Source organism: Streptomyces sp. NPDC046977, from assembly GCF_040644455.1.
Taxonomy (GTDB): domain Bacteria; phylum Actinomycetota; class Actinomycetes; order Streptomycetales; family Streptomycetaceae; genus Actinacidiphila.
On sequence record NZ_JBEYWO010000012.1, the window covers coordinates 114,611 to 227,293 of the forward strand.

General features: G+C 72.3%; 99 protein-coding genes, 3 pseudogenes and 2 riboswitches (2 of these 104 only partly in view). Of the genes and pseudogenes, 38 read left to right on the plus strand and 64 right to left on the minus strand.

Annotated elements, in window-relative coordinates; genetic code table 11:
• The 3 genes from ABZ883_RS19895 to ABZ883_RS19905 form a co-directional block, all read right to left on the minus strand.
• Positions 1-548: the 5' portion of a PP2C family protein-serine/threonine phosphatase gene (locus ABZ883_RS19895; RefSeq protein ID WP_360907628.1), read on the minus strand. It extends 499 nt beyond the left edge of the window; the window shows 548 of its 1,047 coding nt (coding positions 1-548); its start codon is at positions 546-548; its stop codon lies beyond the left edge, outside the window.
• Positions 549-667: 119 nt separating this feature from the next.
• A complete protein-coding gene (locus ABZ883_RS19900; RefSeq protein ID WP_360907630.1) occupies positions 668-1,279 on the minus strand; it encodes a helix-turn-helix domain-containing protein in 612 nt (203 codons plus the stop codon).
• The gene (locus ABZ883_RS19905) at positions 1,279-2,160 is read right to left on the minus strand and encodes an SAM-dependent methyltransferase (protein WP_360907632.1); all 882 of its coding nucleotides are present in this window, start codon (positions 2,158-2,160) and stop codon (positions 1,279-1,281) included. Before ABZ883_RS19905 ends, ABZ883_RS19900 begins: the two co-directional genes overlap by 1 nt.
• 152 nt (positions 2,161-2,312) lie before the next feature.
• On the opposite strand from ABZ883_RS19905, the gene ABZ883_RS19910 reads away from it, so the two are divergent.
• A complete protein-coding gene (locus ABZ883_RS19910) occupies positions 2,313-4,439 on the plus strand; it encodes a SpoIIE family protein phosphatase (RefSeq protein WP_360907634.1) in 2,127 nt (708 codons plus the stop codon).
• An 87-nt stretch (positions 4,440-4,526) separates the two neighbouring features.
• Here ABZ883_RS19910 and ABZ883_RS19915 read toward each other — a convergent pair whose 3' ends face one another.
• The 3 genes from ABZ883_RS19915 to ABZ883_RS19925 all read right to left on the minus strand — a co-directional run bounded on the left by ABZ883_RS19915 (position 4,527) and on the right by ABZ883_RS19925 (position 6,562).
• Complete coding sequence (locus ABZ883_RS19915) at positions 4,527-5,015, minus strand: hypothetical protein (protein ID WP_360907636.1); 489 nt, start codon at positions 5,013-5,015, stop codon at positions 4,527-4,529.
• A 60-nt stretch (positions 5,016-5,075) separates the two neighbouring features.
• Complete coding sequence (locus ABZ883_RS19920) at positions 5,076-5,633, minus strand: hypothetical protein (RefSeq protein WP_360907638.1); 558 nt, start codon at positions 5,631-5,633, stop codon at positions 5,076-5,078.
• Positions 5,634-5,725: 92 nt separating this feature from the next.
• Positions 5,726-6,562, minus strand: a complete 837-nt coding sequence (locus ABZ883_RS19925) for a siderophore-interacting protein (protein WP_360907640.1) — start codon at positions 6,560-6,562, stop codon at positions 5,726-5,728.
• 78 nt (positions 6,563-6,640) lie between these two features.
• Between ABZ883_RS19925 and ABZ883_RS19930 the strand changes: the two genes are divergently transcribed.
• The 3 genes from ABZ883_RS19930 to ABZ883_RS19940 are packed head-to-tail and all read left to right on the plus strand — an operon-like array spanning position 6,641 to position 10,552.
• Positions 6,641-7,513 carry an ABC transporter ATP-binding protein gene (locus tag ABZ883_RS19930; protein ID WP_360907642.1) on the plus strand — a complete coding sequence of 291 codons (873 nt, stop codon included), beginning with the start codon at positions 6,641-6,643 and terminating at the stop codon, positions 7,511-7,513.
• Complete coding sequence (locus ABZ883_RS19935; RefSeq protein WP_360907644.1) at positions 7,510-8,481, plus strand: iron-siderophore ABC transporter substrate-binding protein; 972 nt, start codon at positions 7,510-7,512, stop codon at positions 8,479-8,481. The genes ABZ883_RS19930 and ABZ883_RS19935 overlap by 4 nt, the downstream gene beginning before the upstream one ends.
• A 4-nt stretch (positions 8,482-8,485) precedes the next feature.
• Positions 8,486-10,552: an iron ABC transporter permease gene (locus ABZ883_RS19940; protein WP_360907647.1), complete on the plus strand. Its 2,067-nt coding sequence runs from the start codon at positions 8,486-8,488 to the stop codon at positions 10,550-10,552.
• Between the two features lie 27 nt (positions 10,553-10,579).
• Here ABZ883_RS19940 and ssuE read toward each other — a convergent pair whose 3' ends face one another.
• The 11 genes from ssuE to ABZ883_RS19995 all read right to left on the minus strand — a co-directional run bounded on the left by ssuE (position 10,580) and on the right by ABZ883_RS19995 (position 21,566).
• Positions 10,580-11,137 carry an NADPH-dependent FMN reductase gene (ssuE, locus tag ABZ883_RS19945; protein ID WP_360907649.1) on the minus strand — a complete coding sequence of 186 codons (558 nt, stop codon included), beginning with the start codon at positions 11,135-11,137 and terminating at the stop codon, positions 10,580-10,582.
• An 89-nt stretch (positions 11,138-11,226) separates the two neighbouring features.
• Complete coding sequence (locus ABZ883_RS19950) at positions 11,227-12,003, minus strand: alpha/beta fold hydrolase (protein ID WP_360907651.1); 777 nt, start codon at positions 12,001-12,003, stop codon at positions 11,227-11,229.
• A gap of 1 nt (position 12,004) precedes the next feature.
• The gene (locus tag ABZ883_RS19955) at positions 12,005-13,039 is read right to left on the minus strand and encodes an LLM class flavin-dependent oxidoreductase (RefSeq protein ID WP_360907653.1); all 1,035 of its coding nucleotides are present in this window, start codon (positions 13,037-13,039) and stop codon (positions 12,005-12,007) included.
• A gap of 9 nt (positions 13,040-13,048) precedes the next feature.
• Positions 13,049-14,425: an LLM class flavin-dependent oxidoreductase gene (locus tag ABZ883_RS19960; RefSeq protein WP_360907655.1), complete on the minus strand. Its 1,377-nt coding sequence runs from the start codon at positions 14,423-14,425 to the stop codon at positions 13,049-13,051.
• A gap of 27 nt (positions 14,426-14,452) precedes the next feature.
• Positions 14,453-15,319, minus strand: coding sequence for an ABC transporter ATP-binding protein (locus tag ABZ883_RS19965; protein ID WP_360907657.1), 867 nt, complete (start codon positions 15,317-15,319; stop codon positions 14,453-14,455).
• Positions 15,316-16,215, minus strand: coding sequence for an ABC transporter ATP-binding protein (locus ABZ883_RS19970; RefSeq protein WP_360907659.1), 900 nt, complete (start codon positions 16,213-16,215; stop codon positions 15,316-15,318). The genes ABZ883_RS19965 and ABZ883_RS19970 overlap by 4 nt, the downstream gene beginning before the upstream one ends.
• Entirely contained in the window at positions 16,212-17,096 is an 885-nt protein-coding gene (locus ABZ883_RS19975; protein ID WP_360907661.1) for an ABC transporter permease, read from the minus strand. The genes ABZ883_RS19970 and ABZ883_RS19975 overlap by 4 nt, the downstream gene beginning before the upstream one ends.
• Positions 17,097-17,098: 2 nt before the next feature.
• Positions 17,099-18,127, minus strand: a complete 1,029-nt coding sequence (locus tag ABZ883_RS19980) for an ABC transporter permease (RefSeq protein WP_360907663.1) — start codon at positions 18,125-18,127, stop codon at positions 17,099-17,101.
• A gap of 31 nt (positions 18,128-18,158) precedes the next feature.
• Positions 18,159-19,733, minus strand: a complete 1,575-nt coding sequence (locus ABZ883_RS19985; RefSeq protein ID WP_360907665.1) for an ABC transporter substrate-binding protein — start codon at positions 19,731-19,733, stop codon at positions 18,159-18,161.
• 442 nt (positions 19,734-20,175) lie between these two features.
• Positions 20,176-21,135 (minus strand): DsbA family protein, encoded by a 960-nt coding sequence (locus tag ABZ883_RS19990; RefSeq protein ID WP_360907666.1) that lies wholly within the window; start codon positions 21,133-21,135, stop codon positions 20,176-20,178.
• Complete coding sequence (locus ABZ883_RS19995) at positions 21,132-21,566, minus strand: Rrf2 family transcriptional regulator (protein ID WP_360907668.1); 435 nt, start codon at positions 21,564-21,566, stop codon at positions 21,132-21,134. The genes ABZ883_RS19990 and ABZ883_RS19995 overlap by 4 nt, the downstream gene beginning before the upstream one ends.
• A gap of 136 nt (positions 21,567-21,702) precedes the next feature.
• Here ABZ883_RS19995 and ABZ883_RS20000 point away from each other — a divergent pair, with 136 nt between their 5' ends.
• Positions 21,703-22,209 (plus strand): cupin domain-containing protein, encoded by a 507-nt coding sequence (locus tag ABZ883_RS20000; RefSeq protein ID WP_360907670.1) that lies wholly within the window; start codon positions 21,703-21,705, stop codon positions 22,207-22,209.
• Positions 22,210-22,287: 78 nt separating this feature from the next.
• Here ABZ883_RS20000 and ABZ883_RS20005 read toward each other — a convergent pair whose 3' ends face one another.
• The 3 genes from ABZ883_RS20005 to ABZ883_RS20015 all read right to left on the minus strand — a co-directional run bounded on the left by ABZ883_RS20005 (position 22,288) and on the right by ABZ883_RS20015 (position 25,337).
• Positions 22,288-23,217 (minus strand): hypothetical protein, encoded by a 930-nt coding sequence (locus tag ABZ883_RS20005; protein ID WP_360907672.1) that lies wholly within the window; start codon positions 23,215-23,217, stop codon positions 22,288-22,290.
• A gap of 236 nt (positions 23,218-23,453) precedes the next feature.
• Positions 23,454-24,179 (minus strand): alpha/beta fold hydrolase, encoded by a 726-nt coding sequence (locus ABZ883_RS20010; protein WP_360907674.1) that lies wholly within the window; start codon positions 24,177-24,179, stop codon positions 23,454-23,456.
• Positions 24,180-24,251: 72 nt separating this feature from the next.
• Positions 24,252-25,337, minus strand: coding sequence for a PP2C family protein-serine/threonine phosphatase (locus ABZ883_RS20015; RefSeq protein ID WP_360907676.1), 1,086 nt, complete (start codon positions 25,335-25,337; stop codon positions 24,252-24,254).
• Between the two features lie 202 nt (positions 25,338-25,539).
• Here ABZ883_RS20015 and ABZ883_RS20020 point away from each other — a divergent pair, with 202 nt between their 5' ends.
• The 3 genes from ABZ883_RS20020 (at position 25,540) to metE (ending at position 30,017) form a co-directional block, all read left to right on the plus strand.
• Positions 25,540-26,748, plus strand: coding sequence for an acyltransferase (locus ABZ883_RS20020; protein ID WP_360907678.1), 1,209 nt, complete (start codon positions 25,540-25,542; stop codon positions 26,746-26,748).
• A gap of 155 nt (positions 26,749-26,903) precedes the next feature.
• Positions 26,904-27,251: a hypothetical protein gene (locus ABZ883_RS20025; protein WP_360907679.1), complete on the plus strand. Its 348-nt coding sequence runs from the start codon at positions 26,904-26,906 to the stop codon at positions 27,249-27,251.
• 117 nt (positions 27,252-27,368) lie between these two features.
• A riboswitch (cobalamin riboswitch) is annotated at positions 27,369-27,515 on the plus strand.
• 183 nt (positions 27,516-27,698) lie between these two features.
• On the plus strand, positions 27,699-30,017 hold the full coding sequence (gene metE, locus ABZ883_RS20030) for a 5-methyltetrahydropteroyltriglutamate--homocysteine S-methyltransferase (RefSeq protein WP_360907681.1): 2,319 nt from the start codon (positions 27,699-27,701) through the stop codon (positions 30,015-30,017).
• A gap of 51 nt (positions 30,018-30,068) precedes the next feature.
• Here the strand turns inward: metE and ABZ883_RS20035 are convergent, their stop codons facing one another.
• From ABZ883_RS20035 to ABZ883_RS20050, 4 genes are all read right to left on the minus strand, one after another.
• Positions 30,069-30,827: a CbtA family protein gene (locus ABZ883_RS20035; RefSeq protein WP_360907683.1), complete on the minus strand. Its 759-nt coding sequence runs from the start codon at positions 30,825-30,827 to the stop codon at positions 30,069-30,071.
• 18 nt (positions 30,828-30,845) lie between these two features.
• Positions 30,846-31,067, minus strand: a complete 222-nt coding sequence (locus ABZ883_RS20040) for a CbtB-domain containing protein (RefSeq protein ID WP_360907685.1) — start codon at positions 31,065-31,067, stop codon at positions 30,846-30,848.
• A gap of 37 nt (positions 31,068-31,104) precedes the next feature.
• Positions 31,105-31,250, minus strand: a riboswitch (cobalamin riboswitch).
• A gap of 151 nt (positions 31,251-31,401) precedes the next feature.
• A complete protein-coding gene (locus ABZ883_RS20045; protein WP_360907687.1) occupies positions 31,402-32,874 on the minus strand; it encodes a DEAD/DEAH box helicase in 1,473 nt (490 codons plus the stop codon).
• Positions 32,875-33,251: 377 nt separating this feature from the next.
• Entirely contained in the window at positions 33,252-34,358 is a 1,107-nt protein-coding gene (locus ABZ883_RS20050; protein WP_360907690.1) for a ricin-type beta-trefoil lectin domain protein, read from the minus strand.
• 548 nt (positions 34,359-34,906) lie between these two features.
• Here ABZ883_RS20050 and ABZ883_RS20055 point away from each other — a divergent pair.
• Complete coding sequence (locus ABZ883_RS20055) at positions 34,907-35,587, plus strand: response regulator transcription factor (RefSeq protein WP_360907692.1); 681 nt, start codon at positions 34,907-34,909, stop codon at positions 35,585-35,587.
• Positions 35,588-35,685: 98 nt separating this feature from the next.
• Here the strand turns inward: ABZ883_RS20055 and ABZ883_RS20060 are convergent, their stop codons facing one another.
• Positions 35,686-36,483, minus strand: a complete 798-nt coding sequence (locus ABZ883_RS20060) for a DUF1963 domain-containing protein (RefSeq protein WP_360907694.1) — start codon at positions 36,481-36,483, stop codon at positions 35,686-35,688.
• Between the two features lie 114 nt (positions 36,484-36,597).
• On the opposite strand from ABZ883_RS20060, the gene ABZ883_RS20065 reads away from it, so the two are divergent.
• Positions 36,598-37,272 (plus strand): hypothetical protein, encoded by a 675-nt coding sequence (locus tag ABZ883_RS20065; protein ID WP_360907696.1) that lies wholly within the window; start codon positions 36,598-36,600, stop codon positions 37,270-37,272.
• 111 nt (positions 37,273-37,383) lie between these two features.
• Entirely contained in the window at positions 37,384-38,124 is a 741-nt protein-coding gene (locus ABZ883_RS20070; RefSeq protein WP_360907697.1) for an SOS response-associated peptidase, read from the plus strand.
• Positions 38,125-38,498: 374 nt separating this feature from the next.
• On the opposite strand, the gene ABZ883_RS20075 is transcribed toward ABZ883_RS20070, so the two are convergent.
• The 8 genes and pseudogenes from ABZ883_RS20075 to ABZ883_RS20110 all read right to left on the minus strand — a co-directional run bounded on the left by ABZ883_RS20075 (position 38,499) and on the right by ABZ883_RS20110 (position 49,154).
• A complete protein-coding gene (locus ABZ883_RS20075; protein WP_360907699.1) occupies positions 38,499-40,757 on the minus strand; it encodes a PQQ-binding-like beta-propeller repeat protein in 2,259 nt (752 codons plus the stop codon).
• Between the two features lie 172 nt (positions 40,758-40,929).
• Positions 40,930-41,466 carry an NUDIX hydrolase family protein gene (locus ABZ883_RS20080; RefSeq protein WP_360907701.1) on the minus strand — a complete coding sequence of 179 codons (537 nt, stop codon included), beginning with the start codon at positions 41,464-41,466 and terminating at the stop codon, positions 40,930-40,932.
• A gap of 125 nt (positions 41,467-41,591) precedes the next feature.
• On the minus strand, positions 41,592-42,131 hold the full coding sequence (locus ABZ883_RS20085) for a hypothetical protein (RefSeq protein WP_360907703.1): 540 nt from the start codon (positions 42,129-42,131) through the stop codon (positions 41,592-41,594).
• A 130-nt stretch (positions 42,132-42,261) separates the two neighbouring features.
• On the minus strand, positions 42,262-42,735 hold the full coding sequence (locus tag ABZ883_RS20090) for a carboxymuconolactone decarboxylase family protein (protein WP_360907705.1): 474 nt from the start codon (positions 42,733-42,735) through the stop codon (positions 42,262-42,264).
• 151 nt (positions 42,736-42,886) lie between these two features.
• The gene (locus ABZ883_RS20095; protein WP_360907707.1) at positions 42,887-44,371 is read right to left on the minus strand and encodes an MDR family MFS transporter; all 1,485 of its coding nucleotides are present in this window, start codon (positions 44,369-44,371) and stop codon (positions 42,887-42,889) included.
• An 80-nt stretch (positions 44,372-44,451) separates the two neighbouring features.
• Positions 44,452-46,677: an ATP-binding SpoIIE family protein phosphatase gene (locus ABZ883_RS20100; RefSeq protein WP_360907709.1), complete on the minus strand. Its 2,226-nt coding sequence runs from the start codon at positions 46,675-46,677 to the stop codon at positions 44,452-44,454.
• Positions 46,678-46,869: 192 nt separating this feature from the next.
• Positions 46,870-48,484 (minus strand): annotated as a pseudogene (locus ABZ883_RS20105) (tannase/feruloyl esterase family alpha/beta hydrolase).
• A 100-nt stretch (positions 48,485-48,584) separates the two neighbouring features.
• A complete protein-coding gene (locus tag ABZ883_RS20110) occupies positions 48,585-49,154 on the minus strand; it encodes a pyridoxamine 5'-phosphate oxidase family protein (protein WP_360907711.1) in 570 nt (189 codons plus the stop codon).
• Positions 49,155-49,609: 455 nt separating this feature from the next.
• On the opposite strand from ABZ883_RS20110, the gene ABZ883_RS20115 reads away from it, so the two are divergent.
• Positions 49,610-50,611 (plus strand): acyl-CoA desaturase, encoded by a 1,002-nt coding sequence (locus ABZ883_RS20115; protein WP_360907713.1) that lies wholly within the window; start codon positions 49,610-49,612, stop codon positions 50,609-50,611.
• 74 nt (positions 50,612-50,685) lie between these two features.
• Here the strand turns inward: ABZ883_RS20115 and ABZ883_RS20120 are convergent, their stop codons facing one another.
• Entirely contained in the window at positions 50,686-51,879 is a 1,194-nt protein-coding gene (locus ABZ883_RS20120) for an esterase-like activity of phytase family protein (protein ID WP_360907715.1), read from the minus strand.
• A 188-nt stretch (positions 51,880-52,067) separates the two neighbouring features.
• Here ABZ883_RS20120 and ABZ883_RS20125 point away from each other — a divergent pair, with 188 nt between their 5' ends.
• Positions 52,068-52,511, plus strand: coding sequence for an SRPBCC domain-containing protein (locus ABZ883_RS20125; RefSeq protein WP_360907717.1), 444 nt, complete (start codon positions 52,068-52,070; stop codon positions 52,509-52,511).
• A gap of 66 nt (positions 52,512-52,577) precedes the next feature.
• On the opposite strand, the gene ABZ883_RS20130 is transcribed toward ABZ883_RS20125, so the two are convergent.
• The 5 genes from ABZ883_RS20130 to ABZ883_RS20150 form a co-directional block, all read right to left on the minus strand.
• A complete protein-coding gene (locus ABZ883_RS20130; protein WP_360907719.1) occupies positions 52,578-53,120 on the minus strand; it encodes an EF-hand domain-containing protein in 543 nt (180 codons plus the stop codon).
• 129 nt (positions 53,121-53,249) lie between these two features.
• Entirely contained in the window at positions 53,250-53,573 is a 324-nt protein-coding gene (locus ABZ883_RS20135) for a hypothetical protein (protein WP_360907722.1), read from the minus strand.
• 26 nt (positions 53,574-53,599) lie between these two features.
• A complete protein-coding gene (locus ABZ883_RS20140) occupies positions 53,600-54,169 on the minus strand; it encodes a GNAT family N-acetyltransferase (RefSeq protein ID WP_360907725.1) in 570 nt (189 codons plus the stop codon).
• Positions 54,170-54,285: 116 nt separating this feature from the next.
• Positions 54,286-54,852 carry a DUF664 domain-containing protein gene (locus ABZ883_RS20145; RefSeq protein WP_360907727.1) on the minus strand — a complete coding sequence of 189 codons (567 nt, stop codon included), beginning with the start codon at positions 54,850-54,852 and terminating at the stop codon, positions 54,286-54,288.
• A gap of 39 nt (positions 54,853-54,891) precedes the next feature.
• Positions 54,892-55,377 (minus strand): DUF3293 domain-containing protein, encoded by a 486-nt coding sequence (locus ABZ883_RS20150; protein WP_360907729.1) that lies wholly within the window; start codon positions 55,375-55,377, stop codon positions 54,892-54,894.
• 464 nt (positions 55,378-55,841) lie between these two features.
• Here ABZ883_RS20150 and ABZ883_RS20155 point away from each other — a divergent pair, with 464 nt between their 5' ends.
• Entirely contained in the window at positions 55,842-59,279 is a 3,438-nt protein-coding gene (locus ABZ883_RS20155; protein WP_360907731.1) for a CARDB domain-containing protein, read from the plus strand.
• 132 nt (positions 59,280-59,411) lie between these two features.
• Positions 59,412-59,753: a hypothetical protein gene (locus ABZ883_RS20160; RefSeq protein ID WP_360907734.1), complete on the plus strand. Its 342-nt coding sequence runs from the start codon at positions 59,412-59,414 to the stop codon at positions 59,751-59,753.
• 130 nt (positions 59,754-59,883) lie between these two features.
• Here the strand turns inward: ABZ883_RS20160 and ABZ883_RS20165 are convergent, their stop codons facing one another.
• The 4 genes from ABZ883_RS20165 to ABZ883_RS20180 form a co-directional block, all read right to left on the minus strand.
• On the minus strand, positions 59,884-61,080 hold the full coding sequence (locus ABZ883_RS20165; protein WP_360907736.1) for an acyl-CoA dehydrogenase family protein: 1,197 nt from the start codon (positions 61,078-61,080) through the stop codon (positions 59,884-59,886).
• A 124-nt stretch (positions 61,081-61,204) separates the two neighbouring features.
• Entirely contained in the window at positions 61,205-62,443 is a 1,239-nt protein-coding gene (locus ABZ883_RS20170) for an MFS transporter (protein ID WP_360907738.1), read from the minus strand.
• Positions 62,444-62,516: 73 nt separating this feature from the next.
• On the minus strand, positions 62,517-64,046 hold the full coding sequence (locus ABZ883_RS20175) for a cellulose binding domain-containing protein (RefSeq protein WP_360907740.1): 1,530 nt from the start codon (positions 64,044-64,046) through the stop codon (positions 62,517-62,519).
• Between the two features lie 86 nt (positions 64,047-64,132).
• Positions 64,133-65,530, minus strand: a complete 1,398-nt coding sequence (locus ABZ883_RS20180) for a glycosyltransferase family 2 protein (protein WP_360907742.1) — start codon at positions 65,528-65,530, stop codon at positions 64,133-64,135.
• A gap of 613 nt (positions 65,531-66,143) precedes the next feature.
• Here ABZ883_RS20180 and ABZ883_RS20185 point away from each other — a divergent pair.
• A complete protein-coding gene (locus tag ABZ883_RS20185) occupies positions 66,144-66,980 on the plus strand; it encodes a Rieske 2Fe-2S domain-containing protein (RefSeq protein ID WP_360907861.1) in 837 nt (278 codons plus the stop codon).
• Between the two features lie 75 nt (positions 66,981-67,055).
• Here the strand turns inward: ABZ883_RS20185 and ABZ883_RS20190 are convergent, their stop codons facing one another.
• A complete protein-coding gene (locus tag ABZ883_RS20190) occupies positions 67,056-69,059 on the minus strand; it encodes a SpoIIE family protein phosphatase (RefSeq protein ID WP_360907744.1) in 2,004 nt (667 codons plus the stop codon).
• Positions 69,060-69,312: 253 nt separating this feature from the next.
• On the opposite strand from ABZ883_RS20190, the gene ABZ883_RS20195 reads away from it, so the two are divergent.
• From ABZ883_RS20195 to ABZ883_RS20220, 6 genes are all read left to right on the plus strand, one after another.
• Positions 69,313-69,963 carry a DsbA family oxidoreductase gene (locus tag ABZ883_RS20195; RefSeq protein WP_360907746.1) on the plus strand — a complete coding sequence of 217 codons (651 nt, stop codon included), beginning with the start codon at positions 69,313-69,315 and terminating at the stop codon, positions 69,961-69,963.
• A gap of 143 nt (positions 69,964-70,106) precedes the next feature.
• Positions 70,107-71,009, plus strand: coding sequence for a hypothetical protein (locus tag ABZ883_RS20200; RefSeq protein WP_360907748.1), 903 nt, complete (start codon positions 70,107-70,109; stop codon positions 71,007-71,009).
• Positions 71,002-73,185, plus strand: a complete 2,184-nt coding sequence (locus ABZ883_RS20205) for a bifunctional serine/threonine-protein kinase/ABC transporter substrate-binding protein (RefSeq protein WP_360907750.1) — start codon at positions 71,002-71,004, stop codon at positions 73,183-73,185. Before ABZ883_RS20200 ends, ABZ883_RS20205 begins: the two co-directional genes overlap by 8 nt.
• A gap of 5 nt (positions 73,186-73,190) precedes the next feature.
• The gene (locus ABZ883_RS20210) at positions 73,191-75,296 is read left to right on the plus strand and encodes a protein kinase (RefSeq protein ID WP_360907752.1); all 2,106 of its coding nucleotides are present in this window, start codon (positions 73,191-73,193) and stop codon (positions 75,294-75,296) included.
• Positions 75,297-75,383: 87 nt separating this feature from the next.
• Positions 75,384-76,616 (plus strand): CehA/McbA family metallohydrolase, encoded by a 1,233-nt coding sequence (locus ABZ883_RS20215; RefSeq protein ID WP_360907754.1) that lies wholly within the window; start codon positions 75,384-75,386, stop codon positions 76,614-76,616.
• 197 nt (positions 76,617-76,813) lie between these two features.
• A complete protein-coding gene (locus tag ABZ883_RS20220) occupies positions 76,814-77,170 on the plus strand; it encodes a DoxX family protein (RefSeq protein WP_360907863.1) in 357 nt (118 codons plus the stop codon).
• Between the two features lie 16 nt (positions 77,171-77,186).
• On the opposite strand, the gene ABZ883_RS20225 is transcribed toward ABZ883_RS20220, so the two are convergent.
• Both ABZ883_RS20225 and ABZ883_RS20230 read right to left on the minus strand, forming a co-directional pair.
• Positions 77,187-77,666, minus strand: coding sequence for a hypothetical protein (locus ABZ883_RS20225; RefSeq protein WP_360907756.1), 480 nt, complete (start codon positions 77,664-77,666; stop codon positions 77,187-77,189).
• Between the two features lie 37 nt (positions 77,667-77,703).
• Positions 77,704-77,991 (minus strand): DUF1905 domain-containing protein, encoded by a 288-nt coding sequence (locus ABZ883_RS20230; RefSeq protein WP_360907758.1) that lies wholly within the window; start codon positions 77,989-77,991, stop codon positions 77,704-77,706.
• Between the two features lie 437 nt (positions 77,992-78,428).
• On the opposite strand from ABZ883_RS20230, the gene ABZ883_RS20235 reads away from it, so the two are divergent.
• Complete coding sequence (locus ABZ883_RS20235) at positions 78,429-79,493, plus strand: PP2C family protein-serine/threonine phosphatase (RefSeq protein ID WP_360907760.1); 1,065 nt, start codon at positions 78,429-78,431, stop codon at positions 79,491-79,493.
• A gap of 34 nt (positions 79,494-79,527) precedes the next feature.
• Here ABZ883_RS20235 and ABZ883_RS20240 read toward each other — a convergent pair whose 3' ends face one another.
• The 6 genes from ABZ883_RS20240 to ABZ883_RS20265 all read right to left on the minus strand — a co-directional run bounded on the left by ABZ883_RS20240 (position 79,528) and on the right by ABZ883_RS20265 (position 85,571).
• Complete coding sequence (locus ABZ883_RS20240) at positions 79,528-80,055, minus strand: hypothetical protein (RefSeq protein WP_360907762.1); 528 nt, start codon at positions 80,053-80,055, stop codon at positions 79,528-79,530.
• Positions 80,056-80,096: 41 nt separating this feature from the next.
• Positions 80,097-81,065 carry an esterase-like activity of phytase family protein gene (locus ABZ883_RS20245; protein WP_360907764.1) on the minus strand — a complete coding sequence of 323 codons (969 nt, stop codon included), beginning with the start codon at positions 81,063-81,065 and terminating at the stop codon, positions 80,097-80,099.
• A 201-nt stretch (positions 81,066-81,266) separates the two neighbouring features.
• The gene (locus ABZ883_RS20250) at positions 81,267-82,532 is read right to left on the minus strand and encodes a tetratricopeptide repeat protein (protein ID WP_360907766.1); all 1,266 of its coding nucleotides are present in this window, start codon (positions 82,530-82,532) and stop codon (positions 81,267-81,269) included.
• Positions 82,533-82,616: 84 nt separating this feature from the next.
• Complete coding sequence (locus tag ABZ883_RS20255; RefSeq protein WP_360907768.1) at positions 82,617-83,231, minus strand: hypothetical protein; 615 nt, start codon at positions 83,229-83,231, stop codon at positions 82,617-82,619.
• 98 nt (positions 83,232-83,329) lie between these two features.
• On the minus strand, positions 83,330-84,013 hold the full coding sequence (locus ABZ883_RS20260) for a hypothetical protein (RefSeq protein ID WP_360907770.1): 684 nt from the start codon (positions 84,011-84,013) through the stop codon (positions 83,330-83,332).
• A gap of 16 nt (positions 84,014-84,029) precedes the next feature.
• Positions 84,030-85,571 (minus strand): MFS transporter, encoded by a 1,542-nt coding sequence (locus tag ABZ883_RS20265; protein ID WP_360907772.1) that lies wholly within the window; start codon positions 85,569-85,571, stop codon positions 84,030-84,032.
• A gap of 134 nt (positions 85,572-85,705) precedes the next feature.
• On the opposite strand from ABZ883_RS20265, the gene ABZ883_RS20270 reads away from it, so the two are divergent.
• Together ABZ883_RS20270 and ABZ883_RS20275 are read left to right on the plus strand one after the other, a co-directional pair.
• Entirely contained in the window at positions 85,706-86,215 is a 510-nt protein-coding gene (locus ABZ883_RS20270; protein WP_360907774.1) for a MarR family winged helix-turn-helix transcriptional regulator, read from the plus strand.
• A 245-nt stretch (positions 86,216-86,460) separates the two neighbouring features.
• Complete coding sequence (locus ABZ883_RS20275) at positions 86,461-86,889, plus strand: MarR family winged helix-turn-helix transcriptional regulator (RefSeq protein WP_360907776.1); 429 nt, start codon at positions 86,461-86,463, stop codon at positions 86,887-86,889.
• Here the strand turns inward: ABZ883_RS20275 and ABZ883_RS20280 are convergent.
• From ABZ883_RS20280 to ABZ883_RS20295, 4 genes are all read right to left on the minus strand, one after another.
• Complete coding sequence (locus ABZ883_RS20280; RefSeq protein ID WP_360907779.1) at positions 86,867-87,388, minus strand: ATP-binding protein; 522 nt, start codon at positions 87,386-87,388, stop codon at positions 86,867-86,869. The genes ABZ883_RS20275 and ABZ883_RS20280 overlap by 23 nt on opposite strands.
• 86 nt (positions 87,389-87,474) lie before the next feature.
• The gene (locus ABZ883_RS20285) at positions 87,475-88,221 is read right to left on the minus strand and encodes an SDR family NAD(P)-dependent oxidoreductase (protein WP_360907781.1); all 747 of its coding nucleotides are present in this window, start codon (positions 88,219-88,221) and stop codon (positions 87,475-87,477) included.
• Between the two features lie 534 nt (positions 88,222-88,755).
• The gene (locus ABZ883_RS20290; protein WP_360907783.1) at positions 88,756-89,037 is read right to left on the minus strand and encodes a hypothetical protein; all 282 of its coding nucleotides are present in this window, start codon (positions 89,035-89,037) and stop codon (positions 88,756-88,758) included.
• 150 nt (positions 89,038-89,187) lie between these two features.
• On the minus strand, positions 89,188-89,526 hold the full coding sequence (locus ABZ883_RS20295; RefSeq protein WP_360907786.1) for a hypothetical protein: 339 nt from the start codon (positions 89,524-89,526) through the stop codon (positions 89,188-89,190).
• Between the two features lie 170 nt (positions 89,527-89,696).
• On the opposite strand from ABZ883_RS20295, the gene ABZ883_RS20300 reads away from it, so the two are divergent.
• The 7 genes from ABZ883_RS20300 (at position 89,697) to ABZ883_RS20330 (ending at position 98,867) form a co-directional block, all read left to right on the plus strand.
• Entirely contained in the window at positions 89,697-90,221 is a 525-nt protein-coding gene (locus tag ABZ883_RS20300) for a hypothetical protein (protein WP_360907788.1), read from the plus strand.
• Entirely contained in the window at positions 90,191-91,612 is a 1,422-nt protein-coding gene (locus ABZ883_RS20305; protein ID WP_360907790.1) for a hypothetical protein, read from the plus strand. Before ABZ883_RS20300 ends, ABZ883_RS20305 begins: the two co-directional genes overlap by 31 nt.
• Positions 91,609-93,078 (plus strand): VWA domain-containing protein, encoded by a 1,470-nt coding sequence (locus ABZ883_RS20310; RefSeq protein ID WP_360907792.1) that lies wholly within the window; start codon positions 91,609-91,611, stop codon positions 93,076-93,078. Before ABZ883_RS20305 ends, ABZ883_RS20310 begins: the two co-directional genes overlap by 4 nt.
• A gap of 21 nt (positions 93,079-93,099) precedes the next feature.
• Positions 93,100-94,212, plus strand: coding sequence for an AAA family ATPase (locus ABZ883_RS20315; RefSeq protein ID WP_360907794.1), 1,113 nt, complete (start codon positions 93,100-93,102; stop codon positions 94,210-94,212).
• On the plus strand, positions 94,209-97,004 hold the full coding sequence (locus ABZ883_RS20320) for a hypothetical protein (protein WP_360907796.1): 2,796 nt from the start codon (positions 94,209-94,211) through the stop codon (positions 97,002-97,004). Before ABZ883_RS20315 ends, ABZ883_RS20320 begins: the two co-directional genes overlap by 4 nt.
• A gap of 214 nt (positions 97,005-97,218) precedes the next feature.
• Entirely contained in the window at positions 97,219-98,325 is a 1,107-nt protein-coding gene (locus ABZ883_RS20325) for a DNA alkylation repair protein (protein ID WP_360907798.1), read from the plus strand.
• Between the two features lie 131 nt (positions 98,326-98,456).
• Positions 98,457-98,867: a DUF732 domain-containing protein gene (locus ABZ883_RS20330; RefSeq protein WP_360907800.1), complete on the plus strand. Its 411-nt coding sequence runs from the start codon at positions 98,457-98,459 to the stop codon at positions 98,865-98,867.
• Between the two features lie 36 nt (positions 98,868-98,903).
• On the opposite strand, the gene ABZ883_RS20335 is transcribed toward ABZ883_RS20330, so the two are convergent.
• The 3 genes from ABZ883_RS20335 to ABZ883_RS20345 are packed head-to-tail and all read right to left on the minus strand — an operon-like array spanning position 98,904 to position 101,733.
• On the minus strand, positions 98,904-99,617 hold the full coding sequence (locus ABZ883_RS20335) for an NAD(P)-binding domain-containing protein (protein ID WP_360907802.1): 714 nt from the start codon (positions 99,615-99,617) through the stop codon (positions 98,904-98,906).
• Positions 99,618-99,659: 42 nt separating this feature from the next.
• On the minus strand, positions 99,660-100,691 hold the full coding sequence (locus tag ABZ883_RS20340) for an LLM class flavin-dependent oxidoreductase (RefSeq protein WP_360907804.1): 1,032 nt from the start codon (positions 100,689-100,691) through the stop codon (positions 99,660-99,662).
• The gene (locus tag ABZ883_RS20345) at positions 100,684-101,733 is read right to left on the minus strand and encodes an LLM class flavin-dependent oxidoreductase (protein ID WP_360907806.1); all 1,050 of its coding nucleotides are present in this window, start codon (positions 101,731-101,733) and stop codon (positions 100,684-100,686) included. Before ABZ883_RS20345 ends, ABZ883_RS20340 begins: the two co-directional genes overlap by 8 nt.
• Before the next feature lie 109 nt (positions 101,734-101,842).
• Between ABZ883_RS20345 and ABZ883_RS20350 the strand changes: the two genes are divergently transcribed.
• Positions 101,843-102,331: a MarR family transcriptional regulator gene (locus tag ABZ883_RS20350; RefSeq protein WP_360907808.1), complete on the plus strand. Its 489-nt coding sequence runs from the start codon at positions 101,843-101,845 to the stop codon at positions 102,329-102,331.
• A 31-nt stretch (positions 102,332-102,362) separates the two neighbouring features.
• Here ABZ883_RS20350 and ABZ883_RS20355 read toward each other — a convergent pair whose 3' ends face one another.
• From ABZ883_RS20355 to ABZ883_RS20365, 3 genes are all read right to left on the minus strand, one after another.
• Complete coding sequence (locus ABZ883_RS20355; RefSeq protein ID WP_360907810.1) at positions 102,363-103,421, minus strand: MBL fold metallo-hydrolase; 1,059 nt, start codon at positions 103,419-103,421, stop codon at positions 102,363-102,365.
• Between the two features lie 127 nt (positions 103,422-103,548).
• Positions 103,549-104,298 (minus strand): hypothetical protein, encoded by a 750-nt coding sequence (locus ABZ883_RS20360; RefSeq protein WP_360907812.1) that lies wholly within the window; start codon positions 104,296-104,298, stop codon positions 103,549-103,551.
• A gap of 182 nt (positions 104,299-104,480) precedes the next feature.
• Entirely contained in the window at positions 104,481-104,861 is a 381-nt protein-coding gene (locus ABZ883_RS20365; protein WP_360907814.1) for a helix-turn-helix domain-containing protein, read from the minus strand.
• A gap of 165 nt (positions 104,862-105,026) precedes the next feature.
• Between ABZ883_RS20365 and ABZ883_RS20370 the strand changes: the two genes are divergently transcribed.
• Together ABZ883_RS20370 and ABZ883_RS20375 are read left to right on the plus strand one after the other, a co-directional pair.
• Entirely contained in the window at positions 105,027-105,752 is a 726-nt protein-coding gene (locus ABZ883_RS20370; protein ID WP_360907816.1) for a DsbA family oxidoreductase, read from the plus strand.
• 39 nt (positions 105,753-105,791) lie between these two features.
• Positions 105,792-106,205 (plus strand): annotated as a pseudogene (locus ABZ883_RS20375) (NAD(P)H-dependent oxidoreductase); the annotation flags it as partial.
• Positions 106,206-106,462: 257 nt separating this feature from the next.
• Here the strand turns inward: ABZ883_RS20375 and ABZ883_RS20380 are convergent.
• Complete coding sequence (locus ABZ883_RS20380; protein WP_360907818.1) at positions 106,463-108,085, minus strand: aromatic amino acid ammonia-lyase; 1,623 nt, start codon at positions 108,083-108,085, stop codon at positions 106,463-106,465.
• A gap of 11 nt (positions 108,086-108,096) precedes the next feature.
• Positions 108,097-109,059 carry an ABC transporter substrate-binding protein gene (locus ABZ883_RS20385; protein ID WP_360907820.1) on the minus strand — a complete coding sequence of 321 codons (963 nt, stop codon included), beginning with the start codon at positions 109,057-109,059 and terminating at the stop codon, positions 108,097-108,099.
• Between the two features lie 315 nt (positions 109,060-109,374).
• On the opposite strand from ABZ883_RS20385, the gene ABZ883_RS20390 reads away from it, so the two are divergent.
• The 3 genes and pseudogenes from ABZ883_RS20390 to ABZ883_RS20400 all read left to right on the plus strand — a co-directional run.
• The gene (locus ABZ883_RS20390) at positions 109,375-111,906 is read left to right on the plus strand and encodes an ATP-binding protein (protein ID WP_360907822.1); all 2,532 of its coding nucleotides are present in this window, start codon (positions 109,375-109,377) and stop codon (positions 111,904-111,906) included.
• Positions 111,903-112,364 (plus strand): roadblock/LC7 domain-containing protein, encoded by a 462-nt coding sequence (locus ABZ883_RS20395; protein WP_319662430.1) that lies wholly within the window; start codon positions 111,903-111,905, stop codon positions 112,362-112,364. Before ABZ883_RS20390 ends, ABZ883_RS20395 begins: the two co-directional genes overlap by 4 nt.
• A 37-nt stretch (positions 112,365-112,401) precedes the next feature.
• A pseudogene (locus ABZ883_RS20400) lies at positions 112,402-112,683 on the plus strand (DUF742 domain-containing protein); its annotated part runs 154 nt beyond the window's last position; the annotation flags it as partial.

Here is a 112,683-nt window from a genome sequence, read left to right on the forward strand (position 1 = left end):
GGGGCGTCGTAGGCGGCCTCGTAGAAGGAGCCGAGGACGGCGGCCGAGACGCCGACCGCGGGCAGTCCCTTGCCGCGGACGTCCCCGAGGATGATGCGCAGACCGTGTTCGGTGTCCGCGACGGCGTAGAAGTCCCCGCCGATGCGGGCCTGCGGCGCGGCCGCGAGGTAGAGGGTCGCGATCTCCAGGTTCCGGACGCGGGCCGGCACGGGGCGCAGCAGGACTTCCTGCGTGGCGTCGGCGACGGCCCGGACCTGGGCGAGGGTGTGCTCGCGCTGCAGGCGCAGATGGCTGGCGTAGGCGGCCGCGAGACTGACGGCGCAGATCGCGCCCGCGGTGTAGAAGGCCGACATGTCGGAGAAGGCGAGGGCGAAGCCGATGACCGGGAGCAGGCAGATGACCCCGAGGGTGAGGGTCGCCCTGACCGACCAGACGGACGCGGCGAGCGCCGGCGCCGCAGGTAGCAGCCGGGAGAAGGGCACGTCCTGCGGGGTGAACACCGCGAGAAGGCCGATCACCACCGTGAGGGCGACAGGAGACAGGAGCACCGGGTCGCGTCGCCCGTGGAGACCCCAATGCATCCGAAATCGTCTCAAAGCATGCATGGGCGGATCGTACGGGATGCGTGATCGGCTTCCCGGGCACGCGCTGCGGATCGCGCTTGCGGTCACCGTCCCGTCAGGGCGTCCAGGAGCGCCCGGACCGCTTCCACGCAGGCGGCGTTGTCGAGTTCGGGGTCCCATGCGGACTGCAGCGCCAGGCCCTGGTAGACGGCGATGAAGACACGGGCGAGCCCGTCGGCCGGCAGGGCCGTCGGCAGGTCGCCGCGTTCCTGCGCTGCGTGGACGAGGCCGGTGACGACCTCGCGGGGGAGGTCCACGCCCTGGCGTGCCACCGAGAGGACCTCGGGGGAGCGCAGCGCCTCCGCCCAGATCTGGACGCCGAGTTGCACGCGTTCCCGTTCGGCCGGGGCGGCGAGCGAGCGCAGGAGGTCGAGGTAGCCGGAGGCGACGCGGCCGAAGGCGTCGGGTGTGCGGTCGCCGGGGTCGTCCAAGTGGAGCTGCCGGGTCTGGCGTTCGTGCCACTGGTCCGAGATGGCGACGACCATGGCGTCCTTGTCGGCGAAGTAACGGTAGATCAGGCCCGCGCTGAAACCGGACTCCTTCGCGATGTCCTGGATGGTGGTGCGGTGGAAGCCCGCACGGGAGAAGCAGCGGGCCGCGGCGTCGAGGATGTCGGCACGCCGGTTCCGGAGGTGTTCCTCGCTGACCTTGGGCATCACTTCACCTCCGCCTGGGCGATCCGGTAGAAGGGGGCGGCCGGCTCGTGGCGTCCCAGTGGTTCGAGGTAGCGTTCCGCGGCGTCCCGTGCCGAGAGGTCCAGGGTGAGGGCGAGTCCGCGGGCGGCGAGGTAGCCGGGGAGTTCGCCGGGCAGGAATCCGAAGGTGAACGGTTCGCCCGCCGCGCGCACGCTGGCCGCCCACGCCTCGACTCCGGCGAAGCCGCCCGTGCCGTCGAGGGCGCGCCGGTCCATGTATGTGAAGACGATCCTGCTCCCGGGCGCGGTCGTGGCGGCGAGTGCGGTGAGCGTGGTGTGCACGGACGGCTCGTCGAGGTAGTTCGTCACGCCCTCCCACACCACGACCGCGGGCTCGTCGCGCAGGCCGGCCCGGCGCAGGGCCTCGCCCAGGTCCTGCCGCATCAGGTCGGCGGGCACGAAGCGGATGTCGTCGTGCGGGTGGCCGGCTTCGGCCCAGGTGGTGACGAGGGTGCGTTTGACCGCCTGGGTCGCCGGGTGGTCGACCTCGAACACGGTGGCGGTCCGCGCCGCGTCGAGGCGGAAGGCGCGGCTGTCGTACCCCGCGCCGAGGAGCACCAGCTGGCGGGCGTCGTGGGCGAGGGCGTCCCGCACCAGGTCGTCGATCAGCCGGGTGCGGACCACGGCCGACGCGCGGGGACCGGCGGGCCAGTGCCGGTCTATCCGGCGTTCGAGTGCGTTGGCCAGCCCCGAGCGGCGGGCGAGCGCCACGGCCAGGCGGTAGCCGCGGCCGAGGGACGACGCCGCGTAGGGATCGGTGAACAGGCGCGGACCCCGGCGTACGGACTCCAGTGCCCGGAAGAGCGCGACGTGCTGCGCGGTGCGGCTGGGTGTGTTCTGCATGCCGGTCATCATAATGAATGTACATCCATTTTTTATCCCGGCCGTGTGGGTGCCGTAACCCTCTCCCGGACGTATGGTCCGTTTATGGGTGAAAGGCGCTGTGGCCGGGCGGCGTGGCAGCCCGGGCAGCCGCTGCGACGTGGGGCCCGGGGGTGAGCCCGGTGCACCGCGACGACGTACGGACCACCACGGGCATGGGGCCCCTCGTCGGGCTCTTCGGCCGCCTGGGGCGGGATCTCGACGCCTCGGTGGGCATGCTCTACGTCCTGCCGCCGGGGGAGCGGGTGCTGCAGCTGCTGGCCATGTCGGGAACGTCCCGGCGGATCGCCGCCCCCTGGGTCCGGGTCGGCCTGGCGGACGCGGCGCCGGTTGCGGAGGCGGTGCGCGAGCGGCGCCTGGTGTGGGTGAACAGTCCGACCGAGCTGGCCCGCCGCTTTCCCCGGGTGGGGCTGATGGTCCCGTACGACATCCTTCTCGCCGCCGCGCCGATCACCACCGAGGAGGGGGTGTGGGGCGCGATCTGCATGGTGTGGCCCATCTGGCACCCGCCCCAGCTGAGCGCCGGCGAACGCGAGACGAGCGCCACCTTCTGCCGCCGGGCCGGCCGGCTGCTGGAGCAGGCCGCCCGGCGCGGTGAACCGCTGCTGCCCGGTGCCGAGCCGATGGTGCTGCCCGCCGTGCGCACCAGCACCCCGGACCCGGCCGAAGCGCTGGCCGCCTACGACTTCGCCGAGCGCCTGCCGACCGGATGCGCGTCGCTGGACCTGGACGGCAGGATCACCTTCCTGAACAGCGCGGCCGCCGAACTCCTGGGCCAGCACACCTCCGACCTGCTCGGCACCCGGCCCTGGGAGCGGCTGCCGTGGCTGGACGACCCCACGTTCGAGGACCGCTACCGGGCCGCCGTGATCAGCCGCCAGCCCACCGCGTTCATCGCCTGGCGGCCCCCGGACCGGCGGCTGTCCTTCCACTTCTACCCCGCGTCCAACGGCATCAGTGTCCGGATCGCACCGGTCACCGAGGCGAAGGTCATGGAGGAGAGGGCGGCACCGCCGCGCGGCCAGGGGCCGATGGGCGCGTCCACCCTCTATCAACTGATGCATCTGGCCGCGACCTTGAGCGAGGCCGTCGGGGTCAGGGACGTCGTGGACCAGGTCGCCGACCAGCTCGTCCCCGCCTTCGAGGCCGAGGGACTGGCCCTGCTGACGGCCGAGGAGGGCCGCCTGCACGTCGCCGCCCACCGGGGTTACACGACCGAGTTCATGGCCCGCTTCGAGGGCGTCCCACTCAGTGCGGCCACCCCGCCCACCCAGGCCCTGGCCACTGGGACGCCCCGGTTCTTCACCAGCTTCGGCGACTTCCAGCGCGCCTACCCCGAGGCCCCGCGCTACGGCGACCGGGACGCCTGGGCCTTCCTCCCGCTGATCGCCTCCGGCCGGCCCATCGGCCTCCTCACCCTGTCCTACGACCGCGCCCGCCCCTTCCCCCTGGCCGAACGTGCCATCCTCACCTCACTGGCCGGGCTCATCGCCCAGGCACTGGACCGCGCCCACCTCTATGACGCCACGCGCCACCTCGCCCGTACGCTGCAGACGGGCCTGCTCCCCCAGGACCTCCCCGAAGTCCCCGGCCTGGAGGTCGCCGCACGCTACCGTCCGTCCGGCCACGGCCAGGACACCGGCGGCGACTTCTACGACCTCATCCACTGCGGCAGCACCTGCGCCGCCCTCGCCATCGGTGACGTCCAGGGGCACAACGTGCAGGCCGCGGCGCTCATGGGGCAGGTCCGCACCGCCGTCCACGCCCACGCCACCGCCCACACCTCGCCGAGCAGGACCCTCACCCGCACCAACCGGCTCCTGACCGACCTCAACGCGGGACTGTTCACCAGTTGCCTGTACGCCCACCTCGACCTGGGCCGCCACCGCGCCCGGCTCGCCACGGCCGGGCATCCGCCGCCCCTGATCCGGCATCCCGACGGGCGCGCCGAGGTCCTGCGCATGCCGCCCGGTCTCCTGCTCGGGGTCGCGCCGGACGGCGAGTACCCCATGACGCGCATCCCGCTCTCGGCGGGAACGGTACTGGTCCTGTACACGGACGGGCTGGTCGAGGCCCCCGGGGTCGATATCGAGCGCAGCACCACCGACCTCCTGCGGTACCTCGCCCCGGCCGGCGACCGGAGTCTGGACGACCTTGCCGACACCCTCGTGGACCACGCCCTGCGGACCACCCCCGGCAACGACGACATCGCGCTCCTGATCGCCCGGGTCACCGGGTAGCGACCCGTGCCCGGAGGACCCCTCGTCCGAGGGCACCCGCCGGACGGCAACGGGCCCCGCGCGCACCGCGCGCGGGACCCGGAGGGTTCAGGTGGTGAGCAGGCGGTTGAAGAAGGAGCGGTACTGCCGCAGGGCCGTCCGCAGGTCCTCGGTGTTCACCTGCTCGCCCCGGTCCCACTGCCCCTCCAGTTCCTGCTTGTGGTGGGCGAATGTCGCCGCCAGCTTCTGCATGACGTCGGCGACGAGGGCGTCGGCGGTGTGGACGGCGTCCCGGGGGTCGTCCACGAACTCGCTCTGGATCTGCTGCCAGCGGGCGCGGAAGCTCTCCTCGTCCTGCGAGGTCAGCAGTTGCGGCGCCCGGTCCGCCGCGGTGTTCTCCCTCGGGGCTCCGGCGGCCGTCTCCGGCGGGGGTCCGGACGGCTTGCGGACCGGTGCGGCGCCTTCGCCCGGGTAGGCGGGGGCGCGAGAGGACGGGTCCGGCCGGTCGGGGGGTGTGTCGAGGTGTTCGCGCGGCTGCGCGAGTTCCTCGGTGGTCAGGGCGCTCTCGCGGGAGTGTCGTGCGCGGTCGCGTTCCATCTTTCGCCTGCCTCGTGTTGTGGTGGCGGCGTGGGCTGACCCGGACTTCGGTCGGGCCGGTCAGGCCCGGACGTGGCGGGACTCGCCGCCGTCGGTGAGCAGTTCGTCGAACAGGGCGCGGTAGTGGACCATGGCGCCGCGCAGTTGCTCGGTCGTGGCCTGGTGCCGGGAGCTGAGGGCGTTGACCTCGTGGGCCTCCCGGTAGTGCTCCAGCGTGTGACCGTGCTCCACCGAAAGGTCCTTGAGCTGCTGGTCGAAGTCCTCGGTCGGGTACCCGCGCTCGTGCATGAGGGAGGTCACCAGGCTGTCCGCGTCGTGGACGGCGTCCTCCGGGCGGTCGACGAACTCCTCCTGGACGCCGGTCCATTCCCGCGCGTAGCGGTCACGGACGCCGCCGGGCAGCGGCTTGATGTCCAGGGAGTCGTGCCGCTTGGCCCGGGCGTTGAGATCCCGTTCGGCTTCCCTCCGGCTGCCGGTGCCTTCGACGGTCCGCTCGTACTCCGGGCCAAATTGCCGGCGCAGGCGCCGGTGCCGCGTGAACAGCGTGGCCGCCACCGCGATGATGACGAGCACCACCACGATGGGGATGATGATTTCCAGAAGTGTCCCTGTCGACATGGGGCCGGACTCCCTCGCACCTTCGGGAACCCCCCTCGTTCGACCCCTGCCCCCAGCCCTCCGCCTGAAACACCCACCTCAGCGGCCGCACGTCACGCGGGCCGGCGCGCCTCGTGCTTCCAGAAACCCGAGAACATGATGCGGTCCTTGGGCAGGCCGGCGCGGTGGAGGTGTCTGCGGCCCTTGGTGGTGAGGCCGGATTCGCCGACGACGAAGGCGTAGGCATGGGTGTCGACGGCGCTGTGCCGGCGGAGTTCTTCGAGTGCGGCGTCGCCGGGGACGGCGGCGGAGTCCTCACGGTCTTCACGTCCGTCCCGGACGACCCAGGTGACGGTCATGGCGGCGGGCGCGTCGAGGTCGCGCCGGTCGGCTTCGGTGGGGACCTCCTGGATGAGCCGGCCGACGGTGTCGCGGGGCAGTGAGCGCAGGATGCCGGTGACGGCGGGCAGACCGCTCTCGTCGGCCACCACGATGACCTCGGACGCGTCCTGCGGAGGGTCGAACATGACGCCTTGGTCGAGCACCGCGAGGCCGTCGCCGGGGCGGGCGGCGCAGGCCCATATGGCGGCCCGGCCCTCCAGTTCGCCGGTGGGCCCCCGGTGGACGACGAAGTCGATGTCCATCTCGGCGGCCTCGGGGCGGTGGCCGGCCACGGTGTAGTTGGAGTAGTGCGGCCGCTCGTCCTCGGGGATGGCCAGGTAGGCGTGCCACCACCGGTCCCCGGTGAACTCCGGGAGCCGCAGGACGGATTGGTGGGGCAGTTGCATGAAGAGCCGGAACCAGTGGTCGTAGCCCAGCCACGGGAACTCGCCGAGATCCGCGCCCGTGACGGTCACGCGCTGCATGGAGGGGGAGACCCGCTCCGTGCGGACGACCTCGGCGCGGAAGAGTCGGGGGTTCTGCGGCATGAGCCGCGGGATCTTCGCCATGAGGGAAGGTTAGCCTAAGTTTACTGAGCCGCCGGGGGGTGGTCGGAGGCACTAGTTAGGTTAGGCTAACCTTCGTATGTGAGTTCTGGTGAAGAGACGACCGCGGCCCCCGGCGTGCGCGGTCACCGGTTGTCGGCGCGCGACGTGACCGTGGCGTACGACGGGGCCGATGTCGTGCACCACGCGGCGATCACCCTCCGGCCCGGCGAGGTGACCGCCCTCGTGGGCCCCAACGGCAGCGGCAAGTCGACGCTTCTGCGTACCGTGGCACGCCTCCAGCGGGCCCGCAGCGTCACGCTGACGATCGACACGGCGGACGGGGACACCACCGACGCGCTCGCCCTGACGGCCCGTGAGTTCTCCCGCCGGGTCGCGCTGCTGACCCAGGGACGCCCCGCGCCGGGCGGCCTGACCGTGCGCGACCTCGTGGAGTTCGGCCGCTACCCCCACCGGGGGCGCTGGGGCCGGCCCGACCCCGACGGACCGGCCGCGGTACGGCGTGCGCTCGCCCTGACCGGCGTCGAGGACCTGGCCGGACGGGGCGCCGAACACCTCTCCGGCGGCCAGCTCCAGCGGGTCTGGCTGGCGAGCTGCCTCGCCCAGCAGACCGGCGTGCTGCTCCTGGACGAGCCCACCACCTACCTCGACCTGCGCTACCAGGTCGAACTCCTCGACCTGGTCCGCGACCTGGCCGACCACCACGGCATCGCCGTCGGGGTCGTCCTGCACGACCTGGACCAGGCGGCCGCCGTCGCCGACCGGATCGCGCTGCTGTGCGCGGGCCGGATCGTCGCCGACGGCCGTCCCGAGGACGTGCTGACACCGGAACGACTGACCGACACCTACGGCATCCGGGTCGATGTCGACATCGACCCCCTGACCGGCCTGCTGCGCACCCGCGCCGTGGGCCGCCACCACGCACGACCCGAAAGGCTCAAGTCCACCTCATGAGAAGCCCGTTCATCGTCATGGCCGCCGCCGTCGCGGCTGTCGCCCTCGCCGGCTGCGGGACCACCGAGCCCGCGGCGGCCGGCGCCGGCAAGACCGCCCAGGCCATCACCCTCACCGACGCGACCGGCGCCGAGGTCACGCTCGACGGGCCCGCCAAGAAGGTCGTCGGCACCGAGTGGAACGTCGTCGAGAGCCTCGTGACGCTCGGGGTGGACCCGGTCGGCGTCGCCGACGTCAAGGGATACACGACGTGGGACACCTCGGCCCCGCTCAACAACACGCCCAAGGACATCGGCACCCGCGGCGAGCCCAGCATGGACACCATCGCCTCCCTCTCGCCCGACCTGATCGTCGCCACCACCGACCTCCAGGCCTCCGCCGTGGCGCAGTTGAGGAAGATCGCCCCCGTCCTCGAGGTCCGTTCCGCCGACGCCGCCGACCCGGTCGGGCAGATGAAGGAGAACCTCGACCTCATCGCCGAGGCCACCGGCACCGCGGCCCGCGCGGACGAGGCGAAGAAGGCGTTCGACACCAAGGTCGCCGAGGGCGGCAAGGCCCTCGCGGACGCCGGCCTGAACGGTGCGAGGATCGCGTTCGCCGACGGCTGGGTCGCCTCCAACCAGGTGTCCGTCCGCCCCTACACCGGCGGTTCGCTCATCGGCGGCGTCAACGAGGCGCTCGGCCTGAAGAACGCCTGGACGATGAAGGGCGACAAGGACTACGGCCTCGCCGCCACCGACGTCGAGGGCCTCACCGGCCTCGGCGACATCCGGTTCGCGTACATCGGCAGCGACAGCGAGCCCAGCGACGTCTTCGCCGACGACCTCGGCAAGAACGCCGTGTGGAAGTCCCTGCCCTTCGTGAAGAAGGGCAACGTGCACCGACTGCCCGACGGCATCTGGATGTTCGGCGGCCCGCGGTCGATGGAGGCGTACGTCGACGCCCTCGTCGCAGCACTGACGAAGTAGCACCATGGCCGTCACCGCAACGACCCCCGCCACCCGGCCGCGCGCCGCCGCCTCCAGGACGGCCGCGGCCGCGGTGACGGCCCTGCTCGCGCTCCTGGTCGCGGTCCTCGCGGTCGTCGACATCACCCAGGGCACGGCGTCCGTCGGACCGGCCGAGGTGTGGAAGGCACTCGCCGGCCGGGCCGACCCCGCCGACGCGTCCGTCGTGATCGCCTCACGCCTGCCCCGGATGGCCGCCGGCCTCCTGGTCGGGGCAGCACTGGGCGTCGCCGGAGCGGCACTTCAGGCCGTCAGCCGCAATGTGCTCGCCGCTCCCGACACGCTCGCCGTGAACGCCGGGTCCTACCTCGCCCTCGGCCTGCTGACGGTCGGCGGAGTGTCGCTCCCGCTGCTCGCCTCCTCAGGGGTGGCCTTCCTGGGCGGCCTCGCGGCCGCGGCCGTCGTCCTGTCGTTGTCCGGACTGGGCGCGGGCACCGTGCGCCTGGTGCTGGCCGGCAGTGCCCTCACCCTCGGGCTGTCCTCCGTCACCGAGGGGCTGATCCTGCTCTTCCCCCAGCAGACCAACGGCCTCTACCAGTGGAGCCAGGGCAGTATCGGCCAGAACGGCTTCGACGGCGTCGTGCGGATGGCACCCGTCGCCGTGGCCGCCCTCGCCGGACTGCTGCTGACGGCCCGTCGGATCGACGCCCTCGCGCTCGGCGACGACGCGGCACGCGGTCTCGGCGTCCCCGTCCGGGGCACCCGGATCACGGTGGTCGTACTCGCCGCGCTGCTCTCGGCCGCGGCAGTCACGCTCGCCGGGCCCATCGGCTTCGTCGGCCTGTGCGCGCCCGCCCTCGTCCGGCCGCTGACCCGGCGCTTCGGGCGGCTGGTCAGGAGCCGGGTGTCCATGCCGGTCACGGGCCTGGTCGGCGCCGGCCTGGTGCTCGGCGCGGACGTGGCCCTGCGCGCGGTGGTGAACGCGCAGGCCGCCGTCGCCGTGCCCACCGGCGTCGTCACGAGCCTGGCCGGCGCGGTGTTCCTGGTCGTCATGGCGGTGCGCGCCCGGGAGACGGCCGGGGTGAGCGCGCCGGACCGGCTGCGCATCCCGGGCCGGACCGCGTTCCTGGTGACCGTGGGCGTCCTCGTCGCCGCGCTCGTGGGCGTGGCCGTCGCCGGCGTGCTGCTGGGCGACACCAAACTGCTACTGGGCGACGTGGTGAACTGGGCGCAGGACAGGGCCGGTCAGACCGTGTCCTTCGTTCTCGACACCCGCGTGCCGCGCGTCCTGGCGGCGCTCCTGGCGGGGGCGGCGCTGGCCCTGTCGGGGACGCTCGTCCAGGCCGTCACCCGCAATCCGCTCGCGGAACCCGGCATCCTCGGGGTCTCGGGCGGAGCCGCGCTCGGTGCCGTCCTGTACGTGACGACGGTGTCCGCCGCGGGGGCGTGGAGCGTGGCGGGAGCGGCGTTCGCCGGTGCCGCGGTGACCGCCCTCGTCGTCTTCGGACTCGCCGCGCGGGGCGGCTTCCAGCAGACCCGCCTGGTCCTCGTCGGCGTCGGCGTGTCCGCTGCGACCACGGCCCTCATCAGCCTGCTCATCGTCCTGACCGACCCCTTCAACGCGACGAAGGCCCTGACCTGGCTGTCCGGCTCCACCTACGGACGTACCGCGCCCGACACACTGCCCGTCGCCGCCGCCCTCGCCCTGGGCATCGCGGTCGCGGTGGCCCGCCGCGGCGAACTGGACCTCCTCTCCCTCGACGAGGACACCCCCCGCCTCCTCGGTCTGCGACCGGGCCAGGCACGGCTCGGGATCCTCGTGACGAGCGTGCTGCTGACCGCCACCGCCGTGGCCGCGGCGGGCACGATCGGCTTCGTCGGACTGGTCGCCCCGCACGCGGCCCGGGCCCTGGTGGGCCGCCGGCACGTGCGGGTCGTCCCGGTCGCGGTCCTCCTCGGCGCGGTGCTGGTCTGCACCGCCGATCTCGTCGGCCGTACGGTCATCGCCCCGGCGCAGCTCGGCGCCGGGCTGATGACGGCCGTCATCGGCACGCCGTACTTCCTGCGGCTGCTGCTGCGCACCCGGCGGTAGGCCGTCACAGCGACGGCGGCGCGGCGGTCATCCCGTGGGCGCGAGGGCTGTTGTTCGGCCTCCGAGGGCGGCGGAGAAGCGGTCGGTGACCTCGACCAGGGCTTCGGCCGCGGCAGGTGCGACGGTCAGTGCGCCGTCGTCGGCCACGGTGATGTCCTTGTCGAGGGTGAACCAGCCCGGCACGACGTGCGCGGCGCCCATGGCGCTCAGCACCGGACGCAGCGCGTAGTCGATGGCCAGGACGTGGGCTGTACTGCCGCCGGTGGCCAGCGGCAGCACCGTCTTGTCGGCGAGCGCGTACTGCGGGAGCAGGTCGAGCAGCGACTTCAGCAGCCCCGAGTAGGCGGCCTTGTAGACGGGTGTGCCGATCACCACGCCGTCGGAGCGCTGGAACAGGGCCGCCGCCTCGGTGACGGCCGGGTGCCGGAAGTCGGCGCCGAGCAGCGCTTCGGCGGGCAGGGTGCGCACCTCCAGCGAGACGACGTCGTGGCCCTGGAGCCGGAGGCGTTCGTCGAGGTGACGCAGCAGACGTGCGGTGCGGGAGGTGGCGGAGGGGCTTCCGGAGACGGACAGGATGGCGGCCATACGGACCTTCCGGGTTCGGGGTACGGACGTACGGGATGGGGCGGTGCGCCACCAGGTCAGGGGCGCGGGGGAGGTGCCGGCGGCGGAGGTCACCAGGCGCTCGACTCCACCGTGACGACGGGCACGAGGCCGTCGCGGAGCGCCTCCAGGAACAGGACGACCTCGGCCGCGACCGAGCGGTGCTGAAGGTCGTTGAGGACGTCGTGGTGGGCGCCCCGGACCACCGACAGGCGGGCCCGGGGCAGGGACTTGGCGGTACGTGCGAGCGCGTCGCGGTCCGCCAGCGGATCGGCGTCACCGACGAGGAGCAGGGCGGGGACGTCGGCCTCGTTGTCGTGGGCCGCCGCGAGCAGGGCATCCGGCAGGGCGTCGCCGAGCGAGCCCCTGCTCACCCGCGGGTCCTGCGTGAGCGTGCTCCGGTGCGCGGGGCAGGAGGTGCGGACGTCCAACTCGGCCTCCCAGGTGCCGGGCGCGCCGGCAGCCCGGCCCGGAAGACCCGCGAGGACGACGGCGTCCGGCCGTCCGGCGTCCGCCTCCTCGGTGCCCGCGACGAGGGCGAGGAGCGCGGCGATCGCCACGGCGCCGGCGTCGGCTCCCACGAGGACCAGGGGCCGTACCGGGCCGTCCTCGCCGGCGGCGCCCTCGACGGCCTCGGCGAGGCGCCTGCCGAGCGCGGCCGACGACTCCGCCGCATCGGCGGTGCCGACCGCCGGGGCGTCGATCACACGGACGCGGTAGGCGTCGGCGGCCAGCCGCCTGCCGAACCGGGCGTACGTCGCGCGTGTCTCCCCGCGACCGGGCACCACGACGACCGTGCCGCGCGTGCGCAGGCCTTCGGGGGCGTGGTGGTCGGTGTATTCGGTCATGTCAGACTCCCGCGGGTTCGGGCCGGGGTGCCCCGGCGGGCTGCCAGCCCAAGGCGGGGGCGATCCGCGTGGCGATGAGTTCCAGGGCGCGGAGCGCCGCGTCGTGGTCGGGGACCGCGGGGTTGAACTGGGTGATCAGATCGGTCGCGACCGGCAGCACCCTCTCCTGCCGCAGCGCGGCGACGATCTCCTCGGGAGCTCCGTGGAAGGCATGGAAGCGGCGCAGGGCCTCGGCCACGTCCAGGCCCCTCGGAAAGGCGCCGCTGTCCGCCATGCGCGATGCCGCCCGGAGGACGTCGTCGCCGATCTGCCGGAGCGCGGTGCGCTTGTCCTTCGCGGGGAACACGAACCGGGACAACCCGATCCGGGGGCGGCGCGGCTGCTCCCAGGCGGCGAGGAAGGCGTCCGCCCACGGGCGCTGCACGGTGTCGGTCGGCGCGTCGAACCCGTACGCGGCCCTGTTGAGGAGCAGATTCGAGCCGGCCGCCGCGGCGTACGCGGCGCCCTGCGCGCTGAACACGCCCTGCCAGACGCGGTCGGTGAAGTCACCGGTGGCGGGCTGCACACGGAAGCCGGGCGCCCGCACCTCCTGGCCGGCCAGGGCCCGGCGCAGAATGTCGAGGTGCGCGCTGGTCAGTTCACGCCTGCGCTCGATGTCCTTGCCGAACGCGGCGTACTCCAGGCCGTTGTACCCGCTGCCCACGCCGATCTCGACGCGGCCGCCGCTGAGCGTGTCGACGGTGGCGACGTCCTCGGCCAGACGCACCGGGTCCTCCAGGGGGAGGACGGTGACGGCCGTGCCGAGCCGGATACGGGTGGTCCGTGCCGCGGCGTGGGCGAGGAAGGTCCACGGCGAGGACAGCCCGCCACCGCCGGCGGGCACGTGGTGCTGGGCGACCCAGCCGACGTCGAAGCCGAGTTCGTCGGCGGCGACGAAGAGTTCCTGAGCGTTGCGGTAGGTGCGGGCCGGGTTGTCGTCGCGGCTTTGGACATGGGTGAGGAAGCCGAGCCGGAAGCGCGGTGTCGCGGAGGTCATGGGCCGGCCTCAGTCGTTGACGAGATCGTCGGTGAGGCCCTCGACGAGGCCGTCGACGAGCCGGCGTGCCTCGGTGTGGCGGTTGGCCGGGACCGGCAGGCCGAGATTGCCGCGCAGGGTGTCGGCCTCGTACTCGGTGCGGAACAGGCCGCGTTGCTGCAGGATCGGGACGACACCGTCGACGAAGAGGGCGAGTTCGTCGCTGGTGCGGAAGGCCAGGTTGATGCCGTCGAAGGTGTCGGCCAGAAACCACCGCTCGATGGTGTCGGCCACGGTGTCCGGCGCCCCGACGAAGGGCGAGACGCGGAACTCGTTGACCGAGTCCGCGATCTGACGCAACGTGAGGTTCTCGGCCCGCGCCCGCTCGATGATCCGTGCGGCGCCGGTCCTGCCGCCCTTCTCGGCGAGGTGGGCGACGTCCGGGAACGGCGCGTCGAGGTCGTGCGCGCTGAAGTCGTACGCGCCGAAGGCGCGGCCCAGCAGCGCGAGGTTGCGGTCGAAGTCGTTGTCCTCCTCGAAGATCTCCCGCTCGCGGCGCAGGGCCTCCTCGTCGGTGGCGGCGACGACGGGACTGCCGTGGATGAAGATCTTGATGTGGCCGGGGTCGCGGCCGTGGGCGGCGGTGCGCCGCTTGATGTCGGTGTAGTAGTCGTGGGCCTGTTCCAGGGATCCGCCGGGTGCGTAGATGCCCTCGGCCACCCGCGCCGCCAGGTCACGCCCCTCCTCGGAGACCCCGGCCTGGAAGATCACGGGCCGGCCCTGCGGCGACCGCGAGAGGTTGAGGGGGCCGGCGACCTTGAAGTGCTCGCCGACGTGGTCGAGCGCGTGCAGCTTGGCCGGGTCGAGGAAGATGTTGCGGTCCACGTCGGCCGGGAACGCGTCGTCCTCGTAGGAGTCCCACAGCCCGCGGGCCACTTGGACGAACTCCAGGGCCCGGCCGTACCGGGTGGCGTAGTCGAGGTGCTCGTCGAATCCGAAGTTCCGGGACGTGCCGGTGTCGAAGCTGGTGACGACGTTCCAGCCGGCGCGGCCCTGGCTGATGTGGTCCAGGGAGGCGAAGCGCCGGGCCAGGTTGAAGGGCGAGTTGTACGTCGAGCTGGCGGTGCCGACCAGGCCGATGTGCCGGGTGTGCGTGGCCACCGCCGACAGCAGGGTCAGGGGTTCCAGCCGGTTGAGGTAGTGGGCCGGGTAGGTGGCGTTGATGAACTGGCTGTCGACGATGAAGAGGGCGTCGAAGAGGGCGTGTTCGGCCGCCTTGGCCTGTTCGATGTAGTAGTTGATGTCGATGCTGGCGTTCTTGGCGACGCGCGCGTCCCGCCACAGGCCGTGCTGGCCGGGGCCGCCGACACCGTAGGGGTGGAGCGCGAGGTGGATCCTGCGGGACATGGTGGCTTCCTCCTGTGGGTGGTGGGATCAGGCGTCGAGCAGGGCGCGCAGGGCTTCGCGTTCGGCACGGTCCGTGGGGGAGGAGTGCAGCGTGGGCGCGGAGCCGACGAGCAGGCGTGTGTACGGGTGCCGGGGCCGGCCGACGATGTCGCGGGCGGCACCGGCCTCGACCAGTTCGCCCCGGTAGAGCACGGCGATGCGGTCGGAGACACCGGCCACGGAGCCGAGGTCGTGGGAGATGAAGACCAGGGCGACGCCGGAGGCACGCAGTTCCTTGAGGATCTTCAGGATCTGCACGCGATTGGCCGAGTCCAGGGCGCTGACCGGCTCGTCCAGGACGACCAGCCGCGGATCGGTGACCAGCGCCCGCGCGACGGCGACCCGTTGGCGCTGACCGCCGGAGAGCTCCCCGGGCAACCGGTCCAGCAACTCCTCGTCCAGGCGAACGCGGGGCAGGAACGCGCGCACGCGCTCGGCCGCCGCGGCGCGGGTGTCCCCGCGCAGGAGCAGCGGCTCGGCCAGGGACTCCTCGACGGTGATGTCCGGGTCGAGACTGCGCAGCGGGTCCTGGAAGACGTACTGGACGACACCGCGGCGGCGCAGGGCCCGCCATTGCCGGCGGCTGTGGGCGCTGACGTCCTCGCCGCCGACGGCGACCGAGCCCGCGGAGGGGCGCACCAGGCCCAGTACGGCGCGCGCGAGGGTGGTCTTGCCCGATCCGGTCTCACCGATGACGCCGACGGTCTCGCCCGGCGCGACGGTCAGCGAGACGTCGTGCAGGGCCCGGCGGCGACGGCGGCCGAGGCCGTAGTGGACCTGGAGTCCGGCGACCTCCAGGACGGGGGCGCCCGGTTCGCCGCCGGCGGAGTGCGCTGCGGGCGGTTCGGTGGTCACCGGTCCTCCTCGGGGGTGCGGAACTTCTCCAGGCCGTACTGCTGGTGCTCGGCGACGAGCAGGCGGGTGTACGCGTGCCGCGGGGCGTGGAGTACGGCGTGCGTCGGTCCCCGCTCGACCACCTCGCCCTGGCGCATGACGAGGACCTCGTCGCACAACTGGGCGACGACGGCCAGGTCGTGGGAGACGAGGACGAGGGCCAGCCCCGTGCGGTCGCGCAGTTCGGCCAGGAGGTCGAGGATCTCGGCCTGGACGGTGACGTCGAGGGCCGTCGTGGCCTCGTCGGCGATGAGCACCCGCGGGTCCGCGGCGATGGCCGCCGCGATCAGGACCCGTTGGAGCATGCCCCCGGACAGTTCGTGGGCGTACTGGGTGAAGACGAGTTCCGGATCGCGCAGCCGGACCGCCCGCAGCAGTTCGACGGCACGGTCGCGTGCCTCGCGCCGCCGCAGTTTCTTCTTGGCCCGGACGACCTCGGCGATCTGCGGACCCACCCGGATCGAGGGGTTCAGGTAGGACGCGGGGTCCTGGAAGACGGCGCTGATCACCGCGCCCCGGAGCGCCGTCCACTGCGGAGGCGTCAGCGTCGCGATGTCCGTGCCGAGGATCTCGACCGAGCCGCCGGTCACCTCGAAGTGCGGAGGCAGGATGCCGAGCGCTGCGCGGCAGGTGAGGGTCTTCCCGCTGCCGGACTCGCCGACGATGCCGACCGTCTTGCCGGGGGTGAGTTCGAAGGTCGCGCCGCGGACGATCTCGCGGTCGCCGGCCCGGTCGCCGATGTGCACGTCGCGCAGGGACAGCACCGGCGCGGGCGGTCCGGCCGCGTCTCCGCCGGCGTCGCCGGGCACGGCGCTTGTGGTCTGTCCGGGGTCGACGTTCTCGGACACGGTGGTCATCGCGTACCTCCGGCGGCGTCGATCCGGTCTTGCCGGTGGGCACGGGCCTTGCGGGCATTGACCAGCGCGCGGCCCGCCTCGCCGGAGACGTCGCGGATCGCGTCGGCGAGCTGGTTGCCGGCCCAGACGGCGACCATGATCAGCAGGGCGGGTGCCAGTGGCGCCCACGGCTGCTGGCTGAGGTAGCCCAGGTCGTAGGCGAGCAGGCCGCCCCACGTGGGCGCGGGAGGCTGGACGCCGATGCCGAGGAACGTCAGGCTCGACACGATGACGAAGCCGAGCCCGATCGTCTGGGCGAACGCGACGGCGATCGGCGGGAGCACCTTGACCCAGACGTGGCGGCGCACGATCCAGCCGATGGAGGCGCCGGAGATCAGTGCCGCCTCCACGTACGGCGCCCGGGCCACGGCGAGGGTCGCGGCGCGGGACACCCGGTAGAACAGCGGCGACACCAGGGCGCCGGTGACCAGCATGGCCTGGGTGATGCCGTTGCCGAGGAGGGCGATCACCGCGACGGCGAACAGCAGGAACGGCAGGGCGACGAGCGTGTCGGCCAGACGGAGGGTGATCCACTCGAACGCCCGGCCGAGATGGACCGACAGGATGCCGGGGACCGCACCGGCCACCAGGGCGGTGAGCGCGACCTCCAGGGAGCCGAGCACGCTGACGCGGGAGCCGTCGAGCAGCCGGCTCAGCACGTCGCGGCCGAGGTAGTCCGTGCCCAGCCAGTGGGCCGAGGACACGCCGGCGAGCGTATCGGCGCCGGTGGCCAGGGGATCGGCGGGAGCCAGCACCGGACCGAGGGCCGCCAGCAGCGCGATCACGACGAGGACGGTCGCGGCGATCCGGCCGGAGCGGAGAGCGAGGGCACGGCGCACCATGGTCACACCCCCCGTTGGGCGGCCGGCGTCACGCGCGACAGCACCAGGTTGACGATCAGGTTGAAGGCGACGACCAGGACGATCGACACCACGAGGACGCCCTGCACGGCGGGTACGTCGCCCGCCTGCGCGGAGTCGTTGGCGAACCTGCCGAAGCCCTGGAGTCCGAAGATCCACTCCGTGACGACGGAGGCACCGACCAGCGCGGGGAACTTCAGCCCGACGGTCGCGAGCGCCGGCCCGATGCCGTTGCGCAGGACATGGCCGAAGAACACGCGCCGTGGGCTCAGGCCCCGCACCACGGCGCCGGTCACGTAGTTCTCGCGGTACGCGCCGACGAGGCTGGTGCGCAGTTGGCGGGCGACGTCCGCGACGACGTCGAGGCTCAGGGCGACGGCGGGCAGGGTGATGTGCGCGAGCCACGGGCCGATGCCCTGCTCCGCCGGGACGTAGCCGGCGGAGGGGAACAGGTGCAGTTCCACGGCGAGGACGGCGACCAGCACGATGCCCACCACGAAGGGGGGCATCACCGAGATCACCGTGACGAAGCCCGTGATCGCGCGGTCGAGCCAGGTGGTGCTGCGGAGCGCCGCGGCCGTGCCGAGGGCGAAGCCCACGGTCACCCCGATGACCAGCGCGAAGGTGGCGACCGAGAGGCTGACACCGAGGCCGAGGCCGATGAGGGTGGAGATGTCGGCGCCGTTGGTCCAGCTGCTGCCGAGCTGTCCGTGCAGGATGCCGGTGAACCAGTCCCAATACTGCACGAGGAAGGGCCGGTTCAGCCCCCAGAGGGCCTCGATCCTGGCGATCGCCTCGGGGGTCGCGTCCTCGCCGAGCTGGATCCGCGCCGGGCTGAGGCCGCTCAGCGACCGCAGCGCGAAGGTCACGAAGGTCGCGACCAGGAACACGGGTACGAAGATCGCGACCGAGCGGGCGAGAGCGACCAGGATACGGCTCGCGGTCCGCCGGATCCTGATCGCGGCGACGCCGCGACGTCGGACGGAGGTGACCGGCAGGGCGGTCGTCGTCATGAGGGTGCCCCTTTCTGCGGCGGACGGGCGGTCAGCCGCGACCGGAGATCGTCACGCCGGTCCAGTCGAGGTGGGCCGGGTTCTTCGGCAGGGCCGAAATCGACGGGCTCTTGGCGAAGAGGTTCGGCGAGGAGTACGTGAAGACCAGTGCCTTGGTCCGCAGGCCCGCCCGGGTCGCCGCCTGCAGGGTTCGCGCGTAGTCCGGCGCGTCCAGCGGGGTCCGGCGGACCTTGGCGACGGCCGCCTCGAAGCCGGCCGGTTCGTACGGCGAGCTGAGGTTGAGCGGGCCGTCGGGGCCGAAGTGGGCGGTGAGCGTCTGCGCGGCGGAGTCGCGTCCCGTGGTGCCGTAGAGCGAGAACGTCAGGTCCTTGGCGAAGAAGGGGGTGGCCCAGTTCTTGTCGATCTTGATGCTGACGGTGATGCCGACGGCGCCCAGCTGCGACTGGACGATCTCGGCCTGCGGGTCCTCCGCGGGGATGACCAGGTCGAGCTTGATGTCCCCCGGCCTGTGGCCCGCCTCGGCGAGCAGCTTCCTGGATGTCGCCGGGTCGTACGGGTAGGCGTTCTCCGACCGCGGGTCGTAGGCCACGTAGCCCTTGGGGAACGGCTGGTCGGTCGCCTCGCCGTAGCCGAAGGTCAGCTTGTCCACGAACTCCTTGCGGTCGACCGCGTGGCGGACGGCGTCGACGACCCTGTCGTCGTCGAACGGCGCCTTGTTGATGTTGAGGCTGATGTTCGACGCGTTGTAGCCGGGCTGGACGAAGACGTCGAGGCCGGCCTTCTTGGCGGCGTCCGCCTGACTCGGTTTGATGTCGGCGAAGTTGTAGACGCCGGTCTGCAGTCCGGAGACCACGGTCGACGCGTCGGGGGCCGAGACCAGTTCGACGTCGTCGATGTGGATGTTCTTCGCGTCCCAGTAGTCCGGGTTCTTCTTCAGCAGCACCTTGGTGCCGGGAATCAGCTGCTCGACGACGAAGGGGCCGGCGCCGACGGGATCCTGGTCCAGTTTCTCCGGGTGCGCGGCCGCCTTGGGGCTGGCGATCTGCAGCACACGCTGACCGAGCAGTTGCGGGATCTGGTAGTCGACCTGGGTGAGGTGGACGACGGCGTCCAGTCCTTCGGCGTCCACGGACCCGATCGAGGTCAGGTCGCCGAAGAGCGCCGAGTTCTGCTGTTTCTTGGCCCGTTCGACGGCCGCCTTGACGGCGGCCGCGTCGACCGGCTCGCCGTCGCTGAACTTCACGCCGGGGCGCAGGTGGAAGGTGATCTCGTCGCCGGCGGCGTTGTACTCCCAGCTCTCGGCGAGGTCGGGGACGGCCTTGCCGTTCTCGTCGGTGCGCGTCAATGATGCGTACACCAGGGCGAGTTCGCGGAACTGGGCGCCGCTGCCCGACACCACCGGGTCCCAATGCGCGGGGAAGTACGACGAGGCCCACTTCAGCGTGGCGCCGGCGCCAGTGGCACCCGTGCCGTCGCCGCACGCGCTGAGGGCGGGGGCGAGTACGCAGACAAGTGCCGTGCCGAGGGCCGCGGCGCGCGGCCGGGCCGGTCGCCGGGCGGATCGCGGGTCGGTTCCGGAAGGGCGGGTGCTGAGTCGTCCGGGCATCTCAAGGCTTTCTGCGAGGGCCCTGGCCCGTCTCGGGACGGGCGGGGGCGCGGCGGCGGGCGCGGTTCGCACTCGCGCCGGAGCCGGCTCGTGCCCCTCCGGACGTGCCTGTGCGCACGGACGCACACATCGGGGCACGCCGCGCTCAGGGCAGGGCGTCGGCAGGTACGCGGGGGCTCACCGGGTGAAGGGCGAGGGAAGGCGGCGAAGCGCGGGGGCGGCGCGGGCGACGGGCGCCCGCGGCGGCTGAGCGGCGGGACGGCCGGCGCCGACGGAAGGGGTCAGGCGCCTGTGGGCCGGGGCTGCGGCCGGTCAGCGACAGAGAGCGCTGGAGGTGCGCCGCAGGTCCACGTAGCGGCACACCACACCGGGGTGCGTCGTGAGCATGTTGCACATCCTGGCGACCGCCGCGAACGGCTGTCAATAGACACCAATTGGTGTCTCATTGGTCGGGACGCGGTCCTGATCGCCCGTCAGAGGCCGTTCGGCTCAGCAAGTGTGCGCCGCCGCGGGTCGCCGGGTGCACGGCGGCCTCCTCGAAGTGCAGCCACAAAGGGCCGTTCCCGGTGTTCACCCGGACCGCCTCCGGCGGGGGCCACGGGCCTTCCGCCAGCAGCTCGCGCTCCGGGCCGGTGAGGCTGCGGTAGTGACGCAGGGCCTGCGCCGGCGGGAGCGGGGGCGCGGCGGCCGTCAGCCCCGGGCGCAGCTCCTCCACCGCCGCGGTGTACTCCTCGTAGGTCCGCCAGCCCGGCACCACTCGGTGCCCCGCCGGGGTGCGGACGAGCAGCGTCGGCAGCGCGTACCGGTACCCGCCGTCGCCGGTCTCCTTCGCGCCGCCGGGATGCGGCGAGCGGCCGGACACCGACAGCACGTCCCGCACCGGGCGCCGCGCCTCCGCCCGGTCGGCGCGCACCCGCTCCCGTATCTCGGCGGACGCCGCGTCGGCCGACAGCCGTTCCAGGTCGAGACCGGGCACGCCCCGCACGGCGGCCAGCGCCAGCGCGGGCGTGTCCGCCGGTTCTCCCAGGACGAACACGGTCTCCCGTAGACGGCGCAGCACCCGCTCCGCCACCTCGCCGCCCTGGAACTCCGCGGCCTTGGCCGCCAGCGAGGACGGCCAGGAACTCGCCGCCACGCGGTCCAGCCGCGGCGCCCGCGGTGCCCGGGTGTGGGCGCTGATCCCCTCGACGTAGGCCCTGTACCAGGCCGTCTCCGCGGCGGGGTCGGGGGCCGGATCGTCGTCGAGGTCGAACAGCAGGCAGTACACGCGGCGCCAGTGGACCCGCCCGGCCAGCGCCGCCCTCAGCCTGCGGAAGACGGGCTCCGATCCCCAGGCCCACGGACACAGCGGATCGGTGTACTCGACCACCTCCACCGCGGGCGGGGGAAGTCCGGCCGTCACGCGGCTCCCTTCCGGGCCGGCTGTCCCGCGGCGTCCGCCGGCAGCAGCGACAGCAGGGTCACCCCGCCGAGGATCGCCGCCGCACTCGCCTCGACCTGGCGCCACACGCCGGGCAGTCCCGAGGCGGCACCGGGGTAGTCGAGCCCGGCCGGCGACTCGCCCCGCAGGGTGATCAACTCGCCGTCCACGGCGAGTGAGACGTCCAGGAGGGTGATCTCCCCGGCGGGCCGGCCGAGCCAGTAACCCCCCTCGCAACCGCGCTGACTGAGCACCAGCCCGGCCTTGCGCAACTCGCCCACCACGGACTTCAGGAAGCGGAAGGGGATCTGCTGCGAGGAGGCGATCGCCTCGCACGTCAGGGGACGGGCGGGCTCACAGGCGAGCTCCAGGAGAGCACGCGTGGCGTAGTCCGCCTTCGCGGAGATATGCATGGGCACATCATGCCGGACCTGAGGCGGCCGACCAGGGCCCGTGCGGTTCGCCCGCCACATTGCGGCAGTATTGCCGCAGGTGAAGGGCAATGGACACTTCTTGACATCCTTTTCGGGGCAGCTCTACCGTCCCGGCATGAGCGAGCCGTTGACGAACCCCGGTGAGGGCTTCCACCCCCATCTCCCCGACACCCCCGGGCACGGGGCGACGCCCCTGCGCTCCCGGTTGCACCACATCCGCGCGGACTCCCTGGACGACGGGACGGCGCAGACCGGCGGGATGCGGCGGTTCGCCGCCGTCAGCGGGAAGACCGTGGGATCCGAGAAACTGTGGATGGGCCAGACCCATGTGGCCCCCGCGACATCGTCCTCCGACCACCACCACGGCGAGTCCGAGACCGCCATCTACGTGGTGAGCGGGCACCCCGAGTTCGTCTTCCTCGACGGTTCCGGCGAGCAACCCGGTGAGGTACGGCTGCGCACCGCACCGGGCGACTACATCTTCGTCCCGCCGTTCGTGCCGCACCGGGAGGAGAACCCCGATCCCGCCGAGGAGGCCGTGGTCGTCATCGCCCGCAGCACCCAGGAGGCGATCGTGGTCAACCTCCCCGGGCTGTACGCGCTTCCGACCGATGGGGCCTGAAAGGCTCCGCAGTGCACGGGATTTGGCGCGGACAACGGCAAGTCCCGGTACGCCCCGTCCGGAGGGCGTGACCGTGTGTCAGTTCTCGGACGGGGCGCCGAGGCGTTCGAGCAGGAGCCCTTCGCGGGTGGACCACGGGCAGATGGTCACGCTGCGGGCCTCGCAGGCCTCCATCAGGGCCTCCGCCACGAGCGCCCCGGCCAGGGACTGCCCGGCGCGGTGCGCGGAGATCCCCGGCAGCTTGTCCCGGCTCCCCGGCGTCGTGGCCGCCAGCAGCGGGATCGCCTCCCGCAGGGCCGGCAGGGTCAGCCGCTCCGGCGTGCGGCCGCGCTTGTCACGGCCCGCCGCGAGCCGGGCGAGCTGGGTGAAGGTCTTGGAGCACGCCAGGACCGCTCCGTCCGGCTCGGCGCGGGGCAGCCCGGCCACCGTCCCCAGGTACCGGCGCAGTTCCCGCCGCACCTCGGCCAGTTGCTTCGCGGACGCGGCGGTGCCGCCGGACAGGTGCTTGCGTGTGACGGTACGGGCGCCCAGCGGCAGCGAGTGCACCGTCCGGGGCCGGGCGTCGGTGCCGGAGGCGATCTCCACGGTGCCGCCGCCGATGTCCAGGACGAGCAGCGGTCCGTCGACGGGACCCGCCCAGCGGCGCGCTGCCGCATAGGCCAGCCGCGCCTCCTCCTCGCCGGGCAGCACCCGCAGCTGGACGCCGGTGGTGTCCGCCACCCGCTCGATGACGTCGTCGCAGTTGGGCGCGTCCCGGATGACGGAGGTCGCGAACGCGAAGACCTCCGGCAGCCGGAGCCTCGGGTGCGCGGCGACCACTTCGGCCACCGCCTCCTGCACCGTCCTGACCCCGGACCGACGCAACTGGCCCTCCGGGCCCAGGCTGTGGTGCAGCCCCAGCCGCACCTTGTGGGAGAGCACCGGCTCCAGCACGCCGTCCTTCGATCGCCGCACCACCGTCAACAGGGCGCTGTGGCAGCCCACGTCGAGGACCGCCGCCTGCCGCATCCCACGACTTTCCCGCACCACGAGCCTTCCCTCCCCGGGTCGTTCCGTTCTCCCCGGCTCCCTGCCCGGGGCGGTCGCCATGGGCGGTGACCAGCTTGTCGGGGCACCGCGTAGCCATCATGTCACCGCCGGTTCCCGCCCCCTGGTCCGGCACGCCCTCCGGTACGCGATTCTGTTGCCCGGTGAACGGATTCTGACGCCGCCCTGCCGCCCCGCTCGGGGGCGGGTGACGGCGGTCACACGCGACGTGCGACGAAGTCCCCTATGGCCCGGGCCACTTCTTCGGGGTGCGTGATCAGGGCGTCGTGGGGGCCGGGGATCATGACCGGGCGCATGCCGAGCCGTGCGGCGAACTCCGCACCCGGCCGTGGCAGCGCCCGGTCGTCCCTGCTGAGGAGGTAGAGCAGGGGGATGCCGAGCGATGTCGGATCGGGGGCGCCGAAGGGCTCGGTCTCGTAGTGGCCCGGCATGGGAGTGACGAGAGCCGCGACGAGGCGTTGCAGGTCCTCGGACCGGCCCTGGAGAAGGTACGTCCGGACGAAGTCGACGTCGATCGGCCACGCATGGGCGGGCGAGTCCAGCAGCTTGCGCACCCCGGGCTGCATCTCCGGCAGGAGTTCGTCGAACGTGCTCCTGCCCGGCGCCGGCAGGAGGGCGTTGCAGTAGATCACCGCGGCGACCCGCCTCCCCAGCGCGAACGCCGCGTTCGTCACCGGGTAGCCGCCCCAGCTGTGCGCGACCAGGACGACGCGCTCCGCTCCGAGACGCTCCACGTGGCGGACGATGTGGCGTACGGCGTCCTCCGGGCGAGGGGTCACGGTGTCGTCGCCGTCGGCGAGACCGGGAAGGGTCAGCGTCACCGCCTCGTTCCCCGCGGCCCTCAGGAGCCGGGCCACGGGCTGCCAGGACCAGCCGCCGTGCCACGCTCCAGGAACCATGACAAAGGGAGGCGATCGCCTCATGCGTCCGACATTACGTTCCGTACTGCGCGGGGGGCCCGCCGGCAGCGACACCTTTGACGCCCTTCTTACGGTTCACACCCGGCGGACGGCCAGCAGAGCCGCGTCGTCCGTGAGTTCGGAGCCGACGTAGGCGCGGACGTCCGAGAGCAGGTCGTCCAGCAGGTCTTCCGGGTCGGTGGCGGGCAGGGCGCTCAGCCGCGCGGTCAGCGGATAGAAGCGGTTCGCGGCGTCCCGTGCCTCCGCCACGCCGTCGGTGTAGAGCAGCAGCAGGTCGCCGCTGACGAACGGGACGGGGCAGGCGCGGTAGTCCCTGCCCACCAGCCCCTGCAGCCCCAGCGGCGGCGCGGCGACCGACGGGATCACCTCGCGGCAGCTGCCCGCGTGCCGGAGCAGCGGCGGCGGGTGCCCGCAGTTGACCACGGCCGCCGGTCCAGGGGCGTCCGGGACGCTGACCAGTACCGCCGTGACGAACTCCTCCCTCGCCGGGCGGCGGACCAGCGCCGCGTCCAGCCGCTTGGCGACCTCCGCCAGTTCCGGTTCCGCCCGCGCGGCCTCGCGGAACACCCCGAGCACGTCGGCGGCGGTCTCCACGGCGGCCAGGCCCTTTCCGCGTACGTCCCCGATGATCAGGCGCACTCCGTAGCTGGTGGGTATCGCCTCGTACAGATCACCTCCGATGTGTGCTTCTGCCTCTGCCGCCACATAGCGCACCGCCATCACCAGCGGCCCCAGTCGTCGCGGCACCAGCCTCAGCAGCGCACGCTGTGCCGCCTCGGCGACCGTGTGCACCTTGGCCAACTCCCGTTCCTGGCTGGCCACCACCACGACGCCTGCGCAACTGAAGAAGGTGGTCGCCACGATCGTGGCCGCCGCGGTCGCCAGGACGACGGCGGGCACGCCGACGTCGTAGATCGCCAGGGCGGCGAAAAGGCCGCACGCGACCGCTCCCGCCGCCGCCGGGACCGTCGCCCGGCGGGCACCCGCACTCGCCAGCACCGGGAGAGCGGCGAGCACCGGGGAGAAGGTGACATTCGTCCCCACCGCGAAGTCGGCGGCCACGCTCATCAGGACCAGCGCGTAGCCGGTGATCTTCAGCTTGCGCGCCCATCGCGGCAGCCACGGTTGGTCGCCGCTTCTCTTGCCGAAGACACCAGGCATGGAACCGTCCTTTGCCGCGTCGTCCCCTTCCACGGTCGCTCGCCGGCCGCCCTCCCGCGACCAGCGGCTCCCGTGGCCACCGCGTCCGGCCGTAGCGGAGCGTGATGTCCCCCGCACTGCCGTACGTCCTGCGTCGCGGGGGTGGCGCCCGACGGCCGCCTTTCCAACACTGGTCACGTACCGGCGACAGGGGGGCACCGACATGGCGACGCGCGCGGAACCTGTGCAGGCACCGCTACCGCAGCGGCGGCCGGAGCTGGACGCGATCCGGATGCTGGTCGTGATCGGGCTGGTCTTCTTCCACTCGGCGCTCGTCTTCGCCGCCGACGACGACTTCTACGTCAAGAACGCCGAGACCACCGGAGCCGTCCTGATCATCGCCGGGTTCGGGGTCGTCTGGGCCATGCCGCTGCTGTTCCTCATCTCCGGCCTCGGCGCCTGGCACTCGCTCCGGCGCCGCGGTGCGGGCGGCTTCGCCAGGGAGCGGCTGCTGCGGCTCGGCGTTCCGCTGGTCTTCGCGACCCTCGCGCTGAACCCGCTGCCGCAGTGGCTGCGGCTGCGCGCGGCCGACCCCGGCTACCACGAGTCGTACCTCGGCTTCCTGCCCCGCTTCTTCGACGTGCACCTGGAGCCCGCGGAGTTCCCCTTCCTCGTCCAGGGCGAGCACTTCGAGACCGGCCACCTGTGGTTCGTCGTGCTCCTCCTGGCGTTCTCCCTCATGCTGGTGCCGTGTTACCGGTGGTTGCCGCGTGCGGGCGTCCGTCGCATCGGCGACCGGGTGGCGGAGGCGACCCTGCACCGGCGGGGCCTGGTGCTCCTGCCGGCCCTGGTGTTCGCGGCGATCTGTGCCTTCGCGCGGCTGGAGGAGGAGTACGCGGGCTGGCACCGCTGGTCGTACCTGCTGTTCTTCGTCGCCGGCTTCGCGCTCGCCGGCGACGACCGCTTCCGCACCGCGATGCGGTGCGATGCCGGGACGGCGGCCTGGCTCGGCGCCCTGCTGTTCGCGGCCGCCGGCCCCGGCTTCGCCCTGGCCGACGAGCCGTTCACCGAGATGACCATGCTGGCCACCGTCTCCCGGGCGCTGTTCGGTGCGGCCGGATGGTGCCTGGTGGTCGCCATCCCGGGCCTCCTCGACCGCCGGCGGCGCGAGCAACCGCCTGCGGCGCCGCACCCGGCCCCGACGACGCGCCGGCGCCTCTACGGCTACCTCGCCGCGGCCGTGCTGCCGCTGTACGTCCTGCACCAGCCGATCGTGGTCGCCGTCGCCTACGTCGTGACCGGCTGGTCCGCGCCGATCCCCGTCGAGTACGCCGTGCTCGTGGCGATCGCCCTCGTCCTCACCCTCACCGCCTACGAGCTCCTGGTCCGCCGCACGCGCACGACCCGCTTCCTGTTCGGGATGCGGCCTTAGGGGCGACTCCAATGTGCCGGCCAGATCGGCCGGGCTTCCCGCCCCTCGGCAACAGCGGCTCCCGGGCGACCCGTTGTTCATCCGTCGACCGAGATCCCTGTTCGGTACCCGCCCTACGATGGTCGGGGGCCGAAGCGCGCACGGTGGGGGCGGACATGAAGCGCAGGGTGGGGAGAGCCGCCGCGGCGGCGTACGTCGTGCTGATCGGGGGCCTCGCCGTGGCAGGGGCCGTTCACGAGCAGGCCGTCTACTACCTGCTCGCGGTCGCGCTGACCCTGCCCGCGGGGGCCGTGGCGCTGCCGGCGATGTACGGGGGCTATGCGGCGCTCTCCGCGGTCGGCGGGATCTGGTCCCCCGTGGCCGGGCCGGGCGGTGAGGAAGCCGCTTGGCTGAGCCTCGGCAGTGCGACGCTGAACGTGGTGCTGCTGACGTGCGCCGCGATCGTCAACGTCGTCCTGGCGGAACGGGTGTTGCGCCGAGGGCGGAGGCTGTCCCACCGCTGACCCGCCGTCGCGACCCGCCGTCCCGGAATACGGGCACCGTCGCCCATGGCGGCCCCGGGAGCCGTAGGCTGGCGGACGCAGCTGGTTCGCCCCCGTCCGCCAGGCGGGACGCGTCGCAAGAGGGAACCCGGTGGGAATCCGGGACTGCCCCGCAGCGGTGAGTGGGAACGAGCGCCGTCATACGCACTGGGCCCGGCCGGGTCTGGGAAGCGACGGCCAGTAGGTGTCTGCCCCCGGCAGGCGTGCCCGCGAGTCCGAAGACCTGCCCGCTGCCCGTGCGCGACCGAACGCGCGCGGACATCCCGGTGACCTCGAGGGCGGGTCGGCGTACATACCTGGCGGACGACCGCGCCCCGACGCGCGTGTCCCGGCCGCCGGTCTGCATCGCCTTCGCGCTCTCGCCCCGTATCCGGGATCTCAGGGATTCATCTCGCGAAGGAGATCTCCGTGACCACCAAGTCCGCAGCCGCGGCAGCACGGCCCACCGTGTACGGCTACCCCCGCCAGGGCGGCAACCGGGAGCTGAAGAAGGCCGTCGAGGGGTACTGGAAGGGCCGGGTCACCGCCGACGCCCTCCGGGCCACCGCCGCCGAACTGCGCCGCGCGAACTGGCGGCGGCTCGCCGAGGCCGGCGTGCACGACGTGCCGACCGGCGACTTCTCGTACTACGACCACGTCCTCGACACCACCGTGATGGTGGGCGCCGTCCCCGCGCGGCACCGGGAGGCCGTGGCCGCCGACGCGCTCGACGGCTACTTCGCGATGGCGCGCGGCACCCAGGACACGGCACCGCTCGAGATGACGAAGTGGTTCGACACCAACTACCACTACCTCGTCCCCGAGCTCGGTCCGGACACCGTGTTCGCGGCCGACTCGTCCCGGCAGGTCGAGGCGGTCAAGGAGGCCCTCGCCCTCGGCCTCGCGCCCCGGCCGGTCCTCGTCGGCCCCGTGACCTACCTCCTGCTCGCCAAGCCCGCCCCCGGCGCCCCCGCGGACTTCGAGCCGCTCTCCCTCCTCGACCGGCTGCTGCCGGTGTACGCGGAGGTCCTGGCCGATCTGCGTGCCGCGGGGGCCGGCTGGGCGCAGCTCGACGAGCCGGCGCTCGTGCAGGACCGCACCGCCGCCGAACTCGGCGCCGCGGAGCGGGCGTACGGGCGCCTCGGCGCTCTCGAGGACCGGCCGAGGCTCCTGGTGGCCTCCTATTTCGACCGGCTCGGCGAGGCCCTGCCGGTGCTCGCCAAGGCACCGGTGGACGGGCTCGCGCTCGACTTCACCGGGGCGGCCGCCGCCAACCTGGACGCGCTCGCCGCGGTGGGCGGCCTGCCCGGCAAGCGCCTGGTGGCCGGCGTCGTGGACGGACGCAACATCTGGGTCAACGACCTGGAGAAGTCCCTCGCCACCCTCGGCACGCTGCTGGGACTGGCCGACCGGGTCGACGTGGCCGCCTCGTGCTCCCTGCTGCACGTGCCGCTCGACACCGCCGCCGAGCGCGACATCGACCCCCAGATCCTGCGCTGGCTGGCCTTCGCCCGGCAGAAGACGGCCGAGGTCGTCACCCTCGCCAAGGGACTGAGCCGGGGAACCGGCACCATCGCCGGGGAACTCGCCGCCAACCGCGCCGCCCTGGCGTCCCGCGCCTCGTCGCCCATCACCCACGACCCGGCCGTACGGGCACGGGCCGCGGCGGTCACGAGCGCCGACGCCCGCCGCTCGCAGCCGTACGGCGAGCGGGCGGCGGCCCAGCGCGCCCACCTCGGCCTGCCCCTGCTGCCGACCACCACCATCGGCTCGTTCCCGCAGACCGCGGAACTCCGCACGGCACGGGCCGATCTGCGGGCCGGCCGGATCGGCGAGGCGCAGTACGAGGAGCGCATCAAGGCCGAGATCGGCGAGGTGATCTCCTTCCAGGAGAAGACCGGGCTGGACGTCCTCGTGCACGGCGAGGCCGAACGCAACGACATGGTCCAGTACTTCGCCGAGCGGCTCACCGGCTACCTCGCCACCCAGCACGGCTGGGTGCAGTCCTACGGCACGCGCTACGTCCGTCCGCCGGTCCTCGCCGGGGACATCTCCCGCCCCGAGCCCATGACCGTGCGGTGGACGGCCTACGCCCGCTCGCTCACCGACCGGCCGGTGAAGGGCATGCTCACCGGTCCGGTCACCATGCTCGCCTGGTCCTTCGTCCGCGACGACCAGCCCCTCGCCGATACCGCGCGCCAGGTCGCCCTGGCCCTGCGCGACGAGGTCGGCGACCTGGAGCGCGCGGGAACGCCGGTCATCCAGGTCGACGAGCCCGCCCTGCGCGAGACGCTGCCGCTGCGCTCCGCCGACCGCGCCGGCTACCTGGCCTGGGCCACCGAGGCGTTCCGGCTGACCACCAGTGGCGTGCGTCCGGACACGCAGATCCACACCCACATGTGCTACGCCGAGTTCGGTGACATCGTGGCGGCGATCGACGACCTCGACGCCGACGTCATCAGCCTGGAGGCCGCCCGCTCCCACATGCAGGTCGCCCGCGAACTCGCCGCGCACGGGTACCCGCGCGAGGCCGGGCCCGGCGTCTACGACATCCACTCGCCGCGCGTGCCGGGCGTGGACGAGGCGGCCGCCCTGCTGAGGAAGGGTCTGGAGGCCATCCCCGCCGAGCGGTTGTGGGTCAACCCCGACTGCGGGCTGAAGACCCGCGGCTGGGCGGAGACCCGCGCCTCCCTGGAGAACCTGGTCGCGGCGGCCCGTACCGTCCGTTCCGAACTCCCCGCGTCCTGAACGCGAGAGGGCCCGCGGACGGTTCCGCGGGCCCTCTCGACGGGTGATGCCTCAGTTGGCCGCCGGTACCGCCCGGCCGGACGCGGACGGCGCGGGCCGGGGGGACAGCAGGCGTTGCGCCAGCTCCCCGAAGAGGAGGCCGAAGCCGCCCCACAGCGTCAGCTGGATGGCCAGGGCCGACAGGCGGAACCGCCACAGCAGCGTGGCCGGGAAGTCCGCGGGCACCTCGTTGATGACCGGCAGGAACGCGTAGGCCAGCCCGATGGCGACGACGAACGCCCCGACCGCGACGACCGTGGCGTACCAGGTGCCCACGCGGGGTGCCAGGCGCTTGCCGACGATCACGGCGGCGATCGCCAGCAGTACGCTGAGCACCATCATCAGGAAGTACAGCGTGGTGCGCTTGCCGATGGTGTCCGGATCGCCCACCGACGGCGGGTTGGCCGGGTACTTGAGGAACGGGACGACGTAGACCGCCAGCAGCGCGCAGCCCGACAGCAGCAGGGCTGTCGCACGGGCGGAGAAGCGGCCGACGCGTCCGAGCGCGAAGCAGTAGGCCAGCGCGGCGATTCCGCCGAAGGCGACGCCGTAGAGCAGGATGCCGGTGGCCAGCCCCGCGGTGGACTGCAGGTGGCGGCTGACGAGTTCGACCTCGTGCTCGTGCCCGGAGGCGTGCGCCTCCTCGAAGCCGATGGCGTTGTCGACGCTGGGTTCACCGAGGAAGTAGGCGACAAGGAGGGCCAGCGCGCCGGCGACCAGGCCGGCGAGCATGCCGCGGACGAGGAGGTTCCTCACGGTTGCGGAGTTCATGGCTGCGCGAGGTCCTCGTCAGTGGCAGGGGAAGCCGAGCAGGTGGCGGGCGTCGTGCACCCACTCGTGGACGTCCGCGCCGTTGACGACGGAGGTGGCGCCCTGCTCGGCACCGACGAAGTACAGCAGGATCAGCATGAGGACGCCGATGAAGACCGCCCACGGGGCGATGTCCTTCAGCGGCAGCTTGGCCGGTATGACGTGGGTGGTGACTGGCGGCTGGGCGACAGGCTGCGCCATGGCAGGTCCTCCTCGGGAGTTCGCGTCCCATCTCGGTGGTGCACAGGACGTCGGCTGCGGGTCTGACTCACCAGGCGTTCCGGCCCTGAGGCCGGTCTGGTTCACAGTGGCGCGACCGTCCCGGGATTCCACCGGATTCCGTCATGCCGTCGTCGTATCCGGAAAACCGTACCGCGCCGCGGTACCCCCGGCCAAGACCGCGCCCCGGCCCGGGAGTCGCCGACGGGGTGTCTGCCTGGAGGATTACGCCGGGAGGCCGGGCAACTCCCGGAGCCAGCGCGTGATCTGACGCGGCACCGGCGGCGCAAGGGCGCCGCGACCCCGGTGCCTTGCGTCAGTTGCCCCGGCGGATCCGTGCGGCCTCGCGGGCCGCGGCCATCTGCCGGGCCTCGGCCGCCTTGCGCGACTCCTTCCCGGGCCGCGTGCCCAGGCCGCGGAAGGGAGCACCGCCGCGCGCCGGCGCCTTCACGGGCGCCGCACCGGCGACGGGGACTCCGGAGGGGGCCTGGGCCCCGGTGATCCGGCTCAGCGCGGCCTCGCCGGAACGCACCTGGGTGATCGTGGGGCGGATACCGGCGTCGGACATGAGCCTGGTCACGGCGCTGCGCTGGTGGGAGGTGACGAGAGTCACCACCGTGCCCGAGCGCCCGGCGCGGGCGGTCCGGCCACCGCGGTGGAGGTAGTCCTTGGCCTCGGCGGGGGGATCGACGTTCACCACGAGATCCAGATCGTCGATGTGGATGCCGCGGGCGGCGACGTCGGTCGCCACCAGGGTCGTCACCTCGCCGGTCCTGAAGCGGGCGAGCGCCCGCGTGCGCTGCGGCTGGGACTTCCCGCTGTGCAGGCCCTCCGCGGGCACGCCCGAACCCTCCAGGTGCCGGGTGAACTGGTCGACGGCGTGCTTGGTGTCCAGGAACATGATCACCCGGCCGTCCCGGGCGGCGATCTCCGTGGCGGCGGCGAACTTGTCGGCGGCGTGCACGTACAGCACGTGGTGCTCCATGGCGACGACGGCCGCGGCCGCGGGGTCGACCGAGTGGACCACCGGATCGGTGAGGTAGCGGCGGACCAGGTCATCGATGTTCCGGTCGAGGGTCGCGGAGAACAGCATCCGCTGGCCGTCGGGGCGCACCAGGTCCAGCAGCTCGGTCACCTGCGGCAGGAAGCCCAGGTCGGCCATCTGGTCGGCCTCGTCCAGGACCGTGATCCGCACGTGGTCCAGATGCGCGTCACGGCGTCCGACGAGGTCGCTCAGGCGGCCGGGCGTGGCGACGACGACCTCCGCCCCGGCCCGGATCGCGCCGACCTGCCGGCCGATCGACAGACCGCCGACCACGGTGGCGAGCCGCAGGCCCAGCGCCTCGGCGTACGGGGTGAGTGCCTCGGTGACCTGCTGGGCCAGCTCCCGCGTCGGCACCAGGACCAGGGCACGGGGCCGCTTGGGCTCGGCACGCTGTCCCGCGGTGCGGGCCAGCAGCGCCAGGCCGAAGGCCAGGGTCTTGCCGGAGCCGGTGCGGCCCCGGCCCAGGACGTCGCGGCCGGCCAGCGCGTTCGGCAGCGTGGCCGCCTGGATGGGGAACGGCTGCTCCACGCCGAGCGCGGTCAGGGTCGTGAGCAGGGGCGACGGGAGTCCCAGCTCCGCGAACCCCGCGACCGGGGGCAGACCGGGAGTGACCGTCTCGGGTGCCGCGAACTCGCCTCGCGGGGCCGCCGCGGGGCGGCCCGTACCGGCCGGGCGCCCGGGAACCTGCTGACGGGAACGCCCCGCCTGGCCGGAGCGGTGGTCGTTGCGGGGCGAACGGTTCATGGGGGACCTTCCTCGACGGGGCAGCGCATCGAGGCATTCCCGGTGGGGCGGTGCGGCCGGGGAGTCGCCAGAACGAGCCGAAGACAAGATGGTGACCGGCAGCGACGGCCCCGTCCCTTCGGCGCGGGGGTCCCAGGTGCGTCGTGCGTGCCGGCGCCGGGCGCCGACGCCCGGGCGACGGCGCTGCTCGCCGGAAGTTTACCCGCCGGGGCCGCCTTTCCGGGCTTTCCGGGCGGGACGGCGACGGCGGTGTGACGCGGACCACGGTTCCGTGCGGACGCGGGGCCTCCCGGTGCTCGCCGGTCCCGACGACCCCGAGCCGCACGGGAGGCCCCGCTGTGCCGCCCGCCGGGCGGTCCGAGTGATCTGCCGATGCGTCAGGAGGGCAGTGTCCACTGCTGGTTGGTCGAGCCGGCGCAGCTCCAGATCTGCAGGCGGGTGCCGTTGGCCGAGCTCGGCCCGGTGGCGTCCAGGCACTTGCCGGACTGCGGGTTGACCAGCGTGCTGCCGGACTTCTGCCAGACCTGCGCCCCGGTGCCGTTGCAGTCGTACAGGTCCACCTTCGCGCCGTTGGCGGTGCCGGCGGCGACGACGTCCATGCACTTGCCGAGCGCCCGCACGGTGCCGTCACTGCCGACGGTCCACTTCTGGGCGTCGGTGCCGTTGCAGTCGTAGAGCTGGACCGCGGTGCCGTTGGCGGAGGCCGCGCCGGCGATGTCCACGCACTTGCCGGCGTACCCGGAGCGGATCGGCCCCGTGCCGCCGGGCGGCGGGGTGGTGCCGCCGACCCAGGTGGTGGCCGCGGAGGACCCCACGTTGTCGATGGCGGTGTTGCTCTCGATCGGGCTCGCGACCTTGCCGGGGAAGACGATGAACGTCACCGGGCCCTCGGTGCCGCCCGTGGCGGGGTTGGGGTCGATGCCGAGCGCGGTGGCCAGCGCGTAGGAGCCCTCGCCGATGATGTTGTCCGGGCCCTCGTCGGCGAACGTGGCGTAGACGACCCTGCCGTTGTAGACCACGGCGGCCACGCTGCCCGGCGAGATGCCCGCGGACTGGTAGTTGAAGCGGCTGCTCGGCAGGGGCACGACGTAGTAGTGCGTGGTCTCCGAGGTGAAGGGCTGGCCGGTGGAGGTCTCGAAGGACGTCTGCGGCTGGTACCAGGGGTCGGTCGCGGCGTTGCAGTGCGTCGTGCCGACGCCGTCGCAGTCGATGTCCATGTCCGACGTCCAGGTGTACGCGGAACCGTTCTTGCAGATCTGCACGGTCGCGGCTCCGCCGTCGTCCGTCGCATATTTGCCGTTCGAGGCGGGTGTGCAGTTCTGCGCCTTGGCGAGCAGCTGGGCCGCGGTCGGTCCCGCGGCCGCTACGGCTTGCGTGGCGCCGGCGGCGTTCGATGCGGTCGCGCCGACGCCGACCGTCGCGGTCAGCGTGGCCGCGGCGACGCCGAGGGCCGCGAGGCCCAGGCGAAAGCGAGTACGCGTCATGGGGGCACCTCTTCCGATCGTTGGAGAACGTCCGAACGGGTGGGACAGGGGTGGCCACCGGATTGAAAGGAAACCTTACTGACGCATACCTGTCAATGCTCGCGCTTCCGCTTCCGTTTTGCGGGAGTTCGCATGCCTTGGGCTGTCTCCGTACGTCGGGAGGTGCCAATGAGGGTGCGGCAACCTCCATCGAGTGAATCTATCCTTAATGATGAATGAATCATTGCTGCATCTTGATGGACTGGGGAGCGTTGTGACGGGGTACGTGGGGGCCGGTTCGCGTCGTGCGGCCAGGGCCGATGGCGCGAGGGTGACGATGGGGCAACCGCGGTGGGCGAGGCGGGAGACCGGGACGTGGGTCGCGCCGGTGGTGTGGCGGTGACAGGAGGAGTGCTTCCCGTCGGGGGCGGCCCTGGTGAGTGGCGCCGCCGTCGAATCGCGGGCCCCCGGGGTGCCGGGGGAGCGGTGTCGGACGGCGCGGCGCTGCCGGCGGCGCGACGATCGGTCTCCCGTGCACCTACAAACCCGTGCCGGCCCCGGAGGTTCTTGTGACCCGGATTCTTGTCGTGGAGGACGACGAGGCGATCAGTACCGCCCTGTCCCTCCTGCTGCGTACGGAGGGATTCGAAGTCGCCGTCGCGGACACCGGTCCGGACGCGCTGAGCCAGTTCGGCACAGAGGGCGCCGACATGATCCTTCTGGACTGGATCCTCCCGGAGGTCCCCGGACTCGAGGTCTGCCGCAGAGTCCGCCAGACGTCCAACGTGCCCGTGATCATGGTCACCGCCAAGGACAGCGAGATCGACAAGGTCGTGGCACTGGAAATGGGCGCGGACGACTATGTGACCAAGCCGTTCTCCAGTCGCGAACTCATCGCCCGGATCCGCGCCGTGCTGCGTGGCCGGGGCAAACTGGACCACGTTCCTCTGGACATTCTTGAGGTGGGGCCCGTCCGGATGGACGTCGAGCAGCACCTCATCACGGTGAACGGAGAGGAGGTGTACCTCCCGTTGAAGGAGTTCGGCCTCCTGCGCATCCTGCTGCGGAACGCCGGCCGGGTTCTCACCAAGCAGCAGATCCTGGACCAGGTGTGGGGCACGGACCACTTCGGTGACGGCAAGACCGTCGATGTGCACATGCGGCGCTTGCGCATCAAGATCGAGTCGGACCCGGCGAGCCCGCGCCATCTGCTCACCGTCCGGGGGGTCGGCTACAAGTTCCAGAAATGACGCGGGCATGAGTGAGGCGTCGTGCGGTTCGACGCCTCACTCGGTGCGGTGTGCCGGGTCGCGTTCGACCCCCGGCCGCGCGCCCCGGCCTGAGGCCGTCAGCAGCTCTGGACCCGCGCCCCGGCCTTGCCGAAGTCCCCGGCCCTCAACGCCCCCACCGGGATCGTGTAGTACAAGGTGCCCGCGTCGCCCCAGCCCCATCCGAGGTCCGCATCCTCCGCGAGCTGGAGCAGGTGGACCGCGGGGCCGTCGACGTCCCGCGAGGTCACCTTCATGGTGTACGAGGTGTCCGGCCATCCGAAAGCGCAGTGGGCGCCGGCGGTGTTCCCGTCGAGATCGCCCATCTCGCTGAGGACGACCGATGCCGCACCCCAGTGCTGGTCCCTGTCGAACTCGATGTCCTCGTCCTCGACGTCCCAGCAGTCGGGGAGCATGGTCACCTCCCCGGCGTGCACGGGTACGGCGGGGTAGCGTCTCGCGGGTTCGGGCGCGACCGTCCCGACAGCCCGTGCCGGGTCGGCGGGGAGCACGCGGGCAGCGCCCGGTCCGGAGACGTCCAGCGAGCGGAGGACCTCGTACGGCACGTCCGGATCGAGGTGGAAGAAGTTCAGCAGGCCCGGCCGTACGGGCAGTTCGTCCCCCAGCCACGGGGCGAGGGCATCCGTGTCCAGCACGGCGTGCAGGGACAGCGGCATGCCGTCGTGCTCGGGCCAGGGGGTCCCGGGGTCGAGCAGCGCGGGCCCGCCGAGCCGGCACCGGCCGGTGGGCCCGGCGGTGTCCGTGGGCCGGATCAGCCGGAAACCGCGGCGGGCCATGGCGGCGAACTGCCGTCCGGCCCCCTCACCGAGCCGATCCGTGCACACGCGGCTCACGTCGGCCGGGTCGTCGAACTTCATGCCGGGATCTTCTCAATGCGCCAGGCCGTCGGTCGCGTGGCCCGCCCGTGCGATCATGGGGCCCTTCGCCGCGACAGCGGGCTGCCCGGCACCAAGGCAGAGGTGAGGGAGCCGATGGACCGCAAGGACCGGCCGGACGAGGTGACATCGGCCGACCTCACCCCCGTCCAGCAACGCCAAGCCGCCGCGCTGGCCCTGTGGCGGCTGCGCGCTCCACTGCTGGGCTTCACGTTCGACGCGGAGTGGGGCATCGACGTCTCCGTCCTGGAATCGATGTTCCTGGCCGCGGCGTCAGCACCCGTCGAGGAGTCGGCCCGCCGGTACGACCAGGCGACGACCGAGCTGCGCGGTGCACCGCTTTTCACGTCCGAGGTGGACCCGGAGGTGCGCGAGCTCGTCCAGCTGGAGACCGTCGTCGGCCTGCTGACCTTCGGCGAGGTGCTCGAAACGCACGACCCGGACAAGATCGAGACCATTCGCGATTGCCCGCGAGGACTTGCCGGCCATCTCGACCGGCTCGTCGAGGACTCCTTCTGGTCCGACCCGGCGGAGGACGCCCACCGCCGGTATCTCGCCACGCTGCCCGAACGCGTTCGACGCCATGGTCTGGGCTACCTCGCCTCCCGCAACCTCGCCGTCGAGTTCGACTGCCACGAGGCTCTGCCCGCCCTGCCGCCCGGTGAAGGCCTGCTCGACACATCCGCCGGCCGGGACCTGATCACGCACTGTGACGACGTCGGCGCCGAACTGGTCCGGGCGCTGCGGTGGTTGAACACGACCGGGTACTAGCCGTGCCGACGTCGGACCGGCTTGCCGGAGGCAACCGCACGCGCGCCCACCCAGGGGAAGGCGTCGTGCCTGCGCGGTCCGCTGTCCGAGCACCGTGGCAGGGTGGGGGGCATGTGCGGCCGATACGTCTCGACACGACGTCCCGAAGACCTGGTCCAGCAGTTCCGGGTCACCGAGTGGAACCCGGAAGCCCTGGTGGCGCCGAACTGGAACGTGGCGCCGACCGATGACGTGTGGGCCGTTCTGGAGGGCGTGGACCGGGGGACCGGGGCGCTGGAGCGGCAGTTGCGGCCGCTGCGGTGGGGGCTGGTGCCGTCGTGGGCGAAGAGCCTGGGCGTCGGCTCCAAGATGATCAACGCGCGGATGGAGACGGTGCACGAGAAGCCCGCCTACCGCCGGGCCTTCGCCAAGCGCCGCTGCCTGCTGCCGGCCGACGGCTTCTACGAGTGGCAGGCCGTCCCGGCGACCGACACCGCCAAGGCCCACAAGCAGCCGTACTTCATCAGCCCGGAAGGCGGCCACGGGCAGGGCATGGCCTTCGCCGGGCTGTACGAGTTCTGGCGCGACCGCGAGGTCGCCGGTGACGACGAGCCCGGCGCGTGGTGGACGACCTGCACCATCATCACCACCGAGGCGACCGACGCCGCGGGCCGTGTCCACCCGCGGATGCCGCTCACCATCGGCGCCGCCGACTACGACGCCTGGCTCGACCCCGAGCACCAGGACCCCGACGAACTCCGCGCCCTGCTCACCGCGCCCGCCGAAGGGCACTTGGTCACCCGCCCGGTGTCCACCGCCGTCAACAACGTCCGCAACAACGGTCCGCACCTGCTGGACGATGCCGCGTCATGACTGCCGGTTGAGGGGCGGGACCCGGGTGCCTTCCCGGACGCCGGGCAGAGCGGGTGCGAAACGCAAGGCCCGCTGCTGACACTCGGCACGCGGTGGCGCAGCCCCGTAACACCCTGCGGCAGCCTGGGCCAAAGATTTTCGCTGCGGAGTCGTGGACATGGTTCCGCTGTGATGAATGGCGCGTACAGTGAGGAACGACCCGTGGTTCAACTGCCAGGCGCGACTACGGCGGCCGCAGGGCCGCCGGGTCGGGCCTGTGCGCGAAGCGCCGCGCGCTGGTGACGTGACGTCACAACCGATGACCGGGTCCCGCCGCCGCGCCTGAGATGCCGGGTCCGCCCCCGCGAGGGAACGGGCCCGGACATCCCCCGGAACTACGGCAGTTCGATGCCCGTGACCAGGCCGTTCTGGTTGCCGACCATCAGGACGTCACCGACGGTCGCCGGGGTGCTGAAGCAGTAGACCAGGCTGTGCTGCAGCCGGCCCTGCCGGGTGCCGTCCTCCAGGCCGACCCCGAGCAGCTTGCCGTCCGCCGACTGGGCCCAGGCGACGCCGTCGGCGATCACCACACCGGCGTTGAAGACGCGCACCGCCAGGTCCGTCTTCCAGCGCACCTTGCCGGTGGCCAGCTCGACGCGGGACATGACCCCGGTCTCCGTCGTGAACAGCGCGGTGCCGTCGCCGAGGACGAGCGTCGGCGCGTACATGGCGCTGCCCGCCAGCTTCCAGCGCAGTGCGCCGGTGGCGGCGTCCAGCGCCCAGGAGCTGGAGACCGAGCCGACGATCACGACGCCGTCCGCGACCGCGACGACGTTGTCCCAGCCGCTGTAGAGCGCGATGTGGTTCTCGGTGCCGGTGGCCATGGAGAACGACCACAGGGCCGCACCGGTTTCCGCGTCGTGGGCGCGGGCCCAGCCGTCGTCGGCCGCCGTGTAGACGCGGGTGCCGTCGCTCGCGGCGCGGCCGGAGGAGAAGCCGCGGCCGGGCACCGACCAGAGGGTTTCGCCGTTCGCCGCGTTCAGCGCGAAGAGCGTGCGGCCGGCCGAGACGAACAGCCGCTCCCGGCCGCCGACCTCCGTGACCAGCGGAGCGCTGAGCACGGGCGCCCCCGCGTCGAAGGCCCACTTCTGGCCGCCGTCGGCGGTGTCGAGGGCGTAGAGCCGGTGGTCGGCCGACGGGACGAAGACCGTCCGCGAGGCGGCGTCGACCGCGGGCCGGCGGTAGACCGGTCCGACCTGCGTGTGCCACAGACGGGTCGCTGAGGAGCGGTGACGCGGACGCAGGGCCACCACGTCACCGCTGCTGGACGCGACGACGGCGGTCTGCTCGTCACCGGAGCCGAACGCCGCGATGCCGCCCTGGACCGAGCCGGGCAGCTGGTACTCCCAGCGGGCCTTGGGGTCGGCGGTGCCGCGCTCCACCTCGAACAGGGCGGTGTCCTCCCACCAGGTGCCGTCCGCCGCGGTGACCTGGAGGCGCAGCCGCTGGGTGCCGGGGACCACCGAGGAGACGTCCACGGTGCCCTCCCAGCGCCGGTCCGAGCCGGGTTCGGGGGTGAGGGGCTTCCACACGGGGGTGGCGGCGCCGCCGAAGACGGTCTGCGGGTAGAGGTCGACGGCGACCTGGGCCGGGGCGGCGTCCCCGTCCAGCCGGACGGAGACCGGCAGCAGACCGCCGACGACGCTGCCCAGGCGGACGCCGCGGGGGCGCTGCGGGCGGCCGAGGCCGTCGCCGACCAGCGGCATGTCCGCGACGGGCGCCTCGGTCTCGGTCCCGTCGGCGGCCACGTTGACCCGGCTCACGCGCAGCACGGGCGTTCCGTCGGCGGCCGCGGTGCGCTCCACCCAGTAGTACAGGGCGCCGTTGCGTACCGCGTTGAGGCCGATCTGAGTGAGGCCGTTGAACCGGCTCACGACCTCCTTGTGGATGTGGCCGGCGAAGATGCCGCGGACGTCGTGGTCGGCGAGCAGGTCGAGGACGGCCGGCTGGTCGTCGACGTAGGAGAAGGTGTTGCCCAGCGGGAAGTGCTGGAAGAGCACCGCGGGCGTGCCGGGGCGCAGGCGCTTCAGGTCGGCCTCCAGCCACTCCAGGCCGCCGGGGCCGAAGTGCCCGGGCTCCTGGAGGACCTGGGTGGGGTCGAAGCCGATGAAGTGCACGCCGCCGGCGTCGAAGGAGTACGGCGACGGGCCGAAGTGGCTGTGGTACTGCTCCTTGGCGGACGGGTCCCACCGCACGTCGTGGTTGCCGGGGGAGTAGTGCATCCTGCCGTGGAGGGCCGCGGGCAGCACCTCGGCGTAGCGCTCGAACTCGTCGGGGCGGCCGGTGTCGGTGATGTCGCCGCAGTGCAGGACGAGGTCCGGGGTGCGGGCGGCGATGGACGCCCACACCTGCGTCAGCCACACGGTGGTCTGCGGCGAGTCGGTGTTCACGTGAGTGTCGGTCACGAGCGCGAAGCGCAGAGGCGCGTCCGGCTGGACGGCCGGTGCGGCGTTCGCGGGCGCGGCGCCCAGCAGGGAGGCGAGCGCGGCGGAGGAGAGCGTGCCTCCGGCGAGACCGAGGAACCCGCGGCGGCCGATGCCGGCGTGGTGGCAGGCGTCGTGCGGGGTGCCGGACGACTCAGGCAGATCAGACATGTATGTCCCGATGGTGCGAGGCGCGACTGCGCCAAGGTGCAGGATCGGGCACACGGTGGTCCGTCCCGGCAACACCGCCCCAGATGTAAATGGTCGTTACATGGAACATTGGGTGTGCGTTCGCCGTCGGGGGACACGAAGAGGGGGCGACGGAGCCGCCGCCCCCGGGGTGTCAGGACAGGCAGCCGACGTGCGCGAGGGCCTGCCGGAGCAGGATTCCCTGGCCGCCCGGCATTTCCTGCTGCAGGTGGGGTGACGACGCCTCCTGGGGGGTGAACCAGACCAGGTCCAGGGCGTCCTGCCGCGGGTGGCAGTCGCCCACCACCGGGACGACGTAGGCCAGGGACACCGCGTGCTGGCGGGGGTCGTGAAAGTGCGTCACCCCGTGCGTCGGGAAGTACTCCGCGATGGTGAACGGCTGAGGGGACGCCGGGATGCGCGGCAGCGCCATCGGGCCGAGGTCCTTCTCCAGGTGGCGGACGAGCGCCTCGCGGACGCGCTCGTGGTGGAGGACCCTGCCGGAGACGAGAGCACGGCTGACGGTTCCGTCCGGCCCGATCCGGAGCAGGAGACCGACATGTGTGACTTCTCCGCTGTCGTCGACCCGCACGGGCACGGCGTCGACGTACAGGATCGGCATACGTGCGCGGGTCAGCTCCAGATCCTCGGGAGACAGCCAGCCGGGCGTGGTTTCGGTCTTGTCGGCCATCGGGTGATCGTACGTGGAGAACCGGCCGATCGGGGAGACTTGTCGGCGTGCCGCTCTGCCCCGTGTACCGGCTGCTCACGTGCGGTGGTAGCCGCGTGCGGAAGGGCGCCCCGGCGTGTCGCCGGTCAGGGGCTACGGGGAGGGGCGAAGGGGTCGGCGCCGGGCGCCGGCCCGTCAGCGCTCCATGCCGCTCGCGACGGGGCAGGAGCCCAGTCCGGTCCGCGGTGGTCCAGCCACCAGGTGCCGAGGGTGCGGAACTTCTCCTCGAAGGCCCGGTCCCAGCTGAGGAATCCGGTGAGCGGAGCCCGCAGGCGGGTACGCCGGCCCCCGGCCTCGTGGATCACGACGAAGCGGGCACCGAAGACCCACTCGGTCCCGATGGCCTGCACGTCGGCCCATGGGATGGTCCGGCGGGAGAGGTTGTGCACGACGGCCGCGGAGGGTGTGAGCGTGATTCCGTAGGGACGCAAGAAGACCAGCATCGCGAGCGGGAGCGCGGCCGGTGGCCCGAAGGACTGGCCGGCCGGCTCCCCGTGGGACCAGGACCAGAGCCCCAGGAGCCCGGCGGCCACGGTGACGGGCAGCACGGGCAGCACACGCTGAAAAGGCGTCAACCGGTAGCGGATGTGCCTCGATGGGACCGTCCTGTCCCGCAGCTGCTTCACGGCTTCTTCCCCCCGACGTGCGCGTTCGCCCCCGAAGTGTGGCGATGCCGGGACCCGTTGTCCACCCGCGCACCCCGGGTACGGCCCTCCGCGGGGCCGTACCCGGGGTGCGCGCCGGGTGGCCGTGCCGTCAGTGGTACTGGCCGACCTGGTAGTCGCCCGCGGGCTGCTGGGTGATGACGTTCCCTCGGTTGAACGCGTTGATGACGGCGATCTGCGTCACCAGGGCGGCGAGCTGGTCCTCGTCGTAGTGCTTGGCGGCGTTGGCCCACACCTCGTCCGGGACGCCGCCGGCGGCGTCCGCGATGCGGGTGCCCTGCTCCGTCAGTTCCAGCGCGGCGCGCTCGGCGTCGGTGAAGACCGTGGCCTCGCGCCAGACCGCGACCATGTTGAGGCGTACCGCGGTCTCGCCCGCGGCCGCGGCGTCCTTGGTGTGCATGTCGATGCATCCGGCGCAGCCGTTGATCTGACTGGCGCGGATGTTGACCAGTTCGCGTGTCGCGGCCGGCAGGGTCGACTCGGCGAGCGCCTGACCCGCGGCGATGATGTGCTTGATGGCCTTGGCCGCGACCGGGCTTGCCATGATGTTCAGCCGGGCTTCCATGGTGCACTCCTGTGTCGTTGCTGGCGGTTGCACCTCATGGACGGATGGGACCGCCGGAGTGTGACACGGACGCACGTGACAAGCGCCTCAGGTCGGTCAAGAGCATTACGCCGTCGGGGAATTCGCGGACCCCGGCCGGGGCGGCTCGCGATCAGGCAGCCGTCACCTGCTCCTCACCCTTGCGCTGCGTCGCCTTCGGCGCGGCCTCGCTTCGCCCTGAAGCCGGCTTGAGGAAGAGGGCGAGCACGGTTCCCACGGCGACCAGCGGCGTGATCCACAGGAATCCTGTCCCGGTGGCGCGGGCGAAGGCGTCGAGAGCGATGTGGCCCACGGCGGACGGCAGTTGGGCGATGGAGTCGGGGCGGGACGGGTCCAAGGCGCCGTCGGCGGCGGTGCCCTCCAGCCGGCCCGCGAAGTCGCCGGTGAGCAGGGCGCCGAAGACGGCGACACCGAAGGCGGCACCGATGGAGCGGGCGAAGGTGACGACCGCACTGGCGGCACCGAGGTCGGTGGCGGGGACGCTGTTCTGCACGGTGGTCAGGACGACCATCGGCACCATGCCGATGCCGACGCCGGTGACGAGGAAGTAGAGGCTGAGGAGGGCGGTGCCGGTGCCCGCGCCGATGGTGGCCAGCAGGAGCAGACCCGCGATGTTGAGGAGCATGCCCGTGACGAGGATCGGACGCAGCCGCTCCACGTGGGCGGACCAGCGTCCGGCGAGGGACTGGCTGACGACCAGGCCGACGACGAGCGGCAGCATGTGGATTCCGGAGAGGGTGGCCGAGACCCCGTCGACGATCTGCAGGTAGGTGGGCAGGTACACCAGCACGCTGAACATGGCGGCGTTCGCCACGAAGCCGATCAGCGAGGAGAGCACCACCGTGCGCGAGGTGAGCATCGGCAGGGGGAGCACGGGGGCGGCGGCGCGGCGCTCGACCGGGACCAGCAGCGCGGCCAGCGCGAGCGTGCCGGTCATCAGGCCGATGATGCCCGGAGAGCTCCAGCCCCAGCGTCCGCCGAAGGACGTGATCAGCACCAGGCCCGTGGCCACGGCGGCGAGCGTCAGGGCGCCGAGATGGTCGATGCGGGCGCTCGCCGCGTTCCGTCGCCCCGCGGGCAGGGCCCGTGCGGCGAGGACGACGGCCAGCGCGCCGACAGGGAGGTTGATCAGGAACGCCCAGCGCCAGGAGAGCTGGTCGGTGAAGATGCCGCCGAGGAGGGGGCCGACGATGCTGGCGACGCCGTACACGGAGCCGAACATGCCCTGGTAGCGGCCCCGCTCGCCGGGGGCGACGATGTCACCGACGAGGGCGAAGGTCAGGACGATCATGCCGCCGCCACCGACACCCTGCAGAACGCGGGCGCCGATGAGTTCGGGCAGATTCCGCGCGAGGCCGCAGGCGACGGACGCGACGAGGAAGACGACGGTCGAGGCCAGGTAGAGGCGCTTGCGACCGAACATGTCGCCGAGCTTGCCCCACAGCGGGGTGACGGCGGTCGAGGCCAGCAGGTAGGCCGCGCTGACCCACGCGATGTCGTCGAAGCCGCTGAGGTCCTCGGCTATCCGGGGCAGCGCGGTCGAGACGATCGTCTGGTCCAGTGCCGCCAGGAGGACCGCGAGGATCAGGGCGCTCATGGTTCTTGCGCATGAGAGATGGATTACATGCGACGATCGCGACATGGCGGCAGCGGAACACACCTTTGGTGGACGGCGGCTCAGCCGCCGTGCCGCTGCTCCGCACCCGGGATGTCCATCTCCAGCCACACGGTCTTTCCCAGGCCGCACGCCGAGGTGTTCCACGTGCGGCACAGTGCGTCGACGAGATACAGACCGCGGCCGTGCTCCGCCTTCGCGCGGCCCTCGTCGGTGAGCGAGTAGGCCGTGGGAACCGGTGGGTCGCTGTCGGAGTCGAGCACCTCAAGACGGACGCGGTCGCTGAAGGCCCGCAGTCGCAGGTCGACGTCGCTGCCGGCGTGGATGAGCGCGTTCGTCACGAGTTCCGACGTGATGAGCACGAGGTCGTCCGACAGTCCCATCAGTCCCCAGTCGCACAGCCGCTGGTGCACGAAGCCGCGAGCCGCCGCCACCCCGTGCAGGTCGCGCCGCTGGACGTGCAGGTGCGCGGTGCGATGCGTCGTGCGGTCGTCGGCTCCCTCGTAGCCGGCCAGCAGCAGCACCGCGTCGTCGCGGAGCCGGGGTGCGCTGTCCAGCAGCCGGTCGGCGAGTTCCTCCAGGGCGGTGCCGGGCTGCCGGCCGGTGGTGTCGAGGCGGGCGAGGACGTCATCGTGCTCCGGGTCGAGCAGTCCGTCCGAGGCGAGCGCGAGCACCGTACCGGGCGGGAGAACGTACTCCGCGGAACGGTAGGGATGCCGCCCGTGCACACCCAGCGGCACGTTGGCCGGGGCCCTCATGTGAAGGAGGCTGCCGTCGGGGAGCCGCGCGAACGGCGCCGGGTGCCCGGCGAGTGCGACCTCGGTCTCCCCTGTCACCGTGTCCAGGACCACCACGCAGCAAGTGGCGAGGAGTTCGGTACCGAGCCGGTGGGACAGCAGCCGGTCCGTGCGTTCCAGCAGTGCCGCCGGCCCGTGGCCCTCGGTGGCGTACGCGGAGACCGCGGCCCGCAACTGGCCCATGACGGCGGCGCTCTCCATCCTGTGTCCCTCGACGTCGCCGATGACGAGCGCCGCGCGGTCGTCCGGCATCGTGATCACGTCGTACCAGTCGCCCCCCGCTTCGCCTGCGGCGTCGGCGGGCCGGTAACGGGCCGCGACGGTCAGGCGGGGCACCTGCGGGAGCGTGGCGGGGAGGAGGAGTTTCTGCATGCTCGTGGCGAGTGCCTCGTGCCTGACGCCCAGTTCGATGCGTTTGACCGCCGAGCCCAGCAGCCCGGCCATCATGGTCAGTACGGCCCGCTCCTCGGGCGGGAAGGATCTCGGTCCGTCGAACGCCAAGCAGCAGACGCCGACGACGGGGGCGGCGTCGGACATGGGCAGGTCCACCACATGCCGGCTGCCGACGAGCGGCAGATATGCGGCGGCTCGCCCTTGGCCGTCGTCGTGCGCATCGGCATCGGACATACCCGAGAAGAACAGCGCCCGCCCCCGCAGCGCCCGGACCGCGGGCGTGTGCGAGTGGGTTCCGCTGCCGTGCAGTGCGCGGACCAGGTGTGCGGAGTCCCCGCTGTGGCCCCGGACCCAAAGACGTCCTTCGACGGCGGAGACCAAGGCCAACGCGTTCGCGCGCAGCGGTGCCATCAGACAGAAGTCCGCCGCCGCGGTGACATCCTCCATGGTGGTCGCCCGGTTCAGCATCTCCGCCAGGCGATGTGCGGCGTACAGGAGGGTCAGGCCCGCGGAACCGAACACGCCCGGGACACCCCACCGTGCCCTGGTGCCGGGCTCGGTCAGGGGCTCGGTGCCGAAGAGCGGGACCAGCACGGGAAGGCTCCCGGGGGCGATCGTGGCACCGCGGGCGAGCAGGTCGGACAGGAGCAGGACGAGCCGCTCGCCGATGCGTGAGAGCCGCAGGCAGTCCTCGTCCCCGTAGGCGCCCCGGTCCTCGGTGCGCAGCACGGTCAGGGAGCCGAAGCGGCGTCCCTCCCCTTCGAGGGGGACCGAGGCGACGGTGTAGGGGTAGGGCCTGGCTCCGTGCTCCGGTGCGGCGAGCGGGTCCGGCTCGGCCAGGACCGCCACACCGTGCCGGGCCAGCGCCCGGGCGGAGGCATAGAACGCGTCCGCGGACATCCGGCCGGGAAGGGTGAAGACCGACGGCGGGCTGCCGCCGATCATGGCTGCGCGCAGTTCCCCGGAAGGGGTCAACAGGTACACGGCCGCCGCCACGGCGTCGAGACCGGGGACGGCCCAGTGCACTGCAGCGTGCAGAGCCGCCGCCAGTTCCTCGCCCATGACGCCGGCAGCGTCCGGAACGCCGCGGTCGCTCATGAACTCTTCCGCCGGTCGTGCTCCCCGTGCGGGAAGCCGTGGATCTTGTCGGCTCATCCCCACGTTACCCACCGGTTCCTTCCGTGGCCATCGGGAGGGGCGCCCGGCCGTGCCACCACCCCCGGCCCGCGCCGCAAGGCGAGGGCCGGGGGTGGTGGCACGGCCGTCGGACCGTCCGGGTGCGCGGCGTGGTCAGTGCCGGAACGGAACCACGCAGCGGAAGCCGGCGGCAGTGCCCGGCTCACCGGTGCCGACGTAGCGGGAGACCCTCGGGTAGCCGCAGAGGTCCCGGCTGACGCTCTGCCCGGCCGAGTCGACCAGGGTGGCGGGCAGCGTCCTGGGGGCCTTGCCGTGCTCGACCCAGGTCCTCAGCGCACCGAGGTCGTCGGTCGTGCCGTCGCCGGCATTGAGGCCGCAGTGGTTCGTGCCCGGCGCGAGGAAGAGACGGTAGAAGTCGTCGACCTTCTTGGTGCCGCCCATCGTGGCCTCTACCCGCTCGCGGTACGCGACCGTTCCCTGGGCCGGGATGAACTGGTCGGCCAGGCCGTGCCAGCTCAGCAGCTTGCCGCCGGAGTTTCGGAAGGCGGAGAGGTCGGGGTCGTCGGTGCCGATGACCTTGTCGTACTCGGCCTCGGACTGCCGGAACAGCTGCGCGAACCGGCTGTAGGTGATCGTCGAGACGTCGAGCGACGGCTGCTTCTCCACCCACAGGGTGACCCAGGAGCGGGGCACGGGGAAGGGTTCGCCCTCGACGTCGCCGTTCGCGTCCGGCGCGGTGACGCCCGCCAGCGCCGACAGGTCGGCTCCGACCGGGACGCCGGGCCACAGCTTCTCGCCCGAGGGGGTGCGCGGGCCGTCCCAGATCTTGCGGACCACGGCTGCCTCGGCCGCCGTGATCTCCAGTTCCCTCCCGTCGCAGACCACCGTGGTGCCGATCAGCCGGCGCGGGTCGAAGTCGCACCGGGCCGGGTCGTTGACCAGGCCGTCCGTGAGGCCGTCGGCCGGGTCGCAGGCCTTGACGGCCGCGTCGGTGAAGGCCTTGAACTCGCAGGCCGTCGGGTAGGTCTTCTCGTTGTTCATCACGACCTGCGGCCACAGGGTGGCGACCTCGAACTCGTCCCAGTTGACGGCCGGCGCCTTGGCGAGGATGCCGTCGTAGTCGCCGGGGTGGCGCTGGGCCTCCATGTAGCCCTGACGCCCGCCGGTGGAACAGCCGTTGAAGTACGAGTAGGCGGCACGCCTGCCGTAGACGCCGTCGACCACCTGCTTGCCGACGACCGCCGCCTCGTGCTGGGAGCGGTCCGCGAAGTTCTTCAGCAGCGCGGTGTCGACCTTCCCGTTGGCCTTGAGCGCCCAGCCGACGTCGAGCACGTCGCCGACGCCCGCGTCGGTGGTGGTGACGGCGTAGCCGTTCTTGACCGCGCCTCCCATCCCGACACCGTTGTCACCGGCCGCGTAAGCGCTGCCGCCGAGCGCCTGGAAGCGGCCGTTCCAGCCCTTCACGGGCAGCCAGGTCCGGATCCTGGCGTGGTCGTCGTCCCCGGGGTGGGGTGACCGTCACCTCGCAGTAGGCGGGTACGCCGGTGACCGTACCGCCCAGGACGCCGGTTCCGTGAACGGTGCCGCCCTCCTGGCGTACCGCTGTCACGGACTCCACCCTGGTGCCGGCCGGGGCCTTCACGGATGCCGTCGCACAGGTGGGCGCCGAGGCATCTATGGCGTTCCCGGACTCCGCCGACGCGGTCGGCAGATACCCCGCCGCGGCCAGCGGTACGCAGGCGGCAAGGACGGTCAGAGCTCGTTTCACAGGTTTCCCCTCCAAGGAAGAAGACGTGGGCCGGGACGTGTCGAACGTGCCTCCATGGAGGAGGCTCCGGGCCCGAGGTTGATCACGACCGTATCACCGGTTAAGGGGGTGACGAAAGAGAGGGGTCGGATGTTCGCCGGACAGGGATGCGTGTTCGCGTTGCACTGGAAGCCGTCCATGCAGGTGCGGCCGGCGTCCGGCAGAACTCACACCTCGACCAGTGGCGACATGTGTCAGCCGGACTGCGCCTCGGTGCCGGGCTCCGGATCTGCGCAGGCCCGGTCGCGGCGGCTGTCGGGCCGGCGGTCGACAGCAGCGACCAGTACGCCTCGTCCCCCGCTGCGGAGGACACGATCTCCTCCGGACACGTGGCTCTGCCGGAGACGAAGACCTGGTCGCGAACGTCCTGCCCATCGCCGGTGGGATCGGCGAAGAGCATGGCCTCCCGTCCGTCGCGACGGACGTTGAGTGCCTTCTGCGCGAAGGCGAGCGACGTGGTGACAAGAAAGGTGCCGTCGTCACGGCGCAGGGCCACGGTCGGCCACACCATCGGTGTGCCGTCCCGGGCAAGGGTGACGAATTCGCAGGTCCGGTAGGCGTCGACGGCCTCGTTGACGGCAGGGTCGAACGAGCGGCCAATCCGGCGGTACATGGGGGCGGGTCGCGACATCACCGGGCGAACGCCGCAGCGTGTGGAGACGTGTGTCGCGTCACGAAAGGTTCACGCCCACCGCGCGACACCGAGGCGACAGCCGTACACGTGGGGGCGGGCCCGCACGTTCCCGGTCCTACGCCGTCGGCGATGCGCAGGCAGCCCGGCCGGGGCGCGGTGGCCACGGTCGCCGTGCGCTGCTCGGTGTCCAGGTCCGGGATGCGGTTCGCGCCCAGGAGGTGAACACGCAGAAAGCTGGGCAGGATGAGGCGATTGGAGCGTCGCGAGGCGTGTCAAGCGATTTTCGGTCCCGCGCCGTTCACACCCTGGACATCGGCGACGACCTGCGCCGATGCCGTCCGGTGGAATCCTTTGCGTGGACTGGCGAGCACGTTTGGACGTGCGCGCGGATGCGCATGATCCCGTCGGTCCGGCACCACCTCCGAAATGGCTCGAGCAACGGCGAGGAACCCATGAACCCGAGCGACGCTGACCGTGCTGAACAGGCCGTCGCGGAACGCGACGCCGAACCCGCTGCGGAGGCCAGGCCGCTGCTCGACTCCCCGCAGACGGCCGCGGCGGGGGTGGCGATGTGGCTCTTCGTCGTCGGCCCGCCGGTCGCCCTCATCGCCGTGGTGCCGTTCGTGTGGGGCTGGGGCCTGTCCGCCCTGGACATCGCCATGGCCGTCGTCGCCTACCTGGTCTCCGGCTTCGGCCTGACGGTCGGCTACCACCGCCTCTTCACACACCGCTCGTTCAAGGCCCGGCGCGGCCTGCGGATCGCCCTGGCCGTCGCGGGTTCGCTCGGCGTCGAGGGATCGCCGGTCCAGTGGGTGGCGAACCACCGCCGCCACCACGCCTTCGCCGACCGCGAGGGCGACCCGCACTCGCCCTGGCGCTACGGCTCCGACACCCGCGCGCTGGTCAAGGGGCTGCTGCACGCCCACATCGGCTGGATGCTCAAGCGCGAGCTGAGCAACCGAAACAGGTTCGCGCCGGACATCGCCGCCGATCGCGACATGCAGGTGATCGGCAGGCTCTTCGGGCTGCTGACCGCCGTCTCGCTGCTGGTGCCGGCGCTTGTCGGCGGGCTCGTCACCGGTTCGTGGATCGGCGCGCTGACCGGGTTCTTCTGGGCCGGTGTGATCCGGATGGCGCTGCTGCACCACGTCACGTGGTCGGTGAACTCCGTCTGCCACGTCGCGGGCAACCGCCCGTTCATCAGCCGTGACAAGGCCACCAACTTCTGGCCGCTCGCCCTGCTGTCCTTCGGCGAGAGCTGGCACAACTCGCACCACGCCGACCCCACGGGCGCGCGGCACGGCGTCCTGCCGGGCCAGCTCGACCCGTCGGCGCGCCTGATCTGGATGTTCGAGAAGCTGGGCTGGGTCCACGACGTGCGCTGGCCGAGGCCGGACCGTGTCAACGCCCGTCTGCTGTCGGGACCGGTCGGCTCGCCCGAGTCCGCCGCCTGACACGTCGCGAACGGGTGTCGCACGACCCGTCCCGGGCCCTCCGGTCGCCGGAGGGCCCGGGACGGCGCCCGTGATCAGATGAACGCGCGCCAGTCGGCGTCCAGTCCGTGCGAGAGCCGGATGGTGATGAACTCGTTGTTGTCCGCCTTGCCCGGGGTGCGGCCGGACGAGAACGGGAAGTTGTTGTCGTTCAGGACGGCCAGCGTCCGGTCGTCGAGCAGGACCACGTCCTCGATCGTGGTGAACGGGAAGCGGAAGGTCGTCCCGAAACCTCCGATGCCCTTGGGGTCGGCGATGTCCAGCAGGTCGGCCACCAGGGTCTTGTCCATGGCGCCGTCGTGGTCGCGGTCCCGTGTGTCCGCGAGGTAGATGCGCTTGAACCGGGCGTCGTCGCCCTGCCCGCCGTCGCGCTCGATGACGAGGAAGCGGTGGCTGTCGACCGCGATGGCGTCGCCGATGGCGTTCGCCGGCGACTCCAGCCGGTAGGTCCAGCGCTTGCCGGTGTACCGGCCCGCACGCAGGTCGAACTCGTTGAAGCGCAGGTCACCGGCGGTGTCGCCGTTGACCGTGCCCTCCAGGAGCGGGTACAGCCGGCGCCCGTCGACCGAGCGGACCATGCCCTCGAAGCCCTTGCTGCTGAGGATGGTGGGCTGCTCGCCGTTCAGGTACGGATTCTCCGGCGCCTTCACACCGGCCAGCGGGACCGGTGCTTGCAGGAGCCGCCCGTTCGACGAGAAGTGCAGCAGGAACGGGCCGAACTCGTCGCCCATCCAGTACGTGCCGTCGTAGGCCCGCACGATGGACTCGACGTCGAAGTCGGCGCCGGTCAGCTTGCGGTCGGCGCGCGTGAGCGCGAACGGCACGCGGTGGTAGGGGTCGCTCAGGTCGAAGCCCCCGAGCACCTTGACCTTTCCGGTCCGCACCTCGGGCTTGAGGCGCTGGACACGGAGCAGGAAGTCCGCGCTGTTCGCCTTGTTGCCGTATCCGTTGTCCGACAGGACGTCGAAGCTGCCGTCATGGCGGTTGACGATGCCGCTGAAGCCCTGGACGGGCTGTCCCGGGAACGGTGCCGCGATGCCGTTGAACGGACCCGCGCCGATGGCCGAGCCGGACGGTTCGCTGCCCGGCACGAAGGTCTCCGCGGGCAGGGACGCGAAGCCCGTCAGGCGGGCCTGCCCGAACTCCGCGTGGTCGCGGTCGGCCTCGGCGGGCGAGGTGAGCGCCACGGTCAGCGCGGCGGCACTGAGCATGATCAGGAGTTTTCTCATGACGGCACGTTAGGGAGGCCGCATGGCGGTATGGTCAACAAAAGGCAAAGTCCGAACTCGGGCGCGATGACGCGTGACGCGTTGCCGTCCCGGTGCCTGCTCAGGAAAGCGCTCAGGACCGATGATTTTCGGTGCGAGCCCGTGTCTACAGTGCGACAAGCCGGCAAGAGTGAGACAGGGAGCATGAGATGACCACGGAACAGACGACGGCCGAGGGTTTCTCCTACACCTTGGAGCGGACCTTGGAGGCTCCTGTGGCGGCGGTGTGGAACGCCTGGACCAAGGCGGAGGACTACGTCCAGTGGTCCTACGCCGCCCCTGGATCCGTCGAGATGGACGCGCGGCCGGGTGGGGCGTGGAAGGCGACGATGGTCACGCCGGACGGCGGGCAGTTCCCGTTGACCGGTTCGTTCGTCGAGGTCGAGGAGAACCGGCGCCTGGTGATGGGCATGGACGTGCCCGGGGAGGACGAGCCGGCGCTCATGACCATCGAACTCACCGACCAGGACGCCAGGTTGACGCGCATCGTGGTCTCCCAGACCTGCGACACCGCCGACAAGCGGGACCTCGCCGAGCAGGGCACCACCATGCTGCTGGACAGCCTGACGGCCTTCCTCAAGACCGCGAACTGACGCCTTGCCGCACCGGGTCCGTACCGCTCGGCGGTACGGACCCGGCGTGGAGCGAGCGAGGGAGGGTCAGCCGACCGGGATCCGGCCGCAGAGCCAGTTGCCCGGCTCCACCGGGTTGTCGCTGATCCAGAACTGGCGCCACAGCATGGCGAACTCCTCGCGGCTGAGGTGGCCGTCGCCGTTCAGGTCAAGCAGTTCGAAGATGCCCGTCATCTCCACGGGCTGCCCGTTCCACGTCTCGACGAGCCGCTGGTGCTCCTCCGACGAGATGCGGCCGTCGCCGTTGGCGTCCACGGCGTCGAAGACGGTCTCCGCCGTCGCGGTGACGTCCCCGACCATGGCGGGCAGCCTGTCGACGAGCGAGAGCAGTTCCTGCATGTCGACCGTGCCGTCGCCGTTGGCGTCACCGGCGTCCAGCAGCGCTGCCCACCATTTCATCAGCAACGTCTCCACGCGCGTCCGGAGCTCCGTCCCGGGGCCCACTGCCGGCAGTCGGCTCCAGCGGGCCACGAGCGCCCTGAAGTCCTCCTCGCGCAGATAGCCGTCGCTGTCCGCGTCGAACGCGGCGAACATCCCCCTGAGCTTGCGCTCCTGAAACGCACTGGCCACGAGCGGCCTCCTTCGGCGCAGAACCGGACCACGACGCGCGGGCGACCGCCCGGCGGGATGGCGGGTACATCAAAACTGTAGGCCGAGGTGTGACCGGGCCTCCACGAGCACGTGTGCGCGAACGATCACTCACATGCGTTGCGCGGCCGTCCCGAACAGCCGCAGCGCCACGGTGCTGACGGGCACGGCGGCGATCATCAGCGCACCGCAGCCGACGAGGACGGCGGGCGCACTGGTCCGGTCGAGGAGCCGGCCGCCGAGAGCCGCGCCCGCGGGTGAGGCCGTCAGCAGCACGGCGCTGCGCGCGGCCGGCACCGTGGTGAGCGAACCGGCGGGTGCGCGGTCCTGGACCAGGCCGAACGCCAAGGCGGAGTAGGGGCCGTGGACGAGTCCGGCGAAAGCGGAGCCGATGAGGGAGGGAGCGGCGCTGCGCGTGACGGCGAAAGGGAGCATGCCGGCGCCGTGGCACGCGACCGCGGTCACAGGGACTGGGAGAACCGGCGGCACACGTGGACGCGGTCGAACTCGCCCCGCAGCAGGGCGGCGTCGGCGAGCCGCGCGTGCGAGAAGGAGGCCATCGGCAGCAGACCGGGGCGACGCTCGGCGATGGCGCGGTCCGGTTCGCCGCTGCCGCTGCGGTGGCTGGCGTAGACATGCAGGTAGTGGTCGCTCTCGGCGAAGCCCATCGCGCGGTACCAGTGGAGCGTGGCCTCGTCGTCCCGTGTCCACGCGTCCAGGGTCGAGGCACCCGCCTGGCGGGCCCGGTCCCGGGTCAGCGCCAGCAGCCTCCGGCCGAGCCCGCGGCGTTGGTGGTCGGGGTGGATCGCCACGGTGTCGATGGTCGCCACCTCACCGTCGAGGGTGGTGTCCATGATCCCGGCGACGGTACCCGCGGCGTCCACCGCGATCAGATCCAGGGCGGCGGTCGGGGATGCCTCCTTCGAGGCCCGGACGTCGTCGAAGTAGGCCGTGCCCAGGAAGGACACGACCCGGCAGCGCAGCCAGGACGTCTCGTCGGCAGGGGTGTACTCGCGGATGGTGTAGGTCACGTCGGTCCCTCAGTCGTCGGGTCGTCCCGCCCGCGTCCCGGGCGGGTGTGACGGCGCGGATCAGTGGCGTCGGCGGTGCCGGGCCTGTACGCCGAGAGCGGTGCCCGGCGTGCCCGTCACTGGCCCACCCTGCCGTCGACGCACTCGCGCAGCAGGTCGGCGTGTCCGCAATGGCGGGCGTACTCGTCGATCCGGTGCACCATCAACTCGCGGACCGCGATCCTCTCCTTGCCGACCCGGCTGCCCAGGTCCGGGTACGCGGCCAGTGCGGCGTCGGTCGCCGCCTGCTCCCGCTGCAGATCGGCGTACGCGGCGTCGACCACGGCCTGATCGGCGACCGCGCCGTCGAAGTCGGCGTCCCGCGCGCCGTACAGCTTCGGCAGCGGTTCGCCGTCGCCGACCCAGTTGCGCCAGTCCCGTTCCACCTCCGCGAGGTGCCGGACCAGGCCGAGCAGCGACATCGTCGAGGGCGGGACCGACCGGCGGGCCAGTTGCTCCGCGTCCAGGCCCTCGCACTTCATCCGCAGGGTCAGCCGGTAGTTGGCCAGGAAGTCCTGGAGCGTCGCCGACTCCCCTTCCGCACTGTCCTCGTTGTTGCGGGGATCGGCGTCCGGATCGGCCCACATGTCGGGGTACACCGTCGCCTGGGTCCATCGCTCGGGCTGATCGCTCATGTCCCGCATGATGGGCCGCCGCGATTCGACGCCGCCACCGCATTTTCCTCATGGCCGCAGGAGTGTCGCGTGCCATGCGGCCGGGGGCGGGTCGAGCACAGCGGGTGTGCAGGCCAGCAGCCGCCACGAGGTCGGTGACCAGGCGAAGACGGCGTCCTGGCCGAAGCGCCGGCCGAGCGCCCTGGCCTGCGTGTCGTCCCAGCCGGCGACGGCCGCGCTGATCTCGCCATGGGTGCCGGCCCGGTCCCCACCGACGGCCGGCCACCACCGCCGGCCGGCCGCGCGGATGTGGTCGTGCAGGGCGTGCTGCGCACGGAGGTTGGCCTCCGCGGGCGTCGCGCGTCCGGCCGGGTCGAAGGCGGTCACGATGTGGATCGTCTGCCCGCCGGCGAGTGGGTAGGGCAGACCCCGCACGCCGTGCGGGGCTGAGCCGGGCGCGACACGGAGGGTGCGGGCGGGGAAGGCGATGTCCACGACAGCGCGCAGGTAGCAGGACCACTGCCCGGGCTGAGGGGCAGGAAGAACGTCAGGCACAAGGGTCTCCTTCGCAAGGGACCCCCTTACCCGCCGGCAGGGAGATCCGCGGCCTCGCCCAAACGGGGAAGGCCGGGATGGTCAGCGGCTGATGCTGGCACACGGATGTGCCCGAAGTCCATGTCGTTCGGGCGCCATTGATCTTACGTAAGGCACTCAATATTTTGCGTTGATTCCGCGACCGTGCGAGGGAGGTGCGTCCCGTTACCGCGGCCACCCATGAGGATCGTCCCCGCTTGACGCGGTGTCGGTGTGTCAGTCGGCCTACGCAAGTGGAGGATCCGCCACGCAAGGTCGTGATCGCATCAACGGCCGTGATATTACGCGCTGTTGACAAATCCGAGACGTCCGAGAAACCTGATGACGCAGTTTCCGCAAGAAGTCGACTGTCTGACTCAAGTGCCGTGCATGGCCACATCTCGCCCTCCTGCCGCGTTCCCCCCTCCACGGAATAGAGGACCCCCATGAGATGGAGACCCCTCGGCCGACGGTCGCTGTCCGGCGCCGTCCTGGCCGGACTCATGACCGTCGGGCTGTTACCGCTGCCCTTCGCCTCCACCGCCCAGGCCGCCGCACCGGCCGTGCAGGCGGCGGCCGCCGACGTCAACCTCGCGCTGGGCCGTCCCGCCACGGCGGGCGGCTCCCTTGGTGCGTATCCGGCGGGGAACACCACCGACGGCACCCAGGCCTCCTACTGGGAGGGCCCGACAGGGTCGTTCCCCCAGTGGGTGCAGGTCGACCTCGGTGCCACCCGGACCGTCGACCGGGTCGTGCTCAAGCTGCCCTCGGGGTGGGAGACCCGCACCCAGACGCTCGCCCTGCAGGGCAGCACCGACGGCTCCGCCTTCGGGACGCTCTCCGTATCGGCCGGACGCGTGTTCAACCCCGCCCAGGCCAACACCGTCGCCGTCGACCTGACGTCCCCCGCCGACGCCCGGTACGTCCGCGTCAGCATCTCCGGCAACACCGGGTGGAACGCCGCCCAACTGTCGGAGCTCGAGGTGTACGGCGAGGAGGACGGCGGCACCGACCCACCGCCCGTCGGCACCAACCTGGCCCGCAACAAGCCGGTCGAGGCCACCTCCTCGACGCAGACCTACGTCGCCGCCAACGCCACCGACGACTCGACCTCCACGTACTGGGAGGCAGCGGGCCACCCCGCGGACCTCACCGTCAAGCTCGGCACCCCCGCCGACGTCACCGCCGTCGTGGTCAAACTCAACCCGGACCCGGTGTGGGGCGCGCGGACCCAGGGCATCCAGGTGCTGGGCCGTGCGGCGTCCGACAGCGGCTTCACCTCGCTGCGCGACCGCGCCGACTACGTCTTCAGCCCCGGCAGCGGCAACTCCGTGACCGTCCCGGTCAGCGGCCGCTGGGCCGATGTGCGGCTCCGGTTCTTCTCCAACACCGGCGCGCCCGGCGGACAGGTCGCCGAGTTCCAGGTCGTCGGCACGGCCGCGCCCGCGCCCGACCTGACCGTCACGAGCCTGGACTGGTCGCCGGCCGCCCCGTCCGAGCGGGACGCGGTCACCGTCAACGCCGGTGTCCGCAACGCCGGCACCGCGCGCTCGGCGGCCACGACCGTCGACGTCAGCGTGGAGGGGACGGTCGCCGGCAGTGCCGCCGTGCCCGCGCTCGACCCCGGTGCCTCCGCCACGGTCGCCGTCTCCACCGGCACCCGTGCGGCGGGCAGCTACGCGGTCGCCGCGGTCGTCGACCCCCGCAACACGGTCGCCGAACTGGACGACACCAACAACAGCCGCAACGCGTCGAGCAGACTGGTCGTCAGCCAGGCACCCGGGCCCGACCTGGAGGTCACAGGGATCACCACGAGCCCCGCGAATCCGGCCGTGGGAACGCCCGTCTCCTTCACCGTCGCCGTGCACAACCGCGGCACGACCGCCGCCGCGGCGGGTTCGGTGACCCGCCTCCAGGCCGGGACCACCACACTGAACGGCACGACCGGCCAGGTCGCGGCGGGCGCCACGGTGAACGTGTCGATCAGCGGCACATGGACGGCGACCGCCGGCGGGGCCACCCTCACCGCCACCGCGGACGCCACTGGTGTGGTCGCCGAGACCAACGAGAACAACAACGTGCTCGTCAAGTCGCTCGTCGTGGGACGCGGCGCCGCCGTGCCGTACACCGAGTACGAGGCGGAGGACGGCCGCTATCAGGGCACTCTGCTCACCGCGGACGCCAAGCGGACCTTCGGGCACACCAACTTCGCCACCGAGTCCTCCGGCCGCAAATCCGTCCGGCTGGACTCCGGCGGCCAGTACGTCGAGTTCACGTCCACCACGTCCACCAACTCCGTCGTCGTGCGCAACTCCGTCCCCGACGCCCCGGGCGGCGGCGGAGCGGACGCCACGATCAGCCTCTACGCGGACGGCACGTTCGTGCAGAAGCTGTCGCTGTCGTCCAAGCACAGCTGGCTGTACGGAAGCACCGACGACCCGGAGGGGCTCACCAACCGGCCCGGCGGCGACGCGCGGCGGCTCTTCGACGAGTCCCACGCGCTGCTGCCGCGGACGTACCCGCAGGGCACGACGTTCCGCCTGCAGCGCGACGCGGGCGACTCGGCGGCCTACTACGTCATCGACCTGGTCGACCTGGAGCAGGTCGCCCCGCCGGCGGCCAAGCCGGCGAACTGCACCTCGATCACCGAGTACGGGGCCGTCCCCGGCGACGGGCTCGACGACACCGACGCCATCCAGCGGGCGGTCACCGCCGACCAGAACGGCCAGATCTCCTGCGTGTGGATCCCGGCCGGTCAGTGGCGCCAGGAGCAGAAGATCCTCACCGACGACCCGCTGAACCGCGGTCAGTACAACCAGGTCGGCATCAGGGACGTCACCATCCGCGGCGCGGGCATGTGGCACTCCCAGCTCTACACCCTGACCCCGCCGCAGAACGCGGGCGGCATCAACCACCCGCACGAGGGCAACTTCGGCTTCGACATCGACGACAACACCCAGATCTCCGACATCGCCATCTTCGGCTCGGGCACCATCCGGGGCGGCGACGGCAACGCCGAGGGCGGCGTCGGCCTCAACGGGCGCTTCGGCAAGAACACGAAGATCACCAACGTCTGGATCGAACACGCCAACGTCGGCGTCTGGGTCGGCCGCGACTACTCGAACATCCCCGAGCTGTGGGGTCCCGGCGACGGCCTGGAGTTCACCGGCGTGCGGGTCCGCGACACCTACGCCGACGGCATCAACTTCGCCAACGGCACCCGCAACTCCACCGTCTACAACTCCTCGTTCCGCAACACCGGCGACGACGCGCTGGCCGTCTGGGCCAGCAAGTACGTCAAGGACACCTCCGTCGACGTCGGCCACGACAACCACTTCCGCAACAACACCGTGCAACTGCCCTGGCGGGCCAACGGCATCGCGGTGTACGGCGGGTACGGCAACACCATCGAGAACAACATCGTCTCCGACACCATGAACTACCCGGGCATCATGCTCGCCACCGACCACGACCCGATCCCCTTCTCCGGCCAGACCACCATCTCGGGCAACGCCCTGTACCGCACGGGCGGCGCGTTCTGGGGCGAGGCGCAGGAGTTCGGCGCCATCACGCTCTTCGCCCAGGGAACGGACATCCCGGGCGTGACCATCCGGGACACCGAGATCCACGACTCGACCTACGACGGCATCCAGTTCAAGACCGGCGGCGGCACGATGCCCGGCGTCAAGGTCACCGACGTCCGCATCGACAACTCCGTGAACGGCTCCGGCATCCTCGCGATGAGCGGCGCCCGCGGCAGCGCCGCCCTGACCAACGTCACGATCACGAACTCGGCGCAGGGCAGCGTACTGATCGAGCCCGGCTCCCAGTTCACCATCACCGGTGCACCGGCCGGCCTGACCGCGCAGCGCAGGGCGGACTGACCCCGGTGGGGTCTCCGGCTCCCGAGCGGGCAGCCGGAGACCCCATCCGCGCGTCGTACCCGGGGATCTGTTCCTGAACGGGTGTCATCCCTACAGTGGGTGCCCGGGTGTGGGGGGCGGATGAAGTTGTGGGTGAGCCGTACGAAACGGCGCCAGGCACTGGACGAGGACGCCGCCACGGCGGCCCGGCTCGTCGAGGGCTGGCTCGCCGGGCTGGAGCCCCGCGCGGTGGCGGAACCCGCCCGGCGCTGGCGCGAGTCGGGAGGGCGGCCCGAGCCCCGCGACGTACGCCGCTTCGCGGCCTGGTTCCGGGAGCGGACCCGCCTCCACCTGCTCGGTGGGGCAGCCGGCGACGGCGTGTCGGTCCGGCCCGGACCGCCCGAGGACGCCGAGCGAACCCGCGCCGAGACGCTGTCCCTGACCCGTGACGCGCTCGCGCTGAGCCGTTGGCTGAGGGCGGGGGGCTACGAGTGACCGTTCTCGGATCCGGACATGCACGCGGATGTTATCGAACCATGCGTGCAGGTCAGGTGGACGAGCGCCGGAGCCGGAGCCCGTGGCCGGTCGGGGGGATCGGCCACGGGCCCCCGCGTGGGGCGCTGGGTCAGAACAGGCCGACGCCCGGGTCCATGCCGAGGCGGACGCGGCCGGCGGCCTCCATGGCGAGTGCGGAGTGGTTGGCGTGCTGGAGCGCGGCCATGCCGTCGCGGAACAGGCGCTCCAGCCGGTTGCCGCGGTAGAGCGGGGTGGAACTCGCCAGTTCGTACAGCGTCACCAGCACCTGGCGGCTGACCTGCGCCGCGTGCGTCATGGCGGCACGCAGGTCCGCCCGCTGCCCGAGGGTGGGGACGTCCCCGCGCCCGGCCGCGTCCTCGAGTGCCTGCGCGGCGGAGCCCAGCAGCAGCCGTGCGGCCTGGAGCGCCGCCTGGCAGTCGGCCACGGCGTACTGGGTGCGCGGGGACTCGGCCAGCGTCGCGCCGGTGGAGTTCTTCTTGGCCAGGACGAGCGCGACCGTCTCGTCGAGGGCCGCCTGCGCGACGCCGAGGACGACCGCGGTGCAGCCGGGCAGCACCAGCGCGGGGAGGAAGCCCCGGTACAGCGGTTCGTCGATCCTGAGGGGCGCGTCCAGGGGCGACAGGAAGTCGGCGGGCACGAAGGCGTCCTCGACCACCACGTCGTTGCTGCCGGTGCCGCGCATGCCGCTGACGTCCCAGGTCTCCTTCACCGACCACTGGTCCCGGCGCAGGACGCACATCTGCACGTCGGGCGCGCCCGCGGCGGTCGTGCGGGGCGCGCCGTCCTCCATGACGACGACGACCGCCACCAGCCACTCCGCGGCGTTGATGCCGCTGACGATCCTCCAGTGGCCGGAGACGCGGTAGCCGCCCCCGGCGGGTACGGCCGTCCCGGGCATCCCGGAGTTCGCGAAGGCGGGCTCCCGCTCCCCGCCCCAGATGCGCGCGGTCGCGGACTCGTCCAGGAGCGCCCCCACGAAGCCGAAGTTGGCGTTCCAGACCAGCCATGCCACGGAGGCGTCGATGCGGCCAAACTCCTCGTACACCTTCAGCACCGTGGTGAGCGGTGTCTGCGATCCGCCGAGCGCGCGGGGCGTGAGCAGGCGGAACGCTCCCGCGTCGCGAAGCGTCCCGTACAGCTCCGCGGGGATGTCCGCGCGGCGGTCGGCCTCCTCGATCGCGGCCTGGATGGCCGGCCGGAGCAGGGCGGGAAGGCCGAGCGGGTCGCCGGCCGGCGAGCCGGAAGCGGTGCCAGGGGTCCCGGAGGTCGCGTGGGTCTCGGACATGTCGTCTCCTCGTGTCGCCCGGGCGCGGCGCGCCGGGCGCCCGGTGGTGCGGTGTCGGCGACAGGACGCGGGAGGAAGGCGGAAGTTCGATCGCCGGTCTGTGGTCCGCGTCACACCTCCCGGGCTACGTACCGACCGCTTCGGCGACGGCGTGTTCGGACCGTCCGTGGGGCAGGCGGCGTACCGCGGTGGACGCGAGAGGCGCGAGCGCCGCCGCGGCGTAGACGACGCCGGCCGCCACGGTCACCCGGAATCCCCCGAAGCGGTCGGCGAGCGGGGCCACGCTCAGCTGGCCGACGGGGATGGCCAGATAGGACAGCAGGTCGTCGAAGGACGACACACGGGACAGGGCGTGCTGCGGCACGTGTTCCTGCAGCGAGGTGTCCCAGCCGACGGAGGCGACGGAGGACCCGAGGCCCGCGGTGAAGGCGGCGGCGACCAGCCAGGGGGCGTGCAGGCGGGCGCCCAGTACGAGGAGGGGGAGTGCGCCCAGCACGGCGGCCAGTTGGCCCGCGCGCAGCAGGTGCCGGATCGCCAGTCGGTACATCAGGGCGCTCATCACGAGCAGTCCGGCGCCGCGGGCGCTGAGCACGAAGCCCCAGGCCGCCTCGCCGTCGATCTGCCGGGTGAGCACGGGGCCCAGGATCTGCCAGGTGCCGACCTGTACGAGGTTGATCACGCAGAAGGCGAGCGACACCGTCCACACCCAGCGGATCCGCCGGTACTCGGCCCAGCCGCTGCGGATGTCGGCGAGCAGGCCCGCGGAGCGCCGGGCTTCGGGCGGACCGGACAGGGGGGACAGCCGGGTGAGGCATGCCGCGGCGAGGAAGTAGGTCAGCGCGTCGAAGGCGATGGCCGGGCCGCCGCCCACGGCCGCGACGAGCGTGCCCGACAGGCTCGGTCCGAGGATCTTCGTGGCGTTGCCCACGGAGCCCAGCAGCGCGTTGGCCTGCCGGGTCGCGTCCCTGGGCACGAGCTGGGGCACGATGCCGCGCAGCGCCGGGGTGGTGAAGGCGGCGAGGACACCGTTGAGGAACCCCAGGGCGGCCACCGGCAGCAGGGCGTAGCGGCCGGTCAGCAGGAGCGCGGCGACGGCGCCCTGGGTGAGGGCCGAGCCCAGGTTCGCGGCGATCAGTACCGTCCGGCGCGGGAGGCGGTCGGCCGTCGCGCCGCCCACCAGCAGGAACACGAGCAGGGGCACCATGTGCGCGGTGAGGACGATGCCGAGGTCCCCGGGACTCCCCGAGGCGTCGAGCACCGCGAACGCCAGCGCGACCGGCGCCATGGCGCTGCCGAGCAGCGACACCGACCGCGCGGTCAGGAACCAGCGGAAGTCCTTGTGAAGGCGAAGGGGTGCGGGCATTCACCGAAGTCTGCGGCAACTGCCCGCCCGTTCAAAGCCGTTTTGGCCGGAGCGCGGATGGTGGGGGACCTGCTCAGGACGCCCCGAGGGTGTTCACCCAGCTGGTGCCGCTGCCGGCGAGGCCGCTCACGGCCTTCTGCACCTGGGACAGGGACTGGGCCTGCCCGGCCTTGTGGTAGAACCAGGCGACCTGCATGTCCCAGGTCCGCTTCCCGGTGAACGGCAGGTCCACGAACCAGGTGTTGAAGTTCACGGACATGGCCTCGGTCGGGTAGTACGCGCCACTGGTGCGGAACAGCACCTTGCCGTCGATGCTGTAGGTGACCACCCCGTTCGCCGCCGTGGTGATCATCGTGTGCCATCCGTCGAGGCCGGACGTCGTGGCGCGGGTGACCCGGTCGCCGTCGGCCGCGCTGCGCCAGGTCGTCGTGTCGAGCCTCGGGCCCGGGGCGCCCCAGCCGCCGTTCGGCTGGTACTCGTTGTCGAGTTCGCTGTACCGGGCACGGTGGTGGGGCGAGATCATGTAGAAGCTCTCGTTGATGTGATCGCCGTTGCCGCCGCTCGTGGGGCGGTCCGTGAAGTGGATGCGGGCGGCGAAGGTCCCCGTCACCATCTTCATGCCGGTGGTGTGCACCTCGGCCTGGGTGGTGCCCTGGCGTGTGCCGTCGGTCGTGGCCCGCAGTTGCAGGACCTGCCCGCCCAGCGAGTCCTTGTCCGCGGGGAAGCTGACCCCGTCGGCCGACCAGGTGTTCCGGATGCCGGGGCCGCCCTCGCTGGTGCGCACCAGCCAGCCGTGCGCGTGCAGCGCCGGGTCCTGGGGGCCGCTGTAGTGGAAGTCGTCGAACACGATCCCGGAGGGCGGCGCGGGCCGCGCGGCGGGCGCGCGGGAGCCCCGGCCGGACGCGGGCGCGGACGCGGGGGCCGACGCGGACCGGGACGGGGCGGCCGCGGCGCCACCGCTGGGTTCGTCGCCCCAGACGTGCTTGCCGTTCAGGTACCCGGTCACCTGTTCCGATGCCTGGAAGGTGTCGTGGGCGGGGCTGTAGGAGCGGTCGTTGCGCTGGTCCAGCTTCCCGCCGCCGGGACGGTACAGCTGGAGCCCGATGGCCCCGCTCTTCGCGCCCGGGGCCAGTGTGCCCGCGGCCTTCGTGAAGGTGATCTCCAGGTAGTGGTCGGCGCCGGCGGCGGGGGCGTCCGCCGCGACGGACCTCCCGACGACGTCGGAGCAGCCCATCGAGGCCTGGACGCAGTTGAACGCGTACGGGGAGGGGCCGTCCGCCGTGTAGTAGTAGCGCAGCGCCACGTCGCCCAGGCGCACAGGCCGGTCGGAGGTGTTGACGATCTCCAGCCACGGCCGCGCGGTCGTGGCGGTCGCCGCACCCGCCTTGTACCGCACGGTCAGCTCGGGCGGCGGCTGATGCGCGTCACGCCACGCGGGGTACACCGCCGTGCCGCCCGCGACCACGGCGACCACCAGCAGGAGGAGCTTCAGCGCACCCCACGCCCGCCGCCGCGGTTGCTGCCGGCCGGAGTCCACCGGACGGGACGGGCGAGCGGGACGGCCGGGGCGGCCGGAACCGGTGGAGGGACGGGCTGAACCCACGGCGGCTCCTAGCGCGGTGGAGGGGCGATGCCGGGGGCGTGCCCGGCGTTCTTCGGTCTTCTTCGCGGGGCGGCGGGGTGTGGCGGCTAGGAGGCGCCGCCCGGGGCGAAGCGGTCCTCGGGCGAGGCGCCGGCCCACGCGTCCTGGCCGTCCTTCGTCCGCTGTTCCGGGAAGGCGATCTGCGCGGCCGGGGCGGGGGCGGTCATGTCGGGGGCGTCGGCTCCGACGCCGCCGACCTCGATCTTGGCGCGGGTGCCCCAGTTCGTGCTGCGCAGCGTCGCCAGGGACCAGAGCCGGAGCGGCAGCAGCAGTCCCAGGTTGAGCAGCGCGTACAGCGGGGCGGCGAGGAAGGTCAGCACGCGGTCGACGATGCCCACCTGCGCCGCGCCGCGCAGGTAGTGGACGGAGCGGATCCACGCCATGACGCACATGTAGGCGAGGTAGCCGACCAGCAGCGTCCAGCCCTGCGGGTGCATGAAGATGGCGACGAGCGCGGCGAACAGCGCGGTGGTGAAGGCCACCCAGGAGACCAGTTCGACGAGGTTGAGCCACCAGTACATGCGCCGCACGCGGAACTTGCCGAACAGCAGGAACCCCTCGCGGATGAACGACTTGCCCCAGCGGATCTGCTGGCGGACGTAGTGGCCCAGGCGTTCGGGGACATCGGTGTAGCCGACGGCGGAGGGCTGGATGAGTGAGAGCCCCTCGGTGAGGCAGTAGTACGTCAGGCGCCGGTCGTCGCCGAAGGTCGCGGGGCGCCCCAGGAACCGCTGGTCGAGGAAGTCGTCGAGGTACTTGCGCACCACCCACCCGCGGTACAGCGCCAGCGACCCGCAGGCGCAGAGCACCGAGCCGAGGCGGGAGTAGGCGACCCGCTCGCCGAGGAAGGCGTTGACGTACCGCATGTCGATGAGACGGGTGAGGAGGTTGATGCCCCGGTTGTGCGCGAGCACCAGCCCTGTGACGCAGTGCACACGGCGCTTGGAGAAGGGCTCGGCGAGCTCGGCGACGGCGTGCCGGTCCAGCACGGTGTCGGAGTCGACGCACAGGTACGCGTCGGCGCGGGGTTCCTGCCGGAAGCCCGCGGCCAGGCCGTGGCGCTTGCCGCGGTTGGCGGGGAAGCGGATGAAGTCCAGTCGCACCCCGGCGCGTTGGAACAGGGGCCGCATCTCCTCGATGAGGGCACCGGCGGTGTGGTTCGCGGAGCAGTCGTCCACGACGGTCAGGGAGTGCGGCGGCAGGGTCTGCGCCAGGATCGACTCCAGGCAGCGGCGGAGCATCTCGGGGGCCTCGTTGTAGGCGGTGACCACACCGTGGATGCGCAGGCGGCCGGCCGGCTCCTCGAACATCAGGTCCGGACGGCGTCGCCGGCGTACGGACAGCAGCAGTTTGATGGCGAGGAGGGAGCCGACGGCCACTCCGTACCAGTGCAAATGACCCAGGGACCACGAGGCGTGACCCCAGGAACCCGCGAGATTGTGCATGAAGTGCGAAAACCTCCCTGCGAGCACTCCCGGCCGGCGGACCGGGCCGGTGGTGGACACACGTACTGCGCCGAAGGTAACGCTCCCCCAAGAGGCATGAAAGGGTCATTCGGCATTAATTCCCATCCTGGAATGTCAATTGCGCTTCTATGGGCGCCTTATGAGCCAAGCGGACACCGGGTGTGAAAGTGCTCACATTGACCCCGCCCCCGGTCCGGGGGTGTGTTGGGCCGCGTCGACTGATGACCCGTCAGGGACGTCGGCGGCGGGTCCTCGGGCCCGGCGGGGCGGCCCGGGCGGCCCTGCTGGCGGTGATGGACCCGCTGAGATCGAGGGCCACCAGGTCGGGGTCCGGGCGGCGCTGCCCGAATGGACTGCCGGGCCCTGGGCAGGCGCCCCCATGGCCCGGCCTGGCGGTGTGCAGGGCCGAGCCGGGCCCCGTTCAGCGGGGCGTGGCGGACCGCCCGCTGAACGCACGGCGCGGCGGACGCTCGTCCCCGTGCGACCCGACACCGGGTTCGTCCCGGACCGCAGAGGAAGGCCGCTCCCCATGAGGCCGACGACGCTGACGACGACAACGCAAGGCACCGCGGGCGGTGTGCTGCCGCACGCGATGGACTCCCTCGAAGGGGCGACGTGGCTGGACGGCCCGGCCGGGATCGTCCGCAAGGCGGTACGGGCCCTCCCCCTGAGCCGGGGACGGGACGTGTTGCGCGGCCTGTGGCTCGGCCACCCGCTGCACCCGGTGCTGGTGCAGGTGCCGATCGGTGCCTGGAGCTCCGCCGGGATCCTCGACCTGCTCCCCGGCGAGAGCCGCGCCGCCCGCCGCCTGGTGGCGGTGGGCCTGGTGGCCGCCGGGCCCGCGGCTCTCGCCGGATGGGTGGACTGGGCGGAGCAGCGTCCCCGGCAGGCCCGCGTGGGCCTGGTCCACGCGGTGGCCAACCTCGCCGCCGTCACGGCGTACGCCGGCTCCCTGACGGCCCGGCTCACCGGACGCCCCTACCTCGGCAAGGCCCTGGGCTTCGGCGGCATGGCCGTCGCCACGGTGGGCGGTGTGCTCGGCGGCCACCTCGCCTACCGCCAGGGCGCCGGCGTCAACCACGCGGAGGCCGTGCCCGTACTGGTCGAGCCGGGCTGGCACCGCATCGGGATGCCGTACGAGTTCCCCGTCGGCGAACCGGTGCGCCGCATGGCCGACGAGGTCGCGGTCGTCGTGGTCCACGGGGACGACGGACGGTTCTACGCCCTGGCCGACCGGTGCAGCCACATGGACGGGCCCCTGCACGAGGGCAAGATCCTCGAAGGGTGCCTCGAATGCCCCTGGCACGGCAGCCAGTTCCGGCTGACGGACGGCGAGAACGTGCAGGGCCCGGCGACCGCGCCGCAGCCCCGGTTCGACTGCCGGATCTCGTCCGACGGCCGGCTGGAGGTCCGCGTCGCACAGCGCTGAGGCGCCGGACTCGTTGCGGCTGGGGAGTCGAGGAGGGAGTCGAGGAGGGAGTCGCTGTGCGGGGCGACGGCCCCTCTACAGCGCCAGTTCGGCCCAGATGGTCTTTCCGTCGGGCCGTTGCCGTGTGCCCCAGCGTTCGGCGAGGTGCGCCACGATGAACAGCCCTCGTCCGCCTTCGTCGAACACCCGGGCCCGGCGCAGATGGGGAGCGGTGTTGCTGCCGTCCGACACCTCCATGATCAGCGTGTCCTGCCGGATCAGCCGCAGGTGGACGGGGCCCGTTCCGTAGCGGACGGCGTTGGTGACCAGCTCGCTGATGACGACCTCCGCGGTGAACGCCTGCTCCTCCAGGCCCCAACCCGCCAGCCGGCGCGAGGCGAGGTCGCGGACGCGCGCGACCTCGGCAAGATCCGGGGACACGTCCCAGGCGGCGACGTGGTCGGCGCCGAGTTCCCGGGTGCGGGCGACGACGAGGGCGACGTCGTCCCTCGGGGCGTCGCCGACCAGCAGGTCCAGGACGTGGTCGCAGGCGTCCTCCGCGGAGGCGACGGGTTCGGACAGGGCCTTCCGCAGACGTTCGAGCCCCACCTCCAGTCCGTCCCCCGCGGATGCGAGCAGACCGTCGGTGTAGAGGGCGAGCAGGCTTCCCTCGGGCACATCCAGCTGGACGGTCTCGAAGGGCAGTCCGCCGACGCCCAGCGGGGGACCGGCCGGGATGTCGAGGTATTCGGCGGGCGCGCCGGGGCGCACCAGGGCGGGCGGGGGATGGCCGGCGCGGGCGGCCGTGCAGCTGCGCGAGACCGGGTCGTAGATCATGTACAGGCAGGTCGCCGCCAGCTCCCCGGCCCGCGCTCCGCCGTGGCCGGCGGCCTGGGCGCGTTCCATGTCCGTTCCGAGCCGGATGATCAGGTCGTCCAGGTGGGTGAGGAGTTCGTCGGGCGGCAGGTCGATGTCGGCGAGCGTGCGTACCGCGGCACGCAGCCGGCCCATCGTCGCCGACGCGTGGAGACCGCGGCCGACCACGTCGCCCACCACCATGGCGACCCGGGCCCCCGACAGGGGAATGACGTCGAACCAGTCGCCGCCCACTCCGGCCCGGGAGTCCGCGGCCAGGTAGCGGGTGGCCGCGGAGACGGCCGACTGCTCGGCGGCCACCTGCGGCAGAAGGCTCTGCTGGAGCGCCAGGGACGTGTCGCGCTCACGCGTGTAGCGGCGGGCGTTGTCCACGAAGACCGCGGCTCGTGCACCGATCTCCCGGGCCAGCAGTACGTCGTCGGCGTCGAAGGCGGCCCGGTGCCCGGTGCGCGTGAAGTGCGCGACGCCCACGGTGACCCCGCGGGCACGGAGGGGAACCGCCAGGGTGGAGTCGGCCGGGCTCGCGGCACCGGCAGCACTGGGAGCCCGCGCCGGTACGGGTTCGCCCGTCGTCAGGGCGCGGGCCGGCGCCGACCCCTGCGGGTGGATGACGGGTTCGCCCGGCTCCGCCGTCGGCCCGGTAAGCGGCTCGGGCCCGGACCGCGAGGCCGTGCGGCGCAGGGTCATGTCGCCCGCCCGGGGGCCGGCGGTGTCGTCCTCGCCGCGCAGCACCCAGTCGAAGATGTCCACGGCGGCATGGTCCGCGAAGCCGTGCACCGCCACGTCCGCCAGTTCCTCCGCCGTGCGGGTCACGCTCAGGGTGCTGCCCACCCGCCTGCCGGCCTCGCTGAGCAGGCCGAGCCGGTCGCGGGCGATCATCACTCGTTCGAGGCGCCTCTCGCGGGAGAGCCGGACGCGGCAGACGGCCATGCCGAGCCCCAGTGCGACCGCCGGCGCGGCGACGACCGTGAGCTGCCCGGCGAGCCCGATGTCCGGACGGAGCCCGCCGTAGACGACGGAGATCGCGGCGAGGTTGAGGAGGCCCACGGCGAGGGTCTGCCGCAACGGCAGCAGCGCGCCCGCCACCACGGGGAGCAGCACGGAGTACTCGGGCAGTCCCATGACGCGGATGTCCGCGAGGGCCAGTGCCGCTTGCAGGCCGGAGAACAGTGCGACGGAGAGGACAAGGACGGCGAAGCGCCTGCCAAGGCGGGTCGAGTGCACGAGCGACACCTCTGCGGGGGTCGGGGTGGAGGTCCGGTGTCCTGTCTGCGCCGCGTGGCTTCCCGGGGACCGGCCGGCTCATCCAGGGGCAAATCATCTGAAATGCACATCTGACGCTTTTCTTGGCAACGCGTGCCGTCCGGACCGTCATCCCGAATACGCAGAATTGCGCGTTGTTTTTTCCGTTTGGGCGTAGCCGATCGGTCGTCTATTTTGTAGTGGACCGAACGTCTACTCATGGAGTCATGGACATATGCGCGTCGAGATCTGGACCGACATCGCCTGCCCCTGGTGCTACATCGGCGACGCGCGCTTCGCGCGGGCGCTCGCCGCCTTCGAGCACCGCGACGAGGTCGAGGTGGTGCACCGGTCGTTCGAGCTCAATCCGGACGCCGAGAACCGCGGAACGCCCATCATCGACGCGGTGGCGGCCCGGTACGGACGCACCCGCGAGCAGCAGATCGCCCGGGAGGAGCACGCCGCGTCCGAGGCGCGCGCCGAGGGGCTCGGCTTCCGCATCGGCGGCCGCGTCGACGGCAACACCTTCGACCTGCACCGCCTGCTGCACTTCGCCAAGGACCGGGGCCGCCAGGCGGAGCTGCGCGACCTCGCTTTCAAGGTCAACTTCGCGGACGAGCGCTCGGTGTACGACAGCGAGACCCTGATCGCCCTCGCCTCCGACGCGGGACTCGACGCGACCGAGACGCGCGAAGTGCTCGCCGACCCTGACGCGTACGCCGGGGCCGTCCGCTCCGACGAACGGCTCGCGGCCGAACTCGGCGCGGGGGGAGTGCCGTTCTTCGTCCTGGACCGGTCGTACGGCGTCGCGGGCCTGCAACCCGTGGAACTCTATGCCCGGGCGCTGGAGCAGGCGTGGCGGAACCGGCCGGCGACCCGGGTCTGATGCCCGGCCCGTGAGCGGGCACGGACATCACTCTTCACCCCAACGCGTAGCTAGACAAGCCCAGTTGGCGCATGATGGCACATGCGAACGGCATGGACGGCCAACCGGCGAGGCGTACGGCGAACGCGATGGGACGGGTGCGCGTGAACAGACGTGAGCCGGTGCTGCTCGCGGCGGCAGGGGCACTGCTGCTGGCGGGCTGCACCAGCGGGGGCGGGACGGACGAGGCCACCGCCTCGCCCTCGGGAGCGCCCCCGAGCGGACGCGGCAGCGCGAGCCCGGCCCCGTCCCCTTCCCCGTCCGCGACGGCGGCGAACGAACCCTTCACCCTGGCCGAGAGCGTGGCACCGAGGACCCGGTCCGAGGCCGCGGCGTTCGTCCGCGGACTCACGGTGCGGCCCGACTACTTCGGGTCCGGATACCGCAAGCGGGACCCCTACGAGACCGGGCCCGCCACGTGGACCGTGCTCGGCGACGACTGCATCTGGCGCCGCGAGCCGCTCGCGCCCACCGTTCTCGCCAGCCTGACGCGCTCCTTCGTCCGGCCCGCGGCCGGCGGGAAGGGCCCCGTCTTCGTGTCCCTGACGGTCACCGTGCACGCCTCGGTGGTCGGGGCCCGCAGGGACATGGCGGTCTCGCTCGAGGAGCCCCTGCGCTGCCCCACGCAGCAACTCACCGCCACGGAGCGGGTGCAGGGCATGGCGTCGCAGGGCGACCCGTTCACCGAGCAGCGGACGGCCACGTCCGACGACAACCTCACCGAGTTCGGCGAGTACGTCGCCGACGGTGACAGCAAGCCCCGCCGCTTCGACTGGTTCAAGCACCGGCTCGGCCCGGTGACGGTGGCCGCGACCGTACGGCACGCCCCCGGCGGCAGCGAGGCGGAGACGACGGCGGTCACCGAGCAGGCCCTCGCGGGCGTCGGATACGTCACCGCCGACATCGACCGCCTGGGCAGGAACGCGCAGGCGGCACAGACGCCCAGTGCCGAGGGGAAGGACGCGCCGGTGTCCGGCGACGAGGCGGAAGGCGCGGGCGATGAGTGAGGCGATGCGTCCCTCCGACCCCCTGGCCGTCGGGGGCTTCCGGCTGCTGCGGCGGCTCGGGGCCGGCGGTATGGGCGTGGTCTACCTGGGGCGGTCCGAGGCCGGTGCGCTGGCCGCCGTGAAGGTCATCCGGGCGGAGAGCGCGGCAGACGAGGAGTTCCGCGTCCGGTTCGCCCGCGAGGCGGAGCTCGCGCGGCGCGTCGAGAGCCCTTGGGTGGTCCCGGTCCTCGGCTCGGACGCCACGGCGCCCGAGCCGTGGCTGGCGACCGCCTTCGTGCCCGGCCCTTCGCTCGGCGAGGCGGTGGGGGAGCACGGCCCGCTGCCGCCGTCCGCCGTGCGGGTCCTGGGGGCGCGGCTGGCCGAGGCGCTGGGCGCCGTGCACGGGGCCGGACTGGTGCACCGCGACGTGAAGCCGGGCAATGTCCTGCTGGCCGTCAACGGCCCCCGCCTGATCGACTTCGGCATCGCCCGGGCCACCGACGACACGGCGCTCACCGCCTCGGGCCTGGTGATCGGCACCGCGGGCTTCCTCGCCCCCGAGCAGGCCCGGGGCGAGGGGAGCGGCCCCGCGGGCGACGTCTTCGCGCTGGGCTGCGTCCTCGCGTACGCCGCGACCGGCCGGCCGCCGTTCGGTGTCGGCACCCCCGATGCCCTGCTGTACCGCACCGTCCACGACGAGCCCGACCTGCAAGGTGTCACAGGCGAACTGCGCGAGGTGCTCGACGCCTGCCTCGCCAAGGACCCCCAGACCCGCCCCACGCCCGCGGAACTGCGGGCACGGCTCGCCGAGGACGCCCCCGCGTCCCCCTCGGCGTGGCTGCCGGACCCGGTCGCCCGCACGGTCGCGGAACGGTCCGCCGAGAGCCTCGCGCTGCCGGACATCGAACCCACGGTGCTGGACGGACCCGACGACGCCTCGCGCACCCGGAGCAAGCGGCTCACCTCCCGCCGCCGGCTGCTGGTCGCCGGAGGGGCGCTGCTGCTGGCGGGCGGCGGCTCGGGGGCGGCGCTGTGGGCGGCGGGACGCGACGGGACCGGCGCGGAGGCGAAGGCGGCCGGCAAGCCCACGTACGTGCTCGGTGTCCAGGTCACCCGCACCGGGCCCGACGCCGGCCTGGGCCGCACCAGCGAGCGGGCCGCGCAACTGGCCGTCGCCGAGCACAACGCCGCCGCGGGCAGCGCCTTCACCGTGCGGACGAAGGTCCTGGACGACGACGGGACCGTCGACCGTGCCACCTCGGTCGCCCACGAACTGGCCGCCGACCGCGACGTGTTCGCCGTGTTCGGGCCGACCGGCGAGATCGCGATGCGGGCCGCCTCACGCGTGTACGGGGCCGCCAACCTGACCCATGTCTCCAGCACCACCGGGCAGAGCGACTTCTTCGTGTCGTCCCCGGCGGTCAGCTTCCAGACCGGTATGCCCCACCAGGCCGGGGGAACGGCGATCGCGCTGAGCGCGCTGGCCTCCGGCCAGGTGGGCCGGGCCGGGGTCGTCATCGACCGGGCCGGCGGGTCCGTCATGCACGACCAGGGCAACGTCGTGGTGACCTCGTGGCGCCAGACCCTCGGGGCCGAGGTCCTGCCGCGGGTCGTCGCCGAGGACACCGATGACGGCCCCGCGGCCGTGCGTCAACTGCTGTCCCGCGGCGTCCAGGACTTCGTCTACCTGGCGCCCCTGGACGCGACCGTCCGCGCCGCCGGGCAACTGGCCCGGGCGGGCTTCACCGGCCCCCGGTGGATGTCCCACCTGCTCTACGGATCGGACTTCCCGCGCCTGGCGGGCGCCGCGGGCGAGGGCTGGTACGTCGTCACGTCGGCCGTCGACCCGGCCGTCCTCAAGACGAAGGAGGCCGTGCGCTTCACCGCCGCCTGGAAGGCGCGCTACGGCGCCACCCCGGAGCCGTACGCCACCGAGGCCTACGACAGCGTCCGCATGCTGCTGCAGGAGTTCGCCCGCACCGTGCCGGCCGGGGGCGGGCGTCCGGCCCGGCCCGCGCTCGCCGCACGGCTCCAGAAGGCGACCTACCACGGCGTCGCGCGGACCTACGCCTTCAGCGACTACCACCAGTACGCGGTCACGACGCAGAACATGGGCACCGAGACGTACGTCCACCAGGTACGCGGCGGACGCTTCCGCCAGGTGGGGACGATCCTGCCCGACACCGGGAACCAGTAGGGGCCATGGACCAGCTGCTGGCCACCGACCCGTCGTGGGTCGGCGGGCACCGCCTCGTGGCCCGGCTCGGGGCCGGCGGCATGGGCGTCGTCTACCTCGCGCGGTCGCCGCACGGCGCCTGGGTGGCGCTGAAGGTGATCCGCTCCGAGTACGCGGAGGACCCGGACTTCCTTGCGCGGTTCCGCCGCGAGACGGAACTGGCGACGCGGCTGTCGAGCCGGTGGACGGTCCCGGTCCTCACGGCCGACGCCGACGCCCGCTCCCCGTGGCTCGCGACCGCCTACGTCCCCGGCCTCCCGCTGTCCGAGGCCCTCGCCCTGCACGGTCCCTGGCCGGTGCCCCAGGTCCGCACACTGGCGGCCGCGCTGGCCGCGGCCCTGGACGACGTCCACCGCGCCGGCCTGGTCCACCGGGACGTGAAACCCGCCAACGTGCTGCTCGCCGCCGACGGGCCGCGCCTCATCGACTTCGGCATCGCGCTGGCCGTGGGTGCGACGGCGCTCACGGCGGACGGCTCCGTCATCGGCTCTCCCGGTTATCTCTCCCCGGAGCAGGCCAGGGGCACGACGGTGGGACCGGCCGGCGACGTCTTCTCCCTGGGCTGTGTGCTGGTCCACTCCCTCACCGGGCGGCCGCCGTTCGGTGCCGGCGGCGCTGCCGCCGTGCTCTACCGGACCGTGCACGAGGAACCGGACCTCGCCGGGCTGCCCCGCGAACTCGACGCCGCCTTGCGGGCCTGCCTCGCCAAGAGCGCGGACGAGCGCCCCACCGTGGCCCGGCTGCGCGACCTCTTCGGCTCGTTCGACTCCCGTTCGTGGCTGCCCGGGGGACTGCCGGCCGTGGTCGCCGAGCGTGCCGGGCGCGTCCTGGACCTGCCGGTGCCGGAACCGACCGAGCTGTCCGCCGCGGTCGCCGATCCCCCGCCCGCGACGTCCCGCCGGCGCCTGATCGCCGCGTCGGCCGCGCTCGGTGTCGGCGCGCTCGGCGGCGGCACCGCCTGGTGGCAGTGGGGACGCCCGCGCACGGGGAGCGGGGCCGGGAAGCGCACGCTGCCCACGCGCGTCATCGGACTCCTGGGCGACCGCTCCAACGAGGCCGTCCGCTCCCAGGAACGAGGAGCGGGAATCGCGGTCGCCGAGCACAACGGCCGCGCGGACCGGCCGTTCGACCTGGCCCTGCGCGCCGTCGACGACCGGGGCACCGCCGCCGGCTCCGCCGCGGGCGCCGCCGGGCTCGCCGCCGACCCCGACGTGCACGCCGTGATCGGCGCGGGCTCCAACGAGGCCGTGCCCGCCGCCGTACCGGTGTGCACCAAGGCGGGCCTCTGCCTGCTGGTGACCCGCGCCGACAGCACGCGGCTCAACGTCGTCCACACGACCAGCACGCTGGTGCTGCGCGCCACCCGCACCGCCGGACCCGGTGCCGTGCTGCGCTACCTCAACCGCGTGGTCCACCCGCAGCGGACAGCAGTGGTCTACGACCTCGCCGACGAGGAGGAGAGCCTGCCCACCGTCCAGATCGTCACCGTCCACGGCCACCTGGACGGCCGCGTCGATGTGCTGGAGGTCGCCGCCGGGGACGGATTCGGTGCCGCCGCCCGCGACATCGCGGCCCACCCCGACGACGTGGTCCTCTTCGCGGGCGCCACCCCGTCCCGCGCCGCGGCCTGCGCCGCGGCGCTCAAGGCGGCGGGCCACCGGGGGGTGCGCGTCGCCGACGAGCACGTGCTGTCGGCGGCCTTCCTGCGCGCGGGCGAGGGCTGGTGGATCAGTACGGGGTACGCCGACGCGGCCGACCCCCGGCTGCGGGCGTTCACCGCCGCGTACCGCGCCCGGCACGGCGGTGTGCCGGGTCCCTGGGCGGCGGAGGCGTACGACGCCGTCCGCTTCGCCGCGCACGGCCTGGCCGCGCCGGGCGGCGACGGGCGGCGCGAGTCGTTGCGCGCGGAACTCCTGCGGGCCCCCTGGCAGGGCATCACCCGCCGTTTCAGCTACGAGAGCCAGTCGCAGTACCTGGAGACCACGCCGGACGGCGGCTGGTTCCTCTACCACGTCGAGGGCGGCCGGGCCCGGTTCGTCGCCCGCCAGGACGCCATCGGTAGGAGCACCTGAGGCGAACATCGGGCGGGCGGGTGGCGTTCACCCCTCGGGAACGCCAAATTTTCGCCATGCTCCTGCCAAGGTGTTGTCATGGCCGCCATGAGTGAACCCCACGCCGACACGGCGCACACGCACTCTCACGGACCCAGCCGACGCTCCCTTCTCGCCGGTGCGGGCGGCCTGCTGATCGCCGCCTCCCTGCCCGGCACGGCCCAGGCGGCGGGCACCCGGACCGCCGCGGACACCCCCGCCACGAACCGGGCCGGGGCCTCCCGCGCCTCACTGGTCACCCAGGGGACCAGACTCGTCCACGCCGACCTGCACAACCACACGCTTATGTCGGACGGCGACGGAGACCCCGCCCTCGCCTTCGCCTCCATGCGCGACGCGGGCCTCGACGTGGCCGCCCTCACCGACCACACCACCCTCCTCGCGATCAACGGCCTGTCCAAGGGCGAGTGGGACCGCACCCGGCAGCTCGCCGACGCGGCCAACGACCCCGGCAACTACACCGCGATCCGCGGCTTCGAGTGGTCGCACCCGCTGCTGGGCCACGCCAACGTCTGGTTCACCGACCAGTTCGTCGACCTCGGCGGGGCCAGTTCCATGGGCTCCCTCTACAACTGGATCGGCGGCCGCGACGCCGTCGCGGGCTTCAACCACCCGGGCCGCGAGATCGGCCGCTTCAACGACTTCTCCTACTCCGCCGCCGTCCGCGACAAGCTGGTCAGCGTCGAGATGTTCAACCGCGGCGACGACTACCTCTTCGACGGCTGGTCCGACCGCAAGTCCTCCCACCTCAACGCCGTTCTCAACGCGGGCTGGCGCACCGGCATCACCGGCGTCAGCGACCACCACGGCACCGAGTGGGGCAAGGTCGAGGGCGTCGGCCGCGCCGGCCTCTGGGTCACCGAGAACACCCGCGCCGGTGTGCTCGAAGCCATGCGCGCCCGCCGCTTCTTCGCCACCCGCTACTCCGGACTGCGCCTCGACGCGACCGCGAACGGCGTCCAGATGGGCGGCGTCCTGTCCCTCGCCTCCGGCGACGTCCGCTTCGCCGTCGACCTCGACCGCGGTCCCGACTGGGCCGGCAAGCCCCTCAACGTCCAGGTCCTGCGGCCCGGTTCCAACGCGCCGACCGTGGTGGACGTCGTCCCGACCACCTCCGGCAGCCTGGCCGAGTTCACCGTCCCGCTCAACGCCGCGGACGGCAACTGGGTCGTGCTGCGCATCTCCGACCCCTCCCAGCCCAACGCCCAGCCCGGCCCGTCCGGCCACGCCTGCAACGACCTGGGCGTCGCCTACTCGAGCCCCTGGTGGCTCCAGCCCTGACGCCGGGCCGCGCGCCCGCCGGGCCCCGGCCCGGCGGGCGCTGTCGCGCGGTGTTCCGCGGTGCCTACCGGGCGTTGGCGATCAGTGGCACACTCGGTGGGCCATCGATGCCGGGCATCGACCGCCGCTGCGTTGTCGTGCCAGACACCCTTGAGGAGAGGCGCGCGGCGGCCGTGCCCCCACAGAAGCGGAGAATCGTGCTCGCCGCCTACGTCACGGTCACCGTCCTCGGCGCGGTCTTCAACGGCGCCGCCGCCGTCACCTACCTGATCGGCCATGAATACCCCAAAACACAGGCGGACATGAAGGGCCTGGACCGCAAGTGGGTCCCGGTACTGGGCATGCTGCTGGCGGCCGGCACCGTCGGGCTGCTCGCCGGGCTCGCCGTGCCTCTCCTGGGAACCCTGGCCGCCTCGGGCCTCGTGCTCTACTTCGTCGGCGCGATCATCGCCCACCTGCGGGTGGGCTCCCGCAACATCGTGGGCGGCATCGTGTTCCTCGCCACCGCCGCGGCCGCCCTGATCCTCGGCCTGCTCCAGCACGGCCCCTGGTGACGGGGATACGGCGCGGCTACAGGCACCCGTCGTGGTCGGCGGTCTCCAGGCTCACCATGAGGTCGCCGCTGTGGAGATTCATGAACGACCGGGTGCTGTGCCAGCCCTTGAACCGCTTGTCGATGTTCAGGGCGAAGTAGCCGGAGCCCAGACCGTCCCACGATGCGGCATTCCACCCCGCGAGCCGTGCGGCCCGCGCCACCTCGGTGCGGACGGAAGCGGTGGCGGGCACCTTGTAATGCAGCTCCACGGAGGGCGTTTCCTCGTCCGTACAGGTGCGGTAGCGGTGGAGCGACGTGTGCCGGCCCACCGCCGCGTCCAGCGCGGAGGTGATCCGGTCCGCCTGCAACTGGGTGAGCCGCGCGTCGACGGCGGCGGACTCGCGGTGCCTGCGTGTCTCGTGGACCGCGAACCCACCGGCCACGGCCACCACCGCCACCGCGGCCACCACGGCGATCCGGCGCCGGACCGCGCCGCGGCCGAACGACCGTCGCATACGTCACGCACCTCCCCTGTGCCCGGACCCGCCAGGGCTAGAGTCGGACGGTCATCCTCACGGCCACGTCGTCCCCGGCCGCAATGCCCTCGGGCTTGCGCACGGCGACCTTGAGGGGCAGCAGGTAGCCGCCGTCCCTGGGGAAGAGCGATGTCGTGAAGGTGACCTCGCCGATGCGCGCCTCGACCGGGATCACGCCCCAGCCGTAGGTGGCCATCGCGGCCACCTCACGGATCTGCCCGCACTCGTCGTCCGGCACGACGGCGAAGTAGTACGGTGCCGGCCCGCGCCACTCGATGACACGGCCGGCGAAAACGAGGTCCACGGCGTCAGTCCCGTTCCTTCAGCAGGGCCAGGTCGCCTCAGGCTACATGCCGTGCCACGCCCCCCGGGGGTTCCCCGACCTCACCCGGTCGGCCGCCGAGGGTGCGTCAGGTGTCACCCCGGGTGATTCTTGGGTTCGCGGCCGTCCGCTGCCGCGGGCCCGTCCAGGAGGTGACGCTGTGATGCCCCGAGCCGGCCGAGCGGTCCGGTCCACGGCCGCGAGCGTCGCCCTGACGTCCGCCGCCGTGACGGAGGGCGCGCAGCCTGCCGGACCGGCCGTACCGGGCGACGGCGGGACCACGGGCGGCCCCGGCAGCCGGCCCGGCGGGCCCGGACACCTGGTCATCCGGTGGAGACCGCCCGTTCGTGGAAGTGCGGAGAGGAAGGCGGAAAGCAGCCGGTGAGGTACGCGTGACGAGGCCGGGTGCATGGGAGTGGGTGGCGAAGCGGAGCCGTCTGCTGCCGGCCACGCTGATTCTCCTCGCCGGGGTGATCGACTTCAGTACGCCGCGCACCGTCAGCGCCGCCGCCCTCTACGCGGCCGCGGTCCTGAGTGCCGCGGCCTTGCTGTCCCTGCGCGGCACGATCCTCACCGGGGTGATCGCCCTCCTGGTCGACTGGTTCATGTTCAGGTACTTCGGCTACCGCCGCAGTGCGATCGCGTTCAGCGAACTGGTCATGGTCGCCACGGTGACCGGTGTCGGGATCTTCCTCAACCGGCTGCTGCAGCACCGAAAGACACAACTGCAGTCCGTGCGGGACATCGCCACCGCCGTTCAGCGCGCGGTCATGCCGTCGCCGCCGGAGCGGATCGGGCCGCTGCGCTTCGCGGGACGCTACGAGGCGGCCGAGACGGACGCACAGATCGGTGGGGACCTCTACTCCGTGGTCGACACACCGTTCGGCGTGCGCTGTGTCATCGGCGATGTACGCGGCAAGGGGACGGGAGCGGTCAGGGCGGTCGCGGTCGGCGTCGGCACGTTCCGCGAAGCGGCATTGCAGGAGCCCAGTCTGACCGCCCTGGTGGAACGCCTGGAGCGGGCCCTTGTCCACGAGGCCCGGCAGTCGGGCAGCCTCATCGAGCTGGAAGGGTTCGTCACCGGCGTCCTGGTGGAATTCCCCGGGCCGGGAAATGAAATGCGCATCGTCAACCGCGGACACCCGGCACCTCTTCTGATGTCGGGAGACACGGTCAGCTACCTCGAACCCAGCCGGCCCATGGTGCCACTCGGCATGGCGGCCCTGCGGGACGAACCGGAATGCGTGGACACGGTGGCTCTCCCCGATGGGGCCACCCTGCTGCTCTACACCGACGGACTGAGCGAAGCCCGCGACGAGGAGGGCGCCTTCTACGACCCGGCCGACGGGTGCGCGAGACACTTGTCCGCCGGCCCGGACGCCCTCCTCGACGCCCTGCTCGCCGACTGCCACCGGCACACCGGTGGCCGGAGGGCCGACGACATGGCGCTGCTGGCCATCACCCGTACCCACGACGGCGTTTGACGCGCGGCGAGCGCGCCCCGCCCTGGCTGACGGACTACAGCCGGTCGCCCGCACCGGGCGGCTTCGGAGGGTGCGGACCGCCACCGTCCTTGACGTCCTGGTCACAGGTTGGTCTGTCGTAGGACTGGTCGTTGGGGATCACCAGCACTTGGGCAACCTGCTCGGGGTGCCCGACGGTGATCCAGGCGTCGCCCGTGGGGACACCGCCGGGCCCGAACGCCTCGGACGACGAGACCGTCCGACACCCCAGAACCACGCGCTTCTTGTCGACCGCGCAGGCGTCCACCACAGGGTCGGTAGCGTCGTCGGCGCCGTCGAAGCGGAAGTGGAAGTGGACCTGATCACCTTTGGAGGGCTCCTGCGGATGGGGCTCGAGGCGCCAGTCCACGACCTCGGCCGTGATGTGCCGGGACTGCCCGTAGACGTCCACGACCTGCACCTTGACACCGGCCTCCCCGCGCTCCGTCGTCGTGTCGGAGCAGCCCAGGAGGGAGGAGCAGCCGGACAGGGCGAGGATTGCCAGGGCCAACGGAGCAGCGCTGAGTAATCGTGCGGGGGACATGCGGAGGACCTCCGGTCGGGGTGGGGCGGGGCAGTGCGTCTCTAGAGGCTGGGCAGGCGGACGGTCAGCCCGTACAGCCGGGTGGTCTGGCCGGCACTCTGATTGTCGTCCGTCACCATGAGCAGCCTGAGGCGGCCGTCCGGGGCGTGCCCTGTGACGGTCATACCCTCGATGTTGCCCAGCAGCGGGTTGGCCTGCGGCTGCGGATTCGTCGCACCGAGCGGCGGACAGTCGGCCATGTCGACCAGAAGGGTCTTCCCCATGAGCCGTACGTCGTCCTGGCGGGTCAGCTTCTCGACACCGGCCACGTCGCTCACGCCGCGCGGGTCGGCGAGATAGAGGCGGATGATGTTGCCGACGCTCCGGTCGAATCCGCGTTCCACGACCAGCAGCCTGCCGTCGCCGGTCGCGTTGATGTCCGATATCGCCAGACCCGTGTCACGTGCGTAGCCGTACTGCCCCGCGATGCGGAACTCGGCGTCGAGTCGGTCGCGTTCCCAGGTCTGGAAGCGCAGGAGCCGGGGATCGTCCCCCCGCAGTGAGCCCTCCATGGAGGCCACGAGCGTGAGACCACCGGGCTGCAGCGCGAGTCCCTCGAACGTCTCGTTGACTCTGGCCCGCCCCGCCGGGGCGACCCGGAGGCTGTCGTTGGCCGGGAGCATGCGGACGAACGTGCCGTCCCGCGTGTAGCGCCGGACGTCGGAGCTCTCGGAGGCAACGAGCAGCGAGCCGTCGTGGTCGAAGACCAGCGCCTCGAAGTCGGCCTCCTTGCCGTTCTCGTCCAGCAGCCTCGTGACACGCACGGGCGCATGGGTCTCCGCGTCCAGGGTGAAGAGCGTCGAACGGTCGGAGAGCGCGGCGATGCGGCCATCGGGGTCCAGGGCCAGAGCGGACAGGTTCCCGACGAACACGTCCTGGAAGTGCGTCTTGTCGAGGGCATCCGAGAACCAGTCGATGACCACCCAGGCCGAGCAGGCATGCGACTCCGCCGCATCGATGACAACGTCCACACTGAACCCTTCGCGCAGGACCGACAAAGCCCGCGGTAGATCTACCAGATCTCCCCGGCCGGCCCGTCACCGCCTCCCGTACCTGCGACCCTACTGCCCCTGCGGCAGGGCTACTTGGAGCACACTGGCCATCAAAGTGTGTCGGGGCTCCGAGCCCGGCCGAAGTGCAGGTCCACGCGAGTTGGCCCATTTCGGCGCGCTTCAACCATACGACGCCGGTTGTCGCAGGTGTTCCCTTTGCAGGGCCCGTGGCTGGTCGAGCCGGTCACGGAGATGGGCGATCGCCTTCCGGGGCTCACTGCGCCGGACGAGGCGTTCCGCGAGGGTGATGGCGCCGCTCACCGTTCCGTCCTGGAGCAGTTCCTCGTCCGTTGGCGCGAACGGCGCGCGTTCGGCCTCGGCATCCGCTGCGCGGCCGCACAGCTCCAGGACGTACGACCGCGCCAGAGCGTGGTCGAGGCGGGGGCCGCTGTGGCGGGCGAAGTGGTCATCAATGCAAGCGAGCGCCTCGTCGGCCCTGCCGGCGTCCACAAGGCTGCGGCAGAGAAGCCGGACGATCCATTCGGAATCGGCGCTGCTCGCCTCCACGACCGGCCGCAGCACCTCGACCGCCTCATCATGACGGCCTTGCCGGGCCAGGAGATCGGCAAGGGCGAATGCCGCGTGAGGGTCTCCGGCTTGAGCGGGTTCCTTGAGCAGGGCGACCGCCTCCGGTACGCGGTCTCGTTCCTCAAGGAGGCCCGCCAGGGCGTCCATTGCGTACTCCTTGTCCGCTCCGGCTGTGAGCGCCCGCAGTTCGGCTTCACGGTTGTGGCGCGCGAAGAGGTGGACGAGGTGACGAGCATGGCCTGCCGAGTCCAGGAGGGCTGCCGCCTTGTCGATCTGCCCCTGGCGTTCGAGGAGCACGGCGTGCAACGGCACGGTGTCCCAGGTGTCGGAGTTCCAGTCCTCGAACGGTGCCGCGGAGCCGGTACGGACAGGGGGGAGCAACGCGGCGATCTCGGCGTCGCGGCCGTGGCCCGCGGTGAGTTCCACCAGGTCCCCCGCGAGACCCTGGTCCGCACTGCGCGGGCCGAGCAGGGCGACCAACTCGTCGATGCGGCCCAGCCCGGCGAGCAGACGTGCCAGCACGCGGACGGCCTCCCGGTGGCCCGAGTCGACTTTCGCTCGCAGGAGCGACAAGGCTTCGTCGGACCGTTCCCCGTCGGCGAGCAGGGCGACGACGGCACTGACAGCCGGCCACCATCCGGTGGCGGCGAACGGTTCCAGAAGTGCCCGCGCGACCGCCCGCCCGACGGGGCCCTGTTCGGCGGTGGCGGCGAGTTGGCGGGCGCAGAACCAGTCGCCGCGGTCGGCGGCGTCACGGAGGATGTCGTGATGGCCGTACTCGTGGAGAAGGGCGGCGACGGTGGGCGGAATCCAGCCGTCGTACGTGCGATGGCGCCGTTCGAGGTCGTTCGCGTCCATGAAGGCGGATGCTAGTGGCAAGGGAGCCGGCGAGATCACGCTCCCAAAGACGCGATGAACACTGCCGCCGTCGAGGCCGCCGGCCTACAGGTACCTTCTCACCCGTGCCCAGGTGTTGCTGTCCAGGCCGTCGAGCGGTCCCATACGGGAGAGTTCGGTGCCGTCGTGCCCGGCAGCGACGATGAGGGGACGCTTTCTCCGTTCGGTGTAGGGGCACTTCCACGCCGCGATCAGCCGTCCCTGCTGGGGCGCATCGATCCGGCGGTCGCCGATCAGGATGTGGCCGACGCCCGGTCCGACGTGGATCTCGGCGCAGCTGATCCATGTCCCCGGGGAGACGGAACACACGTCCAGGCGACGGGTGAGGCTGAGTGTGCCGGCGCCGCCCCGGACCTCGATCACGTCGACGCTGGTGGGATCGTCCGCCGGACCGATAGCTGCGCCCGGGCACCGCCACCGCTCGTCGTACCACTCCAGGAGTGCGGTGTGCTGACGTGCCCGACGAGACTTCGGCCGCCACACGATCCAGACCGCCCCGACGCCGGCGGCCGTGTCCACATCGACCGATACCACCGTGAGCACCCGGCGCCACAGGTAGCGCGGCTGCGGCTCAGCCCCGTCAAGTACGCGCCGCACCACGCCCGGCAGCAGAGCGTCCACATACCGGCTCGTCCACAGGTCCTGCCCCCACAGCCGCATACGCCTGCGCTACCCGGCGCACCGGGGTTCAACCCCGGTGGCGTCGGTACGGGCCCGGAGGCACCTGGATGCGGCGCCTCCGGGCCCGCGCCGGCGGATCAGTCGAGGAGTTCGGCCGACATTCTCACGACATTTGCGGGGGTGCCGTGGCCGTGAGGATGTTCGGCGTAGTCGACGTGGTAGCCGTCCTCCTCGAGTTCGGCCGCCACGCGACGACCGGTGAGGGCCGCGGGCGGAACGGTGTCGCGGATTCCGTGGGAGATGAACACGGTGGGCCGGCCGGTTCTGCGGCCCGCAGGGATGCGGCCGGGGGAGTAGGCCAGGACGCGGGTGAACAGATCGCCGTTGGCAAGGCCGAGACCGAGCGCGTACGAGGCGCCTTCCGCGGAACCGGCGACGGCGATGCGGTCGGGGTCGACGGGGAGACGGCCCAGAACAGCGGTCAGGGTGCGGCGCAGTGCTGCGGCGTCGGCACCGTAGGCGTCGTCCCTGACGGCGTCCCAGGTCAGCCGGGCGGCGCCGGGGGCCAGGAGTAGGACCCCGCGCCGCTCGGCCTCGGTGCGCAGCAGGGCGAGCATGTCCCGGGGGGCGCCGCCGGCTTGGTGGAAGGCGACCAGCAGGGGTCGTGGCTGGAGCGGGAGCCGGTCCGGTACGTACAGCAGCGCGGGCCGCGTGGGAGTGGCGAGCCGGTGCAGGCCGGGCCGCGGCGTTGCGGCGCGGACGGGATGTGGCGGCCGGACGTCCAGCACGCCGCCCGAGAGTTCTGGTGCGACGGTGCGCACGGTTCCTCCGTGAGTGTCAGTGCACCTGCTCAGCCGCGGGCTCCTCGGCGACGACGCCTTCGGAGCGGGCCACCACGAGCGAGGGCGACGACTGCGGGCGCATGGTGCGCAGCAGGACGGGGACGGTGATCAGGGCGAGGGCGGCGCCGAGCCAGAGCACGACGTGCAGCGCGCTGGTGAAGGCGCCGGTCGCCGCCGGCAGTGTGGTGTGAATGCCGCCGTTGAGCTGCTCGGTGACGGCGTCGGGATCGGGCACCTTGCCCGTGAGCCGGGCCGCCGTGACGCTCACGAGCAGGGATCCGCCCACGGCCGCCGCGGCGGTGTCCCCGGTCAGGCGGAAGGCGTTGAACATCCCTGTCGCCATGCCGGCCTTGGGCAGGTCCACGCTGGAGATGGCCGCGCCGTCCAGCACCGCCAAGGTGCCGCCGTAGCCGATGCCCGTCACCAGGAGGGGGCCCGCCAGCGTGCCGATGCCGACCCCGGGGCCGATCACGGTCAGCCACGTCATGCCGCCAGCCACGAGCACCATGGCGACGGTCAGCTGGGCCCGCATCGACAGCACGCGGTTGACGAGGCCGGCGAACATCGGCATGAGCACCATGGGCGCGGTGAACAGCAGCAGGACTCCTCCGGCGTGCAGCGCGCTGTAGCCCTCGACGGCACTGAAGTACGTGGGCAGCAGCACCAGGAGCGGCAGCAGGCTGAAGGCGAGGGCCATCGCGGCGAGGCTGACGCCCATGAAGCGGGCGTGGCGGAGCAGGGACAGGTCGAACATGGGGGTGGGGTGCCGCTTCTCCACGGCGTGGAAGACCAGCATCAGCGCGACGAACGCGGCCAGCGAGCCCAGGACGACGGGGGAGATCCAGCCGAAGGCGGGAGCCTCCACCAGGGCGAAGATGAAGAGGAACAGGCCGGCGGTGAAGGTGATGGTGCCGGGCCAGTCCAGCCGGTGGGCCGCGGCGTTGCGGGACTCGTCGAGCATGGGGCGGGCCACGAGCGCGACGAGCAGTCCCAGGGCCGCGGGGATCGCGAACACACCGCGCCAGCCCGTCGCGGAGTCCACCGCGCCGGAGATGAGCGGGCCGAAGGCCAGTCCCGCCCCGATGGCGGTGCCGAAGATCCCGAAGGCGCGGACCCGCGCGGCCCCGTGGAAACGGGAGGCGATGAGGGCGGACCCGGCCGTGAGTGTGGCGCTCGCCCCGATCCCGCCGACGGCCCGTGCGATGTCCAGGACCAGGATCGACCCGGCGAAGGTGCACACCGCGGCGGCGACACCGAACACGGTGATGCCTATGAGGAAGATGCGGCGGCGCCCGACGCGGTCCGCGAGGGTGCCGAAGGCCAGCATCAGCGACGCGAAGGTCACGTTGAAGCCGACCACCACCCATTGCAGTGCCTGCGCGCTGGAGTGCATCTGCGCGGCCACGCCCGGGAGGGCGACACCCGCGCCGGTCAGCGCCTCGGGGACGTTGAAGACGGCCAGGGAGACGATCAGCAGCGTGAGCCATGCAGGGCGCTGCTTGGTATGAGTACGCTTGTGTCGAGTCGTGTATTTCATAATCACAGGACTCTACAACAGATGAGGATCCTGCGACGAGTGGTGCCCGCGAGCGGCAGGGCATGGGCCACCCGTCCCGGGACGACGAAGTGTGCCGAGTGGGCGCGGAGATGAGAGAGGCGGTCCGATCGGCCATGGCACCGAAGAAAAAGCCACGTGAGAGGCCGGGAGACCAGGCCGGACCGGCGGCGACCGGGGGTGCACTCAGCGTCCACCTGAAGCGCGCCGAGCAGGCGATCGTGGCACGCAAAGCCCGCGGCGTGCGGGAACTGGACCTCACCGGCCCACAGTGCAAAGTCTTGGGTTCCCTGAACTGCGGGGCCGCGAAATCGTGCACACAACTCGCCCGCGAGGCCTTGGTCACTCCGCAGGCCATGACCGGGATCGTGCGGAACCTGGAGCTGAAGGGCCTGGTCGAGCGGAATCCTTCGCCCGACCACGGCAGGGTCGTGCTCGTCACGCTCTCTCCGGCGGGGAGGGAACGGGCTGCAGCCGTCGGCGGGTTCGCCGAGCGCGTCGAGCACGGGCTGCGCGAGGCGCTGCCCGAGGAGGACTACGCCCAGTTGGTCAGGCTCCTCGGCCGCGTCGCGGAACTCGCCCCCCAGGTCCCGGGGCGCGCCGAAGGGGAGGCGGCGAGGCGGTGACGCGTCGGCGTGTGCGCGGCCCGACCGCGCACACGCCGGCCTGTGAGACCGGCGCAGGGTGCCACGCGGCCTCGGAATGCGGCCGGGGCCGGTCCGCAGGCAGTTGTGGGACCTGTTCCCATTGAGGTTCCTACACTGGCTCAGCGTTATGCTTGGCGAAAACTCCAGGAGAGGCAGGGCGGTCAGCGATGGCATCGAAGAAGAAGGCGCGTACGGCGTCCGACGCCCCGGCCGATTCTGCGAACATGCTGAGTTTTCACCTCAAGCGCGCCGAGCAGGCTCTGAGCGCACGCAAGTTCGTCGGGATCCGAGAGCTGGACCTGACCTCCCCGCAGTGCACGGCGCTGGGCTACCTGACCGGCGGTGCCGCGAAGTCGTGCACCCAGCTCGCCCGCGAGGCACTGGTCACCTCGCAGACCATGACCGGGATCGTGAAGAACCTGGAGCTGAAGGGGCTGGTCGAGCGGCACGCCTCACCGGATCACGGCCGCGTCATGCTCGTCTCCCTCACCCCGGCCGGGGTCGAGCGGGCAGCTGCCGCGAGCGGATTCGCCGCGAGCGTGGAGCGTGGACTGCGGGAGGCGATGTCCGGGGAGGAGTACGCCCAGCTGATCACACTCCTCGACCGTGTCGCCGACCTCGCCCCGGAAGTCACCGCCGACGCCGCGGAGTAGCGCGGGAGGGCTGGGTGTTCTGCCGGGCCGTCATGTCGAAGCGGGCCCAAACAGCTTTGCCGCCTGCCGGTTTGTCGTCGACTCCGTATCCGTCGGCGAGGTCCATGACGATGATCAATCCGCGCCCGGACGGTGTTCCGGCATCCGGCTTCCCCGGTTCGGGCCGCCGCGGATCCCTGTCGTGCACCTCCACGCGGACGGCGCCCTCGCACAGCAGCACCCGCACCAGGAATTGTCCGGGTCCGGGCCGTGTGTGCTCACAGGCATTGGCGGCGAGTTCCGCGGCGCACAGGACGACGTCAGCGGTGCGTTCGGTAACACCCCAGTCGTCCAGGGTGTGAGCGACGAATCGACGCGCCCGGCGCACCGCGCAGGTGTCACGGGTGAAGAGCTGCGCGGCGGGTGCCGGGGAGTGCTCGCCCGGCCGGCCGCATGCGACGCGGCCAGCCCCCGGCGATGTGCTGTACGGCCCGCTGAATCGCTCCGCGTGACTGCTCACGGTGATCACCTTCAGTCGGCAGATCCTGCTGGGTGAGGGGCCCGGGGCGGTGCGGGATGACGATCCGTCCCGCCCCGGGCCGGGGCTCAGGCGGCCTTGGGCCCGATGGCGGGCCGGCCGCCGGTCACCTCGAGGGTGGCGCCGGTGATGTAGCTGGCGCGGTCGGAAGCCAGGAAGAGGACGGCCTCGGCGATCTCCTCGGGCTCACCGACACGCCCCATGGCCGACATGCCGTCGGCGATCGCCTTCAACGTGGCCGGGTCGGCATCCGTGCCCGGCGTGCGCACCGGGCCGGGCGAGACGGTGTTGATCCGCACGCCCTGCGTGGCGTACTCGGCCCCCCAGATGCGGGTGAGCTGCTCGATCGCGGCCTTGGACGCGGCATATATGCCGGTATAGCTGGTGGCCACCGAGGCGGCGACAGTACCGATGTTCACCACCGAGCCCCAGCCCCGCTGGGCCATGCCCGGGACCAGGGCCCGTACCAGCAGGTAGGGCGCCTTGGTGTTCAGGTTCACCTGGAGGTCGAACAGCTCCGCGGTCATCTCGGCGGTCGACTGGAACTTGTAGATGCCGGCGTTGTTCACCAGTACATCCACGTCACCGGCCTGTTCGGCCAGACGCAGCACGTCCTCGGTGCTACCGAGATCGGCCTGGAGGAACCGCGCGGAGCCCCCGCCGGCCTCGATCTCCGCGACCACCGCCGCACCGCGCTCGGCATCACGGCCGTGCACGATGACGTCGGCGCCCTCCTGTGCGAGCTGCACAGCGACTGCCCGCCCGATGCCTGCGGTGGCGCCGGTGACGAGGGCCGTACGTCCGGACATACCCATGATCATTCTTTCCTTCGGGGAGATGTGATGTCGGATCCGGCATTATTGAAGGATCCTGTATTTGAGGATGCTAACAGGCCATAGCCAGTGTCCATTCCTGAATAAGATACCTGTTTTGATGTAGGACCCTGCATTATGTGAAATGGCGGAACCCCGCCGACAGCACCAGGGGCCACGTGCCGGCGACCGTGGCGATGAGGATGCCCGGACCGGCGGTCCGGGAGAGGGCTTCCGCCGCGAGAGTGCGCCGTCCGAACCGGTCGCTCGCCCGCGAGGCGAACAGCGAGCCGATGGGCAGCGCGACCGCGAACGGTGGAATGGTCAGGTCGCTGTGGAGCGCGTCCGTGTGCAGGCCTTTCTGACAGGCCAGGCCATGATCGGCATCAGTCCGCCGATGGCCGCGAAGAAGGGCGTGCCGAGTGCGGGACCGCGCTTGACCGACCGGGGGGAGCGCAAGAAGTGACGGCGGCAGCACAGGCGCGACCCCTCGCGCTTCGGCACCCCGTTCGACCTGGCCGCGTGAGGCCGCCTGTCTCAGCGGCGGGGACCGCGGGGCTGCCGGGCGGCGCGGGGGAGGGGGAGGCGCCACCCGTACTGGAGGGCGCGGGCGATGCAGCGGGCGTCGCGCCGGTTGTGTCCGGTGGACTGCCGTATGTGGTCGAGGGCGTCGTTCCAGCGACCGGCGTGGACGAGTGCGCGGGCGGTGTCCTGTACGGGGGAGGGGACGGGCAGGCGCAGCGCGCGTACGATCTCCGGGTCCCAGCCCTGTCGGCGTGCCGTCCACGCGTGCCACATGGCTGTGATCGACCAGGTCATGACGGGTCCCCCGGGTGGCTCCACATGTGGATCAGATGTGGGGATCATACGGAGACCGTGTGATGGGGGTGGGGGCGGGTCGCTGTTCCGGCCACGCGCGGACGGTTGGGGCCGCCGCACGAAGGACCTGACGCATCCTCGGCGGGCAGGTCAGGTCGAGGAACCGTCGATCTGCTCCCGCGTGAGCCGCACCGGTTCCCCCGTGGCGTTGTCGAACCTGCGCTTGACCAGGACCGTGAACCCGAGCCTGCGCAGGGCCGTTTCGGCGACGTTCGTGTTGCCGGGGTCCCGGCCGCCCAGGGCGTTGCGCACCAGGGCGACCACGGGGAGATTTCTCCCGGCGACCGCCACCAGCACCGTGTACCTCGGGTCGTCGTCATCCGTGTGCAAAGCGGCGACAGCCACGTCCGCGAGGGTGAGCACCGCCTCTCCGCCCCCCTTCAGGGCGATCGGGGTCTCGGAGACCGTGCCTATGCGCTCAGGTGCCATGCCGCGTCCTCATCCGTATCGGGCCCGTCGTCTTCCGCCAACTGCCCCGCAGGCTACCCGCACCCTCTGACACCCCGTCCGATCCGGTGGGGCCCCGGCTTCGCGACGCCCGTTGTCAGTGATCGCCCGTATGTTCAGTCGTGTCCCGCCGGTGCGGCGTGGATTCCCCCATGGTGCACAGGAGATGGGCGTTGTCAGATCGGGAGAGGTCGAGCACGGCGCGGGTGACGGCACCCGCACGGCCGCGCAAGCTCGCCAAGGTTCCGTTCGTCGAGCTGGCCGACGGGCGATTGCAGGGTGTGGTGTCCAGCGGCTCGGATGTCGAGCGGGTGTACGTCTCGTCGGTCACGGCGGGCAGCTACGCGTTCGCCTGCAGCACCAACAACAACCGGCCCTGCGGCGGCGCGCGGGGTTCCTTCTGCAACCACATCCGGGCGCTGATCAGCGAGTCGGTCCTGCAGTACGGCGTCGCCCGCGTCGCCCGCTATCTGCGGGTCGAGACGACCACGGGGGAGCCCAGTACGGAGACCGTCACCGCCGCCATGACCGCCGCACACCCGGCCCAGGGGGACACCCAGGCGGCCGCGCTCGTCTTCAGCCGGTTCCTGCGGCACCTGGCCTACCTGGAACTCGCCCCCACCACCGCACCGCTGCCCGAGATGCAGTGGTTCCCGCCGACCCGGGCGGTGGCGTGATGCGCGCGGACCTGCTCCTCGAATCCGTCGAAGGGCTCGACGAGGCCCTGGCGGCCGTCGACGCCTTCGACCGGGTCATGGTCGCCGGGCTGCTCCGTCCGCAGCCGGCCCAGGCCGCCGGCCTGACGGAACTCGCGCACGCCGTCGCGGGAACGCCGCTGTCCGCCAGGGTCTCCGAGGCGGCCGAGAAGGCGGCGGGCGGAGTCGCGGGCGACGACCACTTCGTCGCTCTGGCCGCGGCACGTACCGCGTTGCTCGGCTCCGTCCACGACGCGCTTTCGGCCCGCGTCGCGGAGGCGACCGGGCGGTCCCGCGACGAGTACGCCGCCCCGGCGGCCACCGGCGGGGAGCAGGCCGCGAACCTGCGCGCCGCCGCCCGCTCCTGGCTCTGCGACCTGGCGCGCTCCGGCTGGCGGGGCCTCGACCACGACGTGGTCTCCGGATCGGCTCACGTCGTCTCCGCGATGCTCCCGGACCCGGCCCTGCGGCGGCTCGCGACGCTGCTCGACGGCTTCGCCGCCGAGCTGGCGGCCTCGTGCCCGGGTGCGTCCCTGGAGCACTTCCCGCTGCGCCGCTGGGCCGACCTGTGGTCACGCGCCATGCTGCTGACGCTGCCCGGCGCCGCCGACGCCCGGCCGGCCGGCACGGTCACCGGCCGCCTCCTGCCCCTCGGCGTCGACCTCCAGGAACACGACACCGCCGCACAGGTGCAGGTCCACGCGGTGTTCGAGCCCGCGGACGGCAGCGCGGCCCGCCTGGTGCGAGCCGGCGTCTCGGTGCCCAAGCCCGACACGATCGTCGGCGCCGGCATCTGGCAGCTGCTCCGCCCCCACATGTCGCTCCTCGCCGCTGCCGGCGAGGGCCGCTCGATGGACCTCGCCGGCATGCCGGTCACCGCCGGGGGCGACCTGCTCTGGAGCGACGAGCACGCGAACCCGGGGGAGCCCGCCGGGGCCTTCACCACCGCCCGGGTCTCCCTGCCGACCGCCACCGACACGGCGACCGCACCTCTGGACCGCCACCCGGCGCGCATCGCCGTCCCCGTCTTCCTGGAGGGCTACGCCGTCGAAAAGGACGACGAGAAGGTGGTGTTCACCGTCGCGGGCCGGTCTCTCGCCGTCGACACCGACCGCATTCCCGTCGCCGGGCCCCTCACCCCCGAGGCCGTCGCCGCGTCCGGCGCGTGCATCGGACTGCTCCGCTGGGACGCCGGGACGTTCCGTGTCCAGCCCCTCGCCGTGGAGACGACCGTACGGAACAAGGCGGTCGCCGTTCACGCCGGAGGGTGGGCCGGAGGCACGACCGACAAGGCCGGTGCCAAGGCGGAGAAGGCCGCCACCGACGCCGTGGCCGTGCTGCGGGAACGCGCCGGAAGGCTGCTGCGCACATGACCGAGCAGATCACCGGCCCCACGGCCGGCACGGCGCACGGTCGTGACGCGACCGCCAATGAAAGCCGCCGCCAGGTTTTGTACTGGCGGCTCCTGGCCCGCCTCTTCGACCACGAGGAGCAGCCCGCGCTGGAATCGACGAGCCTCGCCGTCGTCGAGGACATCGGCCTGCCGTCCGCGCTCCTCGACCCGCAGACCTCCGTCGACGCGGTCGTGCAGCGGCACCCGGAACTGGCCGCCGAGTTCGACGGAGTGATGGCACCCGACCCCGCGCCGGATCCCGGTACCGACGACGACGCGCGCGACCGGGCCGCCGAGGTACGGCGCGCGGCGCTGGTGTCCAAGGTGCTGCTCAACGTCTTCGCCACCGGCTCCGGTCCGGTGAGCGCGGGGCAGCTGGCACGCTGGCAGGCCGACGCCGGCTGGCTGGAGCGGGCCCTCGGCTGCCGGCCCGGCGAGCTGCGCGGCGGCCGCGGCGCGAGGGCCACGGGACCCACCGGGGGCCAGGGCGCCACGGCCACCGGCCCCGGCCCCGGTACGGGGGTCGCGACACCCGGTCCCGGCGGGCTGATCCCGGCGATCGGCCCGGAACTCGGCGCGATCGAGGCCGACCTCGTCAAGCGGATGCAACTGCGCGAGGTGCTGGCCGACCCCAAGCTCGCCGCTCAGCTCACTCCGAGCATGTCGCTCATCGAGCAACTGCTGCGGGACAAGAGCAACCTCTCCGGCCTGGCCCTGGCCAACGCCAAGTCCCTGATCCGCCGCTTCGTCGACGAGGTCGCGGAGGTGCTGCGCACCCAGGTCGAGCAGACCACGGTGGGGGCCGTGGACCGCTCCGTCCCGCCCAAGCGGGTGTTCCGCAACCTCGACCTCGACCGGACCATCTGGAAGAACCTCACCAACTGGAGCCCGGAGGAGGAGCGGTTGTACGTCGACCGCCTCTACTACCGGCACACCGCCCGCAAGACGACGCCGCAACGGCTGATCGTCGTGGTGGACCAGTCGGGCTCGATGGTCGACTCGATGGTCAACTGCACCATTCTGGCCTCGATCTTCGCGGGGCTGCCGAAGGTGGACGTCCACCTGATCGCGTACGACACCCGCGCCCTCGACCTCACCCCCTGGGTGGGCGACCCCTTCGAGGTGCTGCTGCGCACCCGCCTCGGGGGTGGCAACGACGGTCCCGTCGCGATGGCCAAGGCCCTTCCGAAGATCACCGAGCCGCGGAACACCGTGATGGTGTGGATCTCGGACTTCTACGAATTCGACCGCTCGCAGCCGCTGTTCGAGGGCATCGAGGCCGTCCACCGCTCCGGGGTGAAGTTCATCCCGGTCGGCTCGGTCACCAGCTCCGGCCGCCAGGAGGTCAACCCCTGGTTCCGGGAGCGCTTCAAGACGCTCGGCACGCCCGTGCTCTCCGGCCACATCCGCAAGCTCGTCCACGAGCTCAAGACGTTCCTCGCCTAGCTCACGAAAGGCCCCTTCCACATGTCCGATCTGCTGCGTGCCCCCGCCGAGACCAAGTACGCCGAGGAGCTCGACTGGCTGGAGTCCGTCGACGACGGCCCCAAGCCCTTCTCCTGGCGTCTGTCGCCCAAGATGGTCCGCCTGTTCGTCCTGGGCTCCGAGCGCTCCGACGGCCTGGACCGCGAGATCTCCCAGAAGTGGTTCGGCGACCGCAGTTTCGTCGAGCGCTCCATCGTCACGCTCGCCTCCGACCGCGGCCTGCTGCTCATCGGCGACCCCGGCACGGGCAAGAGCTGGCTGGCCGAACTGCTGTCGGCCGCGATCTGCCGCAACTCCACCCTCGTCGTCCAGGGCACCGCCGGCACCACCGAGGACCACATCAAGTACTCCTGGAACGTGTCCATGGTCATCGCCAAGGGCCAGTCGCGGGAGTCGATGATCCCCTCCCCGATCATGACGGCGATGGAGACCGGGGCCATCGGCCGGTTCGAGGAACTCACCCGCTCCACCAGCGATGTCCAGGACGCGCTGATCTCGATCCTCTCCGAGAAGTACATCTCGGTGCCCGAACTCGACAGCGACAGCATCGTCTTCGCCAAGCCCGGCTTCTCGGTCATCGCCACCGCCAACAGCCGTGACCGGGGCGTCAACGACCTGTCCTCCGCCCTCAAGCGCCGTTTCAACTTCGTGCGCATCCCCGTGGTGACGAACAAGAAGAGCGAGGCGGAGATCGTCCGCTTCCGCACCGAGGAACTGCTGCGCCGCCACCAGATCGAGCTGGACGTGCCGCCGACGCTGCTCGACGTGCTGCTGCAGAGCTTCGCCGACCTGCGGGCCTCCGCCGCCGCGGCCGGCAGCGACGACGAGAAGCTGGAGTCCGCGCTGTCGACCGCCGAGCAGATCGGTGTGCTCGAGGACTCGATCCTGCACAGCAACTTCTTCGGCGAGCGCGCCCTGACCGCCCGTACGCTCGCCTCCTCGCTCGTCGGCTCCCTGGCCCGGCGCGCGCCCGAGGACCTGGCCATCCTCAACAAGTACCTGCACGGCGTCGTCGAGCCGCGCAGCAAGGAGGAGGGCGGTTCCTGGCCGGAGTTCCTGGAGGGCGGCCGCGACGCGATCGCCACCCTGTCATGAGCGGCGCGCACGAGGGGACCTTCGAGGCGCTGCGCACACAGCTGCAGGAGGCCGCCGCGGCCTTCGCCGACGGGCCCGGCACCCTGGAGGGCATCCTCCTCGGCATCGTCGACGACGTCGACCGCGCGGTGCGCGAGCCGCTGGAGATCTTCCCCGCCTGCCACCACTCGCCCGCCTCGGCGGTCGCGATGGCGCGCCGCCTGCGCGAGAAGCAGCCGAAGGTCGTCTACCTGGAGCTGTGCGAGGACATGGCACCGCTGCTGACCGAACTGCGCAACTGCAGGTTCCCGGTGGCGGTCCAGGCGTTCGCCACCCAGGTCGACGGCTTCCCCGCCGACTGGGCTCCGCTGTCCGTGGTGGCGCCGATCACCGAGGCGTCGGCCGAGTACCAGGCGATCGCCTACGCCCTGGACACCCCCGGCGTCGAGCTGGTCCTCGTCGACCGCTCCTCCGACCACGTCTTCCAGTGGGACGCCCGCGCGGAGCTCCCCGCCGGCCCCGCCGATCCGGACGCGGCGCCCGCCGAGGAGGAGGCGGCGCTGCACGGTGACGCGGTCGGCGTGGAGATCGGCGACCTGCGGCCGCGCTTCGCCGAACTGGAGGAGCACCTGCTGCGCCACGGCCGGGTCCGGCACTGGTCGGAGTGGTGGCACCAGTACGTCGAACTGCCGCTCGGCGACACCGACCACGACACGTACCGGCAGGTCATGCTGCTGATAGGAAGCCTCTTCCGGCGCCTCGCGCCCGGCGACCCCGCCCGGGTGCGCGTGGACGAGGACCGGGAGCGCCACATGTGGACCAGGATGCGCGAGCACCTGGCCGCCACCGGCACCGATCCGGCGGACTGCCTCTACGTCTGCGGCGCCTTCCACGCGGCCAGCCGGGTCGCGGAGTTCGGCGTCGACGGCGCCGACACCTTCGAGATCAGTCCGCGCAGCGCCACAAAGTGGCTGCACGGCCTGATCCCGTCCAGCCACGCGGCGATCGAGGCGCAGTTCGGCCTCGCCTCGGGGTCGGTGTCGATCGCCGCGACGGTCTGGGCGAAGAACCTCAAGCGGACGCAGGTGAAGCCGTACCGCCTGAGCGGCCAGGCCGGCACCAAGAGGACACCGGCCAAGAAGGCCGCGACCACCCCGGTGCCGGAGGTGCCGCCCTCCGATCAGCTGACGGGCTTTCTCCAGCGCCCGCCCGTCCTGGACCGGCTGGACGAGGCCGAACTGCTCGGCTGGTCGGTGGAGATCGTCCGCGCCGCGCGCCGCAACGGGTATCTCGCCTCCACCGCCGACGCCATCGCCGTGTTCGAGACGTCGATCCTGCTGGCCGGGATGCGCGACCGGGCCAGACCGACGCCGTACGACTTCCAGGACGCGGCCGTCACCTGCATCGAGAAGGACGCCGTGCCCGGCCGGCGCGATGTGCGCCGGCTGGTGGAGATCATGATGGGGGGCGACCGGATCGGGCAGGTCGGCTACGACGCGCTGCCGCCCCTGGCCCGCGACGTCCACGACCGGCTCGCACCGCTGGGTCTTAGGCTCCAGCAGCGCGGTGTGCAGCGGGCGCTGCTGGACATCGCCGGCCGCCCGGAACTGGCGGCGTGCTCCGACGTGCTGTGGATGCTGCGCTATCTGATGCCGCAGGGCACGGCACGGCCGATCATGGGCGACCGGAAGCTCGGCGAGCAGTCGATCCAGGAGTCCTGGGACGTGGCCCTGGGCACCCACCAGCGCGCGCTCATCGAGCTCGGCTACGAGGGCGTCAGCATCGAACAGGTGCTGGAGCAGCGCCTGCGCCGCAAGGCGTACGGCCCGCAGGCTACCGCCGCGACGGTCCTGGAGGGCGTCGAGGACGCGACCCTGTACCTGCGCAGCCGCCGCATCGCCGACGAACTGGGCAACCACGCCCTCGACGTGCTCTCCGCCGAACGCGGAGTCGACGGCGCGCCCGAGGTGCTGCGCAGGGTGCGGCGGCTGCTCGCGTACTACCGCACGAGCGAGCCGGTGCTGCCGCCGTGGATCGAGTCCTTCACCAAGACCGGATACGCCCACTACTGCACCCTGCTGCCGACGGCGTTCACCGACGACGACGCCACGGTCGGCCAGGTCGCGGCGATGCTGGGCTTCCTGTTCGGCATGGAGAGCCTGGCGCTGTCGCTCGGCTGCGACCGGACCCAGCTGGAGCTGGCGGTGGCGCAGTCCCATCCGCGGGATCCGTCGAAGGCGGCGCTGCTGTGGGCGGCCCAGGTGCACTTGGGCACCCTCTCCCGCGCGGAGCTGCGGGCCCGGTGCGACGAACTGCTCGGCAACCCCTTGGTGGTGCCCGCCTATCCGCGCTACCTCAGTGGTTTCCTCCACAGTCTGGAGCCCGTCCCGGGGCTCGCCGATTTCGTCGTGGAGACGGTGTCGAACGCGTTCGGGCGGCTGCCGGACCCGGTGCTCCTGCCCTGGTTGCCGCTCCTGATCTCCCATCTGCGGTCGAGCGGCGCCGAACTGGCCCCGCTGCTGATACGCGAGGCCGGGCGGACCTTCCCCGGCCGGCTCGAAGCACTCGACGCGTGGGTGCCGCCCTGGCGTACACAGCCCGGGCCGGAGGCCGTGCACCGGGCGCTGCCCGCGGGAGGCGGCCGCGCCGGTGTGCTGCTCGCCGCCCATCCCGCCACGTGCGACGCGGTGGCGGACCTCCTGGGCTGCGACGGGACGTGGTCGACGGAGGAGCCCGGCCCGTCCGGCGTGGTGCTGACCGCCCGGTATCCGGACACGGCCGCGGCACTGGAGGCCCTGCTGGGAGGCGCATGAGTGCGGTGGGACGAGAGCGCACCGCGGATCCGGCGCCGGTCGCGTCCGGATCCGCGGGCAGGCCGGCAGGCCCGGAGGCCGAGCCGGTTATGGCCCCCCGAGAGTGACTGCTAGGATCGAAGTAACTGTTCGCGCGGTCGTGCCGTCGGCCGCGCGCCGCTCACCCCGGCCACGCCACGTGTACCGAGCCGGGAGAACCGAAAGGACCGCCCCGGTGCCCCTCGCGGAAGAACTGCTGGGCCAGGCCGCCGCGGCAGGACTCGGCGTCTGCATGGAAAAGGCGAACGGTACCCGGGGCGCGGCCGCTGTGCGCTCCGCCGCCGCGCGTCTCGACGGACTGGCCCTGCGGGAACGCAGTGACCTGCTGCGCGACGCCCTGCTGGCGGACCTGCCCGATGGTTACCCCCGCACGGAGGCGATCGTTCGCACCGCGCTCGAGGACCCGGGATTCACCGGGTGGATGATCTGGCCCGTCACGGAGGCCGTCGTCTCCCGCGCCCTGGAAGCGGCGGAGCCCGAAGCCTTCGACGCCGCCCTGGCACTGCTCGCCGACCTCACCCCGCGGCTGACCGCCGAATTCGCCATCCGGCGTGTGCTCGTGGCCGATCCGGAACGCGCCCTCACGATCGTCCAGCAGTGGGTGCACCACCCGGACGAGCACGTCCGGCGCCTCGCCACGGAAGGCACCCGCCCGAGGCTGCCCTGGGCGATCCGCGTCCCGGGGATCACCGCCCGGCCCCGGGCGACCCTGCCCATCCTCGACGCCCTCTACCGCGACCCCTCCGAGTACGTACGGCGCTCGGTCGCCAACCACGTCAACGACATCAGCCACGCCGACCCCGACCTCGCCGTCGAAGTGGTCACACGCTGGGCGGCGGACCCCGACGAGCACACGCCCCGGCTGATCCGGCACGCCCTGCGCACGGCGATCAAGAAGGGCCACCCGGGTGCCCTGGCGCTGCTGGGATTCGAACCCGCCGCCGATGTCGCCCTCACCGGGCCCGAACTGACCACGACGCGGGTGACCGTGGGGGAGGAGCTGACCTTCACCTTCCACGTGGAGAACACGGGCGACACCCCGGCCAAGCTGGCGATCGACTACGTCATCCACTACCGGAAGGCCAACGGCACCACCGCCCCCAAGGTCTTCAAGCTGACCACCAGGACCCTGGGCGCGGGGGAGCGGGCCTCCATCAGCCGGCGGCACTCCTTCAAGCGGATCAGCACGCGCGTGTTCCATCCCGGAAGCCACATGCTCGAACTGCAGATCAACGGTGTGGCCCAGGGCAAGGCGGGTTTCGACCTGGTCGTCCCCGTGTGAGGACGGACCGGCGGGCCGCCCGCCGCACGTCCTGATCGTTGCGCCGGTTCGTGTCCGCCATTCGGTTGAGCGGCCCGGCCACATGGCCCGGTGGGCCGACATCCGCGGCGGCGATCCGGTTCTGTGGAGCGATGAGAATTCTCCGCCTCGCCGTCGCGGCCACCATGCTGATCACCGTCTGCGCGTGCTCCGCCGGTACGCAGCGGTCCGAGCCGGCCTCCTCGGGGACCCATGTCTCCGAGAAGGTCCTCGCGGACGCGGTGGCCGGCGGCGCCGTCCCGTCGTATCCCGCTCCCGCGCACCGCGACGCCTACCTCAAGGCCATCGGTGACATCGACCCCGCGCTGGACTCCAGGGGCATGGACCCGGCCATCTGGGCGGGCCGGGACATCTGCGTACTCCTTGCGGCAGACGTCAACCGAGGGGCCGTGATCGCCAGGACCGCCGACCGTTTCAGCCACGCGGGGCACCAGGTGGCCCCGACGGAGGCGCGCCGCATCGTCCGCGCGGCACAGAAATTCATCTGCCCCGACATGCGGTGAACCGCGGTGGGCGTCCGGGCCCGGGCGCGCGCGGGGCTACCCGACAGGGTCCGCGGCCGGACCGGCCGCCCGGGCCTCGGCGACCGCGCGACCGCGCTCGGTGTCCGGGAACCGCGCGAGCATAGCCGTGAGTTCGCCGCTGTCGACATTGGCGCCGAAGGGCTCGGTCCCCGGTTCGAGGCGCACGCCCTGGGCGAGCGGCCCGGCGACGACGGGGTCGAAGCCGAGCGCGTCGACGAGGCTCGCGACCTCCGCGAGGTCGTCGGGGCCGTCGCCCGCGATGGCGATCGCCTTGCGCCCGGGCGCACCCGCGGGCCGTGCCCCGTCCTCCAGGTCGTGGTACCCCATGTGGTTGAACGCCTTCACCACCCGCGACCCGGACAGGAACGCCTGGACGGTCTCGCTCGACGAGGTCCTGGGGTCGGTCAGGTCGTCGCGGATGCCGTCGACCTCCCACCAGTAGTTCATCGCGTCGATGACGAGCTTGCCCCGCAGCGCCTCGGCCGGGACGCTGCGGTACTTGCCCAGCGGCAGCGCCAGGACGGCGATGTCGGCGCGGGCCGCGGCCTCGGCGGGGGTGACCGCGACGGCGCCCGGGGTGAGGACCTCCACCGTCAGCGCGATGGGGGCGGGATCGCCCGAGCCCGCGATCAGCACCCGGTGACCGGCCGCCAGGGCCAGCCGGCCCAGCACGGTCCCGACCTTCCCCGCGCCCAGGATGCCGATCGTGCGCACGCCCTCGGTGTTCATGTCGTCTCCGTTCTTCGGGGTTCGTCGCGTCGCGTTCGGGCGTCAGCCCGCGAGGATGTCGCGGACCATGGGGATGACCTTCGTGCCGTAGAGCTCGACGGCCCGCATACGGGCGCCGGCGGGCTGCGGGCCCACGGTGTAGATGAGGTCGAACCGGCCGACCCCGAGGTCGCCGACGGCCTTGGCGATCTTGCGGGCCACGGTCTCGGGCGAGCCGACGTACATCGAGCCGTGCGCGACCTCGGCGTCGAACTCCTCGCGGCGCACCGGGGGCCAGCCGCGCAGCTTGCCGATACGGTCGCGCATCACCTTGTAGCCGGGCCAGAACCCCTCCCGGGCCTCCTCGTCGGTGTCCGCGACGAAGCCGGGGGAGTGCATCCCCACCGGGTGGGCCGTCGTGCCGAACTGCTCCGCCGCGCGCCGGTACAGGTCGATGTACGGCGCGAAGCGCGTGGGGGCGCCGCCGATGATGGCGAGCATGAGCGGGAAGCCGTAACGCGCGGTGCGGACCACCGACTGGGGCGAACCGCCCACGCCGACCCAGGTCGTGAGCCGGCCCGACTCGGTCTTCGGGAAGACGTCGGCGTCCTTGAGCGGCGCCCGCGTGGTGCCGCTCCACGTGACCGGCTTCTCGTCGAGGAGCTTCGCGAAGAGCTCGATCTTCTCCTCGAAGAGCACGTCGTAGTCGCTGAGGTCGTAGCCGAACAGCGGGAAGGACTCGGTGAAGGAGCCGCGGCCCAGGATCACTTCGGCCCGCCCGTTGGAGAGGGCGTCGACGGTCGAGAAGCGCTGGAACACGCGGACGGGGTCGTCGGAGCTGAGGACGGTCACGCCGGAGGCGAGCTTGATCCGCTCGGTGCGCGTGGCGATGCCGGCGAGCACGGTCTCCGGGGTCGACACCGAGTACTCGGGACGGTGGTGCTCGCCGAGCGCTATGGCGTCGACGCCGATCTGGTCGGCGAGCACGGCCTCGTCGAGGACCTGGCGGATGGCGGCGGCGTGGGAGACCGGGGCGCCGGTGCCGTCGACCGGTACGTCGCCGAACGTGTCGAGGCCGAAAACGAGATCAGACATCAGCGGGTTCCTTCGTGAGCAGTTCGCGGACCAGCGGGGCCACCTCGCGGCCCAGGAGTTCGATGGTGCGGGCACGGGCCCGGCGGGGCAGGCGGAGAATGTCGTACTTGAGGTCGAAACGGCTCAGGTGCAGGTCGCGGGCGGTCCGGGCGATCTTGTGTGCCACGGTCTCGGGGGAGCCGACGTACAGCGCGCCGTCGCGGATCTCCGCTTCGTAGCGCTCCCGTGTGGGCTTGTAGAAGCCGCGCTCCTCGGCGAGTGCGGTCACGACGGGCTCCCAGTAGCGCCACCAGGTGTCGGCCGCTTCCTCGTCGGTGTCCGCGACAAGGCCCAGCGAGTGCTGGCCGATGGGCAGGGCGGGGTGGCCGGATTCCGCCAGCGCCCGCTGGTAGAGCTCCACGTGGCCGGCGAAGCGCTGGGGGCGGCCGCCGATGATGGCCAGCATCAGCGGCAGACCGTACCGGGCGGCGCGGATCGTGGAGTTGGGGCTGCCGCCCACGCCGATCCAGGTGGGGATCCCGCCGCTGCGCATGCGGGGACGCAGGTGCTGTTCGACCAGCGGTGAGCGGACGGTGCCGGACCAGGTCACCGTCTCCTCCCGCTGGAGGCGCATGAACAGGTCCAGGTTCTCGTCGAAGAGCCGGTCGTAATCGGCGATGTCGTGGCCGAAGAGGTGGAAGGACTCGGTGACCGACGCCCGCCCGAGGACGAGTTGGGCCCGGCCGTCCGACACGGCGTCCAGGGTGGAGAACGCGTGGTACAGGCGCACCGGGTCGTTGGTGCTGAGGACGGTGACGGACGTGCCGAGCTTGATGCGCTCGGTGGCGGTGGCCATCGCGGAGAGCAGGACGGGGGTGGCGGTGTCGACGTGACCCGGGCGGTAGTGCTCGCCCACGCTGAAGACGTCGAGCCCCGCGGCCTCGGCGAGAGCGGCTTCCTCCACGAGCAACCGGACGGTCTCGGCGTCGCTGAGCATGCGACCGCCGTCCGTCGCGACCTCGCCGAACGAGTTCAGGCCCAGTTCGAAGGCAGTGCCCGGCATGATCCTCTCCTCCCCGCCCCCCGAAAACGGCCGCGCTTCGGGCGGCCAGTGATTGACGTGTCAAGCATGCATCGATATGATTGACATGTCAAACAGAGGGGCGGTCGGCATGGAACGGCGACACGGGCGGTTGCCCACCACCGAAGAACTGCGGATCTGGCGCGACTTCGTCGAGACGACCGAACGGCTCCGCTCGGAGCTCGCGTCACGGCTCCAGGGTGACTCCGGACTGTCCACCGGCGACTACGCGGTGCTCCTGGCACTGCAGGAGGCGGAGGGGCACCAGTTGCGCTCCTCCGAACTGGCCGCGGCCGTCGGCTGGGAGCGCAGTCGCCTGTCGCACCACCTCGGACGCATGGAACGCCGCGGGCTGATCCGGCGCGTGGAGTGCGCCACCGACAACCGGGGCGCCGAGGTCGTGCTCACCGCCGAGGGCGCCCAGGGCTTCCGGCGGGCCACGCTCCCGCACCTCAAGGCCGTCCGGGAGTTGTTCGTCGACCCCCTCACCGCGCAGCAGTTGGCCGCCGCCGGTGAGATCGCCGAGGCCCTGCGCGGACGGCTGGACGCGCCCGGGACCGATTCGCCCGGGGCCTCCTGAGGTCTGTCGCGCGGCTGGGCCGGAGCGAGGGTCATGCCACGGCGCCGGCCAGCCGGAACGAGCTGCCGGACGAGCTCTGCTGCCACGCGGCGGGAAGCGCGGCGGCGAGCGCGTGCTGCGCGCGCCACCCGGTGCAGTGGCCGGGGACCACGAGCCCGGGCGCCAGCTGTGTCAGCGCGCTGACCGTCGGCCCGATGACCGGTTCGAAGGCCGGGCCGCTCAGGTGCAGGCCGCCGACCAGGGCATGCAGACGTTCGACCCTGGTGAGCCGCTGTGCGTGCCGGACGATGTTGATCGCGCCGGCGTGGCCGCAGCCGGTCAGGACCACCAGCCCGCGGCCGCGGAGGTGCACCACGAGCGCCTGATCGTCGATGACCTTCGCGTCGTGCGCCCAGCCGTCGCCGGTCCACGCCTGATGGCCCGGCGGCATGCCCCGTTCGAACTCCGTGGTCCGGTCGACCTCGCCGGTGATCAGGACGCTGTCGTCGAGCAGGAGCGAGGGCACGCGCCGCTCGACGACGTCGAAGCCCTCCTCGCGCAGGGCCTTCTTGCTGACGGTGGGGAACGGCAGGATCTGCCCACCCGCGGCAACCGTGCGGCGGTGGGTCCACGCTTCGGGGTGCACGATCATGGGCATGGCCGAGCGCAGGCGGGCGGCGAGACCGGCCAGGCCCCCGGCGTGGTCGAAGTGGCCGTGGCTCAGGACCACCGCGTGCAGTTCGTCCAGGCGCACCCCGAGCCGGTCGGCGTTGCCGACCATCGCTGCCGGCGAGAGCCCGGTGTCGAACAGCAGCGTGCTGGTCCGCCCGAGCCGCTTGGTCGTGACCAGGGCGGAGAAGCCGTGCTCGGCGGTGAGCCCGACGAAGGTGCGGCCCTCCTCGAAGTGCGGCGCCGCCTCGACACCGACGGCGAGGGAAGGGCGCTGTGTGTGATCGTCCCCGGTCAGGAGCGCGTCGTAGACATTGTCGACCAGGACGGTGATCTCGAGTTCATCGACCGGTTCGAGACGTACCGGGTCCACCGCGGGCCCGTGGGCGGGGCGGGGGGCGGCGCCGGCCACCTCGGAGGGGCTGCCCGGGGAAAGGCACATGTGATCAGCCTTCTTTCCGCTCGTCACTCCCATGGTGCGCCGAAGCGGCCTCCGCGGCTGTGCGCGGTGGCGTGTGCGGCGGAACACGCCGGCCCCTCCCGGCGCGGCCCCGACTTTCGATATCGCCCTAGCGCGGAGGGCGCCGGCCGGTGAGTGCCTGCCACTGGTCGCGGGCGGTCTCGAGCCGGTCGAGCGCTTCGTCGAGGGCCCTGTCGCGGCTCTGGCGTGCGGTCACCACGCCCAGATGCCGGCGGGCCCGCTCGGCGGGCAGGGTGTCGGCCTGTGCCGCTTTGAGTTCGTCCTCGGCCTTCTTGATCGATGCGGCGCGTTCCGTGAGGAAGCGGTTCTCCTTGGCGACCTGGTTCTCGGTGCGCACGCTGAAGCACCGCACGCTGTCCTCGCTGTGCTGGTCGACGGCGTAGGACTCCAAGTGCACGCCGTCCGGGCGCCTGAGGTAGATGTGGTGGCCGATGTCGCTGCGCTCGAACTGCACCTGCGTGCCGCCCAGGGGCAGCACTTTCGTCCCCGTCCCGGAGATCACCATCACGTGTTCGTGCAGGGACAGGTGACCCAGTGTCGCGAGCAAGGTGCCCTGGCTCTGCCGGCGCAGGCCCTTCAGCCGCCGTTCGGCGTCGCTGATGCGCCTGCGGTAAGCCTGTTCGGCGCGGGTCACCTGGGCCTCCGCGACGGCCAGTTCCCGCCGGGCCTTGGCGCGCAGTTCGCGAACGGCCCGCCGCTCGCGGTTCAGGCCGTCCCTGTGCTTGTCGTGGTTGCCGGAGAACGCGAAGTGCCAGCCGCCGGGATACCGGAGCAGCCGCCACCCGACGCCTATGAGGAGAAGGGCCAGGACGGCCAAGATCACGTGAACGGTGCCCACATGCCCACCCCTCCCAGTGGCAGCCGCCGCGTGCGCGGAGCGCGGGGCGGCGGAACCAGCCGAAGGTGCCGAATCTGATGAGTTATCTGTAGATATGCCCGGTCGAGTCGGGGTGGATGCGTGAGGGTTGTGTGATATTCCGTCACCGCATGTGGCGTGAGGGAACGCCAACCCGCCGGCGCCTACGCGTTGCCCGTGTCGAACGCGTTCTGGTGCCGCCGGATCTCCGCGTGCCGGTCGGCGGACCAGGCCGCGAGTTCCAGCACTGTGGACAGCAGTGAGCTGCCGAGCCCGGTCAGGGAGTACTCGACGCGGGGTGGGACCTCGGCGTACGCGGTGCGGTCGACCAGACCGCTGCGCTGGAGCTGCTTGAGCGTGAGCGTGAGCATCCGCTGGGAGATGCCGGGGATGGCGTGGGCGAGCTCGGAGTAGCGCACCGGTCCGTCGGAGAGCGTGCCGATGATCAGCACACTCCACTTGTCGCCCACCAGGTCGAGCACTTCGCGGATGAAATCGGCGTCCTGGTCGTCCCAGCGGGCACACGGGCCCGGTACGCGCCGCACGTTCGCCCGTACATTCGTGCGCCCCTGCCGGAGCTCGCCGCCGGTGCCCACGTCAGCCGCCTCTCTCCCGGTGGTCCACGCACATGGATGTGCCTTTTGTATCGCTTGTCATCCTAATCCACAGTGGGGCTACGAACAGATAGTGAGTTTCGGGAGGAGCCCACCATGAGGATCGAGTTCTGGTCGGACATCGTCTGCCCCTACTGCGGGCTGATGGACCACCGCCTGCGGCTGGCACTGGAGCGTTTCGAGCACGCCGGGGAGGTCCAGGTCGTCCACCGGTCGTTCCAGCTCCACCCCGACCTGCCCCGGGAGGGCGTCACCCAGCGGCAACTACTGAGGCAGCACAACGTCCCCGCGCGGGACGCACAGCGGATCTTCGCGTCGATCGAGGGTGCCGCTCACGCGGAGGGACTCAATCCCTACCACGCGCTGGACCGGACCCTGGGACCGACCGACTACGCCCACGAACTCCTTGCCTACGCCACGGACCGGGGCCGCGGCAGCGAGGTGTGGACGGCGATGTTCCGCGCCCACTTCGGGACGCGCCGCGAGCTGTGGACCAAGAACCAAGTGCTCGACTTCGCCGCCGAGACCGGGCTGGACCGCGAAGAGGCCGCCCACGCGCTGGACGAACGGCGCTACCGGGCCCGGGTGGCCGCCGACCAGCGCGCGGCCGAGCGCCTGGGCGCCCGCGGTATGCCCTTCATCACCCTCGGCGGCACGCACGCCGTCCCCGGCGCCGTCGGCACCGAAGCGCTGCTGGAGGCGATGGCACGGGCCTGGGAGGCGGCCCACCCCGCGCCGCGGCCGCTGGAGGTTTTCGGCGCGGCCGGCGACGCGTGCGGCCCGGACGGATGCGCCGTTCCCCCGCACCGTCCCGTGCCCTGACCTCGCCCATCCACCTCTTCGTACGAAAGAGCCACCACCATGTCCTACCTGCTGCGCATCGACGCCTCCCTCTCCGGGGACGCCTCCGTCTCCCGCCAGGTCGCCGACTCCTTCACCGCCGCCTGGGGCGGCGACGTGGTCCGACGCGACCTCGCGCTCACCCCGGTCGGCCACTTGGACGCTGCCGGCATCACGGCCCGCACCACCCCCGCCGACGAGCACACCCCCGAGCAGAAGGCCGCCGCGCTCCTCCAGGACCAACTGGTGGAGGAGTTCCTCGGAGCGGAGGCCTACCTCTTCGCCGTGCCGCTCTACAACTACTCGATGCCGTCGGTCTTCAAGGCCTGGCTCGACCAGATCATGATCGTCGGCAGGACGATCGGCGTGGCCGGCGGTGCCCGCAGCGCCGGCCGCCCCGCCGTCGTCGTCTCCGCCCGGGGCGGCGGATACGGCCCCGGCGCGCCCCAGCACGGCAAGGATTTCCTCGTCCCGGCGCTGCGGACGGTGCTCGGCGACCCGAACCTCCTGGCCCTGGACGTCCGTTCCCTCACACCCGAACTCACCTACGCCCGCACCATGGACGCGCTCCGGCACCTGCTCCCGCAGCACCGCGCCTCACTGGAGGAGGCGCATGCGCAGGCCCGCCGGCAGGCCGCCGAGATCACGGACGGGCCGGGCTGCCCCGTACCGGGTGACGGCCCGGTCGGCCCTCACAGGCCGGCGAGCACCGGCAGCAGTTCGGCCGCGGCCGTCACGTCCGCCGTCAGCGGCCGGTCCTCGGTCCCGGCCGGGAGCACGGCGTCGGCCACGGTGAACGCGGGAAACGCGGGCGGCGGCTCCGGGTGCAGCCGCAGCGCCCGTACCGCGGTGGCGAGTTCGCAGGCCAGCACCGTGGTGTACGCGTCCGCGGCGCGCAGCGACTGCCGTGCGGCCTGGGAGGCGAAGCTCGCGGCCTCCTCCAGACCGTGCGAGAGCACCGCGTGGCCGGCCGACGCGGGTGTCGCGCAGGAGCGCAGCTCCGCCAGGGCCGAGTTGGCGGTGTACTCCAGGATCATCGCGCCCGAACTGCTGGCCGGACCGGTGGCCAGGAAGCCGGGCAGCCCGGTGAGGTCGGGACGGCCGAGGGCGGTCAGCCGTGCGGCGGACAGCTGTGCCGTCTGCAGCACGGCCAGGTTCAGCCCGTCCAGGGCGAGCCCGAGCGGGGCCGCGTAGAAGGCCCCGTGATGATGGGCCGTGGTGCCGTCGGAGGAGATCAGGGGGTTCTCGGACGGGACGTTGATCTCGACCTCGACGATCCGGCGCAGGGCGTCGGCGGCGTCCAGGGCGGGGCCGTGGCCCTGCGGGAAGGCGCGGAATCCGAACGGGTCCTGGATCCGGCGGCCGGCGCCGTACGGCCGGCCGGGCACGCCGAGCAGCCTGCGCACCTCGGCGGCCGCACGGGCGACTCCGGGATAGGGGCGCAGGGCGTGCACCTCGGGCGCGTACGCCTCCAAGGAGCCGGAGACCGCGGCGAGCGACAGCGCGGCGACGGCGTGCGTGGCGCGGAGCAGCAGGTCGAGCTGGTGGCAGGCGAGGGCGGCCTGGCCCAGGGTGAGCGCGTTGCTGCTGAGCAGCGCGAGGGCGTCGCCGGGCTGGGGCACGACAGGCGTGGGCAGTTGCGACGACGGCCCGGCGGGACTCGCGTCGGCGGGCCGCTTCCGGGAAGTCCGGTGGCGCCGCTGCACGGGGAATCCGGGCGGCAGATCGCCGGGGAGCGCGTCCTCCTCCGTCTGCGGTTCCTGGCCTTCGGGGCGGCCGGTCAGCCAGGGGCGTTCGCCGATCAGGGTGAGGCCCGTCTGGGCGAGGGCGGTGAGGTCGCCGGTGCCGAGGCCGCCGTACTCGTTGACCGCCGGGTGGACACCCAGGCACAGCGCGTCGGTGAGGGCGGTGACGAAGGCGGGCTGGATGCCGGAGCCGCCGGAGAGCAGCTGGTTGGCGCGGACCGCGAGCATGGCCCGTACCTGGCGGGCCGGCAGCAGCGCCCCGGCGCCGCCCGCGTGGCTGCGCAGCAGGCGCAGTCCGTGCTCGGCCTCGTCCTGCGCGGTGACCGGCACCGAGCGGTGGGCGCCCACGCCCGTCCCGCGGCCGTACAGGCGTCCCGCGGCGGCGAGCCGGCCCGCCGCCCTCCAGGAGCGCAGGACCCGGTCGAGTGCGCCGGGCGGTACGTCCGGCGTGGCGGCTGCGTCGGCCAGCCGCACCACGTCCGGCACGGTGAGGCCACGCCCGTCCAGCTCGACGCGGGTGCCCTCGGGATCCGGGGGCACCCGCGTCGAGCCGTTCAGCGTTGTGTCCATGAAGCCGTGGGTCAGCCGAGGCCGACGGACTTCAGCCAGGCCTGGGCCACGTCCAGCGGGTCCTTGCTCTGCGACTGGACCTGGGTGTCCATGTCGAGCAGGGCGGCCGTGTCGAGCTTGGCGGAGACCGCGTTGAGGGCGTCGACGCCCTTCTGGTCCAGCCCGGACTTGTAGACGAGCGGCTGCACGTTCTCGAAGCCGAAGAGGTTCTGCGGGTCCTGGAGGACCACGAACTTCTCCTTGGCGATGGTCGGGTCCGTGGTGAAGATGTCCGCCACCTGCACGGTGTTCTTCGTCAGCGCCGCCGCGGTCAGCGGGCCGCCCGCGTCCAGCGCCTTGAAGGACTTGAAGTCCAGTCCGTAGACCTTCTTCAGGCCCACCAGGCCCTGCTGCCGGGTCTGGAACTCGGGGGAGGCCCCGATGGCCAGGTCCTTGGCGATGTCCTTCAGGTCCGCGATCGAGGACGCGGCGGTGAGCTTGTACTGCGCGGCCGTGGCCGCGTTCACGGTGACCGAGTCCTTGTCCTGCGCCGCCGCCGGCTCCAGCAGCGTCAGCTTGGGGTCGAGCTTGGTGCCGATGGCGGCCGTGGTCTCCTCGACCGTCTTCGGCGTGGCGTCCTTGTCGAGGTAGGCCAGCAGGGCGCCGTTGTACTCGGGCAGGACGGTGATGGAGCCGTTCTTGAGCAGGCCGTACGTGGTCTCGCGGCTGCCGATGTTGGGCTTGTAGGTGACGTTGATGCCCTTGGCCTTGAGGGCCTCGCCGTAGATGTCGGCGAGCAGGATGCTCTCGGCGAAGTTGTTGGAGCCGACGACGACGGTGTCGCCGCCGGGCTTGCCTTCCGAGAGCGGGTTGTCGGACTTGTCGTCGGAGGACGACGAACACCCGGCGACGAGTGCCGTGGCCGCCGCGAGTGCGAGGGCGGCCACGCTGCGGCTGCTCGTGCTTGACCTGGTGCTCTTCGCGTAAGAAGTCACAATTCTCGATCCGGGCTCGGCGATTGGTGGGGGCTGGGTTGTGGCAGGCCGTGCGGCGTGCGGGCACACGTACGATCCTGATCCAACCCAGCCGGTTCCCGCCCAGTCAAGAGCACTCAGGTCACCGATTAGCCTCCTTGATGCGCAAATGTGGAGAGTGGACGGTCGCCTTGTAACGAACTCTTGACATGAGCCGTGGCGAACGCGGCTTCGAAGGCGCGATACATTCACCGCTGTTGCATCGGCCACAGCTGTGAGCGGGGGCCGCTCCGATGTCGTTGCGCACCATCGACCACACCCCTTGAAGGAGGCCAGGTGCCCACGGTGCAGGTGGACGAGCCCGCACGCCCGGCTGCCCCACCGCCGGGCGGCGGCCCCTTGGGGTTCGCCGACCGCTGGCCCTTCCGGCGCAAGCTCAACGTCCTGGTGGGCGTGCCGGTGGCCGTGGTGGCCGTGCTGCTCACCTATCTCATCGCCGCCCAGGCGGGGCGGGCGCAGGACGCGGCGGCCGCCGCCCAACTGGTCCGCGACAGCACCCAGGTGGCGACCCTGGCCGACCGCGTGGAGGCCGAGCACCAGCAGGCCATCCTGCTCTCGGTGCGATTCGAGTCCGCCCGCGGCGCACACCCCTCGACCGACGCGTACCGTACGGCGCAGCGGTCGGTGGACGCGCAGGTGGAGAAGGTGCGCCGGACCTTCGGGGACCGGCTGCCCGAATCCGAGGCGCAGTCCCTGCGGGAGATCGAGGGCCTGGCCACCCTGCGCGCGACGGTGGAGCAGAGCTATCTGCCCGCCGACAACATCGACCCCGCCTACACCGGCGTGGCCAAGGGCCTGATCGACGGCCTCGGCCTGGACCGCAACGCGGCGCTCGCGGCCACCTTCACCGGCAATCTGCTGGACTCCCTGCTGCGCGCGGACGCCGCGCACAGCTCTTTCGAGACAAGTGTGTTCTCGGCGACGACCGGTGACGCCAACGCCCTCATCGAGTTCAACGCCGCGGTCGGCTCCTACCAGCTGTACGCCTACCAGGCCGACCGCTTCGCCCGGTTCGCCACCGAGCAGCAGGCCGACGAGCTCGCCGGCATCGAGCGCACCGAGCCCCAGCGCCGGATCGCGCAGGCGTACGCCGAGCTCCAGATCGACCCCAGCTCCCTGCAGGCGGACACTCCGGCCGAGGTCCACCGGGCGTTCACCGGCGCGCTGGCCGACTACCCGGCCTATCCGGCACAGGCGGAGAGCCGGCTGAGGATCACCTCCTCACTCATCGACCAGATCGCCGACACCGCCGACACCGCCTCCGGCGACGCGTGGTGGCGGGCCGCCCTTCTGCTGGCCGTGGCACTGTTCGGCTTCCTGGTGTGGCTGGTGCTGTCGGTCGTGGTCCGCCGGTCGGTGGTCCGCCCGGTGCAGGCGCTCACCGCGGCCGCGCAGGAGGTCTCGTCCGCCACGAGCCGCGAGCTCGCGCGGGTGGCCGACGACGACGCGGAGGACGCCGGCCCGCCGCGGGTGCGCGATGTGCCCGTCACGGCGCGGGACGAGATCGGCGATCTCGCCCAGGCGTTCAACCAGGTGCAGACGACCGCCGCCGCGCTGCTGGCGCGCCAGGTGCTCAGCCGCCGCAACGTCGCCGAGATGTTCGGCAACGTGGGACGCCGGGTCAGCAACCTGACGACGCGTCAGCTCGCGCTGATCGACGCGGTCGAACGCGGCGAGACCGACCCGGCCCTGCTGGAGCGGCTCTACTCCATCGACCACATCGCCGTCCGCCTGCGCCGCAACGCCGACAGCCTCATGCTGCTGGCGGGCATCCGTGAGACCGTCCTGGACTCGGGCCCCACCGCGCTCACCAATGTGGTGCGCGCCGCGCTCGGCCAGATCGAGGGCTACCAGCGGGTGCGGCTCTACGCCGAGACCGAGGCCATGGTCGAGCCGGACATCATCGGCGACCTCACGCTGATGGTGGCGGAACTCGTGGAGAACGCCGTCTCGTTCTCCCCGGCGGGCAGCCCCGTCGAGGTGACGGTGCGCTCCGGTGACGGGGACGCCCTGATCGCCGTGGCCGACCACGGCCTCGGGATGAGCGCCGAGCGCCTCGAGGAGGAGAACGCCCGGCTGATCCGCCGCGAGCGCCTGGACCTCGTACCGACGAAGGTCCTCGGCCTGTTCGTGGTCGGTACGCTCGCGCGCCGCTGGGAGGTGGGGGTGACCCTGTCACGTACCCCCGGCGGCGGTGTGACCGCGGAGGTCGCGATCCCCGCGACCCTGCTGCTGAGCATGAGCGCGGTGGACTCCACGGGCCCGGCGACGAGCCCGGCCGCGAGCGCGCCGGCCTCCACGCCGGTCACGCCGGCCGCCAGGAGCGCCGCGGCGGGCCCGGCCACCGACCTGGTCCCGTCCACGGGCCCCCACGCGGCCGCGAGCGAGAGCACCATCGAGGCCGGCCCCGGTGACGGCGCTCCGCTCCCACGTCGAGTTCCGCGCAGGGAGGCGAACGGAGCCGCCGAGAAGCGGCCGCTCGTGCCCGGGCCCCGCAAGGAGACTCCGGCCGACGACTCCGCCGGGCAGCCCGCCCTGCGCCGCCGGGTCCGCGGGGCCACGTTGCGGACGACCGCCGGCCCGGCCGCGCAGCAGCCCGCGCAGCCCCTGCAGCCCGCCGACGCCGAGGCCGTGCGGTCCGCGCTGGACGAGTTCGAGGCCGCGGTCGAGCGCGCCCATCGCGACAGCGACACCGGCACCCACTTCGTAGGAGACGACCGCACCGCCGCCACCGGTGCCGAACCCGGAACCGCGGCGGCGCCTCCTGCGCACCGCCCGAACCACCACCCGGAAGGAGCCGAGCAGTGAGCACGCCGACAGGTGACACGCCGACGACCGACCTGCAGGCCGCCGCAGCCGACTTCAACTGGCTGCTGAACCGTTTCGCCACCGAGACCGCGGGCGTCGTCGACGCCATCGCCGTCTCCTCCGACGGGCTGCTCATCGCCGTGTCGGAGCTGCGCGAACGCGCCCACTCCGAGCGGCTGGCCGCCATCGTCTCGGGCATCACCAGCCTGGCCGCGGGCGCCTCAGGCAACTACGGCCTCGGAGGTCTGAACAAGGTCATCATCGACCTGGAGGGCGGCCACGTCATCGTCTCCGCGATCGGCAGCGGCGCCGTGCTCGGCGTCGTCACCGACAAGGAGGCGAAGCTCGGCAACATCGCCTACGAGATGACGCTGTTCGCCAACCGGGCCGGCACCGCCCTCAGCCCGCAGCTGGTGCTCGAACTGAAGAACACCGTCGGCGCCGCCTCGGCACGCTGACCGGCGACCGCCCGGTCCGGAGAGGAAGACACGACTTATGGCGGACGGTTCCACACCGGCCGGCGAGGACGGCGCGGCACCTCCGGTTCCCGAGCCGGTCGGCCCCGCCTCGGCCGTCCGCCCGTTCCTCCTCACGGCCGGCCGGGTGGCACCCGCGACCGCCCGGCCGGTTCCGGTGGAGACCCAGGTGGTGGCCACCGTCGCCGGGCTCAAGACGCTCGACGAACTCACCTTCGAGCAGCACGACATCGTTGCCGCGTGCCGGCAGCCGCAGTCCATCGCGGAACTCGCGGCCCGGCTGCGGCTGCATCTGAACGTG

Coding starts and splice junctions, on each gene's coding strand:
- ABZ883_RS19900 (WP_360907630.1), bottom strand. CDS start 1,279: ATGCCCAAGGTCAGCGAGGAACACCTCCGGAACCGGCGTGCCGACATC.
- ABZ883_RS19905 (WP_360907632.1), bottom strand. CDS start 2,160: ATGCAGAACACACCCAGCCGCACCGCGCAGCACGTCGCGCTCTTCCGG.
- ABZ883_RS19915 (WP_360907636.1), bottom strand. CDS start 5,015: ATGGAACGCGACCGCGCACGACACTCCCGCGAGAGCGCCCTGACCACC.
- ABZ883_RS19920 (WP_360907638.1), bottom strand. CDS start 5,633: ATGTCGACAGGGACACTTCTGGAAATCATCATCCCCATCGTGGTGGTG.
- ABZ883_RS19925 (WP_360907640.1), bottom strand. CDS start 6,562: ATGGCGAAGATCCCGCGGCTCATGCCGCAGAACCCCCGACTCTTCCGC.
- ABZ883_RS19935 (WP_360907644.1), top strand. CDS start 7,510: ATGAGAAGCCCGTTCATCGTCATGGCCGCCGCCGTCGCGGCTGTCGCC.
- ABZ883_RS19940 (WP_360907647.1), top strand. CDS start 8,486: ATGGCCGTCACCGCAACGACCCCCGCCACCCGGCCGCGCGCCGCCGCC.
- ssuE (WP_360907649.1), bottom strand. CDS start 11,137: ATGGCCGCCATCCTGTCCGTCTCCGGAAGCCCCTCCGCCACCTCCCGC.
- ABZ883_RS19950 (WP_360907651.1), bottom strand. CDS start 12,003: ATGACCGAATACACCGACCACCACGCCCCCGAAGGCCTGCGCACGCGC.
- ABZ883_RS19955 (WP_360907653.1), bottom strand. CDS start 13,039: ATGACCTCCGCGACACCGCGCTTCCGGCTCGGCTTCCTCACCCATGTC.
- ABZ883_RS19960 (WP_360907655.1), bottom strand. CDS start 14,425: ATGTCCCGCAGGATCCACCTCGCGCTCCACCCCTACGGTGTCGGCGGC.
- ABZ883_RS19970 (WP_360907659.1), bottom strand. CDS start 16,215: ATGACCACCGTGTCCGAGAACGTCGACCCCGGACAGACCACAAGCGCC.
- ABZ883_RS19975 (WP_360907661.1), bottom strand. CDS start 17,096: ATGGTGCGCCGTGCCCTCGCTCTCCGCTCCGGCCGGATCGCCGCGACC.
- ABZ883_RS19980 (WP_360907663.1), bottom strand. CDS start 18,127: ATGACGACGACCGCCCTGCCGGTCACCTCCGTCCGACGTCGCGGCGTC.
- ABZ883_RS19985 (WP_360907665.1), bottom strand. CDS start 19,733: ATGCCCGGACGACTCAGCACCCGCCCTTCCGGAACCGACCCGCGATCC.
- ABZ883_RS19995 (WP_360907668.1), bottom strand. CDS start 21,566: ATGCATATCTCCGCGAAGGCGGACTACGCCACGCGTGCTCTCCTGGAG.
- ABZ883_RS20000 (WP_360907670.1), top strand. CDS start 21,703: ATGAGCGAGCCGTTGACGAACCCCGGTGAGGGCTTCCACCCCCATCTC.
- ABZ883_RS20005 (WP_360907672.1), bottom strand. CDS start 23,217: ATGCGGCAGGCGGCGGTCCTCGACGTGGGCTGCCACAGCGCCCTGTTG.
- ABZ883_RS20010 (WP_360907674.1), bottom strand. CDS start 24,179: ATGAGGCGATCGCCTCCCTTTGTCATGGTTCCTGGAGCGTGGCACGGC.
- ABZ883_RS20015 (WP_360907676.1), bottom strand. CDS start 25,337: ATGCCTGGTGTCTTCGGCAAGAGAAGCGGCGACCAACCGTGGCTGCCG.
- ABZ883_RS20020 (WP_360907678.1), top strand. CDS start 25,540: ATGGCGACGCGCGCGGAACCTGTGCAGGCACCGCTACCGCAGCGGCGG.
- ABZ883_RS20025 (WP_360907679.1), top strand. CDS start 26,904: ATGAAGCGCAGGGTGGGGAGAGCCGCCGCGGCGGCGTACGTCGTGCTG.
- ABZ883_RS20035 (WP_360907683.1), bottom strand. CDS start 30,827: ATGAACTCCGCAACCGTGAGGAACCTCCTCGTCCGCGGCATGCTCGCC.
- ABZ883_RS20040 (WP_360907685.1), bottom strand. CDS start 31,067: ATGGCGCAGCCTGTCGCCCAGCCGCCAGTCACCACCCACGTCATACCG.
- ABZ883_RS20045 (WP_360907687.1), bottom strand. CDS start 32,874: ATGAACCGTTCGCCCCGCAACGACCACCGCTCCGGCCAGGCGGGGCGT.
- ABZ883_RS20050 (WP_360907690.1), bottom strand. CDS start 34,358: ATGACGCGTACTCGCTTTCGCCTGGGCCTCGCGGCCCTCGGCGTCGCC.
- ABZ883_RS20060 (WP_360907694.1), bottom strand. CDS start 36,483: ATGAAGTTCGACGACCCGGCCGACGTGAGCCGCGTGTGCACGGATCGG.
- ABZ883_RS20065 (WP_360907696.1), top strand. CDS start 36,598: ATGGACCGCAAGGACCGGCCGGACGAGGTGACATCGGCCGACCTCACC.
- ABZ883_RS20070 (WP_360907697.1), top strand. CDS start 37,384: ATGTGCGGCCGATACGTCTCGACACGACGTCCCGAAGACCTGGTCCAG.
- ABZ883_RS20075 (WP_360907699.1), bottom strand. CDS start 40,757: ATGTCTGATCTGCCTGAGTCGTCCGGCACCCCGCACGACGCCTGCCAC.
- ABZ883_RS20080 (WP_360907701.1), bottom strand. CDS start 41,466: ATGGCCGACAAGACCGAAACCACGCCCGGCTGGCTGTCTCCCGAGGAT.
- ABZ883_RS20090 (WP_360907705.1), bottom strand. CDS start 42,735: ATGGAAGCCCGGCTGAACATCATGGCAAGCCCGGTCGCGGCCAAGGCC.
- ABZ883_RS20095 (WP_360907707.1), bottom strand. CDS start 44,371: ATGAGCGCCCTGATCCTCGCGGTCCTCCTGGCGGCACTGGACCAGACG.
- ABZ883_RS20100 (WP_360907709.1), bottom strand. CDS start 46,677: ATGAGCGACCGCGGCGTTCCGGACGCTGCCGGCGTCATGGGCGAGGAA.
- ABZ883_RS20110 (WP_360907711.1), bottom strand. CDS start 49,154: ATGTCGCGACCCGCCCCCATGTACCGCCGGATTGGCCGCTCGTTCGAC.
- ABZ883_RS20115 (WP_360907713.1), top strand. CDS start 49,610: ATGAACCCGAGCGACGCTGACCGTGCTGAACAGGCCGTCGCGGAACGC.
- ABZ883_RS20120 (WP_360907715.1), bottom strand. CDS start 51,879: ATGAGAAAACTCCTGATCATGCTCAGTGCCGCCGCGCTGACCGTGGCG.
- ABZ883_RS20125 (WP_360907717.1), top strand. CDS start 52,068: ATGACCACGGAACAGACGACGGCCGAGGGTTTCTCCTACACCTTGGAG.
- ABZ883_RS20135 (WP_360907722.1), bottom strand. CDS start 53,573: ATGCTCCCTTTCGCCGTCACGCGCAGCGCCGCTCCCTCCCTCATCGGC.
- ABZ883_RS20145 (WP_360907727.1), bottom strand. CDS start 54,852: ATGCGGGACATGAGCGATCAGCCCGAGCGATGGACCCAGGCGACGGTG.
- ABZ883_RS20155 (WP_360907731.1), top strand. CDS start 55,842: ATGAGATGGAGACCCCTCGGCCGACGGTCGCTGTCCGGCGCCGTCCTG.
- ABZ883_RS20165 (WP_360907736.1), bottom strand. CDS start 61,080: ATGTCCGAGACCCACGCGACCTCCGGGACCCCTGGCACCGCTTCCGGC.
- ABZ883_RS20170 (WP_360907738.1), bottom strand. CDS start 62,443: ATGCCCGCACCCCTTCGCCTTCACAAGGACTTCCGCTGGTTCCTGACC.
- ABZ883_RS20180 (WP_360907742.1), bottom strand. CDS start 65,530: ATGCACAATCTCGCGGGTTCCTGGGGTCACGCCTCGTGGTCCCTGGGT.
- ABZ883_RS20185 (WP_360907861.1), top strand. CDS start 66,144: ATGGACTCCCTCGAAGGGGCGACGTGGCTGGACGGCCCGGCCGGGATC.
- ABZ883_RS20195 (WP_360907746.1), top strand. CDS start 69,313: ATGCGCGTCGAGATCTGGACCGACATCGCCTGCCCCTGGTGCTACATC.
- ABZ883_RS20205 (WP_360907750.1), top strand. CDS start 71,002: ATGAGTGAGGCGATGCGTCCCTCCGACCCCCTGGCCGTCGGGGGCTTC.
- ABZ883_RS20210 (WP_360907752.1), top strand. CDS start 73,191: ATGGACCAGCTGCTGGCCACCGACCCGTCGTGGGTCGGCGGGCACCGC.
- ABZ883_RS20215 (WP_360907754.1), top strand. CDS start 75,384: ATGAGTGAACCCCACGCCGACACGGCGCACACGCACTCTCACGGACCC.
- ABZ883_RS20225 (WP_360907756.1), bottom strand. CDS start 77,666: ATGCGACGGTCGTTCGGCCGCGGCGCGGTCCGGCGCCGGATCGCCGTG.
- ABZ883_RS20240 (WP_360907762.1), bottom strand. CDS start 80,055: ATGTCCCCCGCACGATTACTCAGCGCTGCTCCGTTGGCCCTGGCAATC.
- ABZ883_RS20250 (WP_360907766.1), bottom strand. CDS start 82,532: ATGGACGCGAACGACCTCGAACGGCGCCATCGCACGTACGACGGCTGG.
- ABZ883_RS20255 (WP_360907768.1), bottom strand. CDS start 83,231: ATGCGGCTGTGGGGGCAGGACCTGTGGACGAGCCGGTATGTGGACGCT.
- ABZ883_RS20265 (WP_360907772.1), bottom strand. CDS start 85,571: ATGAAATACACGACTCGACACAAGCGTACTCATACCAAGCAGCGCCCT.
- ABZ883_RS20270 (WP_360907774.1), top strand. CDS start 85,706: ATGGCACCGAAGAAAAAGCCACGTGAGAGGCCGGGAGACCAGGCCGGA.
- ABZ883_RS20275 (WP_360907776.1), top strand. CDS start 86,461: ATGCTGAGTTTTCACCTCAAGCGCGCCGAGCAGGCTCTGAGCGCACGC.
- ABZ883_RS20285 (WP_360907781.1), bottom strand. CDS start 88,221: ATGGGTATGTCCGGACGTACGGCCCTCGTCACCGGCGCCACCGCAGGC.
- ABZ883_RS20290 (WP_360907783.1), bottom strand. CDS start 89,037: ATGACCTGGTCGATCACAGCCATGTGGCACGCGTGGACGGCACGCCGA.
- ABZ883_RS20295 (WP_360907786.1), bottom strand. CDS start 89,526: ATGGCACCTGAGCGCATAGGCACGGTCTCCGAGACCCCGATCGCCCTG.
- ABZ883_RS20300 (WP_360907788.1), top strand. CDS start 89,697: ATGGTGCACAGGAGATGGGCGTTGTCAGATCGGGAGAGGTCGAGCACG.
- ABZ883_RS20310 (WP_360907792.1), top strand. CDS start 91,609: ATGACCGAGCAGATCACCGGCCCCACGGCCGGCACGGCGCACGGTCGT.
- ABZ883_RS20315 (WP_360907794.1), top strand. CDS start 93,100: ATGTCCGATCTGCTGCGTGCCCCCGCCGAGACCAAGTACGCCGAGGAG.
- ABZ883_RS20320 (WP_360907796.1), top strand. CDS start 94,209: ATGAGCGGCGCGCACGAGGGGACCTTCGAGGCGCTGCGCACACAGCTG.
- ABZ883_RS20330 (WP_360907800.1), top strand. CDS start 98,457: ATGAGAATTCTCCGCCTCGCCGTCGCGGCCACCATGCTGATCACCGTC.
- ABZ883_RS20335 (WP_360907802.1), bottom strand. CDS start 99,617: ATGAACACCGAGGGCGTGCGCACGATCGGCATCCTGGGCGCGGGGAAG.
- ABZ883_RS20340 (WP_360907804.1), bottom strand. CDS start 100,691: ATGTCTGATCTCGTTTTCGGCCTCGACACGTTCGGCGACGTACCGGTC.
- ABZ883_RS20345 (WP_360907806.1), bottom strand. CDS start 101,733: ATGCCGGGCACTGCCTTCGAACTGGGCCTGAACTCGTTCGGCGAGGTC.
- ABZ883_RS20350 (WP_360907808.1), top strand. CDS start 101,843: ATGGAACGGCGACACGGGCGGTTGCCCACCACCGAAGAACTGCGGATC.
- ABZ883_RS20355 (WP_360907810.1), bottom strand. CDS start 103,421: ATGTGCCTTTCCCCGGGCAGCCCCTCCGAGGTGGCCGGCGCCGCCCCC.
- ABZ883_RS20370 (WP_360907816.1), top strand. CDS start 105,027: ATGAGGATCGAGTTCTGGTCGGACATCGTCTGCCCCTACTGCGGGCTG.
- ABZ883_RS20380 (WP_360907818.1), bottom strand. CDS start 108,085: ATGGACACAACGCTGAACGGCTCGACGCGGGTGCCCCCGGATCCCGAG.